The organism is Gimesia fumaroli (assembly GCF_007754425.1).
Taxonomy (GTDB): domain Bacteria; phylum Planctomycetota; class Planctomycetia; order Planctomycetales; family Planctomycetaceae; genus Gimesia; species Gimesia fumaroli.
Genome location: NZ_CP037452.1, coordinates 1,606,544 through 1,721,886, shown reverse-complemented (window position 1 = coordinate 1,721,886; position 115,343 = coordinate 1,606,544). Strand labels below are relative to the sequence as shown.

The following is a 115,343-nucleotide window of genomic DNA, read 5'->3' as shown; positions in this document are numbered from 1 at the left end:
GTTCACTTTCCAGCAGCCCTTCACTAAGTGCCGCACAGTTCATACAGACGAAAGGCTGCTTCTTTCGTTGGCTGTTAAAGTGAATCGCACGGGCCACCAGCTCCTTACCCACGCCACTCTCGCCACGAATCAATACACTCGCATCGGTCGGAGCAATTCGCAGGATCTGCTCTTTCATCGCGATCATGCTCGGACTACTGCCGACCAGTTCACTCTCCAGCTCCAACTGCTCACGCAGTGCCTTGTTCTCCCCCTCCATCCGGGCCAGACCGTCAGACAGCTTCTTTTTCTCATTCAGGTTTTGAAAAGAAATAGCCAGCTGGTCGGCTAGAGCCAGCGTGAACTCCAGATCATCAGAATCCAGCGGATTATCAGGATTGGTCGAATACAGATGAATCAGCCCCGCCACCCCCTGTTTGTTACGGAGCGGGGCACAGATCACACTCTGGGCATGAATCTTCCCCAGACTGTCCCGGGTGGAAAGCTTGCTGTCCTCTGAAATATTGTGCGCCAGAATCGCATCACCTTCGTCGAACACCATCTGAGACAGAAAATCGGATGGCTTCTGATAAGGCATTTCATCGACCGACTGAAACGCGATCACCTTCAGGTTTTCCGGCTTCCGCGCTTCATGCCTAGCTGGATCAAAGTATAAAATCGCTCCAATATCTGCACTCGTCCCCTCAAACAGACCATTTAAGACGATCTGTGAGAGCTCCTTCTCGGACTGGGTATTTCCCATATCCAATGCCAGGCGGTAGAGTCGTCCTAATTCACGACTCGTGCGATCCCGATCAATCTGGGAGGAAGGTGGCGGAGTATGAAAGCGTGTATGACTCTTACGCTGGATGATCTCCGGAACGTTAAACTCTTCCCAACTGGACTGCTGCCCCACACCGATCGTTTCACTCTCCAACTCTTCAGCCGAACCGGCTGAGGTCGCCCGGGACGAAAAACGAGCTACATCAAACGTGAAGATTGCTTCGCTGTCCCCGATCTCAATCACGTCCCCTTCCTGAAGCTCATGATCTTGCGCAATAGGCAAACCTTGCACAAGTGTCCCGTTACGGCTCCCCAGGTCACGAATGACCCAAGCCGAGTCACTGTAAAAAATCTCACAGTGATTACGGCTGCAAACCTCATCATCCAGAACAATCCGGTTGGTCGGCGCACGGCCAATCGTCGTTACCTGGCGATCTACCAGACGATAGACCTTTCCCCGCTCATCCAGTTCTTGAATGATCAGATAAGCGACCGACGAGGCACCATTTGGATTTTGTTGATCAGAATTATGCATAGAATATTCAGCAGGAAACGCTCCACTGACGAAATTCAGTGAACTTGATCCCCGGTTAAGAAAAGGTTAGGCACCCGCCTCGAAAACAATGCCGAAATCAGTACGCCCTATTTACTTACGATAACCCCAGTAATTATTATATTCAATTAACTTGCACCAGAACATAAAATTCGTCAAGCTAAAATAAGAATTCATCAAGCGAAACGCGTGAAACATCAACATCTTCCTGCCTGTAAAGAGAACTTCCCATGCCTAGATTTATTTTCGCCCGTAATTTCATTACTCCTCTGCGGACGGTCCTTGGTATTTGTCTCTGCTTATCCGCCTTGACAACATTACAGGCTGAGAACTGGCCTCGCTTTCGCGGGATTGACGGTTCCGGGATTTCCAGTGAAAAAGGGTTCCCGTTGAAATGGACCGACAAAGACTATGCCTGGAAAAAAGAACTTCCCGGCTTAGGCCATTCGTCCCCCTCCATCTGGGGCGATAATCTGTTTGTGACCTCCGCCCTCGGTGAAGGAGAAACCCGCTACCTGTTCTGTATCGACCCGAAAACCGGCCAGGAAAAGTGGAGACGCGGAACGGAACTGAAAAAAAGCCATAAACACCGCAAAGGAAGCTGGGCTTCCAGCACACCAGCCACAGATGGCGAACACGTTTATGTGGAATTTGCAGACGAAGAAACTTACCTGCTGATCGCCTACGATCTCAAAGGAAACAAAATCTGGGAACGCAACCTGGGATCATTCACCAGCCAGCACGGACACGGTAGTTCCCCCATGATCTATAAAAACCTGGTGATCGCCACAAATGACCAGCAGGGTCCCAGTTCTGTTACTGCCTTTAACAAGCTGACCGGAAAAACTGTCTGGCAGGCAGACCGGGCTGTACGCAGAACGTCCTATGCAACTCCCATCATTATCGACCACCCTAACACCGGGCCACAGCTGATCTGTGTCAGCGGTGCCACCGGAGTCAGCAGTCTCGACCCGGAAACAGGAAAGGTCAACTGGACCACGGGAGAATTCCCAATGCGAACCGTTTCGTCGCCTGTCTACGGTGAAGGCCTGATCTTTGCCACCTGTGGCGGCGGAGGAAGAGGCAAGCTGCTCTACGGCGTCGATCCTACCGGATCAGGAAATATCAAAGAAACCCATATCAAGTATCAGCGTTCTACCAAGCTGCCTTATGTCCCCACACCGGTTGTCTATGAAGGGCACCTCTATCTCTGGGGCGACAGTGGTGTCGTCAGCTGTGTTGATCTGGCAACCCAGAAGAATGTCTGGACCGAACGCGTCGATGGCGGCTACAGCAGCTCCCCCGTCTGCATCAACGGTATCCTGTACTGCATTGATGAAAACGGTCAGGTTGCCATGATTGATGCTTCTCCCAAATTCAAATCGCATGGGAAAGTCAAACTCGATGATCCCAGTCACGCCACCGTCGTTGTGGCCAACGGCCAAATGTTCCTGAGAACCTTCAAAAACCTGTATTGCCTGGATGCTCAGAAGTAATTTTTTGACTAAATTCCTGAGACACTTCGCCAGAATGTGATTCATAACCATTTAAAGCGCTGCTATAATCAAACGATGCCACCATGAGGTGTTCCCTCGCGTTTACCCAAGAGGGCAACCACTCACGGCGGGCATTACAGATCGCTTGGATCGAGATCGGGCCCTCTCAATCCACTCAATATTTCATCGACTGATTTTCTAGAGAAGGATTGATTATGCCCGCCTGGCCCGGTGGTCCCTGCCCTCAATGCGGGGAGGACATGCCTGCAAATCTGGTTCATTGCCAAACCTGTCGTGCATTGCTGAATGACGACCTGGAGCACGACACTGTCGAAATCCCTGCATTTCACCCACTCAAGGAACTCTCCGTTCACTGTGATGCCTACCCGGTTGGCTTTTACTTCCAATGCCCTGACTGCAAAAAAGAATTACGGGTACACAAAAAATACCTCGGCAAAAAAGTCAGTTGCAAGTTCTGCCAGACTCCGATTTCCCTGAGTCTTCGATCGAAACAAACTAAGTCATTTGGCTTTTACACAAACTGCCCGCATTGCCGCGAAGAATTACGCATCGCACACAAATACCTGGGAACGGTCGCCTCCTGCAAGTTCTGTCACGGACACATCCAACTACTCGAAAAACCGGCCGATCCGGTTGACAGCTGAGAGGTCTCTGCAAAACCTATTGGCGCGCGGCCTTCGTCTTATCCGCTGAATCCGTAGTACTTTGCCAGGAAACGTCTGCCTGGGCAGGACGCGTCTTATAAAGCGTCCCTGCTTCATTGAAGAGTAAGGCAACATTCAAGTGCCAGCGACTTCCATCCTCGCGTTCCCAGAGATCACAATAATAGATCGAAGGGCTTGATGAAAACCCTCCTGAAATCCCCGCTGCATTCAACCGCTGGATCGCCTGCTCTTTTTGCGTTCCCATGGGCACAATTTCGAGAATCTTCTGTGATTGCTCTTCGAATACCAAGGGTGCGGGAACAACCTGTTGAAATCCAGTGCACGCCATCAACGCCAGTGTGCCGAACATGCAGATCGCAGCAATTCCCCGGCAACGAAACGGCCCCGCATCTGCTGACTCCAATTCAACATAGTTTGACATTCGCTCCCCGCCTCCATGAATGGGAAACTCACTGATCCCCCCTCGATTTCTATTTGAAGCGAAATATATCAGAATCAGTACAAAAGTCGTACGGCAATTTTTTTAGTCGTGTTAATCAGTGTGAATATTGGCATTCCGCACGCAATTCCCGCTCCCGTGGGCATAAAAAAAGCCCGATTTGTCTGATCATAACAAACCGGGCTTTTATTTGATTCACCAACTAAGGCTGCAAGGCCTTACGCCGCTAATGCAGCTTGAGCAGCTTTCACGATCTCATCGAAGATCTGAGGCTGAGAAATCGCCAGCTCACTGAGAGACTTACGATTCAGCGTGATCCCTGCTTTGGTCAGACCATTAATGAATTGAGAGTAGTTTGTACCCCGTTCACGACAGGCCGCGGTGATGCGAGTCACCCAGAGCGCCCGGAATTCACGTTTACGTACGCGACGGTCACGATAGGCATAAACCCGTGAACGAACCAGGGTTTCTTTTGCGGTTCGCAACAACTTGCTACGACCGCCAACATTCCCACGTACTTCTTTAAACAGTCTCTTCTTTGCTCGACGTCGAGCTGAACCTTTTCGAACTCTCATGACTACTTTCCAACTGAGAAGTTAATTTTTGATTCCGTCTGGATTGATATCCCCTACTCAGGCATACGGGATCGGCGGGGATGTTACGAACTGGAACGCAGTGCATTCACAATCAATTTTGCCTCAGCACCTGTCACAACTCCATCACCTCGAAGACGAATTTTTCGCTTAGGGCTTTTCTTGCTGAGAATGTGACCACGATAGGCTTTTCTGTGCTTGGCTTTACCAGAAGCAGTAATCTTGAACCGCTTCTTCATTCCTTTATGTGTCTTTTGCTTAGGCATTATATTTTCACTCTTCGTAAACGATGCAGAGGCAGCAGTCGCCTCTGTGAAAACAGAGATTCAGATCGCAAACCCTGGGGTACAATATCAATATTCTCTTCATTCAACAAATGAATGCTTCGTCAACCAACAGAGGGGACATGTTCATACAAACAGTCCGTACTGATATTATGATGAAAGTTGATCGCGCAGTATAATCAGCCTTAGTCCATTATTTCTACCGAAACGAGACTAAAAACCGAGGGTCTTCCCAGAAAAAATGGCAGATCGGCTTAAAACCGGGTTTTCTCATTCACAACACAGCCCTTTGCCCCATTTGACTCTCAACACCGAAGCTTCACAAACTGTAGAAAACCCCCTGTGCGTTCCTGAAAAGCGACTCTCAAAACCAAAGCAGCCAAGCAGCCTCAGACTTAAGCCTCTGCCATCTCTGCATTTTTAACCCGTGCTTCAATAATATCTTTGGGAATCGCCAGCATTTTTTCAATGCTGATTGCTTTATGTCCTTTATAGACACCAGGATAAGCGGTAAACACGGGAGAGCCTTCCAGTTCGACAGTCAAACTTTGCGCACTCCCCTTATTGCACATGATCACATCCCCAACCGCCAGATTGAGAACTTCTCCGGCAGTCAGTTTGCTGTTGTCCAGGTCCACCTTCAGGCTGATTTTGGATTTCGAGACACTGGCTTCCAGATTCAACTGCTGCCGCATATCAGGAGACTTCTTCTTATAGGCTGACCAGGTATCTGACGTCAGCTTATTTGACAGAGGCTCAATCGTATTGAAGGGAATACACAAGTTAATTATGCCGCGGGTTTCTCCCATAGTGACTTCGAACGAAATTAAAACAATCACTTCGTTGGGAGGCACAATCTGCACCAGCTGCGGATTACTTTCGACCTGTGAGACACGCAGTTTCCAGTCACACAGGTTACTCCACGCCGATTCAATCCCCTCAATCGCCAGCCCGGTAATCCGGGAAACGAGACGAATTTCAATTTCGGTCAACGCCCGGTTGGGATAAGCGCCCTGAGAGTTTCCGTCTCCCCCTAAGAGCCGATCAATGATCGGGAAAATAATGGAAGGGCTGATATCCAGAATGATATGCCCATCAAGGGTTTCCGATTCCAGCAGGTTGAAGCAGGTGGGATTTTCAAGACTGAAAACAAACTCGCTATAAGTCAACTGGTCAACACTGATCAATTTCACTTCGATAATCGACCGGAGCATTCCACTGAGTGCAGCGCCAAATTCACGACTGAAACTTTCATGCAGCGCCCGGAAGGCCCGCATCTGTTCCTTACTGACACGTTCGGGGCGTTTGAAGTCGTAAATGCTGATCTGGGAATTGAAATCGTTATTGCGCGTAGAAGGCCGACTTGTTCCTCCACCACTCGACGCGCTGGGGTCCAATGCCGATAATAAGGACTCGACTTCATTTTGACTGAGTACGTCTGCCATCCCTGGCCTCCCTAATATTCAAATTCAGAACCGGGACAGCCCCGCACACTGAATTTCGAATCACCCAATACGTTCTATCCTCTGATCTGCCCTGCTCCGTGGGCCACATATTTGTAACTTGTCAATTCGTGCAAACCACAGGGGCCGCGTGCATGGAACTTATCGGTACTGATCCCGATTTCCGCTCCCAGCCCAAACTCACCCCCATCATTAAATCTCGTACTGGCGTTGACAATCACAGCGGCGGAATCGACTTCTGTTGTAAACTTTTCCGCAGCTGCCAGTTCCGTCGTGATGATCGATTCCGTGTGCCCGGAGCCGTATTTATGAATCCGGCTGATGGCTTCGTCCATGTCGTTCACAATTTTGACAGACATAATCTTTGCCCCGTATTCTGTAGCATAATCCTCTTCCGTCGCCGGCTTGCCTCCACTGACCAATTCGAGCGATCGAGGGCAGCAACGGAGCTCAACTCCCTGCTCAACCAGTGCCTGTACTACGGCTGGAAAAACGGTTTCCACCAGGTCAGTATGTACCAACAGACTTTCGGCTGCATTACAGACTCCCGGACGCTGGCACTTACTATTCACAGTAATCGACTTCGCCGGTTCCAGTTCAGCCGATTTATCGAGATACACATGACAGACTCCGTCGAAGTGCTTGATCACAGGCATCGTTGCATCACGGGCCACGCGTTCGATCAATCCCTTTCCACCACGGGGAATCGTCACATCAATATACTCACTCAGCTTCAGAAAATGCCCGACTGCTTCGCGGTCTGTTGTCTCTACCAGTTGCACTGCCTGCTCGGGAAGACCAACGTCTTTTAATCCCTGTTGTAATAAAGCATAAAAAGCCATATTGCTGTGAAATGCTTCTTTCCCGCCTCGCAAAATCACGGCGTTTCCGCTTTTGACACACAGGGCCGCCGCGTCGATGGTCACATTCGGCCGTGACTCATAAATAAAGAAAACGACCCCTAAAGGCACGCGGACACGCGTCACCAACAGACCATTGGGCCGCATATTGCTCCCGATGACTTCACCAATGGGATTAGGCAGCGCAATAATTTCTTCCAGTGCGGTCGCGATCCCTTCCAGTCGGGCCTCTGTCAATCGCAGGCGATCAATGGACGCTTCTGCCAGACCGTATGTGGGAGCTTGCTCTAAATCTTTCGCGTTGACTTCCAATAATTCAGGCGTGCGCTGTCGAATCAATTCAATCATCCTGCGCAACCAGGCATTTTTTTGATCCCCACTGGCGGAAACCAGTTTACGGGAAGCATCGCGCGCCTGCTGAGCCAGCAGTTGTGTATATTGAGGCAGGTCTAATTCAGTCATGATTCTCTTAACATCTACGGGACAGATCGCCCGTTCTCTCCAGCTTGGTTTCGCAAAACAGTAATTCTTTATTCTACCAGACACACCGGTCACCAGAAAGTGCGCCCCAAAATAGCGCCCTGATTAGTGATTCAACCTGATATTTCATGGGGGAGTATCAAATATCAGCGGGAATGTGTCAACGCGGGATCCCCGGAAGCGGGAAATCGCCCCTGTTTTGCTCATGACTAAGGCCAAGCGAGCAGCAGTCAGCATCAAAATTCAGAATTGCCACTCAGAATAAAGCTTAGACCGGAAATCGTGCCACTCGGCGTTTTTACTCCGGGAACCACAACTCTCCACCATATCGGCTGTCCATTCATCCATCATTCGGAGCCGATCAGACATGATCCGCACCGTATTAAACACGACTTTTTGTGCTCCTTGCGCCCCATTTTTAAGCATCTGGTCAAAATCACGCCCTGGAATGCGTACGGTTTCGACATCAGTCAATGCCACAACACTTGCCGAGTGCGGAGCTGGTTTGAAGAAGGACATTTCACCAAAAATCGACAGCGGACCTAACTCGACCAGAGCCTGCTCATTACCATTCGAAAGCTTTTTACGCACTTCGCAGGAACCACTCTGGATGATCCAGAGATAACGCGTGGAATTCCCTTCATCCAGAATCCGCGTTCCTTCTGAAAACTCTTCCGACTCCGAAGTCGAAAGCAGTTCTTCCATTTCGTCGGGAGTCACCGACTGGAACAGGACACAGTCATTGATCAGTTGCTCAGTTGATAGCATCTTATCACCTCATAAGCGCTTGGTGTTAAACTTGGAATTGTCAATCAATTTCAGAATTGAACAGGAGCAGGGAGTTCGGGTCAGGTCTTAAATACCTCCTAGAACGGTTGCCCGTCCCACGCGACCAATCCCAAGAATATAGGCGGCAACGCGCAAGGATACCTTTTTATCGGTGGCAATTTTCCAGACCAATTCAAAGCTGTCATTCATAATACGATCTAACTCGGACCGAACACGGGATTTTTCCCAACTAAAATGCTGCCGATTTTGTACCCATTCGAAGTAACTCACGGTGACACCACCTGCATTCGCCAGAATATCGGGGACGACTACGATGCCATTTTTCTCAAAAATCTCGTCTGCTTCCGGTTCTGTCGGGTTGTTGGCAGCCTCGATAATGCATTTTGCCCTGATCTCACGGGCATTTTCAGAGGTGAGCACGCCTCCCAATGCAGCCGGAATCAAGACCGTCACATTCGAAGTCAGTAATTCTTCATTCGAGATGGCTTCCGTTTCCTGGAAGCCTTTTACAGCACCGGTGTCTTTTGTGTATTCCATCAGTTTGGGAATATTAATCCCGTCTGCGTTATAAATCCCGCCGCTGGCATCGGAAACCGCAACGATCTTGGCCCCGAATTCGTCGAGAAAGTGGGCTGCATAACTCCCCACGTTTCCAAACCCCTGAATGGCGACCGTTACTCCTGGCACATCAATCTTCAGATGATCCAGGGTATCACGCGTAATCATAGCAACGCCACGCCCGGTTGCTTCTTCGCGTCCGTCAGCACCGTGTAATTCCAGAGGTTTTCCAGTGACACAGGCAGGATTGAAGCCACGATACTTTTCATACTGATTCATAATCCAGGCCATGACCTGCGCGTTGGTCCCCATGTCGGGAGCCGGAATATCTTTCAATGGCCCTATCACATCGTAAATTTTATCAATGAACTTGCGAGTCACCCGTTCCAATTCTCCTGGAGAAAGCTGCCCGGCATTCACTGAAATACCCCCTTTGGCACCACCATAGGGAATATTCACCAAAGCCGTTTTCCATGTCATCAGCGAAGCCAGCGCCAGTACTTCGTCGGCGTCGACTTCGGGGTGGAAACGAAGCCCCCCTTTCATGGGACCGCGTGAACTGTCATGTTGAACGCGATAGCCGATATAGGTCGCAATCTCTCCGTTATCTCGCTCGATCGCAACTTCAACCTTCACTTCGCGTTCGGGTGTCCGCAACAAGTCCTGCATGTTGCGCGATAACCCGACCTGGCGGGAAGCCTGATCAAAATAACGACAAGCTGTTTCATACGAACCCATAAAAGTCTTTCCTGTTTTCGACGGAAGTTCATTTCAAAAGAAGAGGAATTTTTACGAACAATTTGCGAGTCCTGACGGACCTCACTTTATTTCATAGAATTTTACAATGTTTTACAAACAGGGCAGAATATTGGTCCTACACTGAAATATGAAGATCTCTTAACATCTATAACGATATGTCATGATTGAGCATAACCTCTTTGAAAATCAAAGAATTTGACACCTTGAACCTGAATGAGGGCTTTCACCCTACGTTCCACTCCCTCTGAATCATTCTCGTTGTTCTGAACTCTGTTTCTGACTTACCACTCATTTCAGTATGACCATTATATCTGATAGAAACCTGAGAGTCCTCTACTGTCTCATGTTCAGCGCACTGGAACCAGAGCCTGCTGGGGTGCTGGTTGTGTTGAGGAATCAGGCGCCGCATCTGACCAGATGCCGGGAACATCCTTCATAATAAACAAGGCGATTTCCCGGGCATACAAGGCATGTCCTTCCCGGGAAAACTGGGGAACACTGTTCAGGTAATATCGATCAGGGTCCTGAATACTTTGAAACGTAGGCGATGTATCACAGTACGAAAGGTTCAACTGCTTCGCATAGGTCTCCAGCAGTTCGAATGGAAAGCGACTGGCGTATCGAACACCGTCTCGCACTCCCAGTGCACTGCGTGCCTCTCCGTTCATTGCACTCTCCGAAACCTGCCAGGGTTTGGGATACGAGGCTAGTATAAATCGTGAGTAAGTTCCTTGTGCCACCTGCTGAATATTCTGAATCGGTTCCAGAGTCTGCCTGACATACACAGACCAGTCAGGCGGATGATCTTCCAGCCACAGGTATTTCCCCTGTGGCGTATCAATATCCCGATCTAATCCCGCTGGCTGGTTTTCCACCCAGTAGTCTCCCAGCCACCGTAGTGTATAACGATACACAAAAAAATGGCTTTCCAGACGCTCCGGTGCATTAATCTTCTCATAAAGCGGATGCATCGAACCAAGTGGAACTCCCGAATCGCCAATCTGAGTGTAACGTCGTAATGCATGATCGTCAGCGACATCAGACATATCAAAATTGAACAGAATCAAATCTGGCTGAAGCCCCAGTAAGGAATGCCTTAAATGCAGATAGGACATCAGCGGACATGCATCAGGCACCCCGGCATTGATCACTTCCACCTTTAACTGTGTCTGTTTTTGCAGCAGATTTTCCAGACGCACACAAAACGTATCCGAGTCTTTCATCTCGGGGGCAAGTACCGTTTCGCCTCCCAGACAGAGAATCCGAAACACGCCTGCCGGCTTGGGAATGGTATACTCTTTCCCTCTGAGTCCCATACTGTTGATCTGAAACTGAATCAACTCTTCTGTATCCGGATGTTTTCGAGAGACTTCCTGTAAAGGCCGGATGCGATGATAGGTCACATCAGAAGGAATCAGGAAGCCTTCTTCATCGTAGTTGCTGACTGATACCTGCTGCCGATATTCGACGATACGTAACGCGACCTCACCCCCTACTGCTAATAGTATGAGCGTAATCAATGCCAGCATTAAATGCTTGAGCCAGCGCAGGCGGGAACGAATCATCTTCAAATTACAGAATACCGATGTTAAGATTCAGTCCGAGTACTCAGAACCCGTACGTGAAATTCAGCGACAAAACAGCCGGGATTCTAATTTTGATCCTGATTTACAGCAATATGAGTCTGTACGCCCCCTAAATCGGGTTTCTCATGAACGGTTAACCCCATTGAAAAAACTTACTTGAAAGCGTAACTTGCATCATTCGTCCCTGAAATCTCTCACTTACCTCCTACTGGTTGAAGCCTCATCATGAGTCCACACACTCCAACAGCTTCCTCTAAAGTCAATTCCAAACAGGCATTACAACTCGTCACCGATCTGATGGCCATTCCCGGCAAAAGTGGGGAAGAAGGGAAGATCGCGGCGGAAATTGTAGGTCGTCTCCGGAAGGCCTGCCTGAACGAGAAACAGATCGCCTTTGACTCAACTCATAAAAAAAGTCCCATCGGTGGCGAAACAGGAAACCTGATTGTCAAATTACCCGGTACGATGCGAGGCCCCCGACGTCTATTGATGGCCCACATGGATACCGTCCCGCTTTGCGTCGGCGCAGAGCCAGTCAAAAAAGGAAACTTAATTCACTCCAAAAGCAAGGAGACAGCACTCGGAGCCGACGACAGGGGTGGGTGCAGTGTCATTTTGAATGCGTTGCTCACGATATTGGAGCAGGATCTGCCTCATCCTCCCCTTACTTTCTGCTGGATGGTTCAGGAAGAAATCGGCCTGGTCGGTGTTCGAAACCTGGCAATCGGAAAGCTGGGAAAACCCAAAATGTGCTTTAACTGGGACGGCAAGCTGGCAGATACGGTCTGTATCGGGGCCACCGGTGACTCCGGCATGCTGATTCATATCTCCGGCATCGCCAGCCATGCGGGCGCAAGTCCGGAACTGGGAGTCAGCGCTGCCGTCATCGCTGGCAAAGCCATTGAAGACCTTGTTGAGAATGGCTGGCACGGTCTGGTCATCAAGGGTAAGGAACGCGGTTCCAGCAATATTGGTGTCCTTTCAGGAGGAGCTGCAACAAATGTGGTAATGCCGGAATTAACCATCAAAGCCGAAGCACGCAGTCACAACCCCCGCTTTCGACAGAAAATTCTGAATGAATTCAAAAAAGCCTTCCAAAACTCTGCAAAAACCACGAAAAACAGTCTCGGAAAGCGCGGGAGTATTTCTTTCGAATCACATTTAAAATATGATTCCTTTCGACTTTCGGAAGAAGAACCTGCCGTCCAAATCGCAAAACAGGCCATTCAAAAACAGGGAGGGACTCCCGAGTTAACGATCGGCAATGGAGGGCTGGACGCCAACTGGATGGCCGCGCATGGATTTCCGACTGTCACACTCGGATGCGGCCAGCAGGACATCCACACCACAAACGAAACATTGATGATTGATGAATATCTGAAAGCCTGCGAAATCGGGCTGCTACTGGCCACAGCGACTGAATCAGACTGAGATTTATCTGCAACTACAAACAAAGATCATGATTGAATGAGTCATAATTCTCTTTCCTTTAAAGAAGCCTGGAGCGAACTTCAGACCCTGGTCAATCGCCACCTCCTCAATGCCCTCGATCAATCAGCTGACTGTCCCCCGATTCTTAGAGAAGCAATGTCTTATAGCCTTTCCGCAGGGGGAAAACGGCTGCGGCCGATTCTGGTGCTACTCAGCTGTGAAGCCTGTGGTGGAGAAAAGGAAAAGGCACTTCCAGCCGCCTGTGCCATTGAAATGGTGCACACATACTCCCTGATTCACGATGATTTACCGGCCATGGATGACGACGAACTCCGTCGGGGAATGCCGACAAATCATATCAAATTCGGAGAAGCCAACGCGATTCTCGCTGGCGACGCTTTGTTAACCCGCGCCTTTGAGATTATGTCGGGACAAATAGCTGCAAAGTCTTGTGCCGCTGAATGTTGTGTTGACCTGGCGAATGCCGCAGGTGCCGCCGGAATGGTAGGAGGACAAGTCGCAGACTTAGAATCAGAGCATCGAGAACACTCGACTCTGGAACAACTGGAAGCAATTCACCGCCGTAAAACAGGTCGACTGATTTGCAGTGCCCTCACACTGGGAGCCCGGATTGCAGGTGCAGATGCTGTAACCCTGGAAAAGCTGGAAAGATACGGCACTTGCATAGGTTTGGCATTTCAAATTACCGATGATCTGCTTGATTTAACCGGTGATGAAGAAAAAATGGGAAAAGGCGTGCGAAAAGACGCCGAACACGGTAAATTAACCTACCCCTCCCTGATTGGCGTTGAAGAAAGTCGCCAACGCGCTAAAAATTTGATTGACGAAGCGTGCCTCTCGATCGCCCCACTAGGGAGCCACGGCCAACGATTGGAAGAACTGGCCCATTTTATATTGGAACGAGACCACTGATGAAAATCGAAATACTGCCACGGATCAAGTCACCGCTTGATATGCAAGCTTTATCCGGGAGTGAACTCGAAACCCTCGCTGCAGAGATTCGTGAAGTTTTATGTACGGTCGTGGAAGATCGCTCAGCCCACTTTGCCAGTAATCTCGGCGTCGTCGAACTCTGTATTGCCCTGCATCTCGCCTATGACTTTTCAAAAGATCGACTCATTTGGGATACCGGGCACCAAATCTACCCCCACAAATTACTCACAGGTCGCTACTCCCAGATTTCCACAATCCGTCGCAAAGGGGGATTGATGGGTTACCCCAATCCGGAAGAAAGTGAATATGACCTGTTCATGACCGGTCACGCGGGTGCCAGCGTTTCGACCGTCCTGGGTTTGAAAGCGGGCGACGACCTGACTGGTGAAACGGAACGTAAATCAGTAGCTGTAATCGGCGACGGCGCCCTTCCCTCAGGCGTTGTCTTCGAAGCCATGAATAATGCAGCCGGCCTGAATAAAGACGTGCTCGTTATTCTCAATGATAACAAAATGGGAATCTGTCCCCGCGTCGGCGGCTTGGCAAAATATCTGGATAAAGCCCGCGTTGCTCCCTTCTACAATGGCTTAAAGCGAGATGTCTCCTGGTTATTGAACAAAGTTCCCGTCGTAGGCGAGTCAATGGAACACACGCTGGGCAGCTTCAAAGAAGCCGTTAAAGGTTTCCTGCATGGCGGGATGCTGTTTGAAGAAATGGGCTTCCGCTACATCGGCCCCGTGGACGGTCATAATATTGAAGAACTGTCCGGCTACCTGGAGATGATCAAAAACATCAAAGGCCCTGTATTGCTGCACGTCTTAACCGAAAAAGGACACGGTTTCGAACCGGCTACAAACGACCCAGTCTCCTTCCACGCACCAGCTCCCTTCCAACGAAACGAAGAAAACGAAATTGTGCCCATCGAGAAACCGGGCAGCAGTGCATCCAAAGGATTCACCGATGTGGTCAGCAGCGCTGTCTTCCAGGCGATGACAGACAACGAACGGGTCGTGGTCCTGACTGCCGCCATGTGTGCCGGCAATAAACTGGGTAAAATCCGTGATGGATTCCCGGATCGTTTTTTTGATACCGGCATCTGTGAAGCACACGCTGTCGCCTTCGCTGGGGGGATGGCAAAAGCGGGTCTTAGGCCGATTGTTGATATCTACAGCACGTTCCTGCAACGTAGCTTCGACCATATTTTCCAGGAAGTCTCACTACAAAACCTTCCCGTTACCTTCTGTATGGATCGGGCAGGAATTGCCGGAGAAGACGGTCCCACACACCACGGCGCGTTTGACAATACTTATATGCGCTGCTTCCCCAATATCGTGATGATGTCCCCCGGGGATGCCCGAGATGTCGAACCGATGCTCGAATTCTCCCTGAATTATGACGGCCCCACAGCCCTGCGCTACCCGAAAGCCCCCGCAGATTCGGTCGAACGCAAGGTCGCTCCCGTGGAATTGGGCAAATCGGAAGTCTATGTCTGGGGCAAGGATGGCATGCTCATCGCATTTGGTTCCCTGTTCACCAATTGTATCCAGGTCGCCGAGCAACTCCGGGAAGAAGGCCTTGATGTTGGCGTCATCAACGCCCGTTTTGCCAAACCCATCGATGCCGAGGTCATTCATCGGGCGATTCAGGAATCGGGCTTTGTGATTACCGTTGAAGAAGGTACACTCTGTGGCGGTTTTGGTTCAGCGGTTCTGGAATCAGCCAATGAGGCAGGCCTGAATACCAGTCACCTCAAACGACTGGGGATTCCGGACCGATACATTGAACATGGCAACCGGAGCGAATTACTGGTCGACCTGGGTCTGGATGTGGCTGGAATCCTGGCAACATCACGCGAAATGGCTCACCAGACTAAAGTTGCGGTAAACGAGTAAATTTCCTTCTAACATTCTCCAATCAGTATGGACGCTTGATTTACGGAGCCTTCCGAATGTTTTCATTGAGTGCTGCGATTCCCTCACGGATTTTGTGTTTCCTCATTTCGCTGTTGGCGGTCAATCTGATTTCAGATCTGAAATCAGCGGATGCGGAAACTTATGAATTCAGAGAACCCATTCAAGACTCTCGCACCTTTAACGTGGACTCCACAATCAACGTGGAAGGTCAACTCGAAACGGCAATCAAATCGGGCAAAGCCAGATCACTGACGCTGAATGTGGAAGGCAAGCTACAATACCTGGAACGCAGACTCCCAGGAACCGGACGCGACGCTGAAGCACTCCGATCTCTGCGTTACTATGAATCGGCAACGGCCAACATTGACGTGCAGGGACAAAAAACATTTGCTCGCGGAAGAGACAAACACCGTATGATTGTGGCGGAAGGCAAAACGGAAGGCCTCTCTCTGCACTCTCCTACAAGCCCCCTGATGCCGTCCGAACTGGAGTTGCTGAACTCACCGGGAGACAGCCTGCCCGTAATCGCACTCCTGCCACAATCTGATGTCGAAGTCGGCGAAGCCTGGACTCCCGATCGCTGGGTCATCCAGTCGTTAACAGGACTTGAAGCCGTCCTCAAATCAGAATTGACCTGCAAACTGGAGTCGGTCGAAGGCGATCTGGCCGTCATCAGCTTTCAAGGGAGTATCGAAGGTGCCACTGTCGGTGCGCAAACAGAAATTTCGGTAACAGGGAAAATTCAGTTTCGTTTAGACCAAAACTTCATCAGCCATCTGGAGTTGGAGCAGAAAGAAAAGCGGTCTGTCGGCTCTGTCAGTCCGGGTATGAAAGTGACTGCACATGTCAACTGGGACCGCAAACTGGCACCAGCACCGGGGCCCCTTACCGATGAAGTACTCGCTTCGATCCCACTTGAAACGAAACCGGAAGCAAAGTACCTGAGCTTCGAGCCCCCCTGGGATGTCCGCCTCTTACTGCCAAGAGACTGGTATGTTTTTCATCAGACCGGACAGGTCGCCGTCCTGCGATTACTGGATAAAGGCAGCCTGATTGCCCAGGCCAATATCTCAAAGATCCCGGCTGTAAAAGCAGGCGAACACACGCCCGAAGAACAGTTCCAACAAGACATTCGTACTTCACTGGGTGATCAATTAATCAAGATTCTTAAAGCGGAAAACCTCTCTCCCAAAGATGGTCGATACATTCATCGCGTCACAGTAGCCGGTAAAGCGAATGAAATTCCCGTGCAATGGATTTATTACCTCTGCACAGCACCAACAGGCAAACAGATCTCTTTTGTCTTTACAGTCGACGAAAAACTGGTTGAACAACTGGGCAATCGAGACACCGACATCGTGCTCAGTCTCGAATTCCTGGAACCAAAGCCCGCTCCGGTTCAGGCAGGCCCCACGGAAGCCAGCGAGCGGAAATAATACACCGCAGTTTCATCTGCCTTCAAACCCGGTCTGCGATGCTTCTGTAAATCCCTGCGCGGAACAATCAGAATAATCCCTACATTCCTTGACTGAGATTTCGCTCTGAAGTCGAATTGTAGGAAACATTCCTCCCATCTGCGCACTAAGCTTCATCTATGGTGGAGCTGTTCAAAGCGCTACATCAATGTCATTTCTGACAACACATTTACCCAATAACAAAAACTTCATCTCCTTTGGGCGAGAGAACTATCCTTCCCAGTCAGGAAGAGAATCATGATGACAACCCTCTTAGTATCTATGATTTCCCTCACAAATGATGTGCTGATTTTATTTGGAGCGGGACTTCTCATTGCCGTCAGCCTTGGTTTTACGGCTGGCTATTTTTTCGGCAAAACTGCACCTGCACGGCATCTCCGCCGTGCCAAAAAGCATATCCAGGGTTGTTATCAACATGTAAAAGAAGCATTAGATACCGCCCAGGCTGCCTGCAGCATGCTTGAAAAATTCCCTGGAATGGTGCTGACCAATGAGCAATCCAGTGAACTGAATAAAAAACGTTCCAACCTGCTGGAACTTATCACACGATTGGTAGATCGAAAGAATTCAGATCAGGACCAAGCCAAAATAGAATCAAAAACAGACAAAAAGAAAAAACAGAAATTCCCAGCGATGCAATGGGCTCTCGAGCCGGAACATGTCCATTTAAAACTCCCCGATACATCCGCGTTTGAAGCCAACATGGAAATGCTGCTGCTGGGAAGCACTTCAAGTGAGCAGACCTGTGGCTTACTACTCGTCCAGATAAATCAGTATGACCAACTCAAAGAACGATTCGGAATTATGGCTCCGGTCAAGTTCATGAAAACGATCTCGCGACTGGTGTTACACAAAATTAGAGATGAAGACGTGATCTGTGTCTGGAAATCCGACACACTGGCAATCCTGTTCCCCGGCTATTCGCTCGATGAAGGCCAGGCCAATGCAGAAAACATCCGCGAAGCCATTCGCCATCACCACTTTCGTCTGGAAGCCACCAGCCCGGAAGTCGTCGTGACCGCCAGCCTCGCTTATATTAATTGTGTTCCCGGTGACTCTGCCGAACTGGTACTGGAACGCGGTTCTCATGCTTTAGCAAAGTCTCAGAAAAAAGGCCGCAATCAGCTGATCATTCAAGACAGCCACTCCTACGAGCACAAAGCCGCCGTTTAGATCAACAGCAAGGTGACTACAACCACAATCTAAGGCGAGGGCTTCTTCGCAGGGTCCGGCTGCATTTCACCAATCCACTGTCGAATCAAATCGACGGCTTCCTGATGCACAATGCGGTTCCCGATATTCGGCATCCGCGCTGCGAGATCGTTGGATTGCAAGCGGTGCATCAGAATCGATTTTTCCGGTTCACCGGGAACAATATCGTAATCGCGTCCGCCCGATCCCCGACCTGCCGCAACCGGAGTTTTCCAGACACCGATTTTCGCAGGGTCTGATTGCGTTAAACGTAAATCCAAGCCCGTTGTTCGGGCGTTCCCACCAGGACTATGACAGTGCGCACAATTCACCGAAAGATAAGCACGCACGCGTTGGTCCAGTGTTCCAGATTCCGGTTCGTCAAAATCCGCGAGAACTTCGATCGACTCTGGTTTAGGAGCCGCTTCCAGAAAACGATTGCGAGTCAGATAAGCCAGTTGATTCTCTTCCCCCTGAGCATAATGATAAAGTCGATTCAGATTGGCGGCCGTCGGCCCAATAGGCACGTACTTATCGTGATGACTATGACAACTGATGCATTGATTGGCATTCGGTATTAAATGTCGTGTTGAACGTGATTTCCCATCGGAGTGAATCCAGGAGACATCCACTTCTCCTCCCCCCAGACTCAATTCCGCCTCTGTCTGCTCCTCATTCCAGATATAAGAATATCCATACCAGCCGGTCTCTTTGAGAAATTCCACTCGCGTTTCCAACAGGCGTTCTCCCTGTGAAGGATCGCGCAGATCATTCAAATAGGAAAAGGTTTTGATCAACATCGTCCCCACCGGAAATTCAAGAACGCCGGCTGACTTGAACTTGATTTGCCCCCCTTCAGGTAATCGCACAAACCGATACTTGGATGTGTAATCGGTAAATAGAGTCGTAATCAAATCATAGGGGATCACACCTTCGACGGGTTTCTGTGATGCTCCGTTTCCCTGAAACAGGCCCAGTTCCGACAGCTTGTTTGGGGCAGCATAATACACGAGCAGGGTCGTATTTTTCGTTGGCTGTGGAACACCATGCGGTTTGAGTTCAACCGATTTGAGTGGTGTCAGCGTCCCTTCAAACGGCGCCATGTCTGGACTGGGCCGATATTTGCCCGCCGCAATATTGACGGGATTCAGATTACTGAAATCGATATTCAGAAACTTCGCATCCCCGTTATTCGATAGCCGCAGGCCTTGTTCCAGCGGAACTTTTCCATCAACCTGCTTTTGTGGATTGATCACACCATCATACACAATCGCAGGCAGCGGTGTGCCGACGATGGACTTCAGAACTAATCCAAGTTCGCCATCAGGAGCGGTGCCGCCCCTCTTTATTTGATTGTCATGAATCGAAATTCCTTCCGGATACGGATCGTAGTTTTGATCCTTCAATTTCTTTCCATAGATCAGAAAGCTGACCACCGAGATGCTAAACGAATGATTATCCTCGATTTGATTTTCGAAGACTTCCACATCATCGGTTGCCATCACCAGTATGCCTGAGCCTGAAGGCACAGAAGCGACCATATTCCCTTTGGGGGCAAAATTGGGAGTATTGTTTTTGAAGATCCGATTCCGGAATAGACGTACGTGGCGTCCATTCTTCTGAGGAAGCCCTGGCAAGTCAAACACCAGCAGTCCGCCGGTATTCTTTGTGACAATATTCCCATAGACGTCCGCATTAATCGTGTTTTCGATCTCAATGCCGGCCACATTTGATTCAGCGCGGCAGTTTCTGACAACGACATCAGTCGACTGACCGACATAAATGCCCGCGTCGGCTGCTCCAATCGCAATACAATCTTCAATCAACACATTTTTACACTGAACCGGATAAAGCCCATAGGCACCATTGGTTGTTTTGGGGCCTCCCGTCCATTCAGTGCGGATCCCTCGAAAAGTTACGTTCTCAGCCCCTAAAACTTTAATGGCATTATGACTGGTGTCTTCCACCGCGAACTGTTCCAAGACAAGGTTATCTCCACTTGCCAGTAAACCAAAACTGCCGTCCGTCTGATGCTTAAAAGAGAGGACCGTTTTCTCATGGCCTTGACCACGAATCGTGACGTTGTCTGTCACCAGATTCAGTCCGGACCGCAGCTCATACTTCCCCGCTTCCAATATCAGCACATCACCAGGGATGGCTTGAATCAAACGAGACTGAAATTTAAATTGAAAATCAGGACCAGGCGAAAACGTATAGGTCGCCGACTCCAATTTTGGCGCAGTCGACTCCGCCGCCTCACCCGGATTCCCTGAGGAAAAAATCACAGCGACCAGAACAAGGCCTGCGAAACGGAATGTTTTGTGAAATGTAAACGGAATGGTCTGTAGCATATCGAATCAACCTGCGCTGAGTTTACTCGAAAATAGTTATTTGAAGACGACAGAAAGGCCCACGCGTAAAAGGTTCATCAACGAAGGCTGACAATACAAATTCATCAGCCCCCAGCCAACTGCTTCCGGATTCGAGTGCGAGGGAAACCAGACCGGTTTCGGAAACAAAGTCAACGGACCATACAACACCGTCTTTTCCACATCCGATAGAAAGAAGGTGTTATGGACGTTTCCAATTCCACTTTGGACATTGGTTAAATCAGCCCCCGGTGCCCCTCCCCAGGGAGTGGACATAAACGCATAATTCAAAGCAGGCCAGTGATTGACTCCCACCGCGCCATAATTCAAACGGGAAAGACAACGATCCAGAACATCCCGATTCTTTTTTTGAAATGCATCCGAAACCGTAATGGTGGCACACAAGGTCCCCCACACTTCCTGATTCACAAAATCAACGGCCCGTTCGAGAAACTCGGTATAGGTATCAGCCTCGAGCGCGGTTTCCGCACAAACACAGACAAACGACTCTTCCCGAAACAAGTGTGGTGACTGTCGTGGGTCGGTATTGCGAAGCAACTTCCAAGGCAGGTACTCTTTATCCTTGGGAACCTCCCCTGTAAACCGTTCCCAACGCTCGGCCGCCCCCGGATAATAGGCATACCGGCTGGGAACCTGCTCCAGCTGATGTTCAATCATCGTTAAAAACCGGTCACGTTGCGACCAGTCGGCAGAGGTAATGATGACTTTCGTCGCCAGACAATTAAACGAAGCGTTATTCACTATCGAAGCTGCAATATTTTCTGCTTGAAACTGCAGCTGCTTTTCTGAGTACGCACCGGGAACGACAATCCAGGGAGACACATTTCCCAACTCACTACTAATCGGCACATCAATCAGAGGCTGGTTCTTCGCTTTCCGAGACTCCCGTTCTCCAGGATCACTGCCCCAGACAATCGCATCGTGTGTCTGCGTCGATCCGGTAATATGAATCCGATCGATATCGGGAGCCGACACAAGATATTCGCCGGCGGCAGCATTACCATCCACGATTCGTAACAGTCCGGCTGTAATTAACGGCTGGAACGCCTGTTCGAACACCGGTTTCAGATATGCGTTGACCGGGTTCATTTTCAAAAGAACCCGCTCGCCATCCTGTAAAATTTTCGTCAACACATCCGTGGCGGGGATCGCAGAGACATTCCCTGCCCCCAATACCAGTGTCAGCGACATTGATCTACTGCACTCTGAGTTTAATTGAGAGAGATCAAACAACGACGTCGATTCCACACCCGGCTTTAACCATGCCTCTGCCTTCAAACCCGCGAAAACTAACGCGTCATAAATCCCACTGGTGGGAAACACGGGCACGCACCATTGCTGCTCTGTTGACAGCTTTGGAGATCCCGGAAGATGAGGTTGACCAGTATTCGAAATTGTTTTCAAACTGATCAATAAGACTTGCAAAAACCGTGCAACAGAAACCGGCCCTGCCAGAACTTCCTCCGCGCGAACCGAACTGTCCTTCGGTATGCGTTTCGCTTGACAGGAAAGATTAACCCATTCCTGTGCAACAGTAGAAAGACTGAGCAGACACTGCTCTGTCAATTGAATCCGCTGCGCGACAGAAAAGCCAACCGACGTCCGGTTGGCTTCCGCCAGTTCTTTTAACGCCTGATCAAGGTCAGACTGATTCGGAATCGATACACCTTGCTGATGCAGGATCGTTTTCTCCATCGTTGCAATTCACATTCCACTTCAAGTTACAGCGAGAGCGGGATACAACCGATTTATGGTTAAGGTGTCTCGACGACTTCTCCGCCCTGAATCGTGGAAAGTGCCTGATACACGCCCAGATCGATATTCTCGCTGATGAAATGAACCGAACCATCTCCATACAGGAAATGAGCTCCGCCAACATGCTGGCTGCGGAAATTACTGGTCGCATCCGCGCCGGTGCCAAAGGTGCAATTAGAAAAATTTCCAAGGTCGATCAGTGACTCGGTCGTGAATTGTTTATTGATCCGGTCAGCGGTACTTCCAAAGACACTGGCCCGCGGACCACCAAACAACCCCGCTTTAAAATCAGATGGAGGGGGTTGTGCTACTATCCAGCCTTGTGTTGCTTCGACTGGTGTCGCTGGCACGGTATTGCAGCCTTGCCCCTCACACAGCATAAACTGAGGCCCGGTTGCCCCTTCTCCCATCGCGATTGTATTGCTCGAGCCATCGATGATGTCCCGCATCTTGGCCCCCTTGTTGAGGTCAAACATCCCTTTGACATTACTGGAGTGATTACTGGTATTACACCAGGCCACATTCGATCCACGACACATCAGATACGTTGTAATCCCCAATGTTCCCATCGCAGGTATCACAGCGTCCAAGGCGGGCTCATGAAGCGGATTTGCCCCAACATTGGAGGGACAAACAAACATCGGAATCACTGTTCGGGCCACCGCGGGAGTCTGGTTATCCCAGGTTTTTGAAGCATCATAGAGATTCGACAAATTCGCCTGATCAAAATAAGGCAGCATCATCACAATCCCGTTGGCAAAAAAGTCACCCCCACCTGAAGAGCCCGGCTTGAGACTCACCCCCAAAGGAAAAGTGGTAAACGATTCGTGATAATTGTGCATTCCCAATCCAAACTGCTTCAGATTATTTTTGCACTGTGATCTCCGGGCGGCTTCGCGTGCCTGCTGGACTGCGGGTAACAGCAAGGCGATCAGAATCGCAATAATTGCGATGACCACTAACAACTCAATGAGTGTGAATCCTCTTTTCAGAGGTTTACGATGTGCCATGACGCTACTCCTCGCATATCCAGAAGGGTAAGAAATTGACTATTCGTAAGTGCCCAAGGCACAAAAAATCAAAACTCGAACATTCAGGCTTACGCCTGGCAGTGTGATAAAGCCGAAACGGCAGCGAAGACAGGACCCGTAAGAGAATTACCTCTCTTAGACTCATTAATCTGAGTCAAAAATACAGGTTTTTCGTCTAAAAAGATTGAATAACCGGTAACGTTACCGTTACATTTATACTAATGCTACCCTGCTCTGTTTTCGAATTCAACATAATTCTAGACAAAATTATGCTTCTAAATAGAGAAAACGGATTGACCAGACACCTGATTCATCTACGGTTTCTTCACATACTGAAATGTGGTAGCTATACTCGACTCTTCTCACTTCAAATGGAGTTCGAATGACATTAACCGATGCAGAAATGATCCCTCCCAAAAAGGAAGTCAATTCCCAGGAAGCAATTCTGAAAGCGGCCATCGAGGAATTCGCTGAACGGGGAGTCGATGGTGCTCGAATCGAATCCGTCGCACGTCAGGCCAAATTTAACAAGTCACTCATTTATCGTTACTTCAATGACAAACACGGGCTATTTGAAGCAGCCTTGAAAAGTAAACTCGAAGAACGAAGTGAGAATGTCGAAAAAATCCCCATCGATATTGAAGAAGTTCTGCAGTTCTACTTCGAAGAAAACTTGCGCGACCAGAACTACGTACGGGTCCTCTTAAATGAAGCACAGCAGAATGAAGGCGCGCCGCTCATCGACGAACCCTGGCGGCGTGAATACTACCAGAACCATATCAATCGCGTTAAACAATCACAGGCAGATGGCACGATTTCTGACGAGTTTGATCCGGTCTCCCTGATGCTGATTTTCACTGCTCTCGTCTTTTTCCCGGCGACTTTGCCACAACTGGCCCAAATGATTTCCGGGCACAGTGTTGATTCCGAAGAGTTCAAAGTGATATGGAAGGAATGCCTGGGAACGATCGCAAAACTGCTTCAACCAGATGAATGAGCCAAATACGAATTGAAACATTGCATAAATCTTTTATTAAAAGACACTTAAGACAAACCAACAGATCGTAATTCCTGTAATCAACTTCGTCCGCGCTAAAGCAAGTCGAACTTTTCCTCAATTTGAATCAGATCCGGACAAAATACAGGTAATAATGGCCAACAGAAAACGCGCGATGAACGTACTAAACTTCACTGGCGTTATGATATAAGGAAATTCACGTAGTTTTCTGTGTCTCGCTGGTAAATCGGCAACTGATAAGTAGATGGGGTTCGAGAGTCCTGGAAATGTCATCTTGTTCTGTTTTCTCTGATCCTATAATATCAAACAGTTAACATGAGTGAATTCCCGGCTCACGACCGGTTATACAAACGGTTTCTCAATATCACCTCCAATCCAAGTAAACGGACGAAACTTATGAAGTTAAATCCTCCCTCAAAAGCAGCCTCTGCTCTTAGTCTTTGCATGTTTCTCCTCTTGGGGACAGCGATCTTCGCGCAGCAGGCGAATGTTTCTGATTCAGCCAGCGATTCTGTCACCGCAAAGCGGGTTTGTGCGATGGTCAGCCGTTTCCATATTAGCGGCAAACCGATCAATGATGAAGTTTCTCAAAAATTGATGCGACGGTTCATCAAGCAACTCGATCCACAGAAACTCTATTTCTACAAATCAGATATTGCCAGTTTCGAAGCGGAAAAGAATCAACTGGATGACAAGCTGGCTGTGGGAGATGTCAAGTTTGCCTACGATGCCTTTGATCTGTACCTCAAACGACTCCAGGAACGAATGGATTACGCTCAGCAACTGGTTGACGTTGATCATGACTTCACTGTCGATGAATCAATTGTCGTTGACGCCAAAGAGCTGGATTTCGCCAAAGATCAATCAGAAATGAATGAACGTTGGAGAAAGCGAGTCAAATTCGATTTGCTGAATCTGATTCTGGAAGATACCGAACTCGCCAAAGCACGTGAGCAGTTACATAAACGTTACCGCAATAACTTGCGAACCATGGCGCAAACAGACAACCCCGAGAAGCTGGAAATGTATTTGAGCGCGTTAACACACTGCTTCGATCCTCATTCCAGCTATATGTCACCACAAACTCTGGAAGACTTCCGTATCAGTATGGAACTCAGTCTTGACGGGATTGGTGCTGCTCTGCGTTCAGAAGACGGCTATACCGTTGTTGCTGAAATCGTTCCCGGCGGTGCCGCCGATGCCGATGGACGTCTCAAAGCGGGTGATAAAATCATCGCTGTTGCCCAGGAAGACGGTGACTTTGTTGATGTTGTCGAAATGAAATTGAGCAAAGTCGTACGCTACATTCGTGGTAAACGAGGAACCATCGTTCAATTACGCGTTAAAAAAGAAAAGAACAGCGCTGTTGAAATCTATAAGTTAACACGCAAGAAGATTGAATTAAGTACTTCCGAAGTCAAAGGCAAGATTATTGAAACCGGCGAACGCCTCCCCGGCAAAACCGGACGCATCGGTGTCATCAGTATCCCTTCCTTCTATCGTGATTTCCGAGGTGCTCAACGGGGTGATGAGAACTTCAAAAGTACTGCCCGTGATGTCCGTAAAGTCCTCTATGACTTCCGGGATCAGGGTGGCGTTGACGGAATCGTGATTGACCTGCGATTCAACGGTGGTGGTGCTCTCAGCGAAGCCATTGAAGTTTCTGGTCTGTTTGTGGATGAAGGTCCTGTCGTCCAGGTCAAACAACCGGATGGCGAACGTAAAATCCACAGTGATGTTGAACCGGGTGCGGTTTACACCGGTCCGCTGGTTGTCGTCTGTAACCGTCTGTCTGCATCAGCTTCAGAGATTTTCGCCGGCATGATTAAAGACTACAAACGCGGCATCATCATTGGTGACACTACCACACACGGAAAAGGAACCGTGCAAAACGTGATGCCGGTCAGCAACCAGATGTTTAGTTTCCTGCGAGGCCAGGATCTGGGTGCTTTGAAACTGACCATCAACCAGTTCTATCGTGTTAATGGCGACAGTACCCAAAACCGGGGCGTTCGTTCCGACATCGTACTGCCTTCACTGATCGATAATATGGACCTGGGAGAATCATTCCTGGATGATGCGATGGAGTTTGACAAAACTGAAGTCGCACAATTTGCTCCGGTTGGCATGGTCAGCCAGCAAATCCTCAAACGCCTGCAGCAATCCAGTACTCAACGTGTTGTCGCAGACAAAGAGTTCAAAGAAACACAGGAAGAGATCAACAAATATCTGAAAAAGAAAAACCAGAAAACGATCTCGCTTGTCGAAGCCGAACGTCGAAAAGAACTTTCAAACGACAAAGAAAAAGAAGATAAGAAAAAGGAAGAAGAAGATAAGAAAAAAGCCGAAGCCGACAAAGAGATTTTCAAGAAAGATTACTACAACGATGAAATCTTGAATATCACCGTCGACTATCTGAATGTTCTTAAAAACATGAATACAGTCCAACGCTAAACTAATTCGTAACTAGTCCCCTGAACTCCGGCCCCTTCATTGAGGCCGGAGTTTTTTTGTTGACGATCTCACAACTTCCACCACTACTGTCATCTCAGCGATAAAACTGTTACACTGATTGAAAGATAGCGTCAGACATACTTGCCTCAGTTCTATCTTTCAGGTTGCCTTATGCGAGCTTCTCAGCAATACCCACGCTATGATATCCGGCAAACGTATCAGTGGAATTATGACAATGCACCTGCGCCGGTTGAATTGGAACCGGCGGACCTTCCAGGCTCATGGTCATTCTGTGGCTTGCCCGTCTCTTCCCCACTGGGAATCCCGGCAGGACCATTACTGAATGGAAAATGGGTACGCTATTATGCCAGTCTTGGATTTGATGTTCTGACTTATAAAACCGTCCGCTCTTCAGCGCGTGCCTGTTACCCGCTCCCCAATTTACAGCCGGTTCAGACAACTTCGCTAGTGGGTGGAGAACAACGGGTCTCCCTCTCGGAAACGATGCAAGGGAGTTGGGCGGTTTCCTTTGGTATGCCCTCAGCTTCGCCTGATGTCTGGCGCAAAGATATTGAACAGACCCGAACACTTCTCTCTGCAGAGAAAGTCCTCTCGGTATCTGTTGTAGGTTCCCTGCAACCTGGCTGGTCACTCGAAGAACTGGCAGACGATTATGCCCTCTGCGCCAAGTGGGCCATTGAAAGTGGTGCCGATTGTATTGAAACAAACTTTTCCTGCCCCAATGTCTGTACTCGAGATGGTCAGCTCTATCAACAGCCAGAGGCAGCGGCGCTGGTCGCCAGTCGAGTCAAGCAGATCACCGGTTCTGTCCCCTACCTCATTAAAATCGGCCATGTGCCTGATCAATCTCAGGCCCAGGAGTTCTTACAAGCCGTGCTGCCATTTGCATCCGGCATTGTTATGACGAACAGCGTTGCCACAACCGTCGTTGACCAGAAACAGAACCTGCTGTTTGGAGGCGAACAACGGGGCATCTGCGGTACTGCCACGAAACAGGCCTCACTCAATCAGCTCAAAATCTTCACAGACCTGATCTCGAAGTTGCCAGCTGAAGCAGACAAACCTCATTTGATTTCCTGTGGAGGCATCAGCTCTGCCAGTGATGTCAAACAGTTTCTGGCCGCCGGCGCTCAGGCAACGCACCTGGCGACTGCTGCCATGTGCGACCCACTGATCGCCTGTCAAATCCGCCAAGCCCTCTCGAATTCAGTAGATCTCTTTGTCTGAAATGACTTCTGTTATATCAAACGCCGTTTGCGCTTCTGTTTTTTCTGAATCCGGTACTTTGTCGCTCGACCCGAAACGACGGGTACCGTAAGATGACGACATGAATGCCATCGTCGTTAAAAATCTCGAAAAAACATACAAAGTCTACCAGAAAAAAGAGGGAGTCATCGCTTCTCTCAAAGGGCTTTGGCGACGCGACCATAAAACCGTGCAGGCTGTTTCCGATGTCAGTTTTTCCATTGAGAAGGGGGAAATGGTGGCTTTTCTCGGCCCGAATGGCGCCGGCAAAACCACGACTCTGAAACTTCTGGCAGGACTGATTTTCCCTTCTGCCGGCGATGCCACTGTTCTAGGACACATTCCCTGGAAACGCGAAAATGAATACCGCCGCCGTTTTTCGCTGGTAATGGGTCAGAAGAATCAGCTCTGGTGGGACTTGCCTGCCCAGGAATCATTTCGCCTGCATAAAGAAATTTACCGGATCGATCCGCAGCAATATACACGTCGCATCGATGAATTAACGAGCCTGCTCGAAGTACGACATCTGATCGGCCAACCCGTGCGTGAACTTTCCCTGGGCGAACGGATGCGGATGGAACTGATCGCAGCCTTGCTACACAAACCGGACGTCCTGCTTCTGGATGAACCCACGATTGGCCTGGATGTGGTTTCCCAACGCCGTGTGCAGGAGTTCCTGAAATACTATCAGGTCGAACAGAAAACGACCGTTGTTTTAACAAGTCATTACATGAAGGATGTCGAAGCGCTCTGTAAACGCGCAATCATTATCAACCAGGGCTGCATCAAACACGATGGCCCTTTAAGCGATATTCTGGATCGATTCAGTAACTACAAAATTATGGACGTCCAGTTCGATGGGGATGACCTCCCCCGTGACTTTTCACAATGGGGTGAAGTCATTGAATATGAAGCACCGCATGTCAAACTAAAAGTGCCACGCAACAAAATTCCTGAGATCCTCTCGAACCTGCTTTCGAAATATCGCATTCTGGATGTGGGAGTTCAGGAACGACCGTTGGAAGAAGTCATTGCAGAAGTGTTTACCGAACATAAAAATGATGCAGATCGTGCAAAAGAAGAAAGCAATCTGCTGCAATCAACGACCGAATGATCAAAGCCTTGAGACACGTTTATCACGTCAATTCCGTTTGGCACTTTGTTTTGAATTTCACCTTTCAACTTCAGTAAATCATGATTGCCAGCCTGCGAACAAACTGGATCATTCTCAAAACCTCGGTAGAAGAACGACTCGTCTACCGGGGAGATTTCGTGTTTGCCACTCTGGTTCGCTTCCTGCCGATTGTCACTCAGATTTTCCTGTGGGGTGCTATTTACGGAGTTCATTCCAAGGACCCCGTCGGTTCCATCAAAGGTTACACTTACCACCAGATGGTTGCCTATTACCTGCTGGTGATGGTGGGGCGCGCGTTTTCCAGTATGCCTGGTCTTGCCAATGGAATTGCCAATGATGTTCGTGAAGGAACCATCAAAAAGTATCTGATTCAACCGATTGATATGCTGGGCTATCTCTTCTGGGCGCGCATGGCGCACAAGCTCGTGTATTATATGGTCGCAATCGGCCCTTTTATTCTCGTATTCTATCTCTGCCGGGATTACTTTACCGGCTGGCCCGATGCCTTTACGATCACGGCCTGGATTCTGTCACTGATGATGGCGTTCCTCGTCGGCTTCTTAATTGAATCGCTGATCGGCCTGATTGCGTTCTGGTTCCTTGAAGTCAGCTCGCTGATCTTTATCTACATGATGCTGAATTACTTTCTCTCAGGTCACATGATCCCACTGGACCTCTTCCCAGAGCCGTTAAGCCAGTGGATGCAGATGTTGCCTTTCAAATATCTCGCTTACTTCCCGGGGACCGTAATCCTGGGAAAATACTCGCATGAGGAGCTGATTTTCGAATTGTCCATGGAAGTGTTCTGGATTATTGTGCTCTTTTCATTAAATCGCATTGCCTTTCAACGGGGCATCAGACGCTACAGTGCCTTTGGGGGTTAATCCCATGATTCAGGACTCAATCGCTCTCTTGACACCTTCAATCACCCCGATTTTCATGTAATTCGTCTGCTTCCCACTCCCTTCTACCACAAAGTTTCATATTTCTGCCTTAGACGGATGCGCGCTGACCTGCTAAAATGCTTATGAAAGGCTGAGTGTACTTTCGTCATGAATGACCCGCCGCAGGATGAAAGTCGCTGCTTCACTGAGGTCACGAACTTAGATGCCACTGCTGGTGTCTATCAATTGTCCCCCCCTTTTCAGCCTCCTGAATCGATATGAGGGACATGCTGTTTTTTCTCGCGTTCAATAAATTTGAACCTAAGATGTGAGCGAAAAAGAGTTTGAGTCCCAAAACACAGTGCTCTTAAATCCGACAATCAATTACAGTTTGAATAAAAAAATCAAATGTCTATCACCCCCGTCGTTCCCACGAATGAAGAGGAACCCATTTACAATCGGCTGTTTTGGCTTTGCTATCTGGCGAACGTACTTTTAGTCACCGCAAATGCCCTGACGTTTCGCTTCGCCGATTTAATCACATACCTGGGGGGCACCGAAGAACTCGTCGGTGATATTGTCAGCTGTGGGGTGTTCGTTGCCTTGATTGCCCGCTTCTTCCTCGGACAAGGCATTGACCGCTATGGGGTCAGAAGCCTTTGGGCTCTGTCCGCTGTCATATTTGTATTCGGTGCCGGCGGGATGGCCCTCTGCCGCTCACTGGGATGGCAAATCTTTGCACTTAGAACATTTTTCGCGACAGGCATTGCTGGCATGTTTACCTGCTCTGTCGTGCATATTCAGCAAAAAGTTCCCCAGCATCGCAGGACAGAAGTCATCGGCAGCCTGGGCAGTAGCGGCTTTGTCGGAATGATCCTGGGTACGCAGGTCAGTGACTGGATGCTGAAATGGTTTCCACCGGGCAATGACCAGTTCTACGCTTTATTCGGTATCCCTACGATTCTGGGCATCTGTTACTTTATAATCGTCCTGATCGTGACACGCAATGATACCCATCGTCGTCCCAAAGTCACGCCGGCCGCACATCAGCTATTGTTTCGCTTCTGGCCGGGACAGGTCGTAGTCATCGCCATCATGATGGGTCTCAGTTTTACCGTGGTCAGTGTGTTCTTAACTCGCTTTGTGACACAACGGGACCTGGGCGGCATTGGAACATTCTTTGCCGGCTATGCCACATCTGCCTTTGCCATTCGCATCATGACGCGGCGCTGGGGCGAAACGGTAGGACGAAACAAAATGATTACTATGGGGCTGATGGGACATGCCATTGGTCATCTCATATTGCCTTCCATCACACGCGAATGGCAATTAATCGGACCTTCCATCTTATGTGGCTTTGGGCACGCCCTGCTCTTTCCCGCCGTCGTTTCTCTGGGAACCGAATCATTCCCTAAACATTATCGCGGCACAGGAACCACGATCGTACTTGGTTTCTTTGATGCAGGAGCCATCATTTTTGCTCCGATCATGGGAAGTATTATTGATCGCTGGGGGATCGTAGCGATGTTCTACACATCGGCATGTATCATGACTCTAACCGCGGCCGTTTACACGGTTACGGCTAATCATAGCCTCAGCAAAGACATTGCAGCCACTCCAGAAGAACTTTGTGCAACTCTGGAAGAGGCGGTCGACTGACCAGGAAACCCCGACAACCGTTTATTGAATCGCGCCCGACTCAATATCCTGAACCACTTCTGCCAGGATCGCAGGATCCGCAGATTTGAGGACATGCGCAATCCGAGTCGGCGGGACATTCAGCCGTTCCATCAGTTCCCGCGCTCGCTCCCAGAGCTTCTCTTTTTTCTTGCCCTCTGTCAAAAACAGATTCGTGCAGAGCTCGGAAAGTTTTTGCTGATCAATGGAATCCCGGTTATCGTAGTAACGTTTGATCACATCCTTCTGGTAATTTGAAAATTCTGCCATCGGAAAGGCTTCACTCCTGAGCTCAATTCAAGAAATATTTCTGTACAATGGGGTGCATCCCTGCTGAACTGGGATAATGCAGATTTTTATCGGTTTGAAAGGCCTGAGTTTTGACTAGAATTTAGGCTCTGGTCTGATCTATTAGAAAATAAATTGATATTGGGCTTCCAGCAATTAAAATGATATTTAGAAGCAGGAATTGATAATTCACCAATAAGAAGGATTATTGTACGATTTTGTGCTGGCTGTATACTCCCAGATCAATGCAATTTTCGTAAAATACCCATTGCGTACATTACTCCTGAGTCGTCAAAATCCAAAAAATAATGACATCATGAGCGCCAGATCACAAGACATGATGCAGTAATCAACCCAAAAGGCCGAAATTTCTGATTAGTTGACTCACCGTTTTTCAGTGAGTAACATTTTACCAAGTTTAAGTTGTATCTATTGTAACACGAAAGTGTTACTCATAACTGGTTAAATAAAATATTAGAAAAGTGCTGGTAGTTTATTAAACCCGGAGCGAAACGTGTCCGTCACACAATTCACTGAACAAGAGTTGAAGGATCTGGAAGAGAAAACGACCATACCCCGTTTTTTATTCCTCCCCTTGGGATTGGTTGGACTTTGGTGCCTGGCCGTTTACTGGCCTAGCAATGCCATTGGCTGGCAAGCATTTTGGACTTTATTTACGTCCTATTGCCTGTTCTGCTGGACTAGCTGCTTTCATGAATGCTCACACCACACTCTGTCTGGATCGAAAAATGCCAGTATCTGGCTCGGACGCGTGTTGGGAACAGCGATGTTTGTACCTTACACGATCTATCGAGAAAGCCACATTCGCCATCACGCGTACTTAAACAAACCGAGTGACTGGGAGCTCTGGCCTTACTCTGATCCAAATACCTCGCTTCGTTTTCGCAGAGTCTTTATCTGGTTCGACCTGGTACTGGGCCTGTTTATGGCTCCCTATATTTATGGTCGAATTTTCTGGCACAAAGACTCGCCTCTGAAAGACCCTAAACTCCGCAAAACCATCCGTTATGAGTACATGGCCATGGTTCTCTTCTGGGGCTCCGTCATCGGCGTCTGTGCCTACTATGATGCGATCTGGGGCCTGTTGCGGGTCTGGTTTTTGCCTCACTACCTTGCTGGGATCTATCAAAACACCCGTAAATTTACCGAGCATCTCGGTATGAGCAGCTACGATCCGATGCTGGGAACGCGTACTGTCGTTGGCTCGAATATCATCACCAGATTATGTACTTACTTCAATTTTGACATTTTTGTACATGGTCCGCACCACCGACATCCTCGGATCGCCCATAACTTGCTACTGCAAAAAATGGATGACTACCAGGAACAGAACCCGGATGTGAAATACCCGGTCTTCACCAGCTACTGGGGTGCCATCATTGACATGGCTCCATCATTCATCTTCAAGCCGGGTGTGGGAATGAATGCCGGTGCTCCCGCTCCCGCCAAAGAGAAAAAGCAGATCGATAATTTTGTGCAGGATGTCGCCAAGGAAGTTCTGGCTGATCAAGATCACGTCAGTAAGCCCACTTAGTCTGAGCTCCCTCTGACCTGAAGTTCCTCTGCTACGTCAATGCGAAGCTTCTGCTTCGCGCACAGTTTGTACGCTCAAAACGAGTGTCTCACTTGCTTGCAGGTGCCTTAACGCTATGACTTCTTAAGTGTCGCGTTTATAAAACGGCAGTTCCGTCAGTTTAACCGGAATTCGTTTTCCGCGAATATCCGCTTCCAGCGTCTGACCTGTTTTGGCAAACGTCGCTTCGACATAAGCCATCCCGATCGGCATGTCGAGTGTAGGTGAAAAAGATCCGGATGTCACAATCCCAACCTGCTGATCTCCTTCAAACAACAGACATCCTTCACGGGCCGCCCGTTTTCCTTCGAGAGTGAAACCGACACGGACCTTTCGATCTTCTCGGCCTTTAGCGGCAATCAAAGCATCTTTACCGATGAAGTCCGCCCCCTGTAATTTCACTGCAAAATTCAAACCGGCGGTAAACGGATCTGTTTGCTCATCCAGCTCGTGGCCGTACAAAGGCATGGCTGCTTCTAATCTCAGTGTATCCCGGCATCCTAAGCCAGCAGGAATGAGCCCCACAGCCTCTCCGTCTGCAATCAGACGCTCCCACAGAGTGACTGCCTGCGTTTGATCCAACACTACTTCAAAGCCATCTTCGCCTGTATACCCCGTGCGGCTGACCAAAGCATCAACGCCCAAAACCTGAGTTTCCACGCCGTAATAATATTTGATCTCGCTCAGATCTGCCTCAGCCAGCGGATTTAATACGCCCAGTGATTCAGGTCCCTGCAACGCCAGCATGAACTTTTCACAGGTCCGGTCATCAATCTGGACATCAAATCCCTGTCGTTGCTTCTCGATCCACTCCACAATTTTCAGACGATTGGATGCGTTCACGACCAGCAGATAAAAACCGGAAAACCGGTAAACCAGCACATCATCCAGAATTCCGCCCGCTTCATTTGTGACCAGAGAATACCGAATCTGCCCCGGCTTAAGGGACTCCACGTTATTCGTCAGCAATCGATCCAGAAAACGGCAGGCATCCGGCCCCGAAAAAAACAGGCGTCCCATATGGGCAATGTCAAACAAACCGGCCGTTTTTCGTACTGCCTGATGTTCTGTAGTAATATTGGAATACAGCAGGGGCATTTCCCAGCCGGCAAAATCGACCATGCGACCGCCATGGTCAACATGCCATTGATGACAGGCAGTAGATAACAATGAATCAGACACGGGATTTCTCTCTTTAATATCTGTTGAGAACAGAATCTTTGCTGGAACGGAAACGGGGGTTCTTTTCTTAACGAGGCTGTTCTATTGTGGAAGCTTGCCTGCTGTCACGCAATCATCAGGCAGACAGAATCTAAAATTTCTAAAACTCGGCGCGCAGAAAAAAAGCGAGGAGTCCGGACGGGAGACCTCGCCTTGAAAATTTGAGATTCAATTTTGCTGGTGCTACTCTTTGGAGCAGAGTTTGGCACGCAGATATTCCCGATTCAGACGGGCAATATTCGATACAGAAATTTCCGCAGGACAAGCGGCCTGACACTCTTCCGTATTCGTACAGTTACCAAAGCCTTCCAGGTCCATCTGTGCGACCATATTCTCGACTCGCGAAGCACGTTCCGGCTCGCCTTGAGGCAGCGTGGAAAGATGTGAAACTTTCGCCGACACAAACAACATGGCAGATGCATTTTTGCAGGCAGCCGCACAGGCACCACAGCCAATACAGGCAGCCGCATCCATTGCTGTTTCCTGAATATGCGCGGGAACCGGAATCGCATTGGCTTCAGGGGCATTCCCGGTACTGACTGAAATGAATCCCCCTTTTTCGATAATGCGATCAAAGGCACTGCGATCCACGACGAGGTCGCGAATGACGGGAAATGCCTTAGCGCGCCAGGGTTCAATCACAATTGTATCGCCGTTCTTGAAACGTCGCATATGCAACTGGCAGGTGGTCGTGCCTGAATCAGGACCGTGTGCCTGACCGTTAATCATCAGGCTGCACATGCCGCAGATCCCTTCGCGGCAGTCATGGTCAAAGGCAATCATCTCTTCGCCTTTTTCATGCAGCTGCTCGTTCAATACATCCAGCATTTCCAGAAACGACATATGCGTGGAAATGTCGGTCAGCTTGTATTCGACATAACGCCCGGCGGCATCAGGTCCCGGCTGTCGCCAAACTCTGAGCGTCAGATCCAAAGTCTCGCTCATTATTTATAACTCCTCGTAGTCAGAGGTACTTCGACAAATTCTAAATGCTCACGATGTTCCACTGGTTCTTTTCCAACCTCAGTGAACTCCCAGGCCGTGACATGACAGAAATTTTCATCGTCACGTTTTGCTTCATTCTCTTCCGTCTGATGTTCTTCACGGAAATGACCGCCGCACGACTCTTCCCGCACCAGTGCATCACGCACCATCAGCTCACCAAATTCCAGGAAGTCAGCCAGACGACCGGCGTGTTCCAGATTCTGATTCAACTGCTGTCCCTCGCCGATGACTTTGATGCTGGACCAGAACTCATCCCTCAGGTCACGAATCTTACCCATCGCTGTTTCCAGCCCCTGGCGTTCGCGGGACATGCCACAATATTCCCAGAGTATATGCCCCAGCTCACGATGAATACTGTCAGAGGAACGCGTGCCCTGGATTCCCAGAATTTTCGCATTCCGATCCTGAGCATTTGCCATCGCGGCCGTAAAAGCTTCATCGTCTGTTGAAACAGAAGGCAAGTTATGTGAAGCCAGGAAATGCCCCGTGGTATAAGGAGCGACAAAATAGCCATCTGCCAGTCCCTGCATCAAAGCCGAAGCTCCCAATCGATTGGCACCATGATCAGAAAAGTTGGCTTCTCCCAGAACAAACAGCCCGGGAATCGTACTTTGCAGATGATAGTCAACCCACAAGCCTCCCATCGTGTAATGGACGGCGGGATAGATTCGCATCGGAACCTGATACGGGTCTTCGCCGGTAATCTTGGCATACATGTGGAACAGGTTACCGTACTTCGCTTCGATCACATGTCTTCCGTCGCGGGCAATCGCATCCCGGAAATCGAGGAAGACCGCCTGGCCCGTCGCACCAACACCATAGCCGGCGTCACAGCGTTCTTTCGCAGCCCGAGAAGCCACATCACGCGGCACCAGGTTACCAAAGGCCGGATAACGACGCTCCAGATAGTAATCTCGTTCGGAATCGGGAATCTCATTTCCACGACGCTTATCCCCTTGTGCTTGAGGCACCCAGACCCGACCATCGTTCCGTAGACTTTCACTCATCAACGTCAGTTTGGACTGATAATCGCCGCTGACGGGAATACAGGTCGGATGAATCTGCGTGTAACACGGATTCGCAAAGAAAGCGCCCCGTTTATGACACCGCCACGCAGCGGTTACGTTGGAACCTTTGGCATTGGTCGAAAGATAGAAGGCGTTTCCATAACCGCCGGTACAAAGCAAGACGCAGTCTGCCGAATACTTTTCGAATTCGCCCGTGATCAGGTTCCGCACGATAATGCCGCGTGCGACGCCATCAATGACGACCAGATCCAGCATTTCCCGTCGCGGTAATAATTCAATCCGCCCGGCCCCCACCTGTCGCATTAGCGCACTGTAGGCTCCCAGGAGTAACTGCTGACCGGTTTGACCGCGTGCATAAAACGTTCGCGAGACCTGTGCTCCCCCGAAAGAGCGGTTTGCCAGAGACCCGCCATAATCGCGAGCAAAAGGAACGCCCTGCGCTGCACACTGATCGATGATGTTGTTACTGACTTGCGCCAGGCGGTGCACGTTGGCTTCGCGGCTACGATAGTCGCCCCCTTTAACGGTATCGTAAAACAACCGCCAGACGCTGTCGCCGTCATTCGGATAATTCTTGGCGGCGTTGATCCCCCCCTGAGCAGCAATACTGTGAGCACGCCTCGGGGAGTCCTGAAAACAGAACGACTGCACCTCATAGCCCAGTTCCGCCAGAGAAGCGGCTGCAGAAGCGCCTGCTAAGCCGGTCCCGACAACGATGATTTTTTTCTTCCGTTTATTCGCCGGGTTAACCAGCTTCATTTCCTGTTTACAGCGGTCCCACTTCTGGGCCATCGGACCTTCAGGAACTCGAGAATTTAAAACCGTCGTAGCCGCCTCGGCCATGATATCAACCTTCAAAACGGAAACTGTTAAACTAAAAAATGAGCTGTGACAACAAACACACTTGAATGATCGTGATCAATGAATGAAATATCCCCAGATCGGCAAGCTGACAAACCCGACTGCAATCACAATCGCAAACAGGATTGCCAGTTTTTTGATCAGCGGCATATATTTGGGGTGATTCAAACCCAGTGACTGGAATGCACTCCAGAAACCGTGCGATAAATGAAAACCAAGCACAATCGTTCCCACAATATAAATCGGAGCACTCAGGCTGCTGCCTAGTACCTGAACGATAATGCCGTAAGGTGTTGCGTCCTTATAATCGACGGTGGGATTCGCATGCAGTTTCATATCAATCATATGCATCACCAGAAACGCGAGGATGATCGAACCGGAAATAAACATCCAGGAACTGGTCCGCCCCATTGGAGTACGGCCAAAAATGGAAGGTGGTTCCTCAATCTTGCTTTGAGTCTCCTGATAACTGATATGACGTGCTTCGCGATTGTCACGAGTCAATTTAAATGCCAGGGCAATATGCACAAACAGCAACAGGAACAGCCCGGTTTCGGCGACCGGCAATAGCATCATGCTGTGCAACTCGTGAGCGTAGTTATTGTAAGAGTCTGCGCCCACATACACGAGCAGATTGCCCGCTAAATGCACAACCAGAAAGCTGCACAGTAAAAGCCCGGTGATCCCCATCACGAACTTCTGACCAATGGAAGAGGAGAGTAAAGTCATCAACCATTTCGTAGCTGATTTTCCGCCTGCTGACGGAGATGCCTGTTGTTTCTCACCCAATTTCGTCACCATAATCAAGCTCTCACCCGGTTACCCTGAGGCGATCCTGTGAACCATTTTGCGATATGAAAATCTCATCTGATCGCCCTGTTCACAGCCTTTCGCTCTGAATCTATTCTTACTCAACGGAAGGGCAGCCAGATTTCTGATACTACTTAAGTTATTATATTTCTTTACCTTGGAACATCAATCTTTACCTAATTATAAACTTGGATGCTTTTCCAAATATCAGGCGCTCCTGAATCAGTTCTAGAGCAAGACGGACTGATTTCAATCGAAACATCCGAATATCAATTCATTCCGACCCATCTGGAGGCAAATTAATGTTTTTGCTCGCCTCTGTTCTCTTTACATCGGATAGACGCCGATTGATCTCCGCTCCTCCTTTGACCTTTACGATTATTTTCTCTTTTTCTTCTTGCTGCGTTGTGATTTTACCTTCCGACTTTTCTTCTTCGTGTTCGGCTGCGTCTTTGACGAAGACTTCTTGGCCGACTTTTTATTGTTCTGGCGAGAGGGGACTGCGTTTGATGTCTTTGCCACCTTTTTAGAACTTGGCAGTCGGAAATCCAACTCACGGCGATCCAGATCGATCTTCTCGACTTCCACCGTTAAGAAATCACCGATCCGGTATTCCTGCCCCGTCCGTTCCCCAACAATACTGAATTTGGCGGCGTCCTGATGAAAGTAATCATGCTTTCCCAGACGACTGATGTGCAACAGCCCTTCCACCGGAACATCCGTCCCCCTGCAAAACAGCCCAAAGGTCTCGACGCCCGTGATCATGGTTTTCAGGGTTTTAATGTTATTCTCAATCATCCATGAAAGCAGTTTCACTTTGGTCAACTCACGCTCAGCTGACTCCGCCCGACGCTCTCGCAGGGAAAGCTCATGCCCCAACTGCCTGAGCCCTTGTGGGCTTTGCCCCTTCCCCTTGTCCGGCCGTTCCAGAATTTCATCAATCATGCGATGAATCGTTAAATCGGGATAACGGCGGATCGGGCTCGTAAAGTGGCAATAGTGATCAACGGCCAAAGCATAGTGACCTAATTCCTCATCAGTGTATTCTGCCTGCTTCAGACTACGCAGCAACGCATAATTGATCGCCTGTTCTACAGGTGTCCCATGAACCTGCTCGATCAATTGCTGGAGATCTTTACGGCTCTGGGCTTTTTTAAGCGTATAGCCCATCGCATTGACGAATTCTGCAAACGCTACCTGCCGCGGCAATTCCGGAGAGGGATGCACGCGTCTCAAAAATCGCAGTTTCCGGTCATTAAACGCTTCTGCTACAGAGATATTGGCGGCCAGCATAAACTCTTCGATGATCTGATGACTTTCATCATGCTCGCGTTCGACCGCGCCACTCACACGGTGCTTGTCATCAAAAGTGAGCCGGACTTCCGAAAGGTGCAACTCCAGCGCACCAGCGGCGAACCGGCGCCCCCGCAGGATCATCGCCAGGTGATGCATATTTTTCAGCAACTCTCGCACTTCAGCAGAAACGTCTTTCCCTTCGTCATCGCGTCCCTGAATGATTGGCAGAACCTGTTCATAAGCGAAACGCTGTGTGACTTGTACCGCGGAATTGGCAAATTCCGTATGGACGGGAACCCCCTCAGCCGTGAACTCGATGAAGGCGGATTTCGTAAACCGTACCTGACCTTCCTGCAGACTGGCCAATCCATTCGAGATAATTTCCGGCAACATCGGAATGACCTGGCCAGGCAGATACACGCTGGTTCCCCGCCGTTTCGCTTCGCGGTCCAGAATCGAACCCTCTTTCACAAAATGGGCCACATCAGCAATATGCACGCCTAGCAGCCAGTGCCCTTTTTCGTTTCGCGTTAATGAAATCGCATCATCAAAATCGCGGGCATCAGCGGGGTCGATCGTCACAATTGTCTCTTTGGTCAGATCACGACGATTCCCCAGTTTTGCTTCATCAAACAGACTGGCCTGCTCACGGGCTTCTATCAGGACCTCTTCCGGAAACTCCATCGGGATTCCGAATTCATAAACGATGGAAAGCAGATCCACGCCGGGCTTCCCGTGCGGCCCCAGCACCTTGGAAATAACGCCCTGCCCCAGATAATCCTTGGAAGGGAAATGCAGGATGTCGATAACCACTTTGTCTTCCGAACTCACCCCTTTAGCACCGGGGTCTCCGACATGAATCGGTGAATTGAAGATTTTGCCATCCACGTGGACATAACCTTCGCCGTGTGATTCAAAATAGGTGCCAACAAACGTCGTGGAAGCCCGCTCAATAATTTCCACCACGCGGCCGCAGATCTGGCCTCCGCTACGTCGGCGGTTGATCACTGTGGCATAGACTTCATCACCCGTATGAGCATCTCCCATATCCCGTTCAGAAATATAAAGATCGCCTGCGTGACGCTGGTCGTGTGCGATATCATCAGGCTTATGATGGGGAATCAGATAACCCGCGCCAGAACTGGTCTTCTTGATGGTTCCCGCAATCCAACCCTCTTTTTTGACCGGGCGGATTAATCCCGAGTCCGAAACCAGAATATCCTTTCGGGCACGGAGCGTCTCTATTGCCTGCTCAAATTCCGCAGATGTGGACTTCGAGCCTCCCACTTTTTTCAGCAGTGCCTTTTCACGCACGGGCGTATAACCGGGCCTGGTTACATAATCGAGAATTTTCTTCTCAAAATCGGGCATCACCTCAGTCCTCGGTTATTCCCTTAAATAATTTTCGCTGCAAGCGGGGCGAATAAGGGGTCCAGTTTGACGTGGAGTTCAGGTCATCATCGATGAATCGCGCAAACTCATTTACTTTCGCATCCAGATTATCAAGATGATGCAAGGCAACCGCTTCGGGAGTCATTGGCAACCGGGCACTACCAAATTCATACGTCCCATGATGACTGACGATCATATGCTTTAACCGCAGTTCTGCCTCTTTGGGAAACGATTCACCCGTCATTTCCTGATAGGCATTGATCTTTTCGGTCAGCATTTCCACACCGATAATCAGGTGCCCCAATAACTGACCTTCATCCGTGTAGACGAATTCATTCTCATAACCAAGCTCGCGCACTTTGCCAAGATCATGCAAAAAGACACCCGCCAGCAGTAGACTCATGTCTGCTTTGGGGTATAAATCCGCCACACGCTGGGCGGTCTCCATTAAATTGACAACGTGCTCGATCAATCCGCCATGATAAGCGTGATGGGTTTTGACGCCTGCGGGTGCTCTGCAGAATTCATCCATGAGCCCTTCATCAACCAGAAAGCACTCCATTAACGTGCGAATCTCATTGTTTTCGATGCTCAACAGCATTTCGCGGAGTTTACTCAGCAACTGCTGCACATCCTGTGGTGCCTGTGGTTGAAACTCGGCAGGGTCGAGATTTTCCGCGGAAACCGGTTCAATATAGGTCAGAATAATTTGCAAGGTTCCCTGAAACAGATGCACCTTGCCTTTGGCCTGGACGTAATTTCCGGATTGAAAATGCTGCATCCGTTCTTCAACGACGTTCCACATCCGGGCATTCACGACACCGGTACAATCTCGCAAATCGGCTGATAAAAACAGGCTGGCATTCCGGTTGGCACGTAACTGCTTATCAACCAACAGAAAAACCTCATTGACCGTATCACCATCTTTCAACTGATTTATATATTGACGAGACATCTCGAGTCGGCTTTCAGAAACACTTTTAAAACGCTATTGTCGATCTAAAGTTTCGCTAAGAAACACAATAGAGCGATCTTACGCCGTTCGATTCTGCTCAACAAGTCCGACACCAGTCCGTTCTGAAAGTCTGTCCCATTTGATTCCGACTGCTTCTGATTTACTCCTGTCCGTAGGTCCCGCCAGCGTCGCCTGAATACAACAACACATTCCCTCGCCAATACTTAGCTCGATTAGAATATTTTCTCGACAGCCAAGGCCGAACCTTTTGAATACGAATCTGTTCTGCTAGACTGTGTCCAGTTTTACCATAGCGTCTCCAAGGCCATTTGGACCGGGTATATTAGATTGAGAGACGCCGACTTCATCTGAGATCCATTCAACTACGTAAACATTTTCAAATCAAATACTTAAGGAAATAACGTGCGCTGGTCAAACACTCTGATTCCGACTATCAAAGAAGTTCCCGCTGATGCAGAAATTCCCAGCCATCAGTTAATGCTCCGCGCAGGGCTCATTCGCCAGTTGATGGCCGGCGCTTATACGTATCTGCCTCTAGGCTGGAAAGCCATACAGAAAGCAGCGCAGATTGTGCGGGAAGAAATGGACGCCGCCGATGCCGCAGAACTTCACATGCCGGCCCTCCAACCCCTGGGGCTGTTTGAACGAACACAGCGCAAAGATGCCTTTGGCTCGGTCCTGATTCAATTTGATGTCCCCCGTGGCAACCGCCTGATTCCGATGGCCCTGGGGCCAACTCACGAAGAAGTCGTGACCGACTTAATGAGTCACTGCATCAGCAGTTACAAACAACTTCCTTTGACCGTCTATCAGATTCAGACCAAATTCCGGAATGAAGAACGGCCTCGCTTCGGCGTATTACGCACCAGCGAATTTCTAATGAAAGACGCTTACAGCTTCAGTTCCTCAGTCGCGCAACTGGATGAAATCTACGACCGCATGTATCGGGCGTACTGCCGGATTTTCGCACGTTGTGGTTTGAAATACCTCCCCGTCGAAGCCGAAAGCGGCCCCATTGGGGGCGACGCGTCTCACGAATTCATGATTCCCGCTGACAACGGGGAAGATTCGATCGTGTACTGTGAAACATCCGGCTATGCTGCCAATATGGAACGCGCTGATACAGGCCGCAAGGCGCCAGAAATCAAGACATCGGCAAATGCAGGCACGCTGGAGAAACAAGCGACTCCCGAGGCGACCAGTATCGAGCAAGTCAGCAAACTGCTGGGCTGTAAGCCCTCCCAGATGATCAAAACACTGATCTATCTCGCCGATGAAGAACCGGTGGCAGTCCTGATTCGCGGTGATCACGAAGCCAACGAAGGCAAGATCCGTCGCGCTTTGGATGCGGGATCAGTCGAAATGGCCGACGACAAAGCCGTTCAAGAGGTCACTGGTGCTCCCACCGGATTCGCCGGCCCTGTGGGAATCAAGTGTAAAACCATCGCCGACCATGATATCCCCGTGATCGAAAACGCCATCACTGGTGCCAACGAAGCTGACATGCATCTCTTAAATGTGAATGTCGGCCGAGACTATCAACTGGAAACAACGTACGACCTGCGTAACGCGGAAGCCGGCGATCCCTGCCCTAAAAGTGGCGCGCCGCTGACCATAGTACACGGTATCGAAGTCGGCCATGTCTTTAAACTCGGCACCAAATATACGGAAGCACTCGATGCCAATTTTCTGGACGAAAAAGAAAAACGGCATCCGATTATCATGGGCTGTTACGGAATCGGCGTAAACCGGATTGTCGCGGGGCTGGCTGAAACACGTCACGATGACAAGGGATTGATCTGGCCCCTTTCGATCGCCCCATATGAAGTTCTCGTGATTCCTCTGAACACAAAAGACGAGGAAGTCATGCAGACTGCGGAACGCTATTACAACGAGCTCAAAGCGGCCGGCGTGGATGTCCTGTTTGATGATCGCAATGCCCGCGCGGGAGTCAAATTTAATGACGCCGACCTGATCGGAATCCCTTACCGTGTGGTGATCGGCGGTAAAGGACTCAAAAATGGTGAGATCGAAACCAAATGGCGCACGGCAGAAGACGCGGAAATGATCGCCCTGGATGCCGGCATTCAGCCGATTCTCGATGCCCTGGAAGCGAAGAAACAGGAAGAATATCAGGCGGCGAACGTCCCTGAGTAAGAGAACCTTCCTGAAGACAAAACCGGAATCAAAACAGCCGGCAGAGAATTAGATCCCTGTCGGCTGTTTTTTGAATTCGTCGTCGCTCAGTTCAAAGCGACTACTTTAGTTCTTTGATCCGAATATCTTTCCAGGCAACAGAGTAAGGGCCAGTTCCCTTTTTGATGCCGTGCACCTGCAGACCAATGAAACCTTTGGGATGTGTTTTATAAATCGCTTCATCGGTCAGGTCTTCAATCTCCTGACCATTGATCCAGGTCTGGATGCGTGGTCCATTCGCAACGATCCGAAATTTGTTCCACTCGCCATCTTTCAAATTCTTATGAGGCTTGAGTCGCTCCTGGGGAGTCAACCAGCCACGTCCGGTTGCTTCACCATAAACATACCCAGCTTCGGCACCATTGTCGCCACTGGCCTCAATTTCGACCTGAGGCCCATTTACGCGTCCGTTCCCGTCCTTCTGCTGGCTACGAATTTGCACGCCTGAGTTCAACTTGTTATGAACTTTGACTTCAAACTCCAGCTCGAAGTTGCCATATTTTTTCTTGGTACATAAAAATGAGTTGGGGCTGCCTTCTGAAGTCGTCCCTTGAATCGTTCCATCGACCACTTTATAGGTCGCGGTTCCATTGTGCTGGATCCAACCATCGAGGTTCTTGCCATTAAACAAATTCACCCAGCCTGACTTTTCGCCCGCCTGAACGCTGCTTGTCAGACAAACAGCCGCCAGGACAGCCATACTGATTCCTAATACGCGCTTTCGTGTCATGTTTTCTCTCCAAAAAAGTCTCAGTGTTGATATTAGTTCTAAAGCAGATTCGCCATCTTAACAAAGCGGGAGCTACAAATCGAGCAGCCGTACCATCAACTCCACTACGGAGCCAGTATCGGTCCCGGTGCATTGATTGTCGTCGCCTGCCTGGCATCGCCCGGCATTTCACGGTGTTCAAACTCGGGAGGCTTTGGCTCACCCGGTCGCTGATTCCGATCCAGAGTCGGATTGCTGGGAACGGTATCACCTGTTTCCGCCGTCCATTGATCCAACACCTTCCTGAGCCGGGTTAAGTCGGCAGCATACTCGGCTTTTGAAGCCAGATTTTGAAACTGATGCGGGTCTTCTGTGACCAGGTAGAGTTCTTCGGCCGGTCGAGGTTTTAAAAAGACATCTCTCTGAAACTCATTCAGCTTGCCAGCCTTGAATCGATCCCAGAGCACTTCACCCGAGGGGAATTCAATTGATTCTACGCACAGGTTTCGCTGTTCCGGCCAGGCATTGCGAATGTAAAGTAAATTCCCCGAGCGCACCATCCGTTCATGGGCCTTAAAAACGTGCCAGTTATGTTCCGCAATCGCATAATCACGAACCTTGGCCTCTGGCTGCTTGAATACGTTTTCAAAGCTGACTCCCTGAATGCGCGAGTCAGGTGTTACTCCCGCGACATCAAGAAACGTCGGACCAATATCGATCGTACTGACGAGACTCTGGCTCACCGTACCCGGCTTAATCGCGTCTGGCCAGCGCACAATCAATGGTGTTTTGATGCCGCTGTCATACAGTCTGGTTTTGCAACGTGGGAAAGGACGACCATTATCGGCAAAAAACAGCACCAATGTATTGTCGGCGATTCCCTGTGCATCGAGCTCATCAAGAATTTTGCCAGTAAAGAAATCAATGCGGCTGATTTCATCATAGTATTGCGCAAGATCCTTGCGTGTTTCGGGTGCATCAATCAGATAAGGGGGTACGACAACCTCTTCGGGCTTATGAGGTTGGTATTCGTTCGAGGCTTGCCACTTCCGATGTGCATCTACCGAAGCAAACCAGCAGAAAAATGGTTTGTCTTTCGGCCGCTGTTTCAGGATTGGAACCCAGTCCGCTTCCCGGCCTGGGCCCTTGCCTTTCGAAACATGATCAAAGGCGGTCAACGCATAAGGCCCCATGTGCTGTTTGCCGGAAATCACCGTGTAATAGCCGGCATCTTTTAATTGCTGAGGAAATAAAACCTGCCCTTCAGGGAGCGGGGTGTGCAATTCAGGAGCGCCGGTATTATGCGGATAGCGACCGGTAATCACACTGCATCGACTGGGACTGCAACTGCTGGTTGTCAGATATGCGTTGTCGAACCGCAGTCCTTCTTTCGCCAGTCGATCCAGATTGGGAGTTCGAATAGTGGGGTGCCCATAACATCCTAGATCATTCCAGGAGACATCATCAGCAAAGATCATGATGATATTGGGACGGGCAGACGCCGGTTTGTTCGCAGCCTCACTCGTGGGAGTCAGCAAAACAATAAAGGCAAGACATAGAAGCGAGTTCCACAAACGCATTTGAACATGCAACATGCACGCTACCTCAATTCAAAAGAGTAGAGAGAAATAAGATCCTGTCAGAAACAGCACACTCTACGGTACTATAACCGGAGAGACATCTCAATCTTGAGGTAGCAAATCAGCTTTGAAGATTCTCCAAAACCAACTTCATAAACAATCATTAGAAATCAAACATCATAATCCCCTTCAGGATCAATTCCAAAATCTTCGGTTTCTTCGGTTTCATTTTCCAGAAATGCGTTCTCATCGAAATCTGATTCTTCAGCTTCTTGAACGGGTTCCAAAGAAATGGTGAGATGAACTTTATGATGGACAACCGGGTTAAATTGTTCGCCCAGGGGTTCGAAGCGGAGATGGATATTCGCTTCAGAAGCAATTTCGTCCGCTGTCTTTTCCGCCGTTTCGGCTAAATCATTCTGGCCACTTTCGCGGTAACAGGCCCCTAACGACTTCCAGGGGAGTTGACTATGGGGTATCGGCAATAAATCAGCCGCATATTGCAGGGGTTGAATCGCCTCTGAGTAACGGCCGGCTCGTTTCAAAGATTCACCACGTAAAAAAGAATAGGATGCGGTGAGCGAACCGGGATCTTTTACTTTATCCAGTTCCCTGAGTGCTTGTCGGGGCATCCCCAATTCCAGATAGCCTTCTGCAGCAATCAATCTTCGCACTGTTTTTTTAGGAATTCGAGGGATCATCATAGTAACCTCCAGTTTCACCTGATCTGGTGAACTTAGCTGGTTGAATTTTTGGGGAAATCAACGCCTCTGGGCCAGATTTGTTTTTTCCCATTCTGGAAAAACGTAATTGAGAGTCCTCTGGATCAATTTTACCGCATAGAATGTGCCAAATCTCCTCTCTAACGATAATTAATAAATGTAAACCATTACTGAATAATAGCTTAAACAACCGTGGCAGTCTCACATCCAACATAGACAGTGCCATTTTGACAGCCAACCTGATATCAGAGTGGTTGCAACGTGCATCAAAACTGCACATGCTGCACTTTACAGGGGCTTTTCTTTAGACAATCAACAGCAGGAGCCGGTTCGGGGGCTAAGTCTGTACGAATGTTTCAAGTAAAACAGCAGATCACAAAAGCCTCTGCTTTCACTACGTAATAAACCGGAATTTACTCAGCAGGAATCTTGCGAAACTTGCCGTCAAATTCAAACTTTTCTGCTGGTTCTTGATCGACCGATGCCTGGGGAGCCTTCTGCTCCGCCGACTCGGGATCTTTAGGCCAGACGGTTGAGATGCGGGAAGGGTCGCTTTGTAACCAGTCCTGGTGGCTGGTTGCCTTCTCCGGCTTCAGGAAGAGAACCGTCTTAATTTTTGAGGGATCAATCTCAGTCTTCGATTCAGTACCGGCTTCTGTTTCAGCAGCATCAGTTTGAGCCACTTTTTCCGCCTCTTGCGTTTTGGGGGCTTCCGTCTTGGTTTCTGCTTTCGAAGCGTTTGCCGCTGCCTCGACTTTCTGCTCTGCTTTGGCTGCCGTCTCTGCTTTGATCCATTCTTCCAGCGTTTTCACTTTTCGCTTGGGGGCCTCTTTTTTGACCGTCGATGCTTTAGGAGTTTCAACGAAGCGAGCTGGCTCCAGATAATCAACCGTGCTTGCATTTGCAAATTCTTCGCCGCTCGCTAAAGGATTCGAAATCCTTGAGCCGGCGAACTGAGCGCCTTCTTTATAAATCGTTCCCCGCTGGAATGGTCCTGCTCCCAGAATCCAGGTATCACGGGCGGTACTCTTCGCCTGCAGGATTCCTGATTGCCAGACACGCTCACGTGTTTTCTGGTTATAAGCAAACACACTGATTTTTGCGGCTGCGGTCTGATTATTCTTTTTTGCTAAAGAGATTTCAGGGATAGTTGGAATCGCGGGAGCCGTGGGAACCAGCGATGCAGCAGACGAGAGCATATTACTTGCTGGAATTCCATAATTCACTTCATGCCCGTTGGTCGCCAGAGTGCCTACACGGGCTTCGATCACATAATCGGCGTCTTCTTTTTTTTCCTGAATCAGACAATTGGCCGCCACAATCTGCTGTCGCAATGAACTGACAATATAGTCGCCATTAACAAATCCGACTCCTTTCACATTTTTAATATATGTGGTGTCGAAATAGACTTTTTTATTCGCCAGTGTACTGAAATCAAGATGGGAAATCGTCTGATCAACCGCATCGGAAGTCAATAACTGTTCGGTCGCACTATTGCTAAGCATCTTGCCGCACCCAGCCATTAGAGTCAGCAAGGCTATACAAAAACAGGTATGTACGCGATTATTTATGAATCGATTGAAATCAAACATGAGTTGTAGCGATCGTCTTTTCAGCACAAATAGTCAACACGATTTCCACTGACCCGGCGGAAAATCCCGACAGGCAGCAGCCCGGAAACACTGTGTGAAATGAAACGTCCATACGTAATCATTTTGCAATCAAATACAGCATTGATTGTTCAATTCGTATTTCTGTTTTAATTGTGTGGGAAAGGTGGCCAGAACCAGGAAGGAACTTAGACCAGGAGGTTGTTACTCTGCCCTGAAACGTATGGGATACGATCAAAGACACAGATGAATCTGAGTGAATCCTCAAGTGAGAGGAATTAAGGAATCAACTCAGGGGCGGAGTATAACGAACGCATCGCGAAACTCAAATATGATTTTCAATCTAATAAAATAAACACAAACCAATACAATAAAAACACTTACAGCATATTCATAAAACTCATCTGAACGAGAATTCTGACAAATTCCAATATTTTAACGGGGAATCCGAGGACTACCAAACCGAGGGGACTCTGTAAAACCGGTCATTCGCGAAGGAATATCGCTCCACTCAAAGGTCGTTTTTCGTGTTTCTGTCAGGCTCAACACCGCACAGGTAACCTCGATCTCCTCAACGGCTTCCGCGGTCAGCGAAGCCACTTCTGCCAGTTCATGATACCCTCCCAGGCGAAAACATTCGCTCAAAGAACTCCAAGCCTTACGACTTTCCATGACGGGAAACAGACGCGCTGCCTGATGCAATGGTTCAATTGCTTCGTGATACTTTTCCTGACGACGGTATGCTTCGCCGATCAGATAAAGCCGCATCGCTTCAAGTACACCGGCGTCGTCCATTGAATGAAGTGCGTCCAGTGCCTGAATGGGCATGCCCAGTTCCAGATATCCTTCGGCGGCCATAATCTTGTGAATCACTTTGGGAGAAACATTTTCTAACATTATTCAATTCCTTTTTTTACCGGTGGGGCAAGCAATCCATTGCCCGGCTGCATTTTGTTTCCATAACAGGTCTCAGTCCTCTGAGACACAAAAACTCATACCGGTTCACAAAAGCAACCCTCGTACCAAACTGAAAATCACCATCGTTGAATTCGCCTATCTCGCTATACGCAAACACTTTTTAGCTACAAGAATTATTACTTCGTATCCGAAGGAACTGAGAAGAATGCACTTTCTACCCGGAATCCACCTGTAATTTCTACATCATTCTTTTTTGATGTCTCTACCTGCAATCCAGTTCACAGCACATCACAAAACTTGCACTTCCCCCTCAAACCCTGCATGATAGGAGTCAAATCCAACAATGATTTTACGACTTCGAACCAGATCATTTTTCTTCAAACTGAGGATGCCCCCATGCTGCCGCGCTTTCAGCCATCACCCCGATGCTCGCTTTCACTCATTTTGAGTCTGGTCTTTTGTTATCTCACCCTGATGGCTGGCGGCCTCGCAAAAGCCAGTGCTGATCAAAAACAGCAAAGACCCAACATCCTCTTCATTTTTACCGATGACCACGCATCTCACGCAATGAGTTGCTACGGCTCCAAGGTCAATCAAACGCCAAACCTGGATCGGATTGCCCGTGAAGGTATGCTGTTTAATAACTGTTTCTGTACAAACAGTATTTGTGGCCCCAGCCGCGCTGTGATCCTGACTGGCAAGCACAGTCACTTGAACGGGTTCAAACAAAACGGCAATAAATTTGACGGTTCTCAGCAAACCTTTCCCAAGATCCTCCGAAAAAATGGTTATCAGACCGCAATCGTCGGAAAATGGCATCTGGCAACACAACCTACCGGTTTTGATTATTCAGAAATTTTGGTCGGACAAGGCCCTTACTACAATCCCCCCATGATCCGAAACGGCGAGCGTGTGAAACACGTCGGCTACACTACAGATATCATTACCGATCTGGCCCTCGATTATCTCAAAAACAGCCGTGATCCAAACAAGCCCTTCATGCTGATGTTCCAGCACAAGGCACCACACCGCAACTGGCAACCCGGTCCCAAGTATTTACACATGTACGACGATGTAACCATTCCCGAACCCGACAACCTGTTCGATAATTACGAGGGACGCGGAACAGCCGCCAAACAGCAGGACATGACGATTGCCAAAACCATGACTGCCTTTGATCTGAAATTAACACCACCGAGAAACCTGACTCCCGAACAGTTAGCGGTCTGGAATGCCGCTTATGAACCTAAAAATGAAGCCTTCCGCAAAGCCAACCTGAAGGGGAAAGATCTAGTCCGCTGGAAATATCAGCGATACATGAAAGACTACCTGCGCTGTGTCGCCTCGGTCGATGACAATGTCGGACGCATGCTGGACTACCTGGAAAAAACGGGGCTCGCGAAAAACACGATTGTGATTTATTCCTCAGACCAGGGCTTTTATCTGGGAGATCATGGCTGGTTTGATAAACGCTTCATGTACGAAGAATCCTATCGCATGCCGTTTCTGGTGCGTTGGCCGGGTATCATCAAACCAGGCAGCGTGAATGACGACTTGGTTTCCAATCTCGATTTCGCGGAAACCTTTTTGGACCTGGCGGGTGCTCCCATTCCGGATGATATGCAGGGGGTCAGTCTGGTTCCTCTATTCAAAGGAAATGCCGGCAAATGGCGCGATAGTCTCTACTATCACTATTATGAATTTTATAACAACCGCCGCTCCGCCCACATGGTACGCCGTCACAATGGGGTCCGCACCAAACGCTACAAACTCATCGACTTCTATAATCTCGGCGAATGGGAACTTTATGATCTGGAAAAAGATCCCCGCGAAATGAAAAATGTCTACGCTGATCCGGAATATGCTCAGGTGGTGACCGATCTGAAAGCAGAATTAAAACGCCTGCAAACCCAATACAAGGTTCCCGATGACACAGGTTCGGTAGAGAAAGATCCCCCTTCACTCTATCTCAAGCCTAGAAACAGCGGCGCAGCTCAGAAGAAAAAGAAACCAGCAAGGAAAAACTAAACCAGGCTTCAACTCTTTCGGGTCAAATCAATACTGAGATCGACGATGAAATCGGATCGCGGCAACCGCATATTGTCGTGCTCCGAGATCCCAGCGCCACGGCGGTAACATTTCCACATCCTGAACGAGTGCTGCCAGTGAAGTATTCCCTTTCAGCTGAGAAAACAATAAACCGGGATGCACGCCATGAAAGAAATTGCGTGACGAGAGCAGCTGTGAGAGATATTGAGTGAATTGAAAATCCGGCACGTCTTTCAAGTCAGCCGCAGATTCAGACGAAACAAAATCACTCACCACTAAACCTGCCCCTCTCTCGTCAATGAGCCCCACGATGGTTTGAAAATGCTGTGAACGAATCGCAATCATCAGTTGTTCAAACTGAGGATGCGTATCTCCAACGGCATTCACCGCCTGCAGGATCAATTGACTCAACACACACGTTGAACAGACCACATCAAACGGCCCGGGCAGATCCAATTCAGCCGGTTCAGAGTAATGCTGGATGAGTTCACTCAAATCGGTCTCCGGTGAAACACTGTCTGCTTCGTAAGCAGACAGTGCCTGACCTGCCCCCGTAATCTCTCGTACGTGCAAAAAGAGACGCGGATTATCGGAAACCTTTTGAGATTGAACGCCATACTCCAAAGCACTCTCATCAAGGTCGACCAGATGAACCTCACTATACACCTGCAGTAGACGCTGCAAATCAAGATCATTGCAGTTACCTGCTCCCAGCAGACAGAGCCGCCCCTGTCTGTTTCCAGCCAGTCCAGTCAGATATTTCGTCAGCGTGACACGGTGACTTGCGCCCGACTCCCAATTGGGTCTGCTGGCGAGATTAAACTGATATTCACCCTCAAATAATTTGTTCATTGCAGCGGTTTGATGGCTCCATAAGACTTAGCGGTTTCACAGGTTATACAGATAGAATCAACTTTAAGTCATACACCAGATATATCAATCGAAAACGAAGGAGAAATGCATTTTTCGCTACCACTAAATCGTTTCGTCAGCCAAACTAGTGGAGTCTCATTTTTAAATTTTGGGTTAATGGATATCACGCGAGTGCGACAATGGAGCACGTAAACAACATTCCCCACCCTCAATTTCCAGCTTGAGAAAGCACTAGGACATCTATCGCAAGACCCTCCGTTTTTTATCCTGAATGTCATCTGTAATGTTATTCTTTGTATTTGCTTGCCTGATCCCTGCATTTCTGATTTCGTTTCTGTCCACAGCGGCGATGCGCAAACTGGCCCCCAAATGGGGACTCATTGATCAGCCCGCACAAAGGAAAGTACACAGCACGCCCACTCCTCTGGGAGGCGGCGTCGGCATCTGGCTGGGAGTCGTTGTTCCCATCGCTGTCGCGCAATTGACTGTGCTGGTGATTCTGAAAACAGGCATTTCTACCAGCTGGATTCCCCAGGAACTGGTCCCGCATTTAGAAGGGGTCCTCTATCGCTCCGGACAATTATGGACTGTACTCGGGGGAGGAACCGTCCTGGCGGTGATGGGACTGTTAGATGATAAACATAATATTTCCTGGAAACCGCGTCTGGCAATTCAAATTCTGGTCGCAGTGGGACTGGTTATGGCAGGCGTGCGGGGAACGCTCTTTATCCAGCAGCCCTGGATCGGCATTGTATTGACCATGGCCTGGATAATCGTACTGGTCAATTCGTTGAACTTTCTGGACAACATGGACGGTCTGACTTCCGGCATCGGATTGATCGCGGCAGTTTTGTTCGCATTGATCATGTTACGATTCACGGGTGAACCACGGTGGCTCGTCGCAGGTGTGTTACTGGTGCTCGCCGGTTCGATTGCCGGTTTTTTGTGTCACAACTGGCCTCCGGCTAAAATATTCATGGGAGATTCCGGTAGCTACTTTATCGGTTTGATCCTGTCGACGATGACCATTCTGGGAACCTTTTACCCTGGAGATGCCCCCACGGGAGAATCGGTTGCCAGTCGCCACGTCATTCTGGCTCCGCTTTGTATTCTGGCTATCCCCCTGTATGATTTCTGCACGGTTATGATCATTCGCCTGAAAGAGGGACGCAGTCCTTTTCATGCAGACAAAAGCCATTTTTCACATCGGCTGGTCGAACTGGGACTGAGTAAACGGAATACGGTACTGACGATTCATCTGGCAACCTTGACGACCGGTGTAGGAGGGCTGATCTTATATGAAGTCTCTACCTGGAATGCCGCTCTGCTCGTCATACTGATGATTTTGTGTGTCTTATGCATCGTGACCATCCTGGAGAACGTAGGTCGGAAAAATCGGAATGAGTAAACGCCGAAAACAGAACCGGTCACAGACAACTCCTTCTCAACCCACGCCCCCTGCGCCCTCATTCCAGCGACTTCCCTGGCTGCTCGACGGAATCCAACTGTTTCTGATTGGCACGCTGATCACAGCCCGCTATTTGCTTCCCGCCGAATCAGCGCCGCAGGGAGAGACCCTGCCCATCACATTGGGGTGGTTCCTCGTAGCAATTCTATTTTGCGGCACACTGCTTTCAGACCGGACTCGCCGCTTCCGAATTGATCGATACGACCTGGGCGTCTGGCTGCTGGTTTCAGGACAAGTTATCTCAACATTGGTCATGATCTATACCGCAGAAGGTCAACAACGAGCCGCCTTGAATATGATGTGGGAATGGGTGGGCTTAGGACTGACCTTTTCGATCACACGTCGATTGATCGCAACAACACCGCTTCGCGCCACATTATTACACGGGTTCTTGACGACGCTGGTGCTGCTCTCAATCTACGGAATCTGGCAGCATCATTGGATGTACGATCAACTGGCACAAGAATACCTGTCTGTGCGTCAGCAATACGATGCGGCTGCCTCTCCTGCAGAACGTGCCCGGTTCCAGCAGCAACTTTTAGCCATGGGGGCTCCCACTGATTCACTTTCAGGCAGTGGGCAGCAATTGTTTGAACAACGCCTGCTCAACAGTTCGGAACCCCTGGGAATGTTTGCGCTGGCGAATACTTTTGCGGGCCTGCTGGCGGTTGGCTTCCTGATTGCGTTTGCACAAACCATTCATATTTTGTTTTCTAAAACCGCAAACGCGGCTTCGAAATCGGATCGCTTCAAATCCTGGATTCTGATGCTGCCTACACTTCTGATCGGCTATTGCCTGGTCCTTACCAAGAGTCGTACTGCCTGGGTTGGCGTCATGGGAGGTCTGGTTTGTTTCATACTCTTAAAGCTGATTCAAAAACGTCAAGGCACAAATGAACAACGAGCGATCTGGAAGAAACAGGCCTTCAAATGGGGCATCTCAGGTGCAATTGTTGTTGTCGGATTTTTCCTGCTGGCAACATTCAGTGGCGGCTTTGACCGGGCCGTTTTGACCGAAGCTCCCAAATCACTCCAGTATCGTCTGGAATACTGGACGGGCACTTGGGATGTGATTCAAGAGAACCCCTTATGGGGCACAGGACCGGGAAACTTCCGCAATCATTATCTCAAACACAAATTGCCCGGCTCCAGCGAGGAAATTTCTGATCCTCATAACATGTTTCTGGATGTCTGGGCCAATGCAGGCCTCATTGCGTTCGCAGGACTGCTGGTGATTCTCTCTCTGGCAAGCTATCACTGGTTAATCAGACCACTGCCGGACTCTGAAAAACCCCAACTCAAAAACATCGATTCCGGACAACAAATCTCTCAGGACCAGATCCTGTTATTACTCGGTTTTGTGCTCTCGTTTCCTCTGCTGTGGGGGGAGCAACTCTTCCTGCAATCCATTGATGAAGTTCGTCTCTGGCTTTTCTTTTTGGGCTGGCTGGTGATTCATTTCGTCCTGAATGTCGGCTGGAATGCCTTGAATGAAACAAATCAGCACAACTCAGCAACATCTTTCGTCCCCCTGGCACTGGCCTCTGCTTTTGTCGCGCTGTGCATTCATCTGCTGGGGGCCGGCGGAATTGCCATGCCAGCGATTACCCAGACCTGGCTCCTGCTTTTGGCGCTCGCATTCCCGGTAACATCACCATCACCAGATATCGAGGAAACGAAAGCAGAAGAAAGTCCGTCCACCTCAGCACGGCCCCTGAAACCTATACATTTGAAAACCACAGGATTGATTTTCTGCATCCTGTTAACGGTTTTCTTTGCCAAGTCAGCATTTGCGCCAACAATCGAACGAAAAAGTCTCGTAAGGGAAGGAGAGCAGGTGCTTTTGCGCGGACAATCCGCTCGAATGGCGCAGCGGTATTTCAATCAGGCCGGCCAGGCAGACCCTCTTTCTCCTACTCCCTGGCAGGCATTGGCTGAGTTGGAGTTTCGTCAATCAGCAAAGCACCGGGATGCGTTTGAACAAGGAGTGAAACTCAAGCAGGCAGCCATTCAACGAGATCCTGTGAACCCGCTCAACTATTTTCAACTGGGACAACGCTTCTATCAGCAGTATCAAACATCACAGAAACAGGAGGATTTGGACGGCGCGATCGAAAACCTGAAGCAAGCTGTCAGCGGATACCCCAACAATGCCCGCTATCGGGCCGCGTTCGCAGAAGCTCTGTTTGCCGCCAGACAACTCCCCCAAAGCCGGGAACAGGCACAGCGGGCGTTTGAGTTGGATGAAGCCAATCGCCGCGCCCAGCATGTCGACAAATATTTGAAAGAAAAGACATTAAACCGAATGAAAGAAATAATTAACGTAACACAAACGAATCAGAATTGAACTCAGGCGCCCTGCCCCTCATAATACAGGCAGGTACAATATCGTCGTACCTCAACTTATTATTTTGTATCTCATATATAACGACTTCTTTGCTGGTGGAATTATGAACCTTCGTACTGTTTTCACAACAATGGTTGTTCTCATCGTCGCACTTGTTGGTACTGTCTGGCTCGGACGGGGGAATGGTGATCTTGAATCGCCGCAACCGGCGAGACCTGTAGCATCCCCCGATGACGACCGCCCCAAGATTGCTGAAAAAGGCCCGTACCCCAAAGCAGTCGTCGATGAGTCACTCTATAACTTTGGTGAGATGGCGGTGGGACAATCATTGTCGCACAAGTTTATCTTAAAAAATGAGGGGGAAGTTCCACTCGAAGTCAAAAAAGGAAACACCACCTGTAAATGTACGCTCAGCGAAATGAAGGACAATTCCGTCGCCCCGGGGAAATCCATTGAGATCGAACTGACGTGGACCCCTAAAAGTGCACAGGAGCATTTCGGGCAAACGGCCACCATTTTCACAAACGATCCTAAGAATCAGGAACTCAAACTTCAGATCGAAGGCACCGCCAATACTCTGATTACGTTTAGCGGAGGGATGATGGGGACAGCAAGCTGGTCCCTTCCCACCATGTCGAGTGATAAACCGGTTTCGTACCAGGGATCAATGCACACCAAGTACCTGGATGAATTCAAGATCACAGCAATCGAATCCGACCGTTCCGGGCTGAAGGCTTCCTTCAAACCACTCACCCCGGAAGAACTCAAAGAAGCGGATGCCAAGTCAGGCTATTCGATCGAGGTCACCGCCGACCCCACCAAGTTCCCCCTGGGAGGATTCAGTGAACATTTGACAGTTAAGACAGACATCCCCAATGACTTGTCCGCAGAAGCACACGATCATCCTGAAGGGCACGACCACAAGCACGAGCATCCGGCCGAAAATCGAACATTCGTGATTCAGGTTTCAGGAAATCATACAGGCCCCATTCGAATTGTTCCGACATTTGGTGTGCATTGGAACCCGCAATCCATGGTCTTGAACCTGGGAGAGTTTTCTGCCCAAAAAGGAAAAGAGGTTGTTCTCTCCATGTTTGTGGAAGGAACTGAACAACCTCTGGAAATTGTCGATCAGGAAATCTCACCTGATTTTCTGAAATTTGAGCTCAAAAAAGATGACAGCTTTCAATCGAAAACGAAACAGCGCTATGTTTTGAAATTTGCTGTTCCACCTGGACCGCCAGTCTCCTTTGGGCGTACCAATCTGGCGAAAGTCAAACTGCAAACAAACCACCCCAATGCCAAAGAAATTGAGTTCCGGGTTCAGTTCATTTCACTCAAACCCTGAATTCAGGCTCGAATCTGTTCTCAAACTCATAGCTCCGTCTTGTTTTTATCTATTTTCTCTTTCACTTTGTCCGGGCCACTGTCAGATCCACTTTGACGCAACACCATGTGATGAGCTAAGATAAACAGCGAGGAATCTCCTACCCTGTTTATGTTCCTCATTCATTTCCATGGAAGGCCGCATTGAATGTTATCGAAACAAATCTCACTCCAATATTGCCTGCTTTCTCTGCTCTGCCTGCTTCTGCAGGCTGGTTGTGAAAGCAACACATCTCAGTCAACGACAACAACTTCCGATTCAGCCGTTTCTGAAAATCAATCGCAACAACAGAGTCCGGAACGTTCTCCTTCTGCCGAACAAGATTCGGATTCCACATCGGAAACTCCCGATGTTACCAAAATGAAAAAAACCGCTCCGGAAAAAAACAAAGCGACAGTAACGACGAAAATAACGGCGGTTTCTCAAAGCACACCTAAGCCATTATTTAAGGATTGGCCTGCGCCTGAACTGGCGATTGTTTTAACGGGTGAACGGCACGGATATCTGGAACCCTGCGGGTGTACTCAAAATCAGACCGGCGGCGTTTCGCTACTGGCCAATCTCTTCAAACAGATCGAAGACCGCAAGTGGCCTGTCACCGCTTTTGATCTGGGAGGTCTCGTTAAACGCAATCGGCGACAGAGCCAGATCAAATATGAAACCATTCTCGCTTCAATGAAAGATATGAAATACGCCGGGGTCGGACTGGGACCGGAAGAACTTCGCTTTGGCGCCGATATTTTCCTGCAACTGCATAATCCCCAGCCCAATTCCCCCAACACGACACCCACATTTTTGGCAGCAAATATTCTGATTCTGGACACACCCGATCTGGGCAAAAGCCATTTCAAAATCATCGATGTCGGTGGCGTCACAATGGCGGTTACTTCGATCATCGGTAAAAGCCACATGGAAAAAGTCCCCGATATCACCTGGCAGGAACCCGCCAAAGTCCTGCCTGACGTGATCAAAAAAATGGAAGCAGCCAAACCGGATCTGATGATTCTGCTCTCCCAGTCCGAAAAAGAGGAGTCGAAGGCACTGGCAGAGAAGTTCCCCGTCTTTGACATTCTGCTAACAGCAGGTGGTGTAGAAGACCCGATTGGCGAACCAAAATTCATCGGCAAAACTATGATGGTCGATGTCGGCCACAAGGGAAAAAACGCTGGAGTCGTCGGCTATTATCCAAAACAGGCGTCCCAAGACGATCCTTCAAAACGGTTTCGATTTACGGTAATCGAGCTCGATAAACAACGTTTCAAAGACACCCCCCGCATGGCCGAACACATGCAGTTCTATCAGGATCGCCTGAAACAGGAAGATCTGGCAGCGAAAGAACTTCCCATCGACCACCCCCGCGGCGCCACATTCGTCGGAGCCGAAACGTGCGGCGAGTGTCATACCAAAGCCTATGAAAAATGGCTCACCACCGCGCACGCCCATGCCTATGAAAGCCTGATTAACGGGCGCAAGGATCAGATTGAACGAGGTGAGAAAATTATTTCCCGCATCTATGATCCTGAATGTCTCTCCTGCCATGTGACCGGTTGGCATCCTCAAGAAGTGATTCGTTACAAAAGTGGTTTTGTGAATAAACAGGAATCGCCACACCTGTTAGGTCAGCAGTGTGAAAACTGTCACGGCCCGGGAAGCGGTCACATCGAACTGGTTGAGATGGACAAACTCGAAGAAGCCAAAAAAGTGATGCGAGTCACGCTTGCCGAAGCCAAAAAGAGTACCTGCTACCAGTGTCATGATCTCGACAACAGTCCCAAGTTTGAATTCGACTCCTACTGGGAAAAAATCAAACACCCCTGGCGTGACTAAACCCCCTTGTTCTATTTATCTGAACGTCCCCCATCATAGAGACTCCCAATGCTGGAAGTGGAACAAAAGTTTTTACTCGCTGATAAAACGGCTTTGCTGGATCAACTGGCACAACTCGGCGCGACACAGGAAACGGACCAGGAACAGGAAGACCTTTACTTCACGCACCCCGTACGAAATTTTGCTGAAACGGACGAAGCCTTTCGCATCCGCCGCATCGGCTCTGAGAATCGGGTCACCTATAAAGGTCCCAAGCGGAACACGGTCAGCAAAATACGCAAAGAAATCGAGCTGGCATTTGAATCCGGCCAGTCTGCCTTCGAACAACTGACTGAAATGCTGGAGCTACTGGGATTTCATCCTTTGAGAAGTGTCCGCAAACGGCGGACTCCCTTTACCTGTCAGCATCAGCAGCGCGCCTTTGAAATCACCATCGATGAAGTCGAAGGACTGGGCCTGTTTGCAGAAATAGAGCTCCTGGCAGAAGAGTCGGAACTCCAGGAAGCAGATAATGCCATCATTGAACTGGCTGCTTATCTGGGAATGACTCATCCCATCCGCACGTCGTATCTGGGCATGCTGATTGAAAAAGAAACCCAGTCCGGCTCTGACTGAGCTTATTGTGAATTTTCAAAGCTTTCCCTCCATTTATTCCTTTTCAGACTGGGGAAATTCTGAAATAATTGCCGACAGATAAAAATGTCTCATGTTTTCTATTGTGGCAGAAGAAAAACTAACTAGTATATATTAGTTCACAATAGATACTTCTTTTAGAATCCATGGGTCGAGACGGCGTTCAATAATAGCGTCCCCGCAATTCTCGATAAATTAGGCACTTGCTTCGCCTGACGAACTCGAACTCATTTGCGGGGCAAATGCCATATTATTGAAGGAAGACCTCAATGGCTGCAAAAGCACGATCAAAACGAGCTGCAACTCCCCCTCCCACTAAGAATAACGGCTCTGGTGACTCCGAAGGAATGCTCACCAACGCTCTGGGACAAATTGAGCAGGCGTTCGGCAAAGGCGCTATCATGAAACTGACGGGCGATAACGCCCAGGCCGTTCCCTCGATTGCCAGCGGCGCGCTCTCACTCGACCTGGCACTGGGCGGCAAAGGCTTTCCCCGCGGTCGTATCATTGAGCTGTACGGCCCTGAATCGAGTGGGAAAACCACGCTCGCATTACATGTGATTGCCAATGCCCAAAAAGAAGGGGGCATCGCCGCCTTTATCGATGCCGAGCATGCACTGGATCCCGTCTGGGCCAAGAAACTCGGCGTTAACATTTCGGAACTTCTGGTCAGCCAACCCACCTATGGTGAAGAAGGACTGCAGATTGCCGAAATGCTGATCAAATCGAATTCCGTTGACGTCATTGTCGTGGACTCGGTTGCCGCTCTGGTTCCGAAAGCTGAACTGGATGGTGAGATCGGCGATACACACGTTGGTCTACAGGCGCGCATGATGAGTCAAGCCATGCGAAAGTTAACCGGCGCGATTTCCAAATCGAAAACGACTGTGATTTTCATCAATCAGATTCGTGAGAAAATTGGCGTCATGTTCGGCAGCCCCGAAACGACGCCCGGCGGTCGTGCCCTGAAGTTTTACAGCTCAGTTCGTGTCGATGTCCGCCGCATCGCGACTCTGAAAGACGGCGATACGGTTACCGGCATTCGTATGAAAGCCAAGATCGTCAAAAATAAGATCGCCCCTCCGTTCCGCATCGCCGAATTCGATATGCTCACGACGGGCGGAATTAACTTTGAACTGGACCTGCTGGATCTTGCCGTCGAAAATAAAATTGTCAAAAAGGCCGGAAGCTGGTTCAGCTACGGAGAAACACGTCTCGGACAAGGTCGCGACCGTTCCAAGGTCGTGCTGGAAGAGAACCCTGATATCTGCCAGGAAATCAAACAGAAAGTTCTGGAAGCAAAAGGGCTTGTTCCCTCTTCCCAGCCGGAAGCGGTCGAAGCCTGATTTCGTTAACGTCCAGTAAACGCAACTCATTCATCAGTAGACGCATAAACGACCTTGATGCCAGAAGTGGTATTCAAGGTCGTTTTGCATTGGGTTATACCCAAAAACAGAGTAAAATCAGAAATCAGCAACGTCGGGCTGACTTGAAACAAGTTCACCTGTATCGCAGATACATTTCCCTTTGATTCAATCCAGGTCAATGCATGTTCAATGCTCAACCATTACAATTTGCTCGCAGTCATGTCGTGCCATTCATCGCATTCCTGATCGGGCTGTATATACTGCTCTCTTTCCAAACCCAGCTACTCTATGCGCAACAACCGGATGCCCGGGCCATAGCCTTTGCCGTTCAACAGCAACTGGTACGAGCTATTGAAAAATCGGAGCAGTCGGTCGTCGCCATTTCAAAAATCAAAACGAAACGCCAACAGATTCAATCGCGGATTCCCGCCCCCTTCGGTCTGGATCCGAATCAGGGATTAAATTTATCGCAAGATCCGAAAAACCTGAATTTTATCCCCAATGAATTTGGAGCAGGAATTCTCATTCCAGACCCGACAAAACAGAATCGGGTATTGATACTGACAAACTACCATCTCACAGAGGGCGGACCGGTTGCAGGGCAGAAAGCCATTTCGGAAAATCGAATTTATGTGCACGCCGCCAACCGACAGGGATTTTATGCAGAACTGATCGCCGCGGATCCGCGCAGTGATCTGGCTGTCCTCACACCAGCTAAAGGACTTTCCAGTAATAGCCCTCGCTCTCTCAATCCCATCAAATACGGAAGCACCGAAGCAATTCGCAAAGGCCAGTTTGTGATTGCCTTGGGAAATCCCTATGCCATCGCCCGTGATGGCTCACCCAGTGCAAGTTGGGGAATCGTCAGCAATTTTCATCGTTACCCGGTGCCGGTCTTCAAAAATTTTTTAAATCAGGAACTGGATAAAGAAGAAACGCTGCACCACTTTGGAACATTATTACAGGTCGACACACACCTCGACCTCGGTACCAGTGGCGGTGCCTTACTGGACCTTGATGGAAATCTAATCGGCGTAACCACCTCTCTCGCCGCATTAGAGGGTTATGAAAAGTCGACGGGCTATGCCATTCCGATTGACAAAGCAACCCTGCGGATTATCAACCGACTTGCCGCGGGCATGGAAGCCGAATACGGTTTTTTAGGTATCTATCCCCGGACCATTGAACAAAATCAGGCAAGGCATCTCTTCGCACGGAATTCCGTGCTGCAAGAGCCCTATTATGTGAAAGCCGAAAGCGTCAAACAGTACTCCCCTGCCCAAATCGCCGGCATGCTGCCAGGCGACCTGATTCTCTCGATCGACGGACAAAAACTGACCCGTGATTTCGACTTGATGCGGGAAGTAGGCAAGGCAGGCGCGGGAAAGGAAGTAAAGCTCCAAATCTTGAGAGGAAAAAAACCGCATGAGTTGACTCTGACAGTGAAACTAGGAAAATGGCCAGTGGCGGATGATGAGGGAATTGTTCAAACTCAGTTTCAGCACCCTCTCTGGCGCGGACTTAGAGTTGATTATCCTACGGCGCGCAAGAAATTTACCTTCAGTCCGTTCAGTTACCCACCTGCGGTCGTCGTGACGCATGTCGCTCCGGAAAGCCCTGCACAACAGGCTGGCCTCAAAGAGGGAAACTTTATCAGCCATATTAATAACCAGATGGTCAGGATGCCGGAATCGTTTTACCGGGAAATACAAAAGGTAAACGATTCACCAGTAACATTACAACTTTTGGATGGCCGAAAGGTGATCCTTTCTCCCCAAGAAGCAATCAAAAAACAATGAAAACAGACGAACTTCGCGAGAGTTATCTTTCCTTCTTTGAAGAAAAAGGTTGTGTCAGAAGACCATCCGATGTCCTGGTTCCACGCGATGACCCCAGCGTGTTATTTACCCCCGCCGGGATGAACCAGTTTAAAGATCAGTTCCTGGGTGTGGGCAAACTCGAATTCACGCGCGCCACAACGTGCCAGATGTGTCTCCGTACGGGTGATATTCAGAATGTCGGCGTCACCGCCTATCATCACACGTTTTTTGAAATGCTGGGTAACTTCTCGTTCGGAGATTATTTCAAACGCGAAGCCATTCACTGGGCCTGGGAATATCTGACCGATAAAAAATGGCTGGGTCTCGATCCAAGCCTGCTGTCGGTCACCGTCTACAAAGAAGATGACGAAGCCTACAATATCTGGCACGACGAAATCAAGCTCCCCGCCAATCGCATCAGCCGTGAAAATGAACACGAAAACTTCTGGCCCGCCGGCGCACCTTCGTTAGGCCCGGATGGCGTCTGTGGCCCGTGTAGTGAAATTTTCTATCACCCCAATGGCGGCAAGGACAACGTCGAAATCTGGAACCTGGTCTTCACGCAATTCAACCGCGTGGGAGATCCACCCGATAACCTGAAGCCACTCCCAAAACAAAACATTGATACCGGCATGGGGCTCGAACGAACCGCATCGGTTCTGCAGGGAGTCCCCAGTAACTTTGAAATCGATACGCTCAAACAACTCTGCCTGGCAGCTGCTGATACCGTCGGCACGTCCTACAAGTTTGAAGCCCCCGAAGGACGCCCCATTCGTCGTATCTCTGACCATGTCCGCGCCATTACTTTCAGTATCCATGAAGGGGTCAATCCCGGCAGTCTCAAAGAAAGCTATGTCGTACGTCAATTACTCAGACGCGCGCTTCTCGAAGGTTATCTGCTTGGTAAAAATGAACCCTTCCTGTATCAGCTGGTACCTGCGGTCGTTGAAATTATGAAAACGCCCTACCCGGACATCGTCAAAACAGTTAAAAATGTTCAGAACACAATCAAAGACGAAGAAGAACAGTTTCTGGACGTCATTGAAAAAGGACTCACCCGTTTCGCTGGGTTCCTGAAGAAAGCAGAACAGGAAGGCAAGTCCGAAATTTCGGGCGAAGACGCTTTCGATCTACACCAGACAGACGGATTTTTGATTGAACTGACTGAAGCCCTGGCTGCCAAAAATAATATTGCCGTGAATCGCAATGAATTCAATACCCTGATGGATCGACATCAGAAAGATAGCGGCAGAAACGCCTTTGCAAACTCGGTGATGTCAGAAGGTCCGCTCACAGCACTGCATAAAACAACCAGCGATACCATCTTCAAAGGTTACGAAACCACAGAAGCCGAAGGAAAAGTCGTTGGAATTATCGCAGAAGACCGTCTGGTCGAGTCCGTCGTGGAAAAAGGGCACGCCCACCCCGTTGCTATCGTCCTTGACGAAACCCCCTTCTATGCAGAAGCCGGCGGTCAGGTAGGCGATACTGGTTTCATGGAAGCAGACGGAGTCAAATTTGAAGTTATCAACACCCAGAAAAATGGGGGATTGACTCTGCATCTGGGCCACCTGTTAGAAGGCCAGCTCAATCTGGGACAAACTCTCAAAGCAACGGTAGTTGAAACACGGCGCGCCGGCATCCAGCGTGCTCACTCGGCAACCCACCTGCTGCATCATGCACTGCGAACGGTGCTGGGAGAAAACGCCATGCAACGGGGCTCCAAAGTAGAAGAAGACACACTTCGCTTTGACTTCTCCCATAGCAAAGCACTCACTCCCAAAGAACTCAGCCAGATTGAAGACATCATCAATCAGCGTATTTCCGAAGGCGCTACTGTCAGTACCGAACTGATGAAACTGCAGAAAGCCCGTGATCTTGGTGCAATGGCATTGTTCGGTGAAAAATATCCCGATAATGTGCGTGTAGTTCAAATGGGAGATTTCAGTATTGAATTGTGCGGGGGAACCCACCTCTCCAACACCGGACAGGTCGGACTCTGCAAAATCGTGAATGAAGAACCCGTCGCCAAAGGGGTACGCCGGATCCACGCATTAACCGGCTCCAAAGCCCTGGAGAAAACCAGAAACACGGAGAAACTGGTTCAGGAAATTGCCGCACAACTTAAAGTGCCCCGGCCCGATGAACTGCCTCAGCGAATCGCGCAGCTTCAGGATGAATTACGGGACACCAAAAAACAACTCTTGAAGTATTCCAGCAAGTCACTGTCGGGCACCGCAGAGGAGCTGCTGGAACGCGCACCCACAGTCAACGATGTCAAAATCGTCTCTTACCATGCACAGGACGCTTCCCGCGATCAACTGCGAGAACTGGCAGACCTTCTGCGTAAAAAAGGCAAGCAGGTCGCTCTCATCCTGGGTACGGTGATTGACGGCAAAGTCGCCCTGATGGCAGCCGTCAACAAGGACCTGGTCAAACAGGGCCTCAAAGCCGGCGATTGCGTCAAAGCCGCCGCCAAAGTGGTCGGCGGCGGAGGTGGTGGGCGCCCTGACATGGCAGAAGCCGGCGGTAAAGATCCTGACAAACTGGACGATGCACTGACAACCGGCGCAGACTACTACCGCGGTCAACTCGAAGCGTAAACTTTGATGATCGGCTAAATCAGATTCCGACGGTTGAGTTCGGCAACGACGTGTTGCACAATTTGTGACACGTCATTGCTGCCCAGCTCTTCCGTGATTCCGGTAGCACAGCCGCCGATCGGCTCATTCGTAAAGCCGTGTTGGGACAACATGCACTGCAGCGTTCGACTTAATGTGGAAATATCTGTCTGTTGCTCTGAGGTAATCGGTTGTCGCCCCTGCCCCATTTGAAAACCACGCAGTTCAACAGCAGCCCGGAATCCTTCCGGAAACTCGGCTGAGTAAATCATCGTGTCAAACAGAGTCAACAAGTCATATTGCACTCGGCGGGCTTCATCCAGTTGAGCCGACATCGTCAAATCGTAGAGCTTCCGCGTCAGTTCAGGAACCACTCCCGAACTGGCATTCGTTCCCCCATCAGCCCCGCTCAACAGCAGCGGCATCAAAGCGGCATCCCAACCGGTCAGAAATGAAAAATCAGGACGGTTCGGACGCACGGCTTGAATCATACGAATCATATTCGGGATATCTCCCGATGAATCTTTGATCGCCACGATCTTTTCGCATTCTTCGGAAAGGCGCTGAATTGTAGGTACATCGATCGGGCTGGCAAACATCGGAATGTTATACAGGGTCACATCGATCGGAGTATTATCGCCAATTTCCTTAAAATAGGCATAAACCGAAGCGGGGCTCAGCTTGTAATAAAAGGGAGCCACAATCGCCACGGCCCGAATGCCCAGGCCATGATAGTACTCGCACGCTTTAATGGTTTCGCGAACGTTGGCTTCCGCCGCTCCCGCTAAAATCGGCACACGCCCCTTGGTCTGATCAGCAATGATCGCCACAATCCGACGCCGTTCCTCGGGAGTAAAACGGGTAAATTCGCCGGTAGAACCGTTGGGATAAAGCCCGTGAACCCCTTTTTCAATGAGCCAATCGATGTAGCGTCGTAATTCCGGCTCGTTAATTTCGCCTTTGGAATCGTAGGGAACCAGATTCGGGGTAAAAATTCCACTGAGTTTTTGCTGGGGCTGCATTCTGGGGGACACCTATACATTAAAACAAACAAGTTGCCAGTTTACGGAGTATAGGGAAATTATAGCATACAAATCCGTGATACAACACAGTTTCAAGCCTCTTCTACCGGCTCTTCTGCAGACTCTTTCTGATCTTCGGATGCTGGATCAACTTTATCGGTTATATCTTTTTCCTCACTCTCCCCACCATTAGAACGATTATATTCCTCAGCAGTCACCCCGGCCTCCAGAATCGCTTCCGCTTCCGCTTCCGCCGAACGCCCATAAAACTGCAGGATCAGAAACAAGACAATCAAACCGACCGGCAAAAGAATATACGGTTGAATGCCGAAACCGACCGGAATATACCCGAACACAACAGAAACGACGGCAACAGTCATTGCATACGGCATTTGTGTGAGAACGTGATCCAGGTGATCCGACCCGGACGCTGCCGATGAAAGCACCGTCGTATCGGAGATGGGCGAACAATGATCCCCAAAAATAGCTCCCGCCAGAACGCCGCCAATGGTCCCCAACATCAGATGATGATTGGGCTCAGCTTCGTTCAATGGGACCAGCAAGCTATAGGTGACGGAAATTGATAAAGGCATTATAAGCCCCATCGTAGACCAGGAACTCCCTGTGGCAAAACTCACGGCTGCCGCCAGCAGAAAAGTAATCGTCGGCATCCAGTTCGGAGAGAGATGCCCCGAGAGCATTTCAACAAGAACCCCTGCCGTATTCAGATGGTCCTCATCACAAACCGTGGCCACCGACCAGGCCAAAACCAGAATCAGAATTGCCAGAAACATACTTTTGGCACCGACTGACCAGGCTTCGACACATTCATTCAGTGAAAGCGACTTGGAAAAGCTACAACTGGCAACAGCAGCAATCGAAGCCAGAAAAGAAGAAATCAGTAAGACCCGATTGGGTGAGGCATGCTCTAAAATCGTCCGTAAATTCTTCTCCAGTAACAATTCGCCTTGATGCAAACGCTCCAGGTTCAGACGCTCGATTTCAATCGTCCCCGTCCACCACAGACCGATCATTGCCAGCCCCAGCAACACAGATAACGGAATCAACGCATTCCGCAATAACTGGCGGTGAGCCAGCTCTCCTTTTTCTGCACTCGATTCGGCTTCGACAATATTGAAACGCCCGGGCCGCATGACCTGATTAAAGGCAATCGTACGCACTTCGGCCTTCAACATCGGACCAAAATCGTGTCCCAGATAGGCAACCAGCCAGACGAACGCCAGTAATTGCAGCGGATAAAAACGGTAAGGCAGACTATATAAAAACGTGGTGTAGTAATCTTCTGCCATCCCCAGGCTGGCATAGGAGTCGGCAATGTAACCGATTTCCACTCCCACCCAGGTCGAAATAATCGCAATCCCCGAAACGGGAGCGGCGGTCGAGTCAACCAGGAATGCAAGCTTCTCGCGGGAGACTTTCATACGATCTGTTAAAGGCCGCATCGAACTGCCGACCAGCAACGAATTCGCATAATCATCAAAAAAGACAACCAGTCCCAGGAACCAGGTCATGAGCTGACTGTGCTCGCGTTTTGTCGCATACTGCGAAAGCCGGTTCACTAATGCTGCCGTTCCCCCACCGACGGACATCACACCAACCATCGCACCGAGGAACATCGTAAACAATATGATCATCATATGAGAATTGTCGGTACTCCCCGGCTCGACAATTTCATGAATGACAAACGTATCCAGGGTATGCACAAAGCCCAGAAACAGATTCCCGTGGGCTAAAATTACAGCCCCACACCAGATACTGACCAACAGTGCCAATATGATATTTCGAAACCAGACCGCCAGAACAACAGCCACAATCGGAGGCAGCAAACTTAACCAGCGAGAAATCCGATAGACTTCCAGCGCCCCCGCCCCACGAATATCCGGATCCACGACGATCGTATCGGAAGTCACAAAGACTTTTTGATTCTTGGCCAAGTCTGTCTTTAGCTCCAGAATGCCGTCTTTGAATGGTGGCAAAGCGGTATCAACTTCATCAATCCACAAATCGATACCAATGATCTGTTGAGGATGACCGGAAAACGTCGTATCCAGTGAGCCATTGACATTGAGTGCACGGATCGTAACTTTGCTGACAGGGACCCCGACCACAACCACATCGGGTGCTTCGATCGCATATCTTGCCGGCTCTTTTTTAAGAGGCACATCCGAAATTTTCTCGGCCTGCCCTAAAAAGCTGGTCAGAATTATCAGAAAGGAATGAATCGCCGCCATCGTCCCTCAGGCTGCTTGATCGATAAAATATAGGGGCAAAGCAAATTCTGTTCGCGAAAAATCAACTTGCCAGACGTCCTGCTGGGTATATTGAAACCGATCCCCGACTGATCCGCAAGCGATGATTTTCAAAAAGTCACTTGTTTTTACTCTCTGCAGGATTTTCCGCAGGCCAGATCAGATGAAATGTCACGCCACGATCAGGATTAGTTTCCGCTTCAATCGATCCTCCGTGAAGCGACACAATCCGCCAGCACTTTGACAACCCAAACCCTAAGCCCCGCCCCGCTTGTCTCGCAGAAAAGAAGGGGTCAAATAAATGCTCCCGTTCCTGGTCTGTTAAACCTGGACCATCATCAGTCACACGTAAATGCAGGCTTTGACTCGCACCGGTCGTCAACTCTTCTGAAATAATCCGAACCTGACCGCCGGACTCCAGCACATTCAGGCTATTCAACAGTAGATTACTCAACACAACTTTCCACTGCACTTCATCGGCCCAGATCGAATGTGATTCGGGAATCTCAACTGTGATCTGAATTCCGGACTGGGAAATCGTTTCGTTCAGACTGATCAGAACTTCTTGTGCTGTTTTCTGTAGATTGAGCAAACTCGGGTTCGGAACAGGTGGTCTGCCAAACAGCATCGCATCCCCAATCATATCGCGCACGCGATAAGCCTGGCCGCCGATTGTTGACAGAGACTGCCTGCGTTCCGGATCTGTCTCATCCTTTAACAACATCTGCACGCGCCCCACAATCGTCGCTACGGGATTATTGATTTCATGCCCGGCACCGGCTGCGAATTCTGCCATCGCTTCCAGTTTATCAATACTGGGTATCACACGATGTTCTGCGGGCGGCTTCTTTTCCCCTTCTGAATCGGGAGTGCCCTTCGCATCAGTATCCGACAACAAAGCTGGTTTCTGTTCCAGCACTTGAGCCAGCAGACGCTGACTCAACTCTACCAGCTGTGTCATGAGAGGCTGTTTTTCCGCGAGTTGTAACGAAGAAAACAGGCACACACCCGCGACGTCAGCTTGATCAGAGGGAATCGCATAATATTCGAATGGTACGGGGGAAATCAGCGTAAACGATCTCCCCTGCGCAAAGATATCAACAGCCTGCGCACGCTCCGAACCAGAGTGCGCCGGTTGAATCGAATCCAGAATGAAATATTCCGTATTATTCTGCGAAGCCCGATGGATGCTGCCCGTCAATTGATGTGACCGGCGATGCAAGACGGCAATATAGGCCGCATCTGCGCCTGTTGCTTCACACCAGACTGTGGACAGAGCGTTGAGAATTGATTCCAGTGAGCGCGCAGGAATCAATGCAAACAGACGTCTATAATACGCGTCCGGCAAATCCAAGCTGAGGGCACCGGTTTCGCTCGACATCTGATACTCCCTGAAACAGCATCCACGACGACCGGAAAAAAATCCGACCGTCATGAAACTGATGACTGTTCATTTTGGAATCAACCAGTAGCGTGAACGGATTCCAAATTCAGAAGCGTACAGACCCGATCTGCCAGTTGCTCGACTTCAAACGGTTTCTGCATGAAGTCATTTGCACCAGCGGCTTTTAAATCGTCAATCTTGTCTGCTTCAACCATACCACTGATGCAAATAATTTTTACATCATCCATGGAAGAATCGCTGCGGACTCGTTGACAGACTTCTTTTCCGTTGATGTCAGGTAGCATCACATCCAGAATAATAATATCAGGGTGATACTCTTTGACCATCATCCCGGCATCAAAACCGTTGTTAGCAACGCGGATTTCAAATCGAGAATCTGCATCCAGGACATCGCGGATCAATTCTACAAGTTCTTCATCGTCGTCCACGATCAGAGCTTTGCGTTTTCCACTTTCCAGTGCATCAGTGGGAATCCCATTGTCTTTCATAAACTTGAATAAGACATCTCGAGGAATTCTACGAAAGCGAGAGCCGGGTACACGAAATCCCTTTAATTGGCCAGAATCAAAACAGCGAATAATCGTTTGTTGACTCACTTTGCAAATCTTTGCGGCTTCGCCTGTGGTAAAGACCGTTTTCATATTGCTCATCCATCCTTTGAAGACCCGCCCTAGTAAAGCGGGAAAGACCAAGCGCTGTAAGGCTATTACAACATGCAATAACCGAGCCCCTGCGCAGTGAAATCGATGACCCGTTCATCAAGTTCGCTGCATGAAACTGACATCTCCATAATCAGCCTCTTATCTATTTACCTGGAAACAAGTAAAGTGATAAAAAACCGCATCCTCCAAGGTGCAGTTCTGTGGCCCGTTTACTTGCCAAACGCTACTGATTTTCCAGACGTCACAAGTATCCCACATAGATACAAACGCCAAAACTTTCAATACCGCTTGACTTTACCAGTATTATCAATAACTCCGATTGTATCTATTCTGACGATATGGTCAACACGCATTCGCCACGTTGACCAAATTATTGAAACAAACATGTACGAATTATACACTTACAATCATCCAACCTTCACTGATTTCCACCTCAAACCACTGGTTTCAGCGACTCAGGAACAATCCGCGCAGGCGAAAACTACTTTTACCACAGCGAGTTAAGAAAAATGAGAGTGCCAGAAACGCAAGAATTACGTGGCTATTCGGCTGGCGCTGTTTAAATAAAGCACGAGCACCGTTAAATCAGCCGGGGTCAAACCGCTGATTCTACCCGCCTGACCGATATTCCGTGGCTTGACGCGACTCAGTTTTTCCTTGGCTTCATTGCGCAAGTTCGGTACCAGTTGATAATCGATATGGTCAGGTATGTGCAGTGTTTCCACATTTTTCTGCTTTTCGATCTCGGCTGTCTGGCGGCGGATATACCCCGCATACTGCACTTCAATCAGCGTTTGCTGGATTGCCCGATCCGAGAGGGAAAGCGCTTTCAAAGCAGGTGCGAATTCACAAATCTCGTTCCAACCAATATCCTGACGGCGGAGCCATTCTTCCAGTGAATTTCCCTGATAACGCGTACTGCGAATGAACTCAATGATCTGAGCAATTTCTGCCTCATACGCCTGATACTTCTGCCATCGCTCCTCTCCCACGGAACCGACGCGGCGACCGATGGGCGTCATTCGACGATCTGCATTATCCTGCCGAAGTAATAATCGAAATTCGGCCCGCGATGTAAACATGCGGTAAGGCTCATCCACGCCTTTGGTCACCAGATCATCAATCAGAACGCCCAGGTAGGCTTCATTACGATCCAGAACCAGATCTTCTTTACCGGCAATCTTCAAAGCAGCATTCAGCCCGGCCAACAGTCCCTGGCCGGCGGCTTCTTCGTAGCCTGTAGTCCCATTTAACTGGCCGGCAAAGTACAAGCCTTCGACAGTCTTGGTTTCTAACGTCGGCTTCAATTGAGTGGGGGTCGCAAAATCATATTCGACGGCATAGCCGTAGCGCATGATTTCCGTTTTCTCCAGTCCGCGAATGGAATGAATCATCTCATCCTGCACATCACGGGGCAGACTGGTGGAGATTCCATTGCAGTAATACTCGTTGGTATAACGGCCTTCCGGTTCCAGAAATATCTGATGCGAATTGCGTTCTGAGAAGCGAACGACTTTGTCTTCAATCGAAGGACAATACCGAGGGCCCGTCGAATTGATCTGGCCGGAATACATCGGTGCGCGGTGAAGATTTTCATTGATCAACCGGTGCACGTGCTCGTTGGTCTCTGTCAAAAAACAGGACATCTGCGGCTGATTGATCTTCTCTGTCATATAAGAAAAAGGCTGCGGATTTTCATCGCCGGGCTGTTCTTCCAGAACCGAAAAATCGATCGTGCGGCCGTTGAGCCGTGCCGGCGTTCCTGTCTTAAAACGCTGCAGTTCAAATCCCAGTTCGGCCAGGCTATCAGACAATGTTCCAGTGGTCCCTTCGCCGGCGCGTCCCCCTTTGGTCTTGGCCTCTCCCGTATGCATGATCGCCTGCAGAAAAGTGCCCGTGGTCAGGATGACTGCCTTCGCACGATAAAGAGCCTCGCCGTGAACCTGGACTCCGGTGATTCGTCCCTGTTCGACCATCAGGCTTTTTACAATCTCTTGCCTGAGTGCCAGATGGTCCTGCTGTTCTACTTTCCATTTCATGCTGAACTGATAGGCTTTTTTGTCGGCCTGCGCACGCGGACTGTGCATCGCCGGGCCTTTAGAAAGATTCAGCATCCGGAACTGAATCCCCGTCTCGTCGATCACGCGCCCCATCTCTCCGCCGAGCGCGTCAATTTCACGGACAATCTGCCCTTTCGCGACCCCGCCAATCGCAGGATTGCAACTCATCTGGCCGACGGTATCGCAGTTCATGGTCAACAGAGCCGTCTTCGCTCCCAGACGTGCAGACGCTAAAGCAGCTTCACAACCGGCGTGCCCGGCTCCAACGACAACAACATCATAATCATACGTAACGGACTGACTCATGGTTCTTCTTTTAATTCACTGTTGAGATCGTCGTGGCTTAGCCGAACAAAGTTCCCGACTCGGGAGGCGTTATTTTCAGATGTTCTAAAGCAGCCATCGTGACGATACGGCCTCGGGGAGAACGCTGAATAAAACCGGAGCGGAGCAAAAACGGCTCGACTTCGTCTTCCAGTGTATCCGCCGGAATATTTAAGCTGTGACCGAGTGCCTGAACTCCTGCAGGTCCTCCGGAAAAGGTCTTAATCAACGTCTCCAGATAACGCCTGTCTTGTCGCTCCAAACCGATCTGATCGATTTCCAGCATTTCAAAGGCGCGGGCAACGATGTCATTGGTAATATTACCATCTGCCTTACTGGTCGCATAGTCTCGAGCCCAGCGCAACAGATTATTCGCTTTCCGTGGAGTACCTCGACTGCGGCGGGCGATTTCGAAAGCAGCCTCATCGGTGATCTCCGTCCTCAGTTTTTTCGCGTTGCGGCGGACGATTTCGATCAGTTCTACATCTTCGTAAAAATCCAGATGTTCGCGGCGGACAAAACGATCGCGCAAGGGAGCGGTCAGCATCCCGCTCCGCGTGGTGGCGCCGATCACGGTGAATTTCTGAAGTTTCATATTCACCGTGCGTGCGTTCAGCCCTTCGCCCAGCGTGATATCGACCCGAAAGTCTTCCATCGCGGGATAGATAAATTCTTCCACCGTCGCCGGCATACGATGAATTTCGTCAATGAACAAAAACGAACCATGACTGGCATTCGTCAGGTAAGGCAGTAGATCCTTGGGCGCACTGAGTGAAGGTCCTGAAGTAATCTGTAATTCGGTTCCCAATTCGCGAGGCAAAACGGAGGCTAACGTCGTTTTTCCTAATCCTGGAGGCCCATCCAGCAGCAGGTGCCCCAAAGGTTCGTTCCGTTTGCGGGTGGCATCCAGAAAGACTTCCAGCCGTTCCACTACAGCACGTTGCCCGACGACTTCGCTGAGCCGCTGAGGTCTGAGCGCATCATCGTACTCCGCATCATCGGCCAGATAGCTGGAATCCCAGCCCTCTCCGCCACCGGAAAAATCATCTTCCGGTTCCTCATCGCCTCTTATGACAGGCTCACGAACCATGTTCACATCCACAATCTAAGTACTCTGCCCAGAGGCGCCACAGCCTCTGCCCAATGGCGGGTATCATAGCAAAAGAACTCCCCAGCCGTAAAACCCAGACAGGGGAGCTCTTAAGAATTGCAACGGTTTCAAAGAATGGTTGCGTTCACTGATTGGTCATCTCAGCGTAACTGACGGTCCCCACCAACATGAAAAAGGGAATCAGAAGGATGTAAATTGCTGCCATAAATCCCAAAACGAGCAACACTCCCAGAATAGCCATTTGCCCTGCCATCTGCTCCATGCCGATGGTAATAATCAAAATCAAGCCATACGGCACGAGAGTGAGTCCCACTAACGAAAGGTAAATCAGGAACAGGCTCATCAGATTGCCTTTAGTGATCTTTCTCGAATCCGTAAAGGCATCGATGCCTGGCAAATTGCGGTCAATTAACAAATAGGGATATGGCCAAAACATGAGTGCGATAATGAGTCCTGGAATGACAAAACACAGGTAGCCTAATAAGTACGCCAGAAAAAATACGATGCTACAGAGCAGCATCCTTCCTAAATAGGGACCACCACTGAAGATGAGATTAAATCCCGGCTGCTCTCCTCGAACCAGTTTCAGCAAAAACGAGAGTACTCCCAGCATAAAATAGAGCTGAACGACGCCACTGACCAAAATCAAGGCGATGTAGAAGATAACCACAGACAAAACCATGACGCCCGGATCCGGCTTTCCCGCGATCGCCAACAACCCGGCAAAGCCAATCGCGGAAATCACAAATAAAACAACAAATGACGCCACAACACAGAGAATATAGGCTAATACATGAATCCCGATGACTTGCCCCAGGTTTGCTTTAAACACATTCCAGGCGCGCGAAAAAACCTCGCCCACCTTGATGCTACGGGGGCCAGATACTTCTTCCTGAATCGCCTCACCACAGTGTCTGCACCGTTTCGCATCAGCAGGGATTGACTCGCCACACATGGGACAGTCGATACTTTCTGCGGAAAGAAAACTCTCTTCTTCCCGAACGGGCGCAGTCTGCTCAGCAAGAAAGCTCTTTTGTTCCGGAACGACTTCTTCGAATGCGTCAAAGCCGTCACTTGCCGGCTCTGCAGCAGATTGAGTCAGCTGGGGAACATCAATTGGCTCGCCACATTGGGGGCACTTCGCTCTGCGGCCCGCTTTATCGTCTGACGTCTTCAGAACTTTATTACAATGCGAGCAACTGAATTCAATCGTCAACGTTCTGTCCCCATTACCTGGTGCTTGAGAATCAGTCGGCGGTGACTTCTGCCATGATCTCATCCGGAATATTAAAGTTGGCAGTTACACTTTGCACATCATCATGATCCTCAAGTGCCTCCATGAGCCTCAGCACTTTCTTCCCGTCTTCGACTCCCAAATCGACTGTTGTATCAGGAATGCGCGAAATCTCAGCCAGATTCGTGGGAATTTTCTTTTCTTCGAATATATCTGCAACCTGTTGAAATGCCTCTACACTGCAGGTGACTTCGTATACATCTCCATTGGCAGAAACGTCATCTGCCCCCGCTTCCAGTGCAATCTCAAACAGCGCGTCTTCTTCGACATTTTCGCAGGGGACCAGAAACAACCCTTTGCGTTCAAACATCCAGGCCACGCATCCGGTACTGCCCAGGTTCCCGCCATGCACTTCAAAGATCTTGCGAATTTCACCGGCGGTTCGATTCCGGTTCTCTGTCAGAATGTCACACAATACTGCCACACCCGCGGCTCCATAACCTTCATAGACCAGCTCTTCAAAGTTTTCACCCGATAATTCACCGCAGCCTTTTTTCACGGCACGGTCAATATTTTCCTTCGGCATACTGGCTTTACGAGCCTTATCAATGGCATACCGCAATGCCAGATTCATACCCGGGTCGCCCCCGCCATGTTGTGCCGCCACGATAATCGCACGACTCAACTTACCAAACAGCTTACCCCGCTTTTTATCAATCACCCCTTTCTTGGCGGCGATATTTGCCCAATGTGAATGACCTGCCATTTATAGTTCGCTCAACTGAATAAATAAAAAGTGAAATATCTGCGCCAGAACGACGCAGATGAGAAAATAATTAACCTATATTACAAAACACCAGAAAGGAAAGAAATCGTTTACTGATTGAGTTTCTCCTGGAGCTGCTCAATCAATTTTGTGTCTGGGGGAGTAGCCTTGAGTGCATCTTCCAGTGCCTTCTTCCAAAGCTCTGTTGCTTCTTTTGTCTTGTCTAATTTGTGGTAGCAGTCTGCCAGATGATCCAGAATCGTGCTATCGCCGCCTCCAGGCAACTTACTGGCGCGTTCCAGGTATTCCTGCGCCTCTTTATATTTCTCTCGCTTAAACAGGACCCACCCCATACTGTCGAGGTATGCCATATTATTCGGTTCTGACTTCAAGGCAATTCGAATCATCTTTTCGGCCTGTTCCAGATTCTTACCCTGGTCGGCGTAGAGATATCCCAGATCATTATTGATCGAAGGATTGTCCGGATCATCGGCGAGCAACTCTTCCAGAACGGCTTCTCCCTTGGCAATGTCTCCCTGTTGTACATAGGTATTCGAAAGCATCATCTTCACCTGGTAGACACGCTCCTTCTGCCGCGGGTACTTTTTGATGAATTCCTTCAGCTGCACAATCGCTTTGTCCCAGTCTCGACTGTGATAGTAGATCCAGGCATGCTGGTAATCGAGCAAGGGAAACCGGGGGGCTGCCTGTCGTGCTTCCTGGTTGACCTTGATCGCAGCTTCTGTTTCGCCATTTCGCTCGTGAGCGTCCGCCAGAAAATACAACAGGTTAATTCGCTGAGGTGCCAAAAGTGGATTCTTAACAGCCTTCTGCAGGAACTCGGCCAGCTCTCCATATTGATTTTCTTCTCGCAAGAGTTCGCTGTACTCCTGCAGAATCAACAGGGTCCAGTTGCCGCGTACCTGTGGTTTTTTATGCTTTTCAGCCGCATTCATCGCAAACTGATAGAATTCACCCGCTGCTTTTTTCTCACCCGCTTCGGCAGCCAGTTTCGCAATGATAAAACCGGAAAACACATCGACACCCGGAGGGTCTTTATCCTTCAGTTTTTGTGCCTCGGCAACCAGCGTCTTTACAAACTCTTTGTCCTGCGACATCTTCTGCAGATCTGGCTGAATTTTTTGAATCCCATCTCCCGTCTGCACAATTTTAGAGAGGGTCTCAATCAGCTTGTCGTACTTCTGATTTTTCTTATACAGCGACATCAACCCCGCCAGACCTTCGACGTCGGATGAATTGCCAATGGAATCCAGATAGGTCTTTTCTGCTTTATCAAACTGTCCCGCAGCGCCATACTGCTCGGCCAGATAGTAATGCAGGGTCCGATTGAATCGATCTTTTTCTGCCAGCGTTTGCAGTTTTGGAATCAGCTCATCGGACCGATTCAATGCAGCCAGGATTTCACCCAGAAATTCATAGGCCTTACGCCCTTTCGACTGGAGTTGTTCATCGAAATAGGACTGTAGTGAATCGAGTGCCTGTTGATACTGCTTGGATCGAAAATAAACCTGTGCCAGATGATACTTGAGAATTCCAGGACGGCCTTTTTGCGATTCTGCCGCTTTATTGAATGCTTCCACAGCCAGCTTCAAACGATCTGTCTCTAAAAACGACTGCCCCATTCGTTCATATAATTTCGCCTGCTTTGCTTCCAGCTGAGATCGCGTAGTAAATTCAAAGGTATAATCATCCGGCTTGGTCAGTGCATTAAATACCACTTCCCAGCATTGCGCCGCTTCTTCCTGCTTCCCTAAGCGCTCGTAGAGATTTGCCTGGTCGTGTTTGATGATGACATACACGCCCGATTTTTTATTAATCGCCGGCGAATCGGATGCCTTATTCAGAAACATCACTGCGTCTTCAAAACGCCCCTGTCCTGCCATATGTAAACCCAGCTTACGCATGAGTTCATAATCTTCAGGATCGAGCTCGACAGCCTTTTGTGCAAATTCAATTGCTTCTTCTGTTTTATCCAGCCCCGATGCGAGCCGGATTAGAACTCGGTAGATCTCGACGGAATTGGGATTGTTTTCCATCGCTTTCTTGTAGGCTTCATAGGCGCCGATGAAATCGTTTCGTGCTTCGCGCAAACGCCCGGTCATATACCAGGCGGCAGAGTCGATTTTTTTCTGCTCTTCAGGAGTACGCGGTTTTGCCGGAACCAGGGGTAGCACGACATCGTCGGCGATCCCTTCTTCCAGAGAAAACACTTTAGGTACCGGCGGCTTCTGAGGGTCCTTTTTGCTTCCCTTCTTGCCTGGCATCTTGGCTGAGACAGATGTCGGCCCCGTTGAAACCGTTAATACAGGTAACAACAGAAACTGACAGGCTAACAGGATCGCCGTCTTGGGATAACCACTCATCGTCAAACTCCATTGTGGAAACAGAGATCAGGTATTTATTCTCTATCCGATACTATCGACTATGTTTACAAGCACAGTAACAGAGAATATTTATTGTAACTTCTATTCACCACCTTCTCCAAGCCTGCTTTCTGCGGAATCTATTATTTTAGTACCGAGAACCTGGAGAATCTTTATGGAACAGGGCGTACGAAGGCGATTTGCAGTCTTCTGAGAGGCTGGATCGCATCGATCCGTTCTGCAAGCCTATTTTTTGCTGGAAGAAGATTTCTTCTTTTTAGGTACTTTTTTCTTCGTCGCCGCCTTTTTCGCAGGCACTTTTTTCTTGGCTGCTTTGGCAGGTGTCTTTTTAGCAGCTTTTTTGGTTCCTTTTGTTGGAACCTTCTTTTTCACTTTCGCAGCCGCTTTTGTCGTCTTACTCGACGCTTTCTTTTTCTTCTTTGCAGTCTTTTTCTTCTGCTTTGAAAGCGGATTAGCAAACATGCCCTCTAACCGACTGGGAGCCTGCATCAAATCGACGCCTTCTTCCGGCAGAGGATTCTTCGCCAGATTAAAGTCGGCTGCCAACTCTTCGTCGGTCGCCAGACAACGCAACAGATGACTAAACAACGGAGCATCCGACTTACGCACAGTGGATTTCAGACTATCGCTGGCGGTTTCAATCGACTCATCTGCAGACACCAGCCCCAGCCATTTACTGGCATTCAGAATTTTCTCATCTGCCGGCACAAGATGACTCCCCAAAATCACCTGCAGGGTGTGATTAATCACAAAGGGAGATAATGACTTCATCCTGGTTAACTGCTTCTGTGCCTGCTCCAGTGTTTTCTTTCTCATCAACTCCAGATCGAAACAGAATTCTTTGTCAAACACATACTGTAACACAGATCGGATTCGATACGCTCGCCATTCAGCATCACCGACAGCAGAAAAAATGGATTCCAGTTCGGAGATTGTGCTGACCCGGATTTCATTGAGATCATGAAACCCACCCAGCAGAGCATCAAACACTTCATCCGCTTCTGAATTTGTCGTATTTTCAAGACAGATGGCGTGTAGAATGGTCTCCAGAACGGGACGATCATACTTGGGTAATGTTGCTGAATACCGTTTTTTGAGTAACGCAATCAGCTTCTTACAGATAGCCTGTTTATCGGATGTTGAAATTTTTTTAGCAACCATATCTGTCTGTGCAATATTTGAGATATTTCAAATGGACTGTAATGAAAACAACTCTTTCATTCACGGAAACACTGCCAGCTAACCCCGCTACGATTCCTCGTCAGTGCCCTGCTCCTCTACTGAAGAAGGCTCTTTCGCTGACTCTTCTGTTTCTCTCTCGGCCTGCAACTCATCCAGAAGACGAAGTGCATCTGTTGTCTCTTTGACAGAAGAATCCAGAACAAATTTAATCACAGGTGTATATCGGGTTTGAATTCGGTCTGCTATTTTGGACTGAATAAATCCTTTAGCGGACTCCAAACCATGCATACAAAGTGCTTTTGCCTTTTCATCCCCCATGATCGAAATATAAATCTTGGCTGATTGCACATCAGGTGCGACATCAACATGCAAGACCGTTACATTGCTGATCCGAGGATCGCGCAAATGCAACAATATTGTCGTACTCACTGTTTCTAATATCGCCTGAGCGATTTTTGCTAATCGACGTGATGTCATTCAGTCCCCGCAAGCATTCACTATTTAGCTCGATTTCGAATCGAGTGTTCGTTTGACTTCATTGATCCGGAATGCTTCTAACAGGTCACCCTCTTTAATATCATTAAATCCTGACAGCAAGATACCACACTCCATGCCTTCGCGAACTTCCTTGACATCATCCTTTTCTCGCTTTAACGAAGCAATCGGATACTGGTTCAGAATTTTCTGATCTCGAATCAGATGGACCCGGTCATTGCGATTAATGGTTCCGTTAAGAACGCGACACCCGGCAATCTTACCAAATCGGCTGATCGAAAATGTCTGCAGCACCAACGCACGTCCTGTTTGTTCCTGCACCAGTTCGGGACGCAACAAGCCTTCCAGCGATTGCCTGATGTCATCGACCACTTCATAAATAATGCTGTAGCGACGAATCTCCACATCTTCCTGTGACGCCAGGTTTTGAGCACGGTCTTCGGCAACAACATGAAAAGCGATAATGATGGCATTCGATGCACTTGCCAGATAAACATCGCTCTCGTTCACACCGCCGATGCCTTCATGCAGAATTTTAACGCGCACTTCAGGATGCTCGAACTTTCCGATCTCGCTGCGAATGGCTTCCAGAGATCCGGGAGTATCTGCCTTGATAATCAGCGGCAGATCCTGGATCGCACCTTCCCGGGCAGAACCCAGAATGTCTTCCAGCGTACGTGGGCCACCACTATGTCGCGACAGTACATCAGCACGCCCTTCGTGCCGCCGTTCTTCGGCTAATGCTCTGGCCTGGTCGATATCGTCGACAACGACGAAGTGATCGCCCGCACCAGGCACCGTATCCAAACCAGTCACTTTGACGGGCATTGCCGGCGGTGCTTCTTCAATCTGCTGGTCCATATCATCGTACATGGCACGGATATAACCATAAGATTTGCCACAAATGACGGCATCGCCAATTCGCAAAGTTCCTTTTTGAACAATCAACCAGGCAACAGAACCACGACCTTCGTCGCGGAACCCTTCCAGACAGACGCCGACCGCGGGCCGGTTCGGGTTTGCTTTGAGTTCGTGCAGTTCAGCCGTCAACAACAGGGTTTCCAGTAGATCATCCAACCCGGTCCCTTTGAGAGCCGAGACACGGACCACATCTGTTTCACCACCCCATTCGGAGGGAAGCACATTCTGGGCTGTCAGATCCTGTAATACCTTTTGTTCGTTGACATCCGGCAAATCAATCTTGTTCATGGCCACAACCATCGGGACACCTGAGGCCTTCACGTGGCTGATGCTTTCCGCGGTTTGAGGCATCACACCATCATCGGCGGCAACAACCAGCACGACCATATCAGTCACGTTGGCTCCCCGCGAACGCATTTCACTGAAGGCGGCGTGACCGGGTGTATCAACAAACGTCAGCTTGTGACCGTTGTAATCGATCTGATAAGCGGCGATATGTTGAGTAATTCCCCCCGCTTCCCCTTCGACAACCTTAGAGTTGCGCAGTGAATCAACCAAAGTTGTCTTTCCATGATCGACGTGCCCGAGGACTGTGATAATTGGCGGACGGGTTACAAGATCTTCCGGAGCATCTTCCATCTCCACAATCTCGGTAACCGTTTCCTGTGCTCCCTTTTGTCGTTTGAAGGTCAGGTCCACACCCAATTCCAGTGCCACTGCCAATGCAGTCTCCTCTTCGATAATCTGATTGATCGTCACCATCTCGCCAAACTCTTTGAACAAGATTGACATAATAGCTTTCGCAGGACGCCCCATCGCTTCGGACAGACTCCGCACCGTCATTGGAACTTCGACTTCGGCTTCTGTTTTATGAACAATCGGTCCGGTGTCGTGTTTCCGCTTCGAACGGCGGGGACGGCGACCAACGACATCCTGCTGTTCTGTTCCATCCGGAGCAAACACCCGGCGACCTTCTTTGCGCTGCTCGCGACGCTGTTTCCGCGCCTCAACCAGACTCAGACTTCCGCGGCGACCTTTTGAATCATCATCCGGTGACTCACAGTCTTTGTCTTTATCCTTCTTTTTCTGCTCTGTATGTTGTGCCAGATGAGCGGCCAGCGGGCTCTTCTGTTCCAGAATGTCAGCCGTCAATCGTACTTCCGGCTTTTGAGCCTTCTCTTCTTTTTTCTTAGGCTTGGGAATCACCGGCTGCTTGTAGGCAGGAGGTGCAGCGACTGAAGGCAATGCGGACTTGGTTTTCGATTTTGATTGCTGCTTTCCAGAACGAGTCGAACCCCGTGGTTTCATCTCACGCATACTGGAACTTTTCATTGACCCCCCGGCGGGCACATAATCGTCACGACTGAGAACCTGATCTGACTCGTCCTTTTCCACCTCTTCAGGTTGTTCCGCAGATTTACGCTTCAGTAAATCAGAGCGAGACTCCACGGGTTCCGCTGGCGCTTCCGTCTTTTCCTCTGCAGGGGGGGCACTCTCCGCAGTGACTGCGTCAGATTCTGCCTCGTCTTCCTGTTCTACTGCGACTCCAGCAGAACCTTCTTCTGGCTCTGAAGATTCTTCAGACTCCGAAGAGGGTTTGGGAGGCGCTGACCGAGACGTCTGTGCCCGAGACGTCATCGCCTTAATGGTCCGCATCTTCTTCGGTTCCCGCTGAGGCACCAGAGTTGCCTGGTCGGCAGGTTCCGCGGCCCCCTCAGAAGGCTGGTCCTTCTTGTTTAAATACGCTATGACTATGTCACGTTCTTCGGGCGTGATGCTGGCCAAAGCGGAGTTTTTTAACTTCACCCCCGCTTGGTTACATTCATCGATCAGCACCTTGCTGTCCATTCCCAACTCTTTCGCAAGAGCAAAAATACGAATCTTCAACAGCCCTTCTCCCGTGAACAAATTTGCAAAACGTTTTCCAATCCACTCAGACTCAAACGAATTGCCCTATGAGGCGAAAACACCTCATAACACTTACTCGTAATAAAACGATCTATTCCTGCTTCTCCGTCGATTCTTCCGCCGCGTTATCCACATTCACCGGTTCTTCCCCAGAGCCTGTAGCGTCGTCAGAACCGGTCTCTACTTCTGAATCAACCACAGCCGCAGGCACTTCTTCCTCAGAAGCAACGGCCTCTGGCTGAGAAGCCTCTTCTGCGACAGCCTCTTCTTCAACTGAGGCGGCTTCTTCTTCAACAGCCACTTCTTCTGTAACAGCAGCTTCTTCTACCTGTGATGCTGGTTCCTGAACCGGCGTTTCCGGCTTTGCCACTGAACCAGCTGGCTGATTTTTCTTGGCAGCACGCATCGCCTCTTCTTCTGCTTCAACACGTTCACTCTCCTGGTCAGCAACGTCAACAATCTGCTCACACTGCTCGGCAGTCAAACCGCCCAACTCTGCCAACTGATCCGGCTCAATGACAGACAGGTCATAGTAACTGAAGAATCCTTGAGAGACTAAACTCTCTGCGAGTTCTTCAGAAACGCCGGGAATAGAAGAAAAGGCCTCAACAGTTTTATCCAGCTGTTCGTCCAGCTCGGTTTGAGTCATCACCTCGATGTCCCAACCAACCAGTTTGGATGCCAGACGCACATTCTGCCCTTTTCTGCCAATTGCCAGCGGCAGTTGATCATCGCGTACCAGTACAATCACACGCCCCAACATCGGACACAAAATCACATCTTCTACTTCAGCAGGCTGCAGTGAATTCGGCACCAGAACCTGAAGCGAATCATTCCAGCGAACAATATCAATTCGCTCGCCGGCAAGTTCATCAACAATATTTTTAATTCGGGCGCCCCGCATACCCACACAGGCTCCGACACAGTCAATACTGCTGTCAATACAGGAGACTGCTACTTTCGAACGATAACCGGCTTCTCGCGCCAGTGACCGCACATCAATAATTCGATCGGCAACTTCTGGAATCTCAAGTTCAAACAAGCGGCGGACCATATCAGGATGGGTCCGAGACAGAATCACTTTGACGCGACTCCCGGCCTTTCGCACATCCAGGACGATTGCCCGCACACGATCACCGACACGAAATGATTCACCGGGAATCTGTTCGCCTCGGGGAAGAATGCCTTCAATTTTCCCCAGGTTAATCAGAACAGCGCCCCCTTCGACCCGGGATACTGTTCCCGAAACCGACTGGTGCTGCATCTCCATATATTCATCAAAGACCGTGTCGCGTTCGGCTTCACGAATCTTCTGAATCATCACCTGCTTCGCTGTTTGAGCAGCAACACGCCCCAGAATCTCACCCAGAATATCCTGAGCCAACTTTTCACTATCACAATAAACGGTTGGCTCGCCCGATTCACGGTCAATATCTACAGAAAGTTCGTGATCATCTCCAAAGTGTCGGCGCGCAGCTGACAGGATAGCCTGTTCAATTCCACCAAACACGATTTCTTTATCGATACTCTTATCGCGTTGAATGGCATCAACAATCCGGAGAACTTCCTTACCGTCCATAATTGTGTTTCCTTCATTCGACAGTCGATCAGATCAACTGACTCGAAAACTACTCAAACAAGACCTGAACCGGTCAAATCTTTATCTATCACAATTGAAGCTGCCACATCGACGAGCCTCTCAGGTATCACTATTTAACAAAAAAAAGCGGGAACATGCCCACTTTATGACTACCCACACTACCGCAAAACGGCAGTCAGGCAGAGCCGCGATTGGCATATACAATACAACAAATCACGACAATCGGATTGGTGAGCGGATGCTCGCGTTCCAACCAGCCTACATATCAGAGGACTCCATTCGAGTTTACGAATGCCGATTCATCACAAAGAAACAGACAGCCTTGATGGCTTACTACCCCTTGCAAGCGCAATGCCTACTGAACACCAGTATGCAAAACAATTGCGCATGAAAGTATCCCTACTATGAATACTTTATTATCAAGTGAAATTAATCTCCGCGCGTTCAGATGTCAAGCACCGCAGGCAACTATTTCACAACGACTTACCTCATAGATTGTAGAATTGACGCAGAAGCGCGACTACTGATAGCATTTACAGACACCATCATACGGATGCCATGAATGCAGAAAAGTCGTTGAAATTGACCATTTAGCCAGTTTCTTGATGATGTTGAGAGATTGATCTCCATCAAAACAGGAAACTTCTATAGTATTTAAGAGAAATCCCGGTTTTAGCGATTCCCTCAAGTCGTGATCCGGGTTTGTGAATTTGAACAACAAATCATCCTGTTTTGAAGGACACTCTGTAATGTTTCGCCTGCTCCCACTTTTGATTCTCTGCCTTGGAATTCCAGCCACTGCGGCTGCCCAACCCCCTAACCCCAACGACCCATTTGCCCAACAAAAGATGCAGGCCGATCAGGCCCAGCAACAAGGTGACTATGCAAAATCAATCGAACTGAGCTCGCAGATCCTGCAGCAAAAACCCGATGACCATGTCGCTTACTACCTCCGCGCCAGTGCCCGCGTCGAATCTGGTAGAGAAAAGGGAAGTACACAGATTATCCGAGAAGGTGTCGGTGATGCCCGCGAAGCAATCCGCTTCAGCCAGAACCAAAATGTGAATTACTACCTGCCTTACCTGTACGGCATGATGAACCTGGCCGTCATGGAAAACAAAAAGAGCCACGCGGAAACAGCACTCAACGTTGCCAATCAGATCCTTGCCCGTCCGAACCTGACTGCAGAGGAACGTGCCAACTTCCATTATCAGCGGGGAATGATCTATCTGCCATTGAACAAACCTCAAGATGCAGCAAAAGACTTCAGCGAAACAATTAAACTGCAACCTAACCACTTTGCCGCTCTACTTGCACTGCCAGACGCCTACGCGTTAGCCGGCAACAACGAAATGGCACTGGCCAGCTTCAATGACGTGGTGCAGAAACAACCAAACTCTCCTATCGTTTATAATAACCGCGCCATGTTTTATCAGCAGCAGGGAAAACTCCAGGAAGCAGTCAACGATTTCTCCCGCGCAATTCAGATTGATCCCCAATATCACCACGCCATTACCAACCGGGGCTTTGCTTACCTGGAAGGTGGTAAACCACAAGTCGCCGAGGCAGACCTGACCCAGTCTTTATCCATCGCGCCGAACCAGCCATTTGTGCTGGGAATGCGGGGAGAAGCCCGTCTCCTGCAAGGAAAAATTTCACAAGCCATCGAAGACCAGAAACAGGCCGTTCAACTCGACCCCAATAATGCAGCCCTGCATTCTGACCTGGGTTTCTCCTATTACTTTAATCAGAAATTCCCGGAAGCACTTGCCCAATTCAATCGGGCCGCCCAGCTGGCACCAGAACAGATGAAGGTCCTCAACCCCTGGATTTATATGGCCATGGTACGCAGCAATCAGAAGCCTGCTGCCGACGCCAAATTTCAATCGACCCTTTCTCAGAAACCAGAGTCGCGTGATTCGGTCGATACGATTCTCGCATTTCTGTTAGGTGCGATCTCCGAAGCAGACCTGATGAAATCGATTGACCCGAAAGATCCAAAGCGCGCCAAAGCACAAACCTGCGAGGCACACTACTTCATCGGAGAAAAGGCACGCCTGGCCGGTGATTCAGCAAAAGCAACCCAGAATTTCGAGCAGACACTCAACACCAACCTGAGAAACCTGTCTGCTTACCGCGGTGCACAATACGCACTCAAGAAGTTCTAATACTTGCAGACTAATCTGAAAACACGCAAAAAAACAGCCCCGGAGAGAATCAATCTTTCCGAGGCTGTTTTCTTTATTTCGTGTGATCCACTCAGACGCCGCAGATGACGGACGCACTGGCCTGACCAAATCCTGTCGTGCTGATCTTCAGGAACAACTTGTTCTCTGTTGGCAGAGGCTCGTTCCGAACCACATTCAAAGGACAATCGGGATCAGGAGTCTCATAATTCAATGTCGCGGGAATCACTCCCTGCTTCAAAGCAACCAGAGAACCACTGGCCTCAACAATCCCACAACCGGAACCGGAATTACCAAAATAGCTCTTCAAGGCTGTCACGGGAACTTCAGAAGCCTTCTCGCCAAAGACATCCTGGATCGCCTGATATTCCTGCACATCAAACAACCGTTCGCCCAGGCCGTGGGCATTGATATGACCGATGTCCCCAGGCTCAACGCCTGCTCGCTTCATCGCAGCTTTAATTGCATTTGCCATAGCCGCTCTGGCATCAGGTGATCCATCTCGATTCACGACACAAGAAGCGCCGGTTCCCAGGACTTCGCCCCAAACTTTTGCACCACGATTTTCAGCGTGTGTTTTCTCTTCCAGCAGCAACGAGCAAGCTGCCTCGCCAACCACCTGACCGGTCCGTGCCTTGTCAAAAGGACGGGCACGCTTGGCAAAATCTTCGGGAGCATCCGCCAGTTCTTCCCAGAACTTCGCATGAATCGATTTTACTTCATGCACCCGGGTCCCCGTCACGCCGGCGACCATCACGTCAGCCCATCCTCGTTCAATCACGCGCTGTGCTTCACCCAACACCAAATTCCCGGAGGCTTCGGCTTGTGTAATCGAGTTATTCGGTCCCCGTGCATCAATAATGATGCCGATATGACATGCAGGCATGTTAGGCAGATACTTCAACAACCAGAGAGGTTCCATTTTGGCCAACCCCTCATTCCCCCAGCGTTCGTATTGGAATTCCGTTCCTTCGCTGCAGGCGACACAGGCACCAAAAAGCACTTCCGGCGGACTCAACATGAGATTCGCACCGAACTCAATACCAAACCGCTCACTATCGACAGCATTCAGGTCGAGTGCCGAATCTTCCATCGCAAGATTTGCTGAAGCCACACCTAACTGAATCTCACGGCACATGACCTTAAGACTCTTTCGCTGCTGCTTTAGATACTGCTTCTTGATCGTGGTACTATTAAAATCAGAAACTTCTGCGACACATGTATCAGGTGCTGCCAGATAGGAGTAGAGCTCCGATTTCTTTATGCCCGATTTGCCTGTCATCAAACTATTTTGAAATTCTTCCACACCGATCCCGATCGGGCTGAGAATACCCATCCCTGTAATCAGGATACGACGCCGTGATTCTGTATTCATTTGAATCTCTTTAGAAAGTCCCGCTTACCTACTTACGACAGCTGCCTTCGAATCATGTACTGTCATCGTAGAAACATATTCGCCTCAGGCAAGTCCCTTGCCCGCTTCCATGCTAAAAACCTGCTCACAGGCTTTATCATAGGAAAAGAAGAATTTGCACGCCACTAACGACCAACTGCAATTCGCTTGAACCCAACCTGACAGCGAACAGCAACATACATACACCACCCAGACCCATCCAGGCACCTGCAACAAGGGATAGCTAAGACAATCGAGGCACGATTTTCAACCCTGAAGCAAGTGCGAGATGAAGAATTCTTTGGGAAAACTCCCCCACAATCGATGCCACCCCAAAAGAAGGCGCGTCTATAGCCATGCGATCAGTGAGTGACACAGCCGATTCAACACAAGCGCTTACTCTGGCGCTTTTTGCAGAACCAGACACGCGTTGTGCCCACCAAACCCGAAACTGTTCTTTAAAACCCGCTCAATTTTCATATCGCGTGGCTCATTGGGAATGTAATCGAGATTACATTTTTCGTCCGGCTGATCCAGATTGATTGTCGGAGGCCCTACCTGTTCCAGAAGCGCTTTCACCGCAACCACAAATTCAACGCCGCCTGAAGCTCCCAGCAAATGGCCTAAGTGACCTTTCGTACTGGAAACCGGCATTGTTTTCACATGAGAACCAAACACAGAATTGATCGCCACCGTCTCGGCGACATCTCCTAAAGGAGTACTCGTCCCATGCGTATTGATGTAATCAATGTCTTCAGGATTGATACCAGCGTCCTTTAAAGCATGCTGCATGGCACGTGCCGCTCCACGGCCTTCCGGATCCGGGGCTGTCATGTGTGTTCCATCAGCAGACATTCCGTATCCAATGACTTCGGCCAGAATCGGAACACCCCGTTTTTTAGCATGCTCATACTCTTCCAGCACAATGATGCCGGCACCTTCTGCCATCACAAAGCCATCGCGGTCTTTATCAAAAGGACGACTTGCTGACTGAGGGTCATCATTGCGAGTCGATAACGCATTCATCCGAGCAAAGCCAGATAACCCCATCGGAGTCAGCGCGGCTTCACTTCCACCGGTCACCATAATATCAGCGACGTCATTTTGAATCAGCTTAAAGGCGTCTCCAATCGCGTTTGTTGCAGAAGCACAGGCAGTCGCAACAGCGCTGTTTGGACCTTTCAGCTCATAAGTCACCGAGATATTTCCGCTGGCCGCATTCACCATCAGCTTGGGAATCATAAAGGGAGAAACCCGTGCCGGCCCCTGATTATACAGGCGGTCATGCTGGCTTTCGATTTCATTCAAGCCGCCAATTCCGCTTCCCACCAGAACGCCTCTGCGGTACGGATCGCCGTCAAAGTCTTCCAATTGAGCCTGCCGATAGGCAATATGTGCCCCCACCAGACCAAATTGAACAAAGCGATCCACGCGCTTCAGGTCTCTGGCAGAAATATTGGTATACTCGGTGGCATTGAAATCTTTAATTTCCCCACCAAAGCGGACTTTGTAGTCGGAACAATCAAAGCGTTCGACTGGACCGACACCGCTTTTGCCAGCGCATAATTTGTCCCAAAACTCTGAGACATCTAAACCCAGAGCCGTTACAACAGAAACCCCCGTAACGACGACTCGCCTGCGCATTCGAGAACACTTCCTACAATGAAAAGACAGGACTCTAAGAAATCAAAACATCGGAAACAGCAACGAAGTAGTGCCCGCCGCGAATTAGCTGGCTTTTTCGGTAATATAACCGACTACATCGCCTACAGTTTTGATCTTGTCATAATCATCATCGGGAATCGTTACATCGAACTCGTCTTCAAATTCCATGACAAGCTCTACGATGTCGAGAGAGTCGGCCTTTAAGTCGTCGATAAATTTACTTTCCAGCGTAATGTCTTCTTTTGGGTGGCCCAATTGCTCGCTAACGATACCAACCACTTTTTCTTCAATTGACACTCTTCTTCTCCTTCACCGTCTTAGTGATTTATTTTTACTTTTGTATGGCTGGAAACATCTTTGCCAAACCAACTTGGATAGATTTACCAATAGTGGTAGCGAGATATATCCAGTTTCCCTATTTATGTAAACCTTAAAATGAGACAAGAATTATGAGTCTTGTCTACTCCACCAAAGTTATCTCATAATTTGATTGGGCTGAGTTTACCAGTCTCGGAACACACGAATTTGAGTTCCCGGGAATTTTCTTCAGCAACCCATCGTAAGTTGTTGTAGCACATGTTGATAGATTTGATCAAGGCCGGTCAGGATACTCAAAATGCACCAAAACACACCACTGGTCTTCTGCTCGTGAGCTCCGGGCAACGAGAGCCCCCGGAAACCCCTTACTCAGGAATCGTTGACTGTCTCGCAGGAAATTTTGCGATTCACACGTTTCATCAACCCTTTCAAAACCTTGCCAGGGCCGATTTCGTAAAACTCATCGAAACCGTCATCAAGCATCTTCCGCAGGGAATCTTCCCAGAGAACCGGGCTGATAACCTGTCGTATCAGTAGTTCGCGGATTTCGTCCGGATCTTCATGAATTTCCGCATCCACGTTGGAAACGACTGGAATTTCCGGTTTTTTCAGCCCCACGCCGGCTAGTGCTTCAGACAGCGAACTGTCTGCGGGCTTCATGATTTCCGTATGAAAGGCACCGGCCACCGCCAGAGGAATCGCACGACCACCTTCCTGCTCAGCTAATTCCGCTGCCCGTTCGCAAGCACTATTTTCGCCTGAAAGGACAATATTTCCGGGACATAAATAGTTCGCAATCCAGATTTTTCCGGCTGAAGCAGCGGCCTGACAGATCTCAGCCACTTTTTCGCGATCCAGCAATAGAATACTAACCATACCTGAGGGATTGGCGTCAGCTGCCGCCTGCATCGCTTCACCGCGGCGCTGCACAACTCTCAGACCATCTTCAAAGCTCATCGCGCCGGCAAATACCAGCGCGGTATATTCGCCCAGACTTAATCCAGCTGCCATTTCGCACGCCAGAACCTTATCGGGAGAATCTGCTCTCAGCATTTCTAGAGCAGCCAGACTTGTGACAAATAACGCCGGCTGGCTGATTACTGTCGAATCCAGCTCTTCGCTGGGCCCTTCAAAACAAAGCTTGGCTAAATCGTACTGCAGAATCTCAGCAGCACGATCAAACAGCTCCCGGGCAGCGGGATATTTTTCGACAATGGTTTTGCCCATGCCGACATGCTGAGCACCCTGTCCGGGGAATAAAAAAGCGATTCTGCTCACTGGTCGATCCCTCTATTTTTTCTGCGCTGAAATGAATAATCTCGGGTTTTACGCGACGGGCTTCTGTGCCAGATGCTCGGCGATCTGAGAATTAATGCCACGATCCTTGAACATGGCACTCCCCCTCAAAGCATTGGAAATTGAATGTGCATCACTCGATCCATGGCAAATGATACAGATCCCATCAATGCCTAACAGCGGGGCACCACCAGTTTCATGATACCGGAACCGTTTACCCAGATCCTGAAAGGCCTGCTTGGCTTTATCCCGCTCGACGTCAAGATTGCCGATAATATGTTTCGATGCCTCTTTCATCAGAAAATCAGCCATTCCCTCGCTGACCTTCAACACGACATTCCCGACAAACCCTTCACAAATCAAGACATCTGCCTCGCCTTGATAGAGCCCTCGGCCTTCGACATTTCCGACGAAGCTGTCTTTCAAAGGACTTTCCGTCAACAGTCGATAGGTGTCGCGATAGAGGTCGTTCCCCTTCACGTCTTCACTGCCGATATTAATCAGCCCGATCTTGGGAGACTCAACACGCAGCACTTCGCGGGCATAAATTTCACCCATCACTGCATACTGATAAAGGTGCGAAGGACGCGCCGAAGGATTCGCACCGACATCCATCAGAACCGCATGGCCGGCAAGGGTCGGCAAAGTAACTGCAATTCCAGGCCGCTTGACGTCTTTTAAAAACAACCGGGTTTTCAAACCCGATGCGACGACAGCGCCAGTATTGCCTGCACTCACCACAGCATCGACTTCGCGAGCCGCCATTAATTTCCAGCAGACCGAAATCGAGCTGTCCGGCTTTTGACGCATCGCGTCCGTCGGTTTCTCCTCCATGCCAACAACCTGGCTCGCATGCACGATCGATAATCGATCGCCACAATAGCCGGAAGCTTCAATCTGAGATTCGAGTTGATCTTGAGGACCCACCAGCACTACATTTAGCGCAGAGTCTGCCTGCAATGCGGCAATGGCTCCTGTTATGTTCGGTTCGGGGGCAAAATCTCCCCCCATTGCATCCAGTGCAATCCGCATTGATGCTTAGTCCTCAGAATCAACGATGGTTCGCCCCTGATAGAAACCACAGTGAGGGCAAATGGCATGGGAAGGGGACGCGGTACCACACTGTGGGCAATAGGTCGGCTTAGCCGCTTTGACACCATTGTGACTACGTCTCTTACGAGAATTGGATTTAGACATCCTTCTTTTAGGAACTGCCATGAAAAAGACCGCCTTAAAACACCTGACTTAACTTAAACTATACCAAAAACACAACTTAGCGTTAACTTGTCATCCTGTGAGCGCACGGAGAGCACTTTCACCGGCTTTTCTGACAGGAATCGAACATACTATGCAATTTTCAAAACAACTGTCAAGCTACAGGGCACAGAACAGACGATATCAAAAATGATATTTTCTTATTGTTCCCACAGAAAAATACATCAGTACACACGTTCGATTGTAAAATACTCCGGAAATCGAGAATCGCCATGATGGATCATCGTCTCAAATCCCCTGTTCGTCGGCATTTTTTGCGTAATTTCGCCAGCCTTCCTTTTGCCATCCCCACTATCGGCTCTCTCCTGGGCACCAGTTCCCTCGCCGTAGCGGCCCCTCAAAAGATGACGCCTCAGGAACTCCAGGCGTTTGGCAAACAGATCCAGGCAACCGCCAATTCGCAGGATGCAGCGAAATTCCGCGCCCTGTTCGACTGGAAATCATTCATCGACCGCGTTTTGGCAGAATACGAACAAAATCCAGCCGTCAAGCAGGCGATTCAGCCCGTCCGAAAGCAACTCGAAACGGCTTACACCGAAAATAACCAGGGGATCGACACGGAAATCCTGGCAGAAGTCGGCAATGGTGCCGATTACCGATTCCTTGCCATGCGGAAAGAACAGGACCAGTACAAAGTCATCTTCCGGTTTCTCCGCCCCGACTGGACCCTGAACTACCAGGCCCTGATTGTGGAAAAACAGCAGTCCGGCGAATTGAAAATTATCGACATCGACAGCCTCTCCACAGGCGAGCACATTTCGCAATCTCTGCAAAGGCTCTATCTGCCGGAAATCTATAAAGCACACCTCACGGTGAAAGATAAACTGAACGACCAGGAAAAAAGTCGAATTATCAACCAGAAAAAACGCTACGACTTCCTCACACCCAGCGAGGAAAACACCGACCCGTTCCAGGCCTATCAGCAACTGCCCAACGAATTTAAAGGGGAAAAAACCGTCCTGCTCTTCCTGGCGCAAGATACGATCCAGAAAGAGAACCCGAAAAAATATCAGTCTGTCCTCGGTGCTTACCGGAAATATCACCCCAATGATCCGGCGGCAGAACTTTTGAGCGTCGAGTATTTTGCCCTGACCGAAGATTATAAACAGGCATTGGAAAGCCTGGACCGTCTGACGGCTGCCATCAAAACCGTCGATCCCTATCTCTATTCGGTCCGCGCAGGCATCCTGATCGAAATGGGAGATATTAACTTAGCCGGAAAATACGCCGGCAAGGCATCTGAAATTGAACCGGATCTGCTACAACCTTATCTGCACCTGATCAATATTTCGGTGATGCAGAAAAACTTCGATGATACGATCAAACATCTGGACACATTAAAAACCAAATTCGGCTTTGAATACGCAGACCTCGATCTCAGCGAACTGGATAACTTCGAAGCGTTCACGGCGTCTCCTCAGTTCAAAAAGTGGCAGGCCATCCAGCCGCCAGCCAGCCCTAAATAGTCGACTGCTACTTCGCTGTGGTCTGCTTCAAGGGAGGCAAGACATCGCACTTCTTGAGTGCCAACAGCGGATAGAGCGTCCCACTATAAGTAATAAAGTGCCAGCGGTCCGTACTCAATGATCGCGTCCACCAGCGCCCCTCTCCTAATCAGCCAGCCACCGTCTTCCAACCCGATGGCTGGAAGACGGGCTCGAACAGAGCTACTTCGAGCGAGCGCCACGCCGTTTTTAGTATTCTCCCACAACCTGTCCATCATCACGCACGGCGAGCCGTTGAAACGTCGAATTGATGTCTTGAACATGAGTCGCCACGGAAACGGTTCCTTTCTTGTAGTCGATGTTTTCGCTGAGGAAATGGACTGAGCCATCGCAGAACACAAAATGGGCACCGCCAACATGGTTGCTGCTGAAACCGCGCACGTCATGCTCGGCTCCTGCAACCGCATTGATCCCATTATAAGTCAGCCCCACAACCGCCATCCCATTTCCCTTCCTGGCATAACTGCTGCTCTGCGTATTATTGGATCCCGAAAACCCGATGACGTTAGCGCCACCAATCCTGTTCGATGATTTGTAGACATACGCTCTTTCGCCAACCAGAATTGTGTTACTGCTTCCATCGATGATATCACGAAACTTGACGCTCGAATTTGCAAAACCAACCCCATGAGCGGGACCATATTGAGTCGCATACACGGGAGGTGTGGTACTGTCCCAGGCGTTTGCCATCATCACATAATCCGAACGAGCAATCTGGTAGGAGTTGGTTCCGTCTGTCACATTGAAATTATAATTATTGGAAGCCGACGTATAATCATTGAGGTTGGGTCCCGGATCAGACGGACAGAGAAAAACGGGGATCGGAGATTGTAACGCCTGACGTACCGTTGCATTCGCCAGATTTTGATCCAGCGTCACTCTTCCCGAATTGAGTAAATTGTAGAGAGGAGCCTGATCAATGTAAGGCAGCACGGATGTCGCCCAGCCGTAAACCCCGAGTTCCCCCTGATTACAACCAGACCAGACCCCTGCAGAACTGCACGGAGTTTTGGTGATATAACCCGGTGGAAACGTGTTGTAGGCGTCATGATAGTTATGCATTGCCAAGCCGATTTGCTTCATGTTATTTTTACACTGCGACCGCCGGGCAGCCTCGCGTGCCTGTTGCACGGCAGGCAACAGCAGCGCAATCAGAATGGCAATAATCGCAATCACAACCAATAACTCAATCAGTGTAAATCCTCGCGTTTGTTTTATTCTAATCTTTTTCACACCAAGTCTCCTGAAAAGATAAATCACAAAACAGAAATTCGAAGCGCATACTACATAGAGACGCAGGCTCGTCCCTGAGTTCTTTACTTGGACTTCATCTCGATATCAAATGTGTTATCACCTGGTTTCACATCCAGTTTCAACTCGCTTTTGGAACCATACTTTGCAGGAATCACAGGTCCTGATTCATCAATCCCCCATTCAACCCGCACACTGCACGGTCCAAGCTTGACTCCCGTTTCATCAATCAGATAAGACGCTTCGTAAACTCCCTCAGTATTCGATTTGGCCCTTGAGGTACGTCCCTTTTCAGGTTCGAATAAGATACTCACACCAGAGAGGGGCTTGCCGTCCAGCTTGACTGTTCCGTGAACCTGCCCCAGCTCGGGCATATCAGGGGCACGATCACTGCAACCAAAGACAATGCTCACCATCGCCGCAAGAGCTGCTACTGACATCATCCTTGCCATGGTTTTCCTTTCAGAAATCAGAAAATGCGCAGCCAAAAACACTGCAACACATGATTGGAGAAACGGGCAAAATCGCTTAGATCCAAAAGAAATGAGGAAAACGTCTTCTTCGTTGCAGAGCGCGACATAATGTTAAGACTTCATTAAGCTGAGATACTCTTAGTATCTAAACCTTAAATTGAAATAGCAAGAAATATTTTTCCGATTGCACCGTTTTTATTTTCTCTTTTCACTGAGATTTTGCAGACACTCTGAAACGCGTTACACTGCAGGCAGATTCAGAATCTCGTTCGTTCGACGTCGTCAATTCTTGACAGATAAGGATTCAGACCATGCAAGCTTTCGCAACATGCCTATTGATAATTGCCTTCTTCAGTACCAGTCTCTCAATCACGTCGGCACAAGAGCCTCCTCAGATCGAACCCATTCTGATCCAAAGCCAGGGTTTGATTTTCGTCGTCCCACAATCCCGGGACAAACTCATGGCCTATAGCACTGTAACGAATTCCTGGAGTCACACAGAAATTGCAATCGAGGAATCTTCAATCCCCTTACTCAAGATTCAACCGACCGTCGGGAATACTCTGGCTGCCTGCCAGCTAGGTCAGGAACTTCACGCGTATTCTGCCAAGACAGGGCTCTGGGCAAAACTGAGATTACCACTACCGCATGAGTCCAAAATCAGCTATTCGATCAGCGACAACCTGATCACGGCATATGTCAAAACCAAAACAAAAACCTGGATCTATGTCTTCGGCGAAGACGCCAAGGCCTGGTCGGGGGTCAATCTGACTACCGGAGAACAGGCACCTACCGAAGAAAAGAAACAGTAGGCTGTTCCGAATCCCATGAGTGTCTTTCATCACAAAGCAATTCTGCTCAAGCAGGATGAACCAAATTACTGGTTTCAGTTCTTTCCCGACTTCGTTGGAAACGACACACTTTGGGGAGAGTTCTGCTTCAACATCAATGACGGGTCCTTCGAGATCACCCACACCGTTGACCATCCTCAAGCGGAAAGATCCGTTTTCGCACTGATTCACAAAATTCGAAAAACGCACAAAACGTCGCATACCATTCCGGACGAAGTCTACTTCATTGCATAGCTTCAGCAGAATTAACACGATCAATTCCCCTTCTCTGCTGAAACAGAAACGACGATTCCATCACTTCCCCGTCCAATGAATCTCCCAATACCACGGCCCCTGATTTTTCACATGGACTTCTGGATCGGTTGTTTTTTCTACTCCCCAAGACTAAAAAAGATACTATACACCCGCCTTTACAGATGCTCCCTCCCCAAACCTGAGTGGTAACCCTCATACCAAAATGGATGCCTTAAAGCAAAAACGTGCCCAGAGATCCATTCGCTTCCAGTTGCTCCTGGTGGTGAATGTCGTGCTGGCTGTCTTTGTAGTGCTGTTTCTCATCTTTTCCTATCAGCGCAATCTGGCCGAGCGACTGGCAGAGAAACGGATCGCCCTCGATGAAGAAGCAGCGACATTACTCCCCTCTCTTTTACAGATGCAGGATCAGGGTAAAGAAGCCGTTCAGCAGTATCTTGAAACCGTCTGCTCACAAATGCAGGAAATCCATGCCCCCGTCCATCATATTGTTGTTCGATTCCAAAACGGTCCCTTCAAGTTGCTTTCCGAACAGGGTGCCTCTGCCGAATTAGTTGAAGTCATTCAGCAGGCAACAAAATCCCCCCGGCATGCTTCCCGTTTTGGAAATTCTGAAATTGTTGTCGGAACGTATTCACAGAGTGGCATCACCGTTTATGTCTCTGAAACTCTGGACAACCTCTATGGATCAGTGTTTGCTGAAGTCCTGAATAATCTCACCGGTTTTATCGTGCTCTCGCTGATCACTGGCATTGTGATCAATATTGCTCTCACCACAATTGTAACGCGTCCACTGCATCATCTGGTCCAGACGGTCCAGGAGATTGGACAGGGGCAGCTCGGAGCCCAGTCTGAAACTTTTCACTGTGCTGAACTGAACTATCTGACGCACGAAATCAACGAAATGAGTACCTCACTGGCTGCTGCGGAAAATCTTCGCAGACTCCAAATGGCCAAAGCCCGTAAGATACAGGAAAATCTCTTACCTCAAGAATTCAACATCCCGGGACTCAATGTGGCCGCGTTTTTTCAGCCTGCTGACGAAGTAGGAGGCGACTATTATGATATCATCCCTTTGAGTGACGGCACATGGCTGTTCTGCATCGCCGACATTACCGGGCACGGCATTTCCGCTGCGATGAGCGCTGCAGTATTGAAAACCCTGTTGATCCAAGCCACCGAGCACACCTGCTCGCCTGCGGAAATCTTAGATTTCATCAACCGCCGCTTCACGGTCGTCAGCCCCGTTGGCGAATTTGTTTCCATGCAAATTTTGCGCGTGGTGCCTCAGACGCACCTGCTGGAATACGCGAGCGCAGGGCACGAACTTGCGTGTTTTCTATCGCCGGAAGGAAAAGCATCTGACTCAGAAACAACAGGACTGCTGCTGGGCATTGATGAAGACGCCGTCTGGTGCAACATGACACTCCAGCTATCGAAGGGATATCGGTTGCTGATGGTGACCGATGGCGTCAGCGAAACCCATAACCCCGACGGCGAAATGTTCGGTCGCAAACGCCTGACTGCTTTGTTTCAAGAGTGCCAGCAGCTAACGATTGAGCAGACCAAACTGAAACTTCAGGAACGCCTGTCACACTTCCGCAACGGCAATCCACAACAGGATGATGTAACCATTCTGTTACTGGAAATGAACGAAGACTGATCACAAAATCAATGGTTCTACTTAACAGCACGTGCCCCCCTGCTCCAATTCTCACTCCGGTTGATAACCGCGCCACATCCAGACGAGTGTATCGGCCAGTGTCTGTTCAAAGACTTTGCGGTCACAGTGCCGGGTCCCTTTGCTGAATACGTAGCGGTAGTCATACCCCTTCGCCTTGAGCGCTGCCGCCGTGCGCTCGTTAGCCATCACCCAGTTGTGATAGGTCTCTTCCGGATCGTTGGCACGCAGGTCATTTTCAGCGACATGGGTGAAAATCCGCAGTGGCTTCTTATCGCTATTTTCGATCAGCTTCATACTGGAATGATATTCCCACGCACCCAGCGGATACTTGGCTTCTTCGGGTGCATCATCATCCTGCTGATCGACGAACGTGCCGGAGTAGGTAATCAATCGCCGAAACAGGTCCGGACGAAACCAACCCATGGTGAGCGCTGCCGCCCCGCCGGAACTGCAACCCATCGCGGCGCGGCCCCAGGGATTGTCAGTAAAAGCAATATTGGGATAAGCGGCTCGTATCTTTTTGTTCTTCAGTACGGCCGGCAAAACTTCATCATTGATAAACCGAGCGAAGCGGTCCGACATCGTATCATATTCCAGACCGCGTTCACTTCCCTTGCCGTCGTTACCGCCATTTTGAACCCCGATCACGATAAATGCCGGCAGCTTGCGCTGCGGGTCCTTCGAGATCGTCAAATTATCCAAGGCATTACGGACCAGATCCATGCGACTTGGTCCGTCATGGGTGACCAGAATCGGTGCCTTGGTGCCGTCCTTGTAGGCAGCAGGTACGTAAACGAAAATTTTACGCGTTTCGCGCACGGGCTTTTTGGGATCGAGGGTCTTATCATCGCCGGGAAAGATTTTGCTGTCTGCTAAAGGCATCGAGAATTCAAAACTCTTCCCTTTGGGATTGCCCTGATCGGTCAGATCAGGATCGATTTGATACTCGGGACCAACAACAAAATTCCCGTTGCCTTGTTTGCCCGGGTTCTCCGTATATTTCTCGGCAGAAAAAACAACGGACGAGGTAAAACCAACCACAGCAATGGTGAGAATACAACGAGAGCAATTCGACAGGAGCCTGGATTTCAACAACATGATTTTTTCAATCATTTGCAGGAGGTCTTTGGAAGTCACTTAGAACGAAAATATCAGGCTACCTTATCTGACACACTTATTCAATTTATCAATCCAGAAATACAAAGATTCACACAGTTCCCGACTATTGCGTGACATCATGCACGTCATCCACTAAGCTGACAAGTTCTGTGTTACCAATTGTTTCTACTAAAAATAAAGGAGTATGCTATGACGATTAAACGAACAGGATCTGCAGTCTGGCAGGGTGGCTTGAAAGACGGCAAAGGAACGGTCTCGACCGAGAGTGGTGCGTTAACCGATTTATCCTATGGCTTTTCCAGCCGCTTTGAAGATCAGCAGGGAACCAATCCCGAAGAATTGCTGGGCGCGGCACACGCCGGTTGTTTCTCGATGGCACTCTCAAAGATTCTAGGCGACGCCGGTTTGACGGCTGAGAAGCTGGAGACCTCTGCCGAGGTCTCTCTCAATCAGGTTGATGACGGGTTTGCGATTAATGCCATTCATTTGACATTGAAAGCCAGCGTCCCGGGCGCCGATGCAGACAAACTGAATGAATTGGCCGGCATGGCCAAAGCCGGCTGTCCCGTCTCAAAATTGTTCAACGCCGACATCACCCTGGACGTGACGCTGGCCGACTAACAACGAGATATTGGAATTTACCAGAGCCTCAGCATCGAACTACATTTTAGTATTTGATGCTGAGGCTCTGAGTTTCTTTTCTCCACTCGTCTACAACTGTTTAAGGTCAACTTGCAGCTTCTCGCCGTTCAGCCAGAGCCGCTCAATCCATGCCAGACTTTCGGTGACGGGTATTTGTGGATTGCCCATCGCGATTTGCCAGTGTTCCGGGTTCGGCAGCATGAGGAAATAATTGGAAACGGTATTCAGCATGATCATGTCTCCCACCGTCTCTAACTGTTCGCGGTCGAGCGTATATTCTTCGCGGTAGCCCTCGACCAGTCGCGCCAGAACATGGCCCGCTAATTCGGGGCTGGCATCCGGCACCTGCAGACTGGGATAAAAGTAATACACGAACAGCAACACGCCCAGATCCATCGTCCGCCAGCCATAACAGCCCAGATCGAAGTCGATCACCTCGATCCGCCCCTCCTCGACCAGAAAATTCCCAGCATGCAGATCACGATGGACCAAACCATAGTGACCAGAAGTTGTGGACCGCCCGATCCAATCGTCTGTGAAAACGCGCATCGACTCGACGACTTGCGGATTGAAGATTTCGGGTAGCGGATCGGGAAACTGCCCGAGATTAATCTCGTACCAGCGCAGACGATCGTGGTCGGCCGGCAACTGCATTTGATCCGAAGCACGATGAATGCGGCCGATCTCGCGTCCCAGTTTCCGGAAGAGTTCATCATTCCACTCGGCATCGGTCGCCGGGTTAAGCTGTCGCCCTCGGAAACGCTGGAAACAGGAGACATGCATGGCCCCTTCATCCACGCCGACAGTTTCCAGTAGTTCGCCGCCGCGCGAAGGAATTGGCGTCGTCACCGTGCAGCCATGACGAATCAGGTGTTCCAGCCAGATCAATTCTCCCAGCACTTCGTCCCGCCCGCGCACCGCATCATCGCTGATGCGAATGATGACCGGCTCACCATCCCGACGCTCCGTCGCAAACACATGATTGACGCCATCACGGATCAACTCTGTCTTATCGGGAACGAGTCCCCAGTGATCAACACACTGCGCCAGCGCATTGTAATAAGGCGAAGAATCATCAACCGGTAAATGATACGGATTCAAAACTTGCTCCTCAGTGATCCCTGCTGGAATGAGTCTGTTCTACTGAAGAGAATAGTTGAATGCAACTAGATCTGGAAGAGACTAAAAAGCCACCGATTTGTTCTCGCCAATCATCGCAGGATCACTGTACCTCACAGACGACACGAAACCCCACATTCAGATTGCGATTCTCAGAGACGATGCGGTCACGATACGCGGCCCGAATATCTAACACGCCGCGAAACCAGGAACCACCACGAATGACACGCACCGACTGATCCGTCGCGGGCCCTGTAGGATCAACGGCCTTTTGACCGGCCAGAGTGCGATAATATGTTTCGTTATACCAGTCCTGACACCATTCATACACATTTCCATGCATATCAAATAATCCAAACGGATTTGGTTTTCTGGTCATCACCGCCTGAGGATAGAACTCGCCGACCTGCGAAGTATTATTGATAAACCAGGCATACTCTTTGGCCGTCTCCGTTTCCGGTTCCGTTAACGCATTTCCGAAGCTGAACATGGTCGTCGTCCCGGCGCGACACGCGTATTCCCATTCCGCTTCGGTTGGCAGTCGATATTTTTTTCCCTCTTTCTGAGAGAGCCATTTGCAAAATTCTGACGCATCATTCCAGGACACATTCACCACAGGAGCCATCTCCGGCTGATCCAGGCCATAATTCGTATTCCATAGATAATCGGGAGATTGTACCAGCTCATCATCCTCATAAGCATAGCCCCCTTTCCCGTCTTTCTGCGCGTCCGTCTGGTAGCCCGTTTCGTTGATAAACGCCCGAAACATCGATTGCGTGATTTCCTGCTGACTCATCATAAACGGCTGATTGATGACCACCTGATGCTGCGGCATGGCGCTGTTGACCCTGGCAGCGTGACTGTCAGTAACATTAATATTCTGAGCCTGCATCGCAGCGATAACCAGATCGACTTCCGCCTGAGTATTTCCCATCTGGAACTCGCCCGCAGGAATCAGAACCAGCTTCAGTCCCAGGCTGTTGGTTTCTTCGGAAGTTTGCTTGAGGTACTGCGCCCATTCCTGCCGACGGGCCGCTGCATCCTGTTGACTGAAGGGACTGACCAATAACGCAGGCCGGTCCGAATCATCTGGTGCTGCCTGTGGTTGGGAATTAGCGTCCTGCTCCCCGCCTGCCGGCATCGCCTCTTCCTGAGGGGCTCTTTGTTCCGCAACTCCTGCCCCGTCGTTTCCTATTTTTTTCCAGGGGATGAAATAAACAGAGGCCGCCATGACCGAAAAACTGACTGCCAGGATCGAAACAATCCCCAGGTATTGGCTCAACAACCCCGAACCCTCACCCGCTGTCTCCTGATTTCCATCAACGCTCGGCAGGGAACCGGCTTTTTTGTTTTTTCGTTCTCGAACAGAAACGACCCGTTCGTCGTATTCCTGGCGCAGCTCCCGATTCAGTAACGTCAGTTCGGCTTCTTCCAGTTCATAGATGATCTTGGCAACTTGCCTGGCATGCTTGCCCACCCGAAATTGTTCGAGGTGTGATTTCTGTCGCTCAACCGCCATTTGAATAACATCGCGACTCTGTTCACCAACTGAAATACGCAGCAGGTCATAATAGGTCGGCGGACACTTCTCCGCAGGAATGCCTAACCATTTATGATAGGGATTAAAAGCACCACTCATCCATTGCTCCCGGCAGACTTGGTAAGAACTAAAAGCACAACCGCATCCTAGTTAACAATTGTATAAAAGTCCAACCCCGAAGTCTCTGATCAGGAACAGTTTACAGTTTTAGTCGAAGCCTGACTCCAGATTACTCATTCATGGCAAAGATTCTGTTTATTCAGAGGGAAGCTTGCCGGCTGACCAGAAACTTTACTTTAGAAAAGAACCATATTGAGTGTAAAGCCTTATAGACTTATCTGTAATCATAAGTATATTAATATACTCGCGTATAAAATCGCCTCGATTTATTTAATCTTATTTTATCTGGAGTGGATTATGAGGAACAGGACACGACAAACTGGATTCACATTGATTGAACTACTGGTAGTGATTGCGATTATTGCAATTCTCATCGCCCTGCTCTTACCGGCTGTACAACAGGCCCGCGAGGCAGCCCGGCGGAGTACCTGCAAAAACAATCTGAAGCAAATCGGGGTAGCGCTGCACAACTACCATGACACGCATCGCACGTTCCCGCAAGGAAACTACGGCATGACCAACAATCAATGGCCTTTACGTGATGGGACAAACTGGCGAACGATGATCCTGCCTTATATCGATCAGGCGACGGTTTATAACCAACTGACATTTGATGATGTGAACGCAACCTTCAACGGATTGACCTACACGGGCAATGAAGTCCTGATTGGCTTGAAAGTCCCCGTCTTCCTGTGTCCTTCCAGTGTTCTCGATCCCTTCGATAATTCGGGAGTCAGTAATAACACGGCGGGGGGCCTCAACCACCATTACGTGGGAATTCAGGGCGCTGCACGGCCCATCCCCGGCTCCAACCCTGATAAAGGAACGCGTGACTGTAATCATGGCTGGTCATGCGACAATGGAACGTTTTTCTCGAATGAATGTGTCACGCTTGCCAAAATCGTCGACGGATCTTCGAACACGATCATAGTCGCGGAACAGTCCGGCGAAGTGAACGGACAAAACCTGACTGCCAATTATTACGGGGGCTGGCATGGCGCGCGGAATGATTCCCGGGTCAGTGGTTCCAGTTGTTCCGACTTGTGGTCGGCCGGCACGACCTGCGTCCGGTTTGCCCCGAACTCGAATATCATTCAGACCGGTGCGACCGACCGAAAATATCGCAATAACACCGTGATCAATTCACAGCACACCGGCGGAATCCATATCTTACTGGGGGACGGAAGCATTCATTTTCTCTCCGAAAATGTCGACTTCACTACGCTCAAGCAACTCTGTGTGCGATATGACGGAGTTCCCGTCGGAGAGTTCTAAGTTGTCCGCCTTCGGCATACTCTGACCCGCGTTCAATCGCTTCTGCGTATTACATGAAATTATTTAATTTCTACCAAGGAAGAAACCACCATGAGAAAATATAAAGCTCTGACTGCACTGCTGTTTGTCGCCGCCTTCGTCTGCGGCTGCGGGGCTTCCGGGCCAGTATTCAAAACCGGGACCTTAGCCGGAACGGCAAAGATCGACGACCGTCCTTTTGACGCCGACGCAGTGTTGATGTTTCTGGATAACACATCCGGACAAGCCTATACCGCTCCGGTCGAAACGGATGGAAAGTTTACTGTCGAAGAAAAGGTCCGAGTCGGAACCTATACCGTTTATCTCGCGCCGAAACCACAGGCACCAGACGATCCTGAAATGCAGCCGACAGGAGTCACCATGGATACCTCAATGCCGGATAAATACTGGAACGAGGCAACCAGCGATCTCAAGGTAACCGTCAAAGAAGGAGAAAATACTCCCACGATCGTCTTCAAGAAAGGGTAAATTGATCGAGAGTTTCCTCGAGAAAATTGCCTGATCCTGATGATCGCGTGAAAGTCATCGGCATTTTATTCACCAGTCCTGCTGAATGTTCATCTGCGGTGCCGTTCGTGGTATGTGGTAGGATTGGTGTGCCGGTGGTTTGGTATCTCGCTCGTGTAAAAACCGACGGGTAGTGCCGATCGGCTCACTGATTGGGATGGTGATTGTTTTGGAGCAATCTCATTGCATTCGAAAGTTTCTGCGGGCGGCCACATAGGGCCGGACCCTAATTTTTTGAGGATGAATTCGTGTTTGTGAAACAGATCTTCGTTAACGGCGTGGGAGGGTCAAGGGAGCATTGCCAATTTTCTCTGGGAACGTCATGTGATCTCCCGGGATGGCTTAATGAAGTTCTGGGATTGCAAAGTGAAGTCTTGCGATGTCGTTTGATAACAATGGTGCATGGGAGCAGTGCTTCGGAAAATATGGCTGAAATAAGCGGGTTTTGTAGTACTGATTTTCTCAGTGATTCGGAAACGTCAACTGAACCCGTAGTGCTCACTCGCGCGCCCGACTTTATCTCCGCATGATCATGCCGACTGCCGTGATACGGTCAAGACGGATTTATTCAGCTGGACGATCTGAAATTTCAGCAGTGAGAATATTGAACCATAAAGGAGATCGGGTTACTCCGAAATTTTCACCGAAATCTTGCCGCTATTGTCAGCCAATTCATGCCAGTCATCGCGGCACCTTAGAAACAGTTTCCCAGTGGCGGGCGCCTGAAAACGGCCCGTCTCTCCCAATTCAAACTCGTCGCTGAGTTCGTACTCGTCGTTCTCGTTTTCCAGCAGTATAACGCCGACCAGCGTTCCCTGCCCGGCATCATCGCCATTCGCAGTAACCCGTTCGGCATCGCTGCTGGTTTTCCATTCTCCATCTGCGGAAAACTGATATTCGATCCCTGCTTCTACCAGCGTTCGAGAAGCCTGCCAGCCTTGATTGGCTTCGATTTTCGACGTCAGCGGACGAACAGAATTCGGCTTGCGAAATTTCGTTTTCCAGTCCCATTGACAGAGGTCACAACGATAGCCCTGGTCAAAATGCTTCAGGAAAAACAGATACTCAAACGATATTTCCCGAGCCATTGATCCATAGGTTTTATTGAACGAAGCCGGTTTATTCATCAACAGCCCCAGTCCTAAAGGACGGAACCGGGGCGCATAATTCGGGTTGGTCGCCAGCAGATGGCACAAGGCCCACCGCCAGCAATAATTCTGCCAGGAGTCGCCGGTCGTTTCTCTGGAATTGACAATCTCATTCAGGCTTTTGGGCTCGCTGCGCTTGATGTAATCAATCACATAACGTTCACAGCTCACCGAGAGAGGCTGACCTTTTTTCGGAACGACTTTCCAGTTGTTTCCCATCTCGGCCATGCCTTCGCTGTACCAGACGGGGCCTGTTCGACCGAAATTCTGCGCACAGTAAGCATGTACTGCTTCATGCTGCGGCGTCCCTCGACTAGCGGTCGCATACACAATCGATTTGGCGGCGACAATCTGCCGACCTCGATAGGTGGTCTGGCTCATCGTCACGCCACCGCCGCCCGCTATCGAGCGAAACCCGGCCGGATGCAAGCTGCCGGGAGGCCAGTTGGCCAGATCTTTTACCACATAACACTCAATCACCCGGCGATTCGGACTGCCCCAGTATGTCGAAATGATGACCAGCATCTTTTCCAGGCGTTCCAGCAGATCCCGCGCTTCGTCAGGAGGCAAGTCGGTATGAATCAGAAAATTTTTCGAACGGTAATCAGCGGGAGCCAACTGCTCTGAAGCGTTCTTTCCGGTCCTGTTTCGTTTTCCCTGTGCAGCTAAACTTTCGACAAAAGCTGTCGTCAAGCAAAGCACAACGATCAAAGCCCCGGCGATTCGTCTTCTCTTCAATGTTTCAACCAGATCCACAAACGATCATCCTTACTACTTGATTCAGCCCGACCTTGTGATTTACTGAAAACCTCTTGAAAGAAGCCTGATTCTATCTTAACAAGCCTTTCAGGCAAAAGAAATTGCTACCCGAAACAGGCAAGAACGCATCCTAAACGCTTGATATGTCTGCTCTCCCCCTTTACTCTGAAACGAAACCGTTTATAAAGAAGGTTTATTTTATTTGCCCTTTGCACAAGAGTAAGAGGTTTTCTCTATGAAATATCTAACGCAGATTCGAGTCGGTTTTCTACTGTTTCTGATTTCCAGTGCCGCTTTCTTACAGCCAGAACAGTCTTTTGCTGAGGAAGCACTCTGGAAAGCCGGTTCTGCGAGTGTGGTGATCACCCCTGAAGAAAACCTCTGGATGGCCGGTTATGGCGGCCGCAAAGCCCCCGCGGATGGCAAAATTCATGATCTGTGGATGAAGGTTCTCGTGATCGAAGCCCGCGACGGGCATCGCGGTGTCATCGTTTCCACGGACACACTCGGAATTCCCCAGTCGATTTACAATAACGTCTGTGCGGCGCTGAAGAAAAAATTCAACCTCGACCGCAGCCAGATCATGCTCAACAGTTCTCACACTCACTGCGGCCCTGTGTTACGCGGTGCACTACATGACATTTATCCGCTCTCTCCAGACCAGATTAAAAAGATCGGCGCTTATTCCGATAAGCTCGAACAACAGTTGGTCGATGCCGTCGGAACGGCAATCAGCAAACTGGAACCGGCCACGCTCTGGTCGGGAGAAGGCTTTACCAGCTTCGCTGTCAATCGCCGCAACAACATGGAACCGGACGTTCCCAAACTCAGAAAAGCAGATGATCTCAAAGGCCCTATCGACCATAGCGTGCCCATTCTGGCCGTCAAAGATAAAGACGGTAAATTAAAAACCATCGTCTTCGGCTATGCCTGCCACAATACCACACTGGGAATCCAGAAATGGTGCGGCGACTATGCCGGTTTCGCTCAATACGACCTGGAAGCGATGTTCCCCGGCGTGACCGCTATGTTCTACATGGGCTGCGGAGCCGACCAGAACCCGCTCCCCCGCCGCACACAGGAACTGGCTGAATCCTACGGCTCACGCCTGGCGCATGCGGTTGCCGACACCGTTCGCCTGCCCATGGTCGAACTGGACCCGGAATTGAAAACGGAAATTGAAATCATCGATATCAAGCTGGGTGATGCCCCTACAAAAGAAGAACTGGAAAAGCTTGCCGCCGGTAATCCCAGTTCCTACCGAACCCGCTGGGGATCTCGGCTGCTGAAACAGCTCAACTCTGGCAAACCGTTCATGACTTCATACCCGTTTCCCGTCCAGGTCTGGCGATTGGGAAAGACACAACTCTGGATCACCATCGGTGGCGAAGTCGTCGTGGATTATGCACTGGGAATGAAAAAAGAGTTTGGCAATTCCACCTGGGTCACCGGCTACTGTAATGATGTGATGGCTTACACCCCTTCACTACGAGTCCTCGAAGAAGACGTTCCGCCCCGTAAATCATCTCGCTGGGGTTATGAAGGAAACACATCGATGGCCGTCTATGGTTTGCCTGCCAATCGCTGGTCCGATGAAATTGAGGACAAAATTGTCGAAAGTGCCCGGCGGCAGGTCAAAAAGGTCCGCAATGGAAAATAGACCCGGTCTGCGGTAGAATCCCCTTTTCAGTCCCGACTTTTACGGCCAAACGCCAGCTTCTAGGGATGTTTTGCGTTTTTGACGGCCCTGCCGTTTGTCGATCGGGATACGACTCTCTAGAATGCAGCATATTCAGATCTGCAAAGAAACTTAAATAAACACAGGTTCCCTGTGGCAACCTGAAATTGAAATTTATCCATTTTACGTAGCACTGAGGAGAGATTAATGGCTTCCGGAAATCCTTTTGGCGCGGAAGGTCAATTAAAGGCAGCTGGTAGTGAATTCACTTACTACCGTTTACAGAAACTCATCGACGATGGCATTGGAAATATTGAAGCCCTACCTTATTCGATTCGTGTGCTGCTCGAATCATGTCTACGAAACGTTGATGGTTTCGTAGTTAATGAATCCGACGTCAACAACCTGGCCAACTGGAGTGCTGAATCTCCCAATCCGGTAGAAGTCCCTTTCAAACCCGGTCGCGTCGTCCTGCAGGACTTCACCGGCGTGCCCGCTGTTGTCGACCTTGCCGCTCTCCGCAGTGCCATGGTCCGTCTGGGCGGTGATCCTCAGAAAATCAATCCGCTCGTACGCTGTGACCTGGTCATTGACCACTCGGTACAGGTCGACGAATTCGCAACCAGACTCTCGCTGCAGCACAACGTTGAAAAAGAGTTCGAACGCAACCAGGAACGATATCAGTTCCTGCGTTGGGGACAGCAGGCACTGAATAACTTCGGCGTCGTGCCACCCGCCACTGGAATTGTGCATCAGGTTAACCTCGAATATCTGGCCAAAGCGGTCCTCACCAAAGACGGCGTCGCTTATCCCGACAGTCTGGTCGGAACCGACAGCCACACTACCATGATCAACGGCTTGGGCGTCGTTGGCTGGGGAGTCGGCGGCATCGAAGCTGAAGCCGTCATGCTCGGACAACCGATTTACATGCTGACCCCGGAAGTCGTTGGTTTCAAACTCAGTGGAAAACTTCCCGAAGGTGCGACTGCGACCGACCTGGTGCTGCGTATCGTGCAAATGCTGCGAGAGCATGGCGTCGTTGGTAAATTCGTCGAGTTCTTCGGTCCCGGCCTATCGAACATGAGTCTGGCAGACCGAGCCACGATCGCCAATATGGCTCCTGAGTACGGAGCCACCATCGGCTTCTTCCCCGTCGACGACGAAACGTTGAATTACATGCGTCGTACCGGACGGACCGATGCCGAGGTCGATCTGGTCGAACGCTATTACAAAGAACAAGGCATGTTCCGTACTGACAGTTCGCCCGAACCGAGCTTCACCAGTCAGCTGCAGCTTGATATTTCCACCATCGAAGTTTCCCTCGCCGGCCCCAAACGTCCGCAGGACCGCATTGCTCTGACCGATATGAAATCACACTGGCACAGTGATCTCAGTAAGACGTTTGGCAAAGAGGACCCTTCTCCAGTCAGTGTCGCCGTCGAATACAATGATCAGAATTTCAATCTGAAAGACGGTTCCGTTGTCATCGCTGCGATTACCAGTTGTACCAATACCAGTAACCCCTCCGTAATGCTGGGTGCGGGACTCCTGGCGAAAAAAGCTGCTGAAAAAGGGCTTACACGCAAACCGTGGGTTAAAACCAGTCTGGCTCCCGGAAGCCGCGTTGTTACAGATTACCTGGAAAAAGCCGGTCTGACTCCTTACCTCGATCAACTCGGCTTCAACTTGGTCGGCTACGGCTGTACAACCTGTATCGGCAACAGTGGTCCCCTGCCCGCACCGATTTCCAAAGCCATTAACGACAATGATATCGTCGCAGCCGCCGTCCTCTCCGGTAACCGGAACTTCGAAGGTCGTATCAGCCCCGATGTGCGAGCCAACTACTTGGCCAGCCCGCCGCTGGTCGTCGCATACGCTCTGGCAGGCACCACCGATATTGATCTCAGCACTGAACCCCTGGGTCAGGATCAAGACGGCAACGATGTTTTCCTGAAAGATGTCTGGCCTTCTCAAGCTGAAGTCAACGAAACAATGGAATCGGCCATCAATCCCGAAATGTTCCGTGACGAGTATGGTAAAGCGACCGAAGGTTCTCCTGAATGGCAGGCCATCAACGGTGGCGACGGCGACATCTTCGAGTGGGATGAAAAAAGCACCTACATCCAGGAGCCGCCGTTCTTCGTCGACATGCCCGAGACTCCCGCGCCCATCAGTTCCATCAACGGAGCCCGCGTGCTGGTCTCCGTCGGTGATTCGGTAACAACCGACCATATTTCTCCCGCCGGTGCTATCAAAGCCGATTCCCCAGCCGGGAAATATCTGCAGGAGCATGGTATCACTCCCGAAAACTTCAACAGTTACGGCAGCCGCCGCGGTAATGACCGGGTGATGACGCGGGGAACTTTTGCAAACATTCGTCTCAGTAATCTGCTGGCTCCCGGAACCAGCGGCGGTGTCACCACCTATCTGCCGACCGGCGATCAGACTTCGATTTACGAAGCATCGCTCAAATACAAAGAAGCCGGTACACCCCTGGTCGTACTAGCTGGCGGCGATTACGGCATGGGCTCATCTCGCGACTGGGCTGCGAAAGGAACGTTCCTGCTCGGCATCAAAGCCGTGATTGCCACTTCCTTCGAGCGTATTCACCGCTCGAATCTGGTCGGCATGGGCGTGCTGCCTTTGCAGTTCCGTGACGGAGAAAGCCGCGAAGAACTAGGACTCGACGGTACAGAAACTTATGACATTGAGCTGGACGACAACCTGAAACCAGGTCAGGCCATTCGTGTGACCGCCACCAAAGAAGACGGCACGCAGGTTCTGTTCACAGCACAATGTCGCGTGGATACCCCTGTCGAAGTCGAATACTATCGCAACGGCGGCATCCTGCATAAAGTCCTTCGCGATCTGGCACAAGCCTGATCATCGAATTGATGGAATCTGCATACGAAACCGATTTGATTGTTGAGGAATATCTGGATGGTTCCCGCATCGATCGGTTTCTCAGCCGCCATTTCAGAAATTATTCGACGCAGCGTCTGCAGCGCATCGTGCAGGCCGGTTTTGCCAAAGTCAACGGCACGCCGGCTGGCCCGCTGCAACGCGTCTTTCGCGGACAACAAGTCAATATTGTTCTGGCCGAACCTCCCGATAAAACTTATGAGCCCGAACATCTGCCGCTCGAAATTCTGTTTGAAGATGCGTGGCTGATCATCGTCAACAAGCCTCCCGGTATGATCGCGCACCCTGCAGGAAATATTCTCTCAGGTACCGTCGCCAATGCACTTCAATATTATCTGGATCAGCAGACCGGTCTGCGCAGCCTGTTACGTCCGGGCATCGTCCATCGGCTTGATCAATTTACCAGTGGTATTCTGATCGTCGCCAAAGAGCACTTGGCGCATCGCGGCCTGTCGATTCAATTTCAGAAAAATCAAATCAGCAAAGCCTATCTGGCCATTGTGCGTCACAACCCAAAACAGGACTCATTTGAAAACGGTGCCGCCATCGGCGAACACCCCACACAAACCGGCGTCTGCATGTCAACACACCCGCAGGCACTACGTGCCAAAACCGCGTTCACCCGATTTGAAGTGCTGGAACGATTTCAAGATCACGCGCTCGTACGGGCGTTTCCCCAAACGGGTCGGCTGCATCAGATTCGCGTACATTTGGCTGATCTCGGATTTCCGATTATTTCCGATGACTTTTATGGCAACGATGAACGGCTGCTCGCAGACCTGAATCTGATCAACAGACAGGCGCTGCACGCCGAACAGATTGAGTTCGCCCATCCGGTCACTGGTCTGCGGATGAAAATAGCTGCAGGAGCACCTGATGATTTCCATCAGGCACTCGAACGGCTACGGAATACCTGACACGTTCAGCGAATATGTAATCATCAAAATCAAACATACTCGGTCTGCATGGCCTTCGAGAAGCTAACAACAGTCCGACTTCAAACTATACTTCTACGGCTTCCGGCTCATCCAGTTCGGCCTGATTTACCTCTTCAGCTTCTGTCTCAGCGGGTGAGTCTGTATTTGCTTTAGTAAGTTGAGACTCTTCAAATAGACGATCCAGGCTCATTTTTTCAAACGCATCAAAGGCAGCGACCTTATAACATTCTGCCATCGTCGGATAATTGAACACAGCATTCCGGAAATACTCGATTGTCCCATCCAGCGACATCACAGTCTGTCCGATGTGTACGATCTCTGTTGCCGATTCACCGATGGCATGGATTCCCAGAATTTTTAACGTTTCCCGATGGAACAAAATTTTCAACATCCCGTCACGGTCGCCGGAAATCTGTCCCCGCGCGATTTCGCGATAACGGGCCGCTCCCACTTCATAGGGGATATGCTCCTCGGTTAACTGCTGTTCTGTTTTTCCGACCATTGAAATTTCAGGGATCGTAAATAAGCCGTAAGGCATCAGGTCAAATGCTTCAAATGGTTCATTAAAGGCATTGCAGACCACGCGCCGACCCTGTTCCATCGACACACTCGCCAGAGCCGGGAAACCGACAATGTCACCGGCACCGTAGATGTGAGGAACCCAGGTCTGATGCTCTTCGTTGCACCACAGTCGGCCACGCTCATCGGGTTCCAGACCTGCGGCCTGAAAGTTTAATTCGTCCGCATCACCGACACGACCAACGGTATATAATACCGAATCAGCAACCAGTCTCTTACCGCTCTCCGTCTGAACGGCTGCCATCGTATCAGAAAAACGTTCGATCCCCACCACTTCTTCTCCCATCCGGAAGACCATCCCCAGAGAACGGGCATGGTGAATCAGGGCATCAATAATTTCACGATCGCAGAATTCCAGTAAATGTTCTCGTCCATCCAGAACCGTTACTTCGACTCCCAGTGTCGCAAACATAATTGCGTATTCGATACCAATCACACCGCCGCCGACGACAATCATCGATCTGGGGATTTCTTTCAGATCGATGATTTCGTCGGAATCGAAGATTGTTTTACCATCAAAGGGAATGTGAGGAGGACGGGAAGGCTTCGTTCCGGTCGCTACCAGAATATGATCCCCATACAAAATTTTGCGTCCTGTTTCGCCATCCACGGCTACTTCATGCGGACTGACGAATTGGGCCTCACCAATGAAGATTTCCACGCCGTTTCGTTCCAGCTGATCATGGATAATTTCCAGTTCATGTTCGGCAACATCAGCCAGCTTTAGACGCAGGTCCTGCATTGTGATGCGGCGTTTTCGGCGATACCACTTGCTGTACACATCGCGATGACGATACCCGGTCAGGTACAGAATGGCTTCTCGCATCGTTTTCGACGGGATCGTACCTTTGTGCAGGCAGACACCACCCATTCCACGAAAGTTGCGTTCAATAATCGCAACCCGCTTGCCAAGTTTTGAGGCGGCAATCGCAGCTTTATGCCCAGCGGGACCACTTCCAATTAT

86 protein-coding genes (2 of these 86 running past the window's edge) are annotated in these 115,343 nt (G+C 49.6%); 35 read left to right on the top strand and 51 right to left on the bottom strand.

Annotated features, from left to right (window positions below; genetic code table 11):
* Positions 1–1,297 carry the 5' portion of a sigma 54-interacting transcriptional regulator gene (locus Enr17x_RS06610; protein ID WP_145307047.1) on the bottom strand. It extends 737 nt beyond the left edge of the window, so the window shows 1,297 of its 2,034 coding nt (coding positions 1–1,297); the start codon lies at positions 1,295–1,297; its stop codon lies off the left edge, out of view.
* Positions 1,298–1,545: 248 nt separating this feature from the next.
* Between Enr17x_RS06610 and Enr17x_RS06605 the strand changes: the two genes are divergently transcribed.
* Together Enr17x_RS06605 and Enr17x_RS06600 are read left to right on the top strand one after the other, a co-directional pair.
* The gene (locus Enr17x_RS06605) at positions 1,546–2,811 is read left to right on the top strand and encodes a PQQ-like beta-propeller repeat protein (RefSeq protein ID WP_145307040.1); all 1,266 of its coding nucleotides are present in this window, start codon (positions 1,546–1,548) and stop codon (positions 2,809–2,811) included.
* Positions 2,812–3,026: 215 nt separating this feature from the next.
* Positions 3,027–3,476, top strand: coding sequence for a hypothetical protein (locus Enr17x_RS06600; RefSeq protein ID WP_145307038.1), 450 nt, complete (start codon positions 3,027–3,029; stop codon positions 3,474–3,476).
* A 16-nt stretch (positions 3,477–3,492) separates the two neighbouring features.
* Here Enr17x_RS06600 and Enr17x_RS06595 read toward each other — a convergent pair whose 3' ends face one another.
* The 8 genes from Enr17x_RS06595 to Enr17x_RS06560 all read right to left on the bottom strand — a co-directional run bounded on the left by Enr17x_RS06595 (position 3,493) and on the right by Enr17x_RS06560 (position 11,287).
* Positions 3,493–3,918 carry a hypothetical protein gene (locus tag Enr17x_RS06595; RefSeq protein ID WP_145307036.1) on the bottom strand — a complete coding sequence of 142 codons (426 nt, stop codon included), beginning with the start codon at positions 3,916–3,918 and terminating at the stop codon, positions 3,493–3,495.
* 236 nt (positions 3,919–4,154) lie between these two features.
* Positions 4,155–4,511, bottom strand: coding sequence for a 50S ribosomal protein L20 (gene rplT / locus Enr17x_RS06590; protein ID WP_145307034.1), 357 nt, complete (start codon positions 4,509–4,511; stop codon positions 4,155–4,157).
* Between the two features lie 83 nt (positions 4,512–4,594).
* Positions 4,595–4,795, bottom strand: coding sequence for a 50S ribosomal protein L35 (gene rpmI, locus Enr17x_RS06585; RefSeq protein WP_145307032.1), 201 nt, complete (start codon positions 4,793–4,795; stop codon positions 4,595–4,597).
* Between the two features lie 413 nt (positions 4,796–5,208).
* Entirely contained in the window at positions 5,209–6,258 is a 1,050-nt protein-coding gene (gene fliM / locus Enr17x_RS06580) for a flagellar motor switch protein FliM (protein ID WP_145307030.1), read from the bottom strand.
* Between the two features lie 74 nt (positions 6,259–6,332).
* Positions 6,333–7,598, bottom strand: coding sequence for a glutamate-5-semialdehyde dehydrogenase (locus Enr17x_RS06575; RefSeq protein ID WP_145307026.1), 1,266 nt, complete (start codon positions 7,596–7,598; stop codon positions 6,333–6,335).
* A 261-nt stretch (positions 7,599–7,859) separates the two neighbouring features.
* On the bottom strand, positions 7,860–8,384 hold the full coding sequence (locus Enr17x_RS06570; RefSeq protein ID WP_145307025.1) for a Crp/Fnr family transcriptional regulator: 525 nt from the start codon (positions 8,382–8,384) through the stop codon (positions 7,860–7,862).
* An 87-nt stretch (positions 8,385–8,471) separates the two neighbouring features.
* Positions 8,472–9,701 (bottom strand): Glu/Leu/Phe/Val family dehydrogenase, encoded by a 1,230-nt coding sequence (locus Enr17x_RS06565; RefSeq protein WP_145307024.1) that lies wholly within the window; start codon positions 9,699–9,701, stop codon positions 8,472–8,474.
* A gap of 368 nt (positions 9,702–10,069) precedes the next feature.
* Positions 10,070–11,287 (bottom strand): SGNH/GDSL hydrolase family protein, encoded by a 1,218-nt coding sequence (locus Enr17x_RS06560; RefSeq protein ID WP_145307023.1) that lies wholly within the window; start codon positions 11,285–11,287, stop codon positions 10,070–10,072.
* Between the two features lie 246 nt (positions 11,288–11,533).
* Between Enr17x_RS06560 and Enr17x_RS06555 the strand changes: the two genes are divergently transcribed.
* The 5 genes from Enr17x_RS06555 to Enr17x_RS06535 all read left to right on the top strand — a co-directional run bounded on the left by Enr17x_RS06555 (position 11,534) and on the right by Enr17x_RS06535 (position 18,254).
* Complete coding sequence (locus Enr17x_RS06555) at positions 11,534–12,739, top strand: M20/M25/M40 family metallo-hydrolase (protein ID WP_145307022.1); 1,206 nt, start codon at positions 11,534–11,536, stop codon at positions 12,737–12,739.
* A 36-nt stretch (positions 12,740–12,775) separates the two neighbouring features.
* Positions 12,776–13,672: a polyprenyl synthetase family protein gene (locus tag Enr17x_RS06550; RefSeq protein WP_145307020.1), complete on the top strand. Its 897-nt coding sequence runs from the start codon at positions 12,776–12,778 to the stop codon at positions 13,670–13,672.
* Complete coding sequence (gene dxs / locus Enr17x_RS06545; protein WP_145307018.1) at positions 13,672–15,585, top strand: 1-deoxy-D-xylulose-5-phosphate synthase; 1,914 nt, start codon at positions 13,672–13,674, stop codon at positions 15,583–15,585. The genes Enr17x_RS06550 and dxs overlap by 1 nt, the downstream gene beginning before the upstream one ends.
* Positions 15,586–15,641: 56 nt before the next feature.
* Positions 15,642–17,042, top strand: coding sequence for a hypothetical protein (locus Enr17x_RS06540; protein ID WP_145307015.1), 1,401 nt, complete (start codon positions 15,642–15,644; stop codon positions 17,040–17,042).
* 276 nt (positions 17,043–17,318) lie between these two features.
* On the top strand, positions 17,319–18,254 hold the full coding sequence (locus Enr17x_RS06535; protein WP_145307013.1) for a GGDEF domain-containing protein: 936 nt from the start codon (positions 17,319–17,321) through the stop codon (positions 18,252–18,254).
* 29 nt (positions 18,255–18,283) lie between these two features.
* Here Enr17x_RS06535 and Enr17x_RS06530 read toward each other — a convergent pair whose 3' ends face one another.
* From Enr17x_RS06530 to Enr17x_RS06520, 3 genes are read right to left on the bottom strand one after another with little or no spacing between them, the layout of a single operon-like run.
* Positions 18,284–20,623, bottom strand: a complete 2,340-nt coding sequence (locus Enr17x_RS06530) for a parallel beta-helix domain-containing protein (protein WP_145307011.1) — start codon at positions 20,621–20,623, stop codon at positions 18,284–18,286.
* 36 nt (positions 20,624–20,659) lie between these two features.
* Positions 20,660–22,357: an aldehyde dehydrogenase family protein gene (locus Enr17x_RS06525; protein WP_145307009.1), complete on the bottom strand. Its 1,698-nt coding sequence runs from the start codon at positions 22,355–22,357 to the stop codon at positions 20,660–20,662.
* Positions 22,358–22,416: 59 nt separating this feature from the next.
* Complete coding sequence (locus tag Enr17x_RS06520; protein ID WP_145313937.1) at positions 22,417–23,427, bottom strand: DUF1559 domain-containing protein; 1,011 nt, start codon at positions 23,425–23,427, stop codon at positions 22,417–22,419.
* Positions 23,428–23,830: 403 nt separating this feature from the next.
* Between Enr17x_RS06520 and Enr17x_RS06515 the strand changes: the two genes are divergently transcribed.
* The 6 genes from Enr17x_RS06515 to Enr17x_RS06490 all read left to right on the top strand — a co-directional run bounded on the left by Enr17x_RS06515 (position 23,831) and on the right by Enr17x_RS06490 (position 31,864).
* Positions 23,831–24,445, top strand: coding sequence for a TetR/AcrR family transcriptional regulator (locus tag Enr17x_RS06515; RefSeq protein WP_145307007.1), 615 nt, complete (start codon positions 23,831–23,833; stop codon positions 24,443–24,445).
* Between the two features lie 417 nt (positions 24,446–24,862).
* Entirely contained in the window at positions 24,863–26,920 is a 2,058-nt protein-coding gene (locus Enr17x_RS06510) for a carboxy terminal-processing peptidase (protein WP_232100974.1), read from the top strand.
* A gap of 171 nt (positions 26,921–27,091) precedes the next feature.
* Positions 27,092–28,168, top strand: coding sequence for a beta/alpha barrel domain-containing protein (locus Enr17x_RS06505; RefSeq protein WP_145307005.1), 1,077 nt, complete (start codon positions 27,092–27,094; stop codon positions 28,166–28,168).
* Positions 28,169–28,268: 100 nt separating this feature from the next.
* On the top strand, positions 28,269–29,300 hold the full coding sequence (locus tag Enr17x_RS06500; RefSeq protein ID WP_145307003.1) for an ABC transporter ATP-binding protein: 1,032 nt from the start codon (positions 28,269–28,271) through the stop codon (positions 29,298–29,300).
* 80 nt (positions 29,301–29,380) lie between these two features.
* On the top strand, positions 29,381–30,205 hold the full coding sequence (locus tag Enr17x_RS06495; RefSeq protein WP_145307001.1) for an ABC transporter permease: 825 nt from the start codon (positions 29,381–29,383) through the stop codon (positions 30,203–30,205).
* Positions 30,206–30,613: 408 nt separating this feature from the next.
* Positions 30,614–31,864 carry an MFS transporter gene (locus Enr17x_RS06490; RefSeq protein WP_145306999.1) on the top strand — a complete coding sequence of 417 codons (1,251 nt, stop codon included), beginning with the start codon at positions 30,614–30,616 and terminating at the stop codon, positions 31,862–31,864.
* A gap of 21 nt (positions 31,865–31,885) precedes the next feature.
* Here Enr17x_RS06490 and Enr17x_RS06485 read toward each other — a convergent pair whose 3' ends face one another.
* Positions 31,886–32,152 (bottom strand): hypothetical protein, encoded by a 267-nt coding sequence (locus Enr17x_RS06485; RefSeq protein ID WP_145306997.1) that lies wholly within the window; start codon positions 32,150–32,152, stop codon positions 31,886–31,888.
* 532 nt (positions 32,153–32,684) lie between these two features.
* On the opposite strand from Enr17x_RS06485, the gene Enr17x_RS06480 reads away from it, so the two are divergent.
* Positions 32,685–33,725, top strand: coding sequence for a fatty acid desaturase family protein (locus Enr17x_RS06480; RefSeq protein ID WP_145306995.1), 1,041 nt, complete (start codon positions 32,685–32,687; stop codon positions 33,723–33,725).
* Between the two features lie 123 nt (positions 33,726–33,848).
* On the opposite strand, the gene gcvT is transcribed toward Enr17x_RS06480, so the two are convergent.
* The 6 genes from gcvT to Enr17x_RS06450 form a co-directional block, all read right to left on the bottom strand.
* Positions 33,849–34,946 (bottom strand): glycine cleavage system aminomethyltransferase GcvT, encoded by a 1,098-nt coding sequence (gene gcvT / locus Enr17x_RS06475; protein ID WP_145306993.1) that lies wholly within the window; start codon positions 34,944–34,946, stop codon positions 33,849–33,851.
* Positions 34,947–35,168: 222 nt separating this feature from the next.
* A complete protein-coding gene (locus Enr17x_RS06470; RefSeq protein ID WP_145306991.1) occupies positions 35,169–35,930 on the bottom strand; it encodes a succinate dehydrogenase/fumarate reductase iron-sulfur subunit in 762 nt (253 codons plus the stop codon).
* Positions 35,930–37,861, bottom strand: a complete 1,932-nt coding sequence (locus tag Enr17x_RS06465) for a fumarate reductase/succinate dehydrogenase flavoprotein subunit (protein ID WP_145306989.1) — start codon at positions 37,859–37,861, stop codon at positions 35,930–35,932. Before Enr17x_RS06465 ends, Enr17x_RS06470 begins: the two co-directional genes overlap by 1 nt.
* A gap of 75 nt (positions 37,862–37,936) precedes the next feature.
* Positions 37,937–38,680, bottom strand: a complete 744-nt coding sequence (locus Enr17x_RS06460) for a succinate dehydrogenase cytochrome b subunit (RefSeq protein WP_145306987.1) — start codon at positions 38,678–38,680, stop codon at positions 37,937–37,939.
* A 387-nt stretch (positions 38,681–39,067) separates the two neighbouring features.
* On the bottom strand, positions 39,068–41,356 hold the full coding sequence (gene rnr, locus Enr17x_RS06455; protein WP_145306985.1) for a ribonuclease R: 2,289 nt from the start codon (positions 41,354–41,356) through the stop codon (positions 39,068–39,070).
* A gap of 4 nt (positions 41,357–41,360) precedes the next feature.
* Complete coding sequence (locus Enr17x_RS06450) at positions 41,361–42,332, bottom strand: 3'-5' exoribonuclease YhaM family protein (RefSeq protein WP_145212699.1); 972 nt, start codon at positions 42,330–42,332, stop codon at positions 41,361–41,363.
* A 423-nt stretch (positions 42,333–42,755) separates the two neighbouring features.
* Between Enr17x_RS06450 and Enr17x_RS06445 the strand changes: the two genes are divergently transcribed.
* Entirely contained in the window at positions 42,756–44,510 is a 1,755-nt protein-coding gene (locus Enr17x_RS06445; protein ID WP_145306983.1) for a proline--tRNA ligase, read from the top strand.
* Positions 44,511–44,610: 100 nt separating this feature from the next.
* Here the strand turns inward: Enr17x_RS06445 and Enr17x_RS06440 are convergent, their stop codons facing one another.
* The 5 genes from Enr17x_RS06440 to Enr17x_RS06420 form a co-directional block, all read right to left on the bottom strand.
* Positions 44,611–45,279 (bottom strand): 3-keto-disaccharide hydrolase, encoded by a 669-nt coding sequence (locus tag Enr17x_RS06440; RefSeq protein ID WP_145306981.1) that lies wholly within the window; start codon positions 45,277–45,279, stop codon positions 44,611–44,613.
* A gap of 104 nt (positions 45,280–45,383) precedes the next feature.
* On the bottom strand, positions 45,384–46,853 hold the full coding sequence (locus tag Enr17x_RS06435; RefSeq protein WP_232100973.1) for a sulfatase family protein: 1,470 nt from the start codon (positions 46,851–46,853) through the stop codon (positions 45,384–45,386).
* Positions 46,854–47,008: 155 nt separating this feature from the next.
* Positions 47,009–47,542, bottom strand: coding sequence for a hypothetical protein (locus Enr17x_RS06430; RefSeq protein ID WP_145306979.1), 534 nt, complete (start codon positions 47,540–47,542; stop codon positions 47,009–47,011).
* A gap of 431 nt (positions 47,543–47,973) precedes the next feature.
* Positions 47,974–49,083 carry a DUF6655 family protein gene (locus Enr17x_RS06425; RefSeq protein WP_315853066.1) on the bottom strand — a complete coding sequence of 370 codons (1,110 nt, stop codon included), beginning with the start codon at positions 49,081–49,083 and terminating at the stop codon, positions 47,974–47,976.
* Positions 49,084–49,605: 522 nt separating this feature from the next.
* Positions 49,606–50,067, bottom strand: a complete 462-nt coding sequence (locus tag Enr17x_RS06420; protein WP_145306975.1) for a tetratricopeptide repeat protein — start codon at positions 50,065–50,067, stop codon at positions 49,606–49,608.
* A gap of 495 nt (positions 50,068–50,562) precedes the next feature.
* On the opposite strand from Enr17x_RS06420, the gene Enr17x_RS06415 reads away from it, so the two are divergent.
* Positions 50,563–52,116 (top strand): sulfatase family protein, encoded by a 1,554-nt coding sequence (locus tag Enr17x_RS06415; protein WP_145313934.1) that lies wholly within the window; start codon positions 50,563–50,565, stop codon positions 52,114–52,116.
* A 27-nt stretch (positions 52,117–52,143) separates the two neighbouring features.
* Here Enr17x_RS06415 and Enr17x_RS06410 read toward each other — a convergent pair whose 3' ends face one another.
* Positions 52,144–52,989, bottom strand: a complete 846-nt coding sequence (locus tag Enr17x_RS06410; RefSeq protein ID WP_145306973.1) for a hypothetical protein — start codon at positions 52,987–52,989, stop codon at positions 52,144–52,146.
* 304 nt (positions 52,990–53,293) lie between these two features.
* Here Enr17x_RS06410 and Enr17x_RS06405 point away from each other — a divergent pair, with 304 nt between their 5' ends.
* The 8 genes from Enr17x_RS06405 to alaS all read left to right on the top strand — a co-directional run bounded on the left by Enr17x_RS06405 (position 53,294) and on the right by alaS (position 66,462).
* The gene (locus Enr17x_RS06405; RefSeq protein ID WP_232100971.1) at positions 53,294–54,418 is read left to right on the top strand and encodes an MraY family glycosyltransferase; all 1,125 of its coding nucleotides are present in this window, start codon (positions 53,294–53,296) and stop codon (positions 54,416–54,418) included.
* Positions 54,411–56,825, top strand: coding sequence for an O-antigen ligase family protein (locus Enr17x_RS06400; protein ID WP_145306969.1), 2,415 nt, complete (start codon positions 54,411–54,413; stop codon positions 56,823–56,825). The genes Enr17x_RS06405 and Enr17x_RS06400 overlap by 8 nt, the downstream gene beginning before the upstream one ends.
* A gap of 103 nt (positions 56,826–56,928) precedes the next feature.
* Positions 56,929–58,173, top strand: coding sequence for a DUF1573 domain-containing protein (locus Enr17x_RS06395; RefSeq protein ID WP_145306967.1), 1,245 nt, complete (start codon positions 56,929–56,931; stop codon positions 58,171–58,173).
* A 186-nt stretch (positions 58,174–58,359) separates the two neighbouring features.
* Positions 58,360–60,039, top strand: a complete 1,680-nt coding sequence (locus Enr17x_RS06390; RefSeq protein WP_145306965.1) for a multiheme c-type cytochrome — start codon at positions 58,360–58,362, stop codon at positions 60,037–60,039.
* A gap of 48 nt (positions 60,040–60,087) precedes the next feature.
* Entirely contained in the window at positions 60,088–60,654 is a 567-nt protein-coding gene (gene cyaB, locus Enr17x_RS06385) for a class IV adenylate cyclase (protein WP_145306963.1), read from the top strand.
* Positions 60,655–60,941: 287 nt separating this feature from the next.
* Positions 60,942–62,018 (top strand): recombinase RecA, encoded by a 1,077-nt coding sequence (recA, locus tag Enr17x_RS06380; RefSeq protein ID WP_145306961.1) that lies wholly within the window; start codon positions 60,942–60,944, stop codon positions 62,016–62,018.
* A 203-nt stretch (positions 62,019–62,221) separates the two neighbouring features.
* Positions 62,222–63,838 carry a trypsin-like peptidase domain-containing protein gene (locus tag Enr17x_RS06375; RefSeq protein ID WP_145306959.1) on the top strand — a complete coding sequence of 539 codons (1,617 nt, stop codon included), beginning with the start codon at positions 62,222–62,224 and terminating at the stop codon, positions 63,836–63,838.
* Positions 63,835–66,462: an alanine--tRNA ligase gene (alaS, locus tag Enr17x_RS06370; RefSeq protein WP_145306957.1), complete on the top strand. Its 2,628-nt coding sequence runs from the start codon at positions 63,835–63,837 to the stop codon at positions 66,460–66,462. The genes Enr17x_RS06375 and alaS overlap by 4 nt, the downstream gene beginning before the upstream one ends.
* 14 nt (positions 66,463–66,476) lie before the next feature.
* Here alaS and Enr17x_RS06365 read toward each other — a convergent pair whose 3' ends face one another.
* From Enr17x_RS06365 to nusA, 13 genes are all read right to left on the bottom strand, one after another.
* Entirely contained in the window at positions 66,477–67,502 is a 1,026-nt protein-coding gene (locus tag Enr17x_RS06365; protein ID WP_145306955.1) for a dihydrodipicolinate synthase family protein, read from the bottom strand.
* 92 nt (positions 67,503–67,594) lie between these two features.
* A complete protein-coding gene (locus Enr17x_RS06360; protein ID WP_145306954.1) occupies positions 67,595–69,754 on the bottom strand; it encodes a Na+/H+ antiporter NhaC family protein in 2,160 nt (719 codons plus the stop codon).
* A gap of 136 nt (positions 69,755–69,890) precedes the next feature.
* Positions 69,891–71,153, bottom strand: a complete 1,263-nt coding sequence (locus Enr17x_RS06355) for a sensor histidine kinase (protein ID WP_198000995.1) — start codon at positions 71,151–71,153, stop codon at positions 69,891–69,893.
* 80 nt (positions 71,154–71,233) lie between these two features.
* Positions 71,234–71,818 (bottom strand): response regulator, encoded by a 585-nt coding sequence (locus Enr17x_RS06350; RefSeq protein ID WP_145313933.1) that lies wholly within the window; start codon positions 71,816–71,818, stop codon positions 71,234–71,236.
* 554 nt (positions 71,819–72,372) lie between these two features.
* Positions 72,373–74,205, bottom strand: coding sequence for a tRNA uridine-5-carboxymethylaminomethyl(34) synthesis enzyme MnmG (gene mnmG / locus Enr17x_RS06345; RefSeq protein ID WP_145306950.1), 1,833 nt, complete (start codon positions 74,203–74,205; stop codon positions 72,373–72,375).
* Between the two features lie 37 nt (positions 74,206–74,242).
* Positions 74,243–75,328: a Holliday junction branch migration DNA helicase RuvB gene (gene ruvB, locus Enr17x_RS06340; RefSeq protein WP_390622547.1), complete on the bottom strand. Its 1,086-nt coding sequence runs from the start codon at positions 75,326–75,328 to the stop codon at positions 74,243–74,245.
* A gap of 130 nt (positions 75,329–75,458) precedes the next feature.
* On the bottom strand, positions 75,459–76,550 hold the full coding sequence (locus tag Enr17x_RS06335; RefSeq protein ID WP_198000994.1) for a DUF975 family protein: 1,092 nt from the start codon (positions 76,548–76,550) through the stop codon (positions 75,459–75,461).
* 31 nt (positions 76,551–76,581) lie between these two features.
* On the bottom strand, positions 76,582–77,334 hold the full coding sequence (locus Enr17x_RS06330) for a YebC/PmpR family DNA-binding transcriptional regulator (RefSeq protein WP_145306944.1): 753 nt from the start codon (positions 77,332–77,334) through the stop codon (positions 76,582–76,584).
* Between the two features lie 110 nt (positions 77,335–77,444).
* Positions 77,445–79,718, bottom strand: a complete 2,274-nt coding sequence (locus Enr17x_RS06325; protein ID WP_145306942.1) for a tetratricopeptide repeat protein — start codon at positions 79,716–79,718, stop codon at positions 77,445–77,447.
* A 246-nt stretch (positions 79,719–79,964) separates the two neighbouring features.
* The gene (locus Enr17x_RS06320; RefSeq protein WP_145306940.1) at positions 79,965–80,900 is read right to left on the bottom strand and encodes a hypothetical protein; all 936 of its coding nucleotides are present in this window, start codon (positions 80,898–80,900) and stop codon (positions 79,965–79,967) included.
* Between the two features lie 87 nt (positions 80,901–80,987).
* Positions 80,988–81,398, bottom strand: a complete 411-nt coding sequence (gene rbfA / locus Enr17x_RS06315) for a 30S ribosome-binding factor RbfA (protein ID WP_145306938.1) — start codon at positions 81,396–81,398, stop codon at positions 80,988–80,990.
* A 24-nt stretch (positions 81,399–81,422) separates the two neighbouring features.
* Positions 81,423–84,224, bottom strand: coding sequence for a translation initiation factor IF-2 (gene infB / locus Enr17x_RS06310; protein ID WP_145306936.1), 2,802 nt, complete (start codon positions 84,222–84,224; stop codon positions 81,423–81,425).
* A gap of 112 nt (positions 84,225–84,336) precedes the next feature.
* Positions 84,337–85,824 carry a transcription termination factor NusA gene (nusA, locus tag Enr17x_RS06305; protein ID WP_145306934.1) on the bottom strand — a complete coding sequence of 496 codons (1,488 nt, stop codon included), beginning with the start codon at positions 85,822–85,824 and terminating at the stop codon, positions 84,337–84,339.
* 770 nt (positions 85,825–86,594) lie between these two features.
* Here nusA and Enr17x_RS06300 point away from each other — a divergent pair.
* A complete protein-coding gene (locus Enr17x_RS06300; RefSeq protein WP_145306932.1) occupies positions 86,595–88,013 on the top strand; it encodes a tetratricopeptide repeat protein in 1,419 nt (472 codons plus the stop codon).
* A 91-nt stretch (positions 88,014–88,104) separates the two neighbouring features.
* Here the strand turns inward: Enr17x_RS06300 and Enr17x_RS06295 are convergent, their stop codons facing one another.
* The 6 genes from Enr17x_RS06295 to rpmF form a co-directional block, all read right to left on the bottom strand.
* On the bottom strand, positions 88,105–89,406 hold the full coding sequence (locus Enr17x_RS06295) for a beta-ketoacyl-[acyl-carrier-protein] synthase family protein (RefSeq protein WP_145306930.1): 1,302 nt from the start codon (positions 89,404–89,406) through the stop codon (positions 88,105–88,107).
* Between the two features lie 414 nt (positions 89,407–89,820).
* A complete protein-coding gene (gene fabF / locus Enr17x_RS06290; RefSeq protein ID WP_145306928.1) occupies positions 89,821–91,068 on the bottom strand; it encodes a beta-ketoacyl-ACP synthase II in 1,248 nt (415 codons plus the stop codon).
* Between the two features lie 84 nt (positions 91,069–91,152).
* Positions 91,153–91,386 (bottom strand): acyl carrier protein, encoded by a 234-nt coding sequence (gene acpP, locus Enr17x_RS06285; protein ID WP_145306926.1) that lies wholly within the window; start codon positions 91,384–91,386, stop codon positions 91,153–91,155.
* A 390-nt stretch (positions 91,387–91,776) separates the two neighbouring features.
* Positions 91,777–92,685, bottom strand: a complete 909-nt coding sequence (gene fabD / locus Enr17x_RS06280) for an ACP S-malonyltransferase (protein ID WP_145306924.1) — start codon at positions 92,683–92,685, stop codon at positions 91,777–91,779.
* A gap of 48 nt (positions 92,686–92,733) precedes the next feature.
* On the bottom strand, positions 92,734–93,735 hold the full coding sequence (gene plsX, locus Enr17x_RS06275) for a phosphate acyltransferase PlsX (protein ID WP_145306922.1): 1,002 nt from the start codon (positions 93,733–93,735) through the stop codon (positions 92,734–92,736).
* Between the two features lie 6 nt (positions 93,736–93,741).
* On the bottom strand, positions 93,742–93,921 hold the full coding sequence (gene rpmF / locus Enr17x_RS06270) for a 50S ribosomal protein L32 (RefSeq protein WP_145212611.1): 180 nt from the start codon (positions 93,919–93,921) through the stop codon (positions 93,742–93,744).
* Between the two features lie 269 nt (positions 93,922–94,190).
* Between rpmF and Enr17x_RS06265 the strand changes: the two genes are divergently transcribed.
* A complete protein-coding gene (locus Enr17x_RS06265; protein ID WP_145306920.1) occupies positions 94,191–95,444 on the top strand; it encodes a tetratricopeptide repeat protein in 1,254 nt (417 codons plus the stop codon).
* Positions 95,445–95,672: 228 nt separating this feature from the next.
* Here the strand turns inward: Enr17x_RS06265 and Enr17x_RS06260 are convergent, their stop codons facing one another.
* Positions 95,673–96,716 (bottom strand): DUF1559 domain-containing protein, encoded by a 1,044-nt coding sequence (locus Enr17x_RS06260; protein ID WP_261343438.1) that lies wholly within the window; start codon positions 96,714–96,716, stop codon positions 95,673–95,675.
* A gap of 83 nt (positions 96,717–96,799) precedes the next feature.
* Entirely contained in the window at positions 96,800–97,177 is a 378-nt protein-coding gene (locus Enr17x_RS06255) for a carboxypeptidase regulatory-like domain-containing protein (protein WP_145306918.1), read from the bottom strand.
* 341 nt (positions 97,178–97,518) lie between these two features.
* On the opposite strand from Enr17x_RS06255, the gene Enr17x_RS06250 reads away from it, so the two are divergent.
* The 3 genes from Enr17x_RS06250 to Enr17x_RS06240 all read left to right on the top strand — a co-directional run bounded on the left by Enr17x_RS06250 (position 97,519) and on the right by Enr17x_RS06240 (position 99,973).
* On the top strand, positions 97,519–98,019 hold the full coding sequence (locus Enr17x_RS06250) for a hypothetical protein (RefSeq protein WP_145306916.1): 501 nt from the start codon (positions 97,519–97,521) through the stop codon (positions 98,017–98,019).
* A gap of 15 nt (positions 98,020–98,034) precedes the next feature.
* Complete coding sequence (locus Enr17x_RS06245; protein WP_145306914.1) at positions 98,035–98,292, top strand: hypothetical protein; 258 nt, start codon at positions 98,035–98,037, stop codon at positions 98,290–98,292.
* Positions 98,293–98,515: 223 nt separating this feature from the next.
* Positions 98,516–99,973 carry a SpoIIE family protein phosphatase gene (locus tag Enr17x_RS06240; RefSeq protein ID WP_145306912.1) on the top strand — a complete coding sequence of 486 codons (1,458 nt, stop codon included), beginning with the start codon at positions 98,516–98,518 and terminating at the stop codon, positions 99,971–99,973.
* Between the two features lie 51 nt (positions 99,974–100,024).
* Here Enr17x_RS06240 and Enr17x_RS06235 read toward each other — a convergent pair whose 3' ends face one another.
* Complete coding sequence (locus tag Enr17x_RS06235) at positions 100,025–101,092, bottom strand: alpha/beta hydrolase (RefSeq protein ID WP_145313931.1); 1,068 nt, start codon at positions 101,090–101,092, stop codon at positions 100,025–100,027.
* Between the two features lie 210 nt (positions 101,093–101,302).
* Between Enr17x_RS06235 and Enr17x_RS06230 the strand changes: the two genes are divergently transcribed.
* On the top strand, positions 101,303–101,734 hold the full coding sequence (locus Enr17x_RS06230) for an OsmC family protein (protein ID WP_198000993.1): 432 nt from the start codon (positions 101,303–101,305) through the stop codon (positions 101,732–101,734).
* 90 nt (positions 101,735–101,824) lie between these two features.
* Here the strand turns inward: Enr17x_RS06230 and Enr17x_RS06225 are convergent, their stop codons facing one another.
* Together Enr17x_RS06225 and Enr17x_RS06220 are read right to left on the bottom strand one after the other, a co-directional pair.
* On the bottom strand, positions 101,825–102,856 hold the full coding sequence (locus tag Enr17x_RS06225) for a phosphotransferase enzyme family protein (RefSeq protein WP_198000992.1): 1,032 nt from the start codon (positions 102,854–102,856) through the stop codon (positions 101,825–101,827).
* A gap of 121 nt (positions 102,857–102,977) precedes the next feature.
* Positions 102,978–104,513, bottom strand: a complete 1,536-nt coding sequence (locus tag Enr17x_RS06220; protein WP_145306908.1) for a formylglycine-generating enzyme family protein — start codon at positions 104,511–104,513, stop codon at positions 102,978–102,980.
* Positions 104,514–104,831: 318 nt separating this feature from the next.
* Here Enr17x_RS06220 and Enr17x_RS06215 point away from each other — a divergent pair, with 318 nt between their 5' ends.
* Positions 104,832–105,809 (top strand): DUF1559 domain-containing protein, encoded by a 978-nt coding sequence (locus Enr17x_RS06215; RefSeq protein WP_145306906.1) that lies wholly within the window; start codon positions 104,832–104,834, stop codon positions 105,807–105,809.
* A 90-nt stretch (positions 105,810–105,899) separates the two neighbouring features.
* Positions 105,900–106,316 carry a peptidase associated/transthyretin-like domain-containing protein gene (locus Enr17x_RS06210; protein WP_145306904.1) on the top strand — a complete coding sequence of 139 codons (417 nt, stop codon included), beginning with the start codon at positions 105,900–105,902 and terminating at the stop codon, positions 106,314–106,316.
* 665 nt (positions 106,317–106,981) lie between these two features.
* Here Enr17x_RS06210 and Enr17x_RS06205 read toward each other — a convergent pair.
* Positions 106,982–108,259, bottom strand: coding sequence for a hypothetical protein (locus Enr17x_RS06205; RefSeq protein WP_145306903.1), 1,278 nt, complete (start codon positions 108,257–108,259; stop codon positions 106,982–106,984).
* 238 nt (positions 108,260–108,497) lie between these two features.
* On the opposite strand from Enr17x_RS06205, the gene Enr17x_RS06200 reads away from it, so the two are divergent.
* From Enr17x_RS06200 to Enr17x_RS06190, 3 genes are all read left to right on the top strand, one after another.
* The gene (locus Enr17x_RS06200) at positions 108,498–109,922 is read left to right on the top strand and encodes a neutral/alkaline non-lysosomal ceramidase N-terminal domain-containing protein (protein ID WP_145306901.1); all 1,425 of its coding nucleotides are present in this window, start codon (positions 108,498–108,500) and stop codon (positions 109,920–109,922) included.
* Between the two features lie 225 nt (positions 109,923–110,147).
* Entirely contained in the window at positions 110,148–112,823 is a 2,676-nt protein-coding gene (acnA, locus tag Enr17x_RS06195; protein WP_145306899.1) for an aconitate hydratase AcnA, read from the top strand.
* 11 nt (positions 112,824–112,834) lie between these two features.
* Positions 112,835–113,779 (top strand): RluA family pseudouridine synthase, encoded by a 945-nt coding sequence (locus tag Enr17x_RS06190; protein ID WP_145306897.1) that lies wholly within the window; start codon positions 112,835–112,837, stop codon positions 113,777–113,779.
* Positions 113,780–113,864: 85 nt separating this feature from the next.
* Here Enr17x_RS06190 and sthA read toward each other — a convergent pair whose 3' ends face one another.
* Positions 113,865–115,343 carry the 3' portion of a Si-specific NAD(P)(+) transhydrogenase gene (sthA, locus tag Enr17x_RS06185; protein ID WP_145306895.1) on the bottom strand. The gene runs 18 nt beyond the window's last position, so 1,479 of the gene's 1,497 nt are visible here — the last part of the coding sequence; its start codon lies beyond the right edge, outside the window — the gene reads right to left on this strand; it ends in the stop codon at positions 113,865–113,867.

Coding starts and splice junctions, on each gene's coding strand:
- Enr17x_RS06605 (WP_145307040.1), top strand. CDS start 1,546: ATGCCTAGATTTATTTTCGCCCGTAATTTCATTACTCCTCTGCGGACG.
- Enr17x_RS06600 (WP_145307038.1), top strand. CDS start 3,027: ATGCCCGCCTGGCCCGGTGGTCCCTGCCCTCAATGCGGGGAGGACATG.
- Enr17x_RS06595 (WP_145307036.1), bottom strand. CDS start 3,918: ATGTCAAACTATGTTGAATTGGAGTCAGCAGATGCGGGGCCGTTTCGT.
- rplT (WP_145307034.1), bottom strand. CDS start 4,511: ATGAGAGTTCGAAAAGGTTCAGCTCGACGTCGAGCAAAGAAGAGACTG.
- rpmI (WP_145307032.1), bottom strand. CDS start 4,795: ATGCCTAAGCAAAAGACACATAAAGGAATGAAGAAGCGGTTCAAGATT.
- fliM (WP_145307030.1), bottom strand. CDS start 6,258: ATGGCAGACGTACTCAGTCAAAATGAAGTCGAGTCCTTATTATCGGCA.
- Enr17x_RS06575 (WP_145307026.1), bottom strand. CDS start 7,598: ATGACTGAATTAGACCTGCCTCAATATACACAACTGCTGGCTCAGCAG.
- Enr17x_RS06570 (WP_145307025.1), bottom strand. CDS start 8,384: ATGCTATCAACTGAGCAACTGATCAATGACTGTGTCCTGTTCCAGTCG.
- Enr17x_RS06565 (WP_145307024.1), bottom strand. CDS start 9,701: ATGGGTTCGTATGAAACAGCTTGTCGTTATTTTGATCAGGCTTCCCGC.
- Enr17x_RS06560 (WP_145307023.1), bottom strand. CDS start 11,287: ATGATTCGTTCCCGCCTGCGCTGGCTCAAGCATTTAATGCTGGCATTG.
- Enr17x_RS06555 (WP_145307022.1), top strand. CDS start 11,534: ATGAGTCCACACACTCCAACAGCTTCCTCTAAAGTCAATTCCAAACAG.
- Enr17x_RS06550 (WP_145307020.1), top strand. CDS start 12,776: ATGAGTCATAATTCTCTTTCCTTTAAAGAAGCCTGGAGCGAACTTCAG.
- dxs (WP_145307018.1), top strand. CDS start 13,672: ATGAAAATCGAAATACTGCCACGGATCAAGTCACCGCTTGATATGCAA.
- Enr17x_RS06540 (WP_145307015.1), top strand. CDS start 15,642: ATGTTTTCATTGAGTGCTGCGATTCCCTCACGGATTTTGTGTTTCCTC.
- Enr17x_RS06535 (WP_145307013.1), top strand. CDS start 17,319: ATGATGACAACCCTCTTAGTATCTATGATTTCCCTCACAAATGATGTG.
- Enr17x_RS06530 (WP_145307011.1), bottom strand. CDS start 20,623: ATGCTACAGACCATTCCGTTTACATTTCACAAAACATTCCGTTTCGCA.
- Enr17x_RS06525 (WP_145307009.1), bottom strand. CDS start 22,357: ATGGAGAAAACGATCCTGCATCAGCAAGGTGTATCGATTCCGAATCAG.
- Enr17x_RS06520 (WP_145313937.1), bottom strand. CDS start 23,427: ATGGCACATCGTAAACCTCTGAAAAGAGGATTCACACTCATTGAGTTG.
- Enr17x_RS06515 (WP_145307007.1), top strand. CDS start 23,831: ATGACATTAACCGATGCAGAAATGATCCCTCCCAAAAAGGAAGTCAAT.
- Enr17x_RS06510 (WP_232100974.1), top strand. CDS start 24,863: ATGAAGTTAAATCCTCCCTCAAAAGCAGCCTCTGCTCTTAGTCTTTGC.
- Enr17x_RS06505 (WP_145307005.1), top strand. CDS start 27,092: ATGCGAGCTTCTCAGCAATACCCACGCTATGATATCCGGCAAACGTAT.
- Enr17x_RS06500 (WP_145307003.1), top strand. CDS start 28,269: ATGAATGCCATCGTCGTTAAAAATCTCGAAAAAACATACAAAGTCTAC.
- Enr17x_RS06495 (WP_145307001.1), top strand. CDS start 29,381: ATGATTGCCAGCCTGCGAACAAACTGGATCATTCTCAAAACCTCGGTA.
- Enr17x_RS06490 (WP_145306999.1), top strand. CDS start 30,614: ATGTCTATCACCCCCGTCGTTCCCACGAATGAAGAGGAACCCATTTAC.
- Enr17x_RS06485 (WP_145306997.1), bottom strand. CDS start 32,152: ATGGCAGAATTTTCAAATTACCAGAAGGATGTGATCAAACGTTACTAC.
- Enr17x_RS06470 (WP_145306991.1), bottom strand. CDS start 35,930: ATGAGCGAGACTTTGGATCTGACGCTCAGAGTTTGGCGACAGCCGGGA.
- Enr17x_RS06465 (WP_145306989.1), bottom strand. CDS start 37,861: ATGGCCGAGGCGGCTACGACGGTTTTAAATTCTCGAGTTCCTGAAGGT.
- Enr17x_RS06460 (WP_145306987.1), bottom strand. CDS start 38,680: ATGGTGACGAAATTGGGTGAGAAACAACAGGCATCTCCGTCAGCAGGC.
- rnr (WP_145306985.1), bottom strand. CDS start 41,356: ATGCCCGATTTTGAGAAGAAAATTCTCGATTATGTAACCAGGCCCGGT.
- Enr17x_RS06450 (WP_145212699.1), bottom strand. CDS start 42,332: ATGTCTCGTCAATATATAAATCAGTTGAAAGATGGTGATACGGTCAAT.
- Enr17x_RS06440 (WP_145306981.1), bottom strand. CDS start 45,279: ATGACACGAAAGCGCGTATTAGGAATCAGTATGGCTGTCCTGGCGGCT.
- Enr17x_RS06435 (WP_232100973.1), bottom strand. CDS start 46,853: ATGTTGCATGTTCAAATGCGTTTGTGGAACTCGCTTCTATGTCTTGCC.
- Enr17x_RS06430 (WP_145306979.1), bottom strand. CDS start 47,542: ATGATGATCCCTCGAATTCCTAAAAAAACAGTGCGAAGATTGATTGCT.
- Enr17x_RS06425 (WP_315853066.1), bottom strand. CDS start 49,083: ATGGCTGGGTGCGGCAAGATGCTTAGCAATAGTGCGACCGAACAGTTA.
- Enr17x_RS06420 (WP_145306975.1), bottom strand. CDS start 50,067: ATGTTAGAAAATGTTTCTCCCAAAGTGATTCACAAGATTATGGCCGCC.
- Enr17x_RS06415 (WP_145313934.1), top strand. CDS start 50,563: ATGGCTGGCGGCCTCGCAAAAGCCAGTGCTGATCAAAAACAGCAAAGA.
- Enr17x_RS06410 (WP_145306973.1), bottom strand. CDS start 52,989: ATGAACAAATTATTTGAGGGTGAATATCAGTTTAATCTCGCCAGCAGA.
- Enr17x_RS06405 (WP_232100971.1), top strand. CDS start 53,294: ATGTTATTCTTTGTATTTGCTTGCCTGATCCCTGCATTTCTGATTTCG.
- Enr17x_RS06400 (WP_145306969.1), top strand. CDS start 54,411: ATGAGTAAACGCCGAAAACAGAACCGGTCACAGACAACTCCTTCTCAA.
- Enr17x_RS06395 (WP_145306967.1), top strand. CDS start 56,929: ATGAACCTTCGTACTGTTTTCACAACAATGGTTGTTCTCATCGTCGCA.
- Enr17x_RS06390 (WP_145306965.1), top strand. CDS start 58,360: ATGTTATCGAAACAAATCTCACTCCAATATTGCCTGCTTTCTCTGCTC.
- cyaB (WP_145306963.1), top strand. CDS start 60,088: ATGCTGGAAGTGGAACAAAAGTTTTTACTCGCTGATAAAACGGCTTTG.
- recA (WP_145306961.1), top strand. CDS start 60,942: ATGGCTGCAAAAGCACGATCAAAACGAGCTGCAACTCCCCCTCCCACT.
- Enr17x_RS06375 (WP_145306959.1), top strand. CDS start 62,222: ATGTTCAATGCTCAACCATTACAATTTGCTCGCAGTCATGTCGTGCCA.
- alaS (WP_145306957.1), top strand. CDS start 63,835: ATGAAAACAGACGAACTTCGCGAGAGTTATCTTTCCTTCTTTGAAGAA.
- Enr17x_RS06365 (WP_145306955.1), bottom strand. CDS start 67,502: ATGCAGCCCCAGCAAAAACTCAGTGGAATTTTTACCCCGAATCTGGTT.
- Enr17x_RS06360 (WP_145306954.1), bottom strand. CDS start 69,754: ATGGCGGCGATTCATTCCTTTCTGATAATTCTGACCAGCTTTTTAGGG.
- Enr17x_RS06355 (WP_198000995.1), bottom strand. CDS start 71,153: ATGTCGAGCGAAACCGGTGCCCTCAGCTTGGATTTGCCGGACGCGTAT.
- Enr17x_RS06350 (WP_145313933.1), bottom strand. CDS start 71,818: ATGAAAACGGTCTTTACCACAGGCGAAGCCGCAAAGATTTGCAAAGTG.
- mnmG (WP_145306950.1), bottom strand. CDS start 74,205: ATGAGTCAGTCCGTTACGTATGATTATGATGTTGTTGTCGTTGGAGCC.
- Enr17x_RS06330 (WP_145306944.1), bottom strand. CDS start 77,334: ATGGCAGGTCATTCACATTGGGCAAATATCGCCGCCAAGAAAGGGGTG.
- Enr17x_RS06325 (WP_145306942.1), bottom strand. CDS start 79,718: ATGAGTGGTTATCCCAAGACGGCGATCCTGTTAGCCTGTCAGTTTCTG.
- Enr17x_RS06320 (WP_145306940.1), bottom strand. CDS start 80,900: ATGGTTGCTAAAAAAATTTCAACATCCGATAAACAGGCTATCTGTAAG.
- rbfA (WP_145306938.1), bottom strand. CDS start 81,398: ATGACATCACGTCGATTAGCAAAAATCGCTCAGGCGATATTAGAAACA.
- nusA (WP_145306934.1), bottom strand. CDS start 85,824: ATGGACGGTAAGGAAGTTCTCCGGATTGTTGATGCCATTCAACGCGAT.
- Enr17x_RS06300 (WP_145306932.1), top strand. CDS start 86,595: ATGTTTCGCCTGCTCCCACTTTTGATTCTCTGCCTTGGAATTCCAGCC.
- Enr17x_RS06295 (WP_145306930.1), bottom strand. CDS start 89,406: ATGAATACAGAATCACGGCGTCGTATCCTGATTACAGGGATGGGTATT.
- fabF (WP_145306928.1), bottom strand. CDS start 91,068: ATGCGCAGGCGAGTCGTCGTTACGGGGGTTTCTGTTGTAACGGCTCTG.
- plsX (WP_145306922.1), bottom strand. CDS start 93,735: ATGCGGATTGCACTGGATGCAATGGGGGGAGATTTTGCCCCCGAACCG.
- rpmF (WP_145212611.1), bottom strand. CDS start 93,921: ATGGCAGTTCCTAAAAGAAGGATGTCTAAATCCAATTCTCGTAAGAGA.
- Enr17x_RS06265 (WP_145306920.1), top strand. CDS start 94,191: ATGATGGATCATCGTCTCAAATCCCCTGTTCGTCGGCATTTTTTGCGT.
- Enr17x_RS06255 (WP_145306918.1), bottom strand. CDS start 97,177: ATGATGTCAGTAGCAGCTCTTGCGGCGATGGTGAGCATTGTCTTTGGT.
- Enr17x_RS06250 (WP_145306916.1), top strand. CDS start 97,519: ATGCAAGCTTTCGCAACATGCCTATTGATAATTGCCTTCTTCAGTACC.
- Enr17x_RS06245 (WP_145306914.1), top strand. CDS start 98,035: ATGAGTGTCTTTCATCACAAAGCAATTCTGCTCAAGCAGGATGAACCA.
- Enr17x_RS06240 (WP_145306912.1), top strand. CDS start 98,516: ATGGATGCCTTAAAGCAAAAACGTGCCCAGAGATCCATTCGCTTCCAG.
- Enr17x_RS06235 (WP_145313931.1), bottom strand. CDS start 101,092: ATGTTGTTGAAATCCAGGCTCCTGTCGAATTGCTCTCGTTGTATTCTC.
- Enr17x_RS06230 (WP_198000993.1), top strand. CDS start 101,303: ATGACGATTAAACGAACAGGATCTGCAGTCTGGCAGGGTGGCTTGAAA.
- Enr17x_RS06220 (WP_145306908.1), bottom strand. CDS start 104,513: ATGAGTGGTGCTTTTAATCCCTATCATAAATGGTTAGGCATTCCTGCG.
- Enr17x_RS06215 (WP_145306906.1), top strand. CDS start 104,832: ATGAGGAACAGGACACGACAAACTGGATTCACATTGATTGAACTACTG.
- Enr17x_RS06210 (WP_145306904.1), top strand. CDS start 105,900: ATGAGAAAATATAAAGCTCTGACTGCACTGCTGTTTGTCGCCGCCTTC.
- Enr17x_RS06200 (WP_145306901.1), top strand. CDS start 108,498: ATGAAATATCTAACGCAGATTCGAGTCGGTTTTCTACTGTTTCTGATT.
- acnA (WP_145306899.1), top strand. CDS start 110,148: ATGGCTTCCGGAAATCCTTTTGGCGCGGAAGGTCAATTAAAGGCAGCT.
- Enr17x_RS06190 (WP_145306897.1), top strand. CDS start 112,835: ATGGAATCTGCATACGAAACCGATTTGATTGTTGAGGAATATCTGGAT.